Annotated in this window: 106 protein-coding genes, 8 pseudogenes and 1 riboswitch (2 of these 115 running past the window's edge); of the genes and pseudogenes, 52 read left to right on the top strand and 62 right to left on the bottom strand. The window is 72.1% G+C overall.

The genetic code is table 11. The features are described from left to right. On the top strand, nt 1-433 hold the 3' portion of the coding sequence (gene ppk2, locus ACFYZ8_RS19160; RefSeq protein ID WP_359032158.1) for a polyphosphate kinase 2. 371 nt of this gene lie to the left of the window's left edge; only the last 433 of its 804 coding nucleotides appear in the window; the start codon falls outside the window, past its left edge; the stop codon is at nt 431-433. Nucleotides 434-580: 147 nt separating this feature from the next. On the opposite strand, the pseudogene ACFYZ8_RS19155 reads toward ppk2, so the two are convergent. Both ACFYZ8_RS19155 and ACFYZ8_RS19150 read right to left on the bottom strand, forming a co-directional pair. Beyond that, nucleotides 581-988: pseudogene (locus ACFYZ8_RS19155) on the bottom strand (universal stress protein); the annotation flags it as partial. 74 nt (nt 989-1,062) lie between these two features. Beyond that, nucleotides 1,063-1,248: a hypothetical protein gene (locus ACFYZ8_RS19150; RefSeq protein WP_388529701.1), complete on the bottom strand. Its 186-nt coding sequence runs from the start codon at nt 1,246-1,248 to the stop codon at nt 1,063-1,065. Between the two features lie 312 nt (nt 1,249-1,560). On the opposite strand from ACFYZ8_RS19150, the gene ACFYZ8_RS19145 reads away from it, so the two are divergent. The 11 genes and pseudogenes from ACFYZ8_RS19145 to ACFYZ8_RS19095 all read left to right on the top strand — a co-directional run bounded on the left by ACFYZ8_RS19145 (nt 1,561) and on the right by ACFYZ8_RS19095 (nt 12,241). Further along, nucleotides 1,561-2,025, top strand: coding sequence for a cyclic nucleotide-binding domain-containing protein (locus ACFYZ8_RS19145; protein WP_359032157.1), 465 nt, complete (start codon nt 1,561-1,563; stop codon nt 2,023-2,025). 15 nt (nt 2,026-2,040) lie between these two features. Next, nucleotides 2,041-2,516 (top strand): annotated as a pseudogene (locus ACFYZ8_RS19140) (CBS domain-containing protein); the annotation flags it as partial. Nucleotides 2,517-2,760: 244 nt separating this feature from the next. After that, nucleotides 2,761-3,462 carry a response regulator gene (locus ACFYZ8_RS19135; RefSeq protein ID WP_388529703.1) on the top strand — a complete coding sequence of 234 codons (702 nt, stop codon included), beginning with the start codon at nt 2,761-2,763 and terminating at the stop codon, nt 3,460-3,462. Between the two features lie 71 nt (nt 3,463-3,533). Next, complete coding sequence (locus tag ACFYZ8_RS19130; protein ID WP_388529706.1) at nt 3,534-3,863, top strand: DUF190 domain-containing protein; 330 nt, start codon at nt 3,534-3,536, stop codon at nt 3,861-3,863. A 191-nt stretch (nt 3,864-4,054) separates the two neighbouring features. Next, nucleotides 4,055-4,771 carry a hypothetical protein gene (locus tag ACFYZ8_RS19125; protein WP_388529709.1) on the top strand — a complete coding sequence of 239 codons (717 nt, stop codon included), beginning with the start codon at nt 4,055-4,057 and terminating at the stop codon, nt 4,769-4,771. Beyond that, nucleotides 4,768-5,307, top strand: a complete 540-nt coding sequence (locus ACFYZ8_RS19120; protein WP_359032153.1) for a histidine phosphatase family protein — start codon at nt 4,768-4,770, stop codon at nt 5,305-5,307. Before ACFYZ8_RS19125 ends, ACFYZ8_RS19120 begins: the two co-directional genes overlap by 4 nt. Nucleotides 5,308-5,366: 59 nt before the next feature. Beyond that, the gene (locus ACFYZ8_RS19115) at nt 5,367-5,993 is read left to right on the top strand and encodes a YigZ family protein (protein ID WP_388529712.1); all 627 of its coding nucleotides are present in this window, start codon (nt 5,367-5,369) and stop codon (nt 5,991-5,993) included. A 103-nt stretch (nt 5,994-6,096) separates the two neighbouring features. After that, entirely contained in the window at nt 6,097-7,260 is a 1,164-nt protein-coding gene (locus ACFYZ8_RS19110) for an exonuclease SbcCD subunit D (RefSeq protein WP_388529715.1), read from the top strand. Then, nucleotides 7,257-10,250, top strand: a complete 2,994-nt coding sequence (locus ACFYZ8_RS19105; protein WP_388529718.1) for an AAA family ATPase — start codon at nt 7,257-7,259, stop codon at nt 10,248-10,250. Before ACFYZ8_RS19110 ends, ACFYZ8_RS19105 begins: the two co-directional genes overlap by 4 nt. A 278-nt stretch (nt 10,251-10,528) precedes the next feature. Next, nucleotides 10,529-11,491 (top strand): annotated as a pseudogene (locus ACFYZ8_RS19100) (sugar-binding protein); the annotation flags it as partial. Nucleotides 11,492-11,956: 465 nt separating this feature from the next. Continuing rightward, on the top strand, nt 11,957-12,241 hold the full coding sequence (locus ACFYZ8_RS19095; RefSeq protein WP_388529721.1) for a hypothetical protein: 285 nt from the start codon (nt 11,957-11,959) through the stop codon (nt 12,239-12,241). A 35-nt stretch (nt 12,242-12,276) separates the two neighbouring features. On the opposite strand, the gene ACFYZ8_RS19090 is transcribed toward ACFYZ8_RS19095, so the two are convergent. Then, nucleotides 12,277-12,723 (bottom strand): Lrp/AsnC family transcriptional regulator, encoded by a 447-nt coding sequence (locus ACFYZ8_RS19090; RefSeq protein ID WP_123987747.1) that lies wholly within the window; start codon nt 12,721-12,723, stop codon nt 12,277-12,279. 94 nt (nt 12,724-12,817) lie between these two features. Between ACFYZ8_RS19090 and ACFYZ8_RS19085 the strand changes: the two genes are divergently transcribed. Next, nucleotides 12,818-13,303, top strand: a complete 486-nt coding sequence (locus ACFYZ8_RS19085) for a rhodanese-like domain-containing protein (RefSeq protein WP_388529725.1) — start codon at nt 12,818-12,820, stop codon at nt 13,301-13,303. 71 nt (nt 13,304-13,374) lie between these two features. After that, a complete protein-coding gene (locus ACFYZ8_RS19080; protein WP_388529728.1) occupies nt 13,375-13,890 on the top strand; it encodes an immunity 21 family protein in 516 nt (171 codons plus the stop codon). A 71-nt stretch (nt 13,891-13,961) separates the two neighbouring features. Here ACFYZ8_RS19080 and ACFYZ8_RS19075 read toward each other — a convergent pair whose 3' ends face one another. Together ACFYZ8_RS19075 and ACFYZ8_RS19070 are read right to left on the bottom strand one after the other, a co-directional pair. After that, entirely contained in the window at nt 13,962-15,653 is a 1,692-nt protein-coding gene (locus tag ACFYZ8_RS19075) for a DUF885 domain-containing protein (protein WP_388529730.1), read from the bottom strand. Nucleotides 15,654-15,686: 33 nt separating this feature from the next. Further along, entirely contained in the window at nt 15,687-16,181 is a 495-nt protein-coding gene (locus ACFYZ8_RS19070) for an Lrp/AsnC family transcriptional regulator (protein ID WP_020122341.1), read from the bottom strand. A gap of 60 nt (nt 16,182-16,241) precedes the next feature. Between ACFYZ8_RS19070 and ACFYZ8_RS19065 the strand changes: the two genes are divergently transcribed. Continuing rightward, nucleotides 16,242-17,453: a trans-sulfuration enzyme family protein gene (locus ACFYZ8_RS19065; protein ID WP_388529733.1), complete on the top strand. Its 1,212-nt coding sequence runs from the start codon at nt 16,242-16,244 to the stop codon at nt 17,451-17,453. Here ACFYZ8_RS19065 and ACFYZ8_RS19060 read toward each other — a convergent pair. The 3 genes from ACFYZ8_RS19060 to ACFYZ8_RS19050 all read right to left on the bottom strand — a co-directional run bounded on the left by ACFYZ8_RS19060 (nt 17,431) and on the right by ACFYZ8_RS19050 (nt 22,196). Then, nucleotides 17,431-18,813: a GNAT family N-acetyltransferase gene (locus ACFYZ8_RS19060; protein ID WP_388529736.1), complete on the bottom strand. Its 1,383-nt coding sequence runs from the start codon at nt 18,811-18,813 to the stop codon at nt 17,431-17,433. The two genes, ACFYZ8_RS19065 and ACFYZ8_RS19060, sit on opposite strands and share 23 nt — an antisense overlap. 203 nt (nt 18,814-19,016) lie before the next feature. Further along, nucleotides 19,017-20,603: an alkaline phosphatase D family protein gene (locus ACFYZ8_RS19055; RefSeq protein ID WP_388529739.1), complete on the bottom strand. Its 1,587-nt coding sequence runs from the start codon at nt 20,601-20,603 to the stop codon at nt 19,017-19,019. 132 nt (nt 20,604-20,735) lie between these two features. Next, on the bottom strand, nt 20,736-22,196 hold the full coding sequence (locus ACFYZ8_RS19050; RefSeq protein ID WP_388529742.1) for a PLP-dependent aminotransferase family protein: 1,461 nt from the start codon (nt 22,194-22,196) through the stop codon (nt 20,736-20,738). On the opposite strand from ACFYZ8_RS19050, the pseudogene ACFYZ8_RS19045 reads away from it, so the two are divergent. Next, a pseudogene (locus tag ACFYZ8_RS19045) lies at nt 22,187-23,032 on the top strand (EamA family transporter); the annotation flags it as partial. The gene ACFYZ8_RS19050 and the pseudogene ACFYZ8_RS19045 overlap by 10 nt on opposite strands. A gap of 93 nt (nt 23,033-23,125) precedes the next feature. On the opposite strand, the gene ACFYZ8_RS19040 reads toward ACFYZ8_RS19045, so the two are convergent. Next, on the bottom strand, nt 23,126-23,956 hold the full coding sequence (locus ACFYZ8_RS19040; RefSeq protein ID WP_359032141.1) for an alpha/beta fold hydrolase: 831 nt from the start codon (nt 23,954-23,956) through the stop codon (nt 23,126-23,128). A 154-nt stretch (nt 23,957-24,110) separates the two neighbouring features. Here ACFYZ8_RS19040 and ACFYZ8_RS19035 point away from each other — a divergent pair, with 154 nt between their 5' ends. Together ACFYZ8_RS19035 and ACFYZ8_RS19030 are read left to right on the top strand one after the other, a co-directional pair. Beyond that, nucleotides 24,111-24,995: an RNA polymerase sigma-70 factor gene (locus ACFYZ8_RS19035; RefSeq protein ID WP_388529745.1), complete on the top strand. Its 885-nt coding sequence runs from the start codon at nt 24,111-24,113 to the stop codon at nt 24,993-24,995. 167 nt (nt 24,996-25,162) lie between these two features. Then, complete coding sequence (locus ACFYZ8_RS19030) at nt 25,163-25,924, top strand: GntR family transcriptional regulator (protein ID WP_359032139.1); 762 nt, start codon at nt 25,163-25,165, stop codon at nt 25,922-25,924. Nucleotides 25,925-25,982: 58 nt separating this feature from the next. On the opposite strand, the gene ACFYZ8_RS19025 is transcribed toward ACFYZ8_RS19030, so the two are convergent. The 3 genes from ACFYZ8_RS19025 to ACFYZ8_RS19015 form a co-directional block, all read right to left on the bottom strand. Further along, a complete protein-coding gene (locus ACFYZ8_RS19025; protein ID WP_388529748.1) occupies nt 25,983-27,140 on the bottom strand; it encodes an ROK family transcriptional regulator in 1,158 nt (385 codons plus the stop codon). A gap of 107 nt (nt 27,141-27,247) precedes the next feature. Next, nucleotides 27,248-27,910: a response regulator gene (locus ACFYZ8_RS19020; RefSeq protein ID WP_388529751.1), complete on the bottom strand. Its 663-nt coding sequence runs from the start codon at nt 27,908-27,910 to the stop codon at nt 27,248-27,250. Nucleotides 27,911-27,924: 14 nt separating this feature from the next. Then, entirely contained in the window at nt 27,925-29,094 is a 1,170-nt protein-coding gene (locus ACFYZ8_RS19015; RefSeq protein ID WP_359032136.1) for a histidine kinase, read from the bottom strand. 108 nt (nt 29,095-29,202) lie between these two features. Here ACFYZ8_RS19015 and ACFYZ8_RS19010 point away from each other — a divergent pair, with 108 nt between their 5' ends. From ACFYZ8_RS19010 to ACFYZ8_RS19000, 3 genes are read left to right on the top strand one after another with little or no spacing between them, the layout of a single operon-like run. Further along, nucleotides 29,203-30,123 carry an ABC transporter ATP-binding protein gene (locus ACFYZ8_RS19010; RefSeq protein WP_359032135.1) on the top strand — a complete coding sequence of 307 codons (921 nt, stop codon included), beginning with the start codon at nt 29,203-29,205 and terminating at the stop codon, nt 30,121-30,123. Between the two features lies 1 nt (nt 30,124). Continuing rightward, nucleotides 30,125-30,850: an ABC transporter permease gene (locus ACFYZ8_RS19005; protein WP_388529755.1), complete on the top strand. Its 726-nt coding sequence runs from the start codon at nt 30,125-30,127 to the stop codon at nt 30,848-30,850. A 56-nt stretch (nt 30,851-30,906) separates the two neighbouring features. Continuing rightward, nucleotides 30,907-31,353: a hypothetical protein gene (locus ACFYZ8_RS19000; RefSeq protein WP_388529758.1), complete on the top strand. Its 447-nt coding sequence runs from the start codon at nt 30,907-30,909 to the stop codon at nt 31,351-31,353. Between the two features lie 4 nt (nt 31,354-31,357). Here the strand turns inward: ACFYZ8_RS19000 and mug are convergent, their stop codons facing one another. The 10 genes from mug to ACFYZ8_RS18950 are packed head-to-tail and all read right to left on the bottom strand — an operon-like array spanning nt 31,358 to nt 41,843. After that, complete coding sequence (mug, locus tag ACFYZ8_RS18995; protein WP_359032222.1) at nt 31,358-31,906, bottom strand: G/U mismatch-specific DNA glycosylase; 549 nt, start codon at nt 31,904-31,906, stop codon at nt 31,358-31,360. After that, on the bottom strand, nt 31,903-33,345 hold the full coding sequence (gene purB / locus ACFYZ8_RS18990) for an adenylosuccinate lyase (protein WP_388529761.1): 1,443 nt from the start codon (nt 33,343-33,345) through the stop codon (nt 31,903-31,905). Before purB ends, mug begins: the two co-directional genes overlap by 4 nt. Before the next feature lie 59 nt (nt 33,346-33,404). Next, entirely contained in the window at nt 33,405-33,734 is a 330-nt protein-coding gene (locus ACFYZ8_RS18985) for a DUF4326 domain-containing protein (RefSeq protein WP_388529764.1), read from the bottom strand. A gap of 19 nt (nt 33,735-33,753) precedes the next feature. Continuing rightward, nucleotides 33,754-34,527: an SGNH/GDSL hydrolase family protein gene (locus ACFYZ8_RS18980; RefSeq protein ID WP_359032130.1), complete on the bottom strand. Its 774-nt coding sequence runs from the start codon at nt 34,525-34,527 to the stop codon at nt 33,754-33,756. Between the two features lie 56 nt (nt 34,528-34,583). Beyond that, nucleotides 34,584-35,597, bottom strand: coding sequence for a hemolysin family protein (locus ACFYZ8_RS18975; protein ID WP_359032129.1), 1,014 nt, complete (start codon nt 35,595-35,597; stop codon nt 34,584-34,586). Between the two features lie 34 nt (nt 35,598-35,631). After that, nucleotides 35,632-36,966: a hemolysin family protein gene (locus ACFYZ8_RS18970; RefSeq protein ID WP_388529767.1), complete on the bottom strand. Its 1,335-nt coding sequence runs from the start codon at nt 36,964-36,966 to the stop codon at nt 35,632-35,634. A 49-nt stretch (nt 36,967-37,015) separates the two neighbouring features. Further along, nucleotides 37,016-37,441: a GNAT family N-acetyltransferase gene (locus ACFYZ8_RS18965; protein ID WP_359032127.1), complete on the bottom strand. Its 426-nt coding sequence runs from the start codon at nt 37,439-37,441 to the stop codon at nt 37,016-37,018. Between the two features lie 56 nt (nt 37,442-37,497). Further along, nucleotides 37,498-38,418, bottom strand: a complete 921-nt coding sequence (locus ACFYZ8_RS18960) for an LLM class F420-dependent oxidoreductase (RefSeq protein ID WP_388529770.1) — start codon at nt 38,416-38,418, stop codon at nt 37,498-37,500. 49 nt (nt 38,419-38,467) lie between these two features. Continuing rightward, nucleotides 38,468-41,035 carry an FtsX-like permease family protein gene (locus ACFYZ8_RS18955; RefSeq protein ID WP_388529773.1) on the bottom strand — a complete coding sequence of 856 codons (2,568 nt, stop codon included), beginning with the start codon at nt 41,033-41,035 and terminating at the stop codon, nt 38,468-38,470. 4 nt (nt 41,036-41,039) lie between these two features. Continuing rightward, complete coding sequence (locus ACFYZ8_RS18950; protein WP_388529776.1) at nt 41,040-41,843, bottom strand: ABC transporter ATP-binding protein; 804 nt, start codon at nt 41,841-41,843, stop codon at nt 41,040-41,042. A 159-nt stretch (nt 41,844-42,002) separates the two neighbouring features. Between ACFYZ8_RS18950 and ACFYZ8_RS18945 the strand changes: the two genes are divergently transcribed. Beyond that, a complete protein-coding gene (locus ACFYZ8_RS18945; RefSeq protein WP_359032123.1) occupies nt 42,003-42,236 on the top strand; it encodes an antitoxin in 234 nt (77 codons plus the stop codon). Next, complete coding sequence (locus ACFYZ8_RS18940; protein ID WP_359032122.1) at nt 42,233-42,607, top strand: fic family toxin-antitoxin system, toxin component; 375 nt, start codon at nt 42,233-42,235, stop codon at nt 42,605-42,607. Before ACFYZ8_RS18945 ends, ACFYZ8_RS18940 begins: the two co-directional genes overlap by 4 nt. 136 nt (nt 42,608-42,743) lie before the next feature. Here the strand turns inward: ACFYZ8_RS18940 and ACFYZ8_RS18935 are convergent, their stop codons facing one another. The 4 genes from ACFYZ8_RS18935 to bioB form a co-directional block, all read right to left on the bottom strand. After that, nucleotides 42,744-43,433 carry a class I SAM-dependent methyltransferase gene (locus ACFYZ8_RS18935; RefSeq protein ID WP_388529780.1) on the bottom strand — a complete coding sequence of 230 codons (690 nt, stop codon included), beginning with the start codon at nt 43,431-43,433 and terminating at the stop codon, nt 42,744-42,746. Nucleotides 43,434-43,546: 113 nt separating this feature from the next. Then, entirely contained in the window at nt 43,547-44,284 is a 738-nt protein-coding gene (bioD, locus tag ACFYZ8_RS18930; RefSeq protein WP_388529783.1) for a dethiobiotin synthase, read from the bottom strand. 1 nt (nt 44,285) lies between these two features. Further along, the gene (locus ACFYZ8_RS18925; RefSeq protein ID WP_388529786.1) at nt 44,286-45,569 is read right to left on the bottom strand and encodes an adenosylmethionine--8-amino-7-oxononanoate transaminase; all 1,284 of its coding nucleotides are present in this window, start codon (nt 45,567-45,569) and stop codon (nt 44,286-44,288) included. Continuing rightward, on the bottom strand, nt 45,562-46,734 hold the full coding sequence (bioB, locus tag ACFYZ8_RS18920; protein WP_359032118.1) for a biotin synthase BioB: 1,173 nt from the start codon (nt 46,732-46,734) through the stop codon (nt 45,562-45,564). The genes ACFYZ8_RS18925 and bioB overlap by 8 nt, the downstream gene beginning before the upstream one ends. 148 nt (nt 46,735-46,882) lie before the next feature. Between bioB and ACFYZ8_RS18915 the strand changes: the two genes are divergently transcribed. Next, complete coding sequence (locus tag ACFYZ8_RS18915) at nt 46,883-48,010, top strand: 8-amino-7-oxononanoate synthase (protein WP_388529790.1); 1,128 nt, start codon at nt 46,883-46,885, stop codon at nt 48,008-48,010. 39 nt (nt 48,011-48,049) lie between these two features. Here the strand turns inward: ACFYZ8_RS18915 and ACFYZ8_RS18910 are convergent, their stop codons facing one another. Together ACFYZ8_RS18910 and ACFYZ8_RS18905 are read right to left on the bottom strand one after the other, a co-directional pair. Continuing rightward, on the bottom strand, nt 48,050-48,271 hold the full coding sequence (locus ACFYZ8_RS18910) for a DUF397 domain-containing protein (RefSeq protein ID WP_359032116.1): 222 nt from the start codon (nt 48,269-48,271) through the stop codon (nt 48,050-48,052). Nucleotides 48,272-48,280: 9 nt separating this feature from the next. Continuing rightward, on the bottom strand, nt 48,281-49,141 hold the full coding sequence (locus tag ACFYZ8_RS18905) for a helix-turn-helix transcriptional regulator (protein ID WP_359032115.1): 861 nt from the start codon (nt 49,139-49,141) through the stop codon (nt 48,281-48,283). A 214-nt stretch (nt 49,142-49,355) separates the two neighbouring features. Here ACFYZ8_RS18905 and ACFYZ8_RS18900 point away from each other — a divergent pair, with 214 nt between their 5' ends. Then, nucleotides 49,356-49,814: an ATP-binding protein gene (locus ACFYZ8_RS18900; protein WP_388529793.1), complete on the top strand. Its 459-nt coding sequence runs from the start codon at nt 49,356-49,358 to the stop codon at nt 49,812-49,814. A gap of 6 nt (nt 49,815-49,820) precedes the next feature. On the opposite strand, the gene ACFYZ8_RS18895 is transcribed toward ACFYZ8_RS18900, so the two are convergent. Further along, complete coding sequence (locus tag ACFYZ8_RS18895; protein ID WP_359032113.1) at nt 49,821-50,735, bottom strand: LysR family transcriptional regulator; 915 nt, start codon at nt 50,733-50,735, stop codon at nt 49,821-49,823. A 90-nt stretch (nt 50,736-50,825) separates the two neighbouring features. Here ACFYZ8_RS18895 and ACFYZ8_RS18890 point away from each other — a divergent pair, with 90 nt between their 5' ends. Further along, on the top strand, nt 50,826-51,446 hold the full coding sequence (locus ACFYZ8_RS18890) for a LysE family translocator (protein WP_388529796.1): 621 nt from the start codon (nt 50,826-50,828) through the stop codon (nt 51,444-51,446). On the opposite strand, the gene ACFYZ8_RS18885 is transcribed toward ACFYZ8_RS18890, so the two are convergent. The 4 genes from ACFYZ8_RS18885 to ACFYZ8_RS18870 all read right to left on the bottom strand — a co-directional run bounded on the left by ACFYZ8_RS18885 (nt 51,382) and on the right by ACFYZ8_RS18870 (nt 54,001). Next, complete coding sequence (locus ACFYZ8_RS18885) at nt 51,382-51,969, bottom strand: DUF6328 family protein (protein ID WP_388529799.1); 588 nt, start codon at nt 51,967-51,969, stop codon at nt 51,382-51,384. The two genes, ACFYZ8_RS18890 and ACFYZ8_RS18885, sit on opposite strands and share 65 nt — an antisense overlap. Nucleotides 51,970-52,063: 94 nt before the next feature. Continuing rightward, nucleotides 52,064-52,537, bottom strand: coding sequence for a C40 family peptidase (locus tag ACFYZ8_RS18880; protein WP_359032110.1), 474 nt, complete (start codon nt 52,535-52,537; stop codon nt 52,064-52,066). A gap of 3 nt (nt 52,538-52,540) precedes the next feature. After that, nucleotides 52,541-52,752: riboswitch (cyclic di-AMP (ydaO/yuaA leader) on the bottom strand. 300 nt (nt 52,753-53,052) lie between these two features. Then, the gene (locus ACFYZ8_RS18875; protein ID WP_359032109.1) at nt 53,053-53,358 is read right to left on the bottom strand and encodes a hypothetical protein; all 306 of its coding nucleotides are present in this window, start codon (nt 53,356-53,358) and stop codon (nt 53,053-53,055) included. Nucleotides 53,359-53,365: 7 nt separating this feature from the next. Continuing rightward, nucleotides 53,366-54,001 carry an ATP-dependent Clp protease proteolytic subunit gene (locus tag ACFYZ8_RS18870; protein ID WP_388529802.1) on the bottom strand — a complete coding sequence of 212 codons (636 nt, stop codon included), beginning with the start codon at nt 53,999-54,001 and terminating at the stop codon, nt 53,366-53,368. A 70-nt stretch (nt 54,002-54,071) separates the two neighbouring features. Between ACFYZ8_RS18870 and ACFYZ8_RS18865 the strand changes: the two genes are divergently transcribed. Continuing rightward, nucleotides 54,072-54,350, top strand: a complete 279-nt coding sequence (locus ACFYZ8_RS18865; protein WP_359032107.1) for a type II toxin-antitoxin system Phd/YefM family antitoxin — start codon at nt 54,072-54,074, stop codon at nt 54,348-54,350. A gap of 52 nt (nt 54,351-54,402) precedes the next feature. Here the strand turns inward: ACFYZ8_RS18865 and ACFYZ8_RS18860 are convergent, their stop codons facing one another. Next, nucleotides 54,403-55,389 (bottom strand): ABC transporter permease, encoded by a 987-nt coding sequence (locus ACFYZ8_RS18860; protein ID WP_388529804.1) that lies wholly within the window; start codon nt 55,387-55,389, stop codon nt 54,403-54,405. A gap of 122 nt (nt 55,390-55,511) precedes the next feature. Between ACFYZ8_RS18860 and ACFYZ8_RS18855 the strand changes: the two genes are divergently transcribed. The 8 genes from ACFYZ8_RS18855 to ACFYZ8_RS18820 all read left to right on the top strand — a co-directional run bounded on the left by ACFYZ8_RS18855 (nt 55,512) and on the right by ACFYZ8_RS18820 (nt 62,578). Further along, on the top strand, nt 55,512-56,141 hold the full coding sequence (locus ACFYZ8_RS18855) for a TetR/AcrR family transcriptional regulator (protein ID WP_359032105.1): 630 nt from the start codon (nt 55,512-55,514) through the stop codon (nt 56,139-56,141). A gap of 132 nt (nt 56,142-56,273) precedes the next feature. After that, on the top strand, nt 56,274-56,576 hold the full coding sequence (locus tag ACFYZ8_RS18850) for an urease subunit gamma (RefSeq protein ID WP_359032104.1): 303 nt from the start codon (nt 56,274-56,276) through the stop codon (nt 56,574-56,576). An 11-nt stretch (nt 56,577-56,587) separates the two neighbouring features. After that, nucleotides 56,588-56,899 (top strand): urease subunit beta, encoded by a 312-nt coding sequence (locus tag ACFYZ8_RS18845; protein WP_359032103.1) that lies wholly within the window; start codon nt 56,588-56,590, stop codon nt 56,897-56,899. Continuing rightward, entirely contained in the window at nt 56,892-58,613 is a 1,722-nt protein-coding gene (locus tag ACFYZ8_RS18840; protein WP_388529807.1) for an urease subunit alpha, read from the top strand. The genes ACFYZ8_RS18845 and ACFYZ8_RS18840 overlap by 8 nt, the downstream gene beginning before the upstream one ends. Next, nucleotides 58,613-59,287, top strand: coding sequence for an urease accessory protein UreF (locus ACFYZ8_RS18835; protein ID WP_388529810.1), 675 nt, complete (start codon nt 58,613-58,615; stop codon nt 59,285-59,287). The genes ACFYZ8_RS18840 and ACFYZ8_RS18835 overlap by 1 nt, the downstream gene beginning before the upstream one ends. Before the next feature lie 92 nt (nt 59,288-59,379). Further along, the gene (gene ureG, locus ACFYZ8_RS18830; RefSeq protein ID WP_388529813.1) at nt 59,380-60,057 is read left to right on the top strand and encodes an urease accessory protein UreG; all 678 of its coding nucleotides are present in this window, start codon (nt 59,380-59,382) and stop codon (nt 60,055-60,057) included. After that, a complete protein-coding gene (locus ACFYZ8_RS18825) occupies nt 60,045-60,839 on the top strand; it encodes an urease accessory protein UreD (RefSeq protein ID WP_388529816.1) in 795 nt (264 codons plus the stop codon). Before ureG ends, ACFYZ8_RS18825 begins: the two co-directional genes overlap by 13 nt. Nucleotides 60,840-60,967: 128 nt before the next feature. Continuing rightward, nucleotides 60,968-62,578, top strand: a complete 1,611-nt coding sequence (locus ACFYZ8_RS18820; protein WP_359032099.1) for an alpha/beta hydrolase — start codon at nt 60,968-60,970, stop codon at nt 62,576-62,578. A gap of 50 nt (nt 62,579-62,628) precedes the next feature. On the opposite strand, the gene ACFYZ8_RS18815 is transcribed toward ACFYZ8_RS18820, so the two are convergent. The 7 genes from ACFYZ8_RS18815 to ACFYZ8_RS18785 all read right to left on the bottom strand — a co-directional run bounded on the left by ACFYZ8_RS18815 (nt 62,629) and on the right by ACFYZ8_RS18785 (nt 71,268). Then, the gene (locus ACFYZ8_RS18815) at nt 62,629-63,642 is read right to left on the bottom strand and encodes an NAD-dependent epimerase/dehydratase family protein (protein WP_389049855.1); all 1,014 of its coding nucleotides are present in this window, start codon (nt 63,640-63,642) and stop codon (nt 62,629-62,631) included. Nucleotides 63,643-63,716: 74 nt separating this feature from the next. Next, complete coding sequence (locus tag ACFYZ8_RS18810) at nt 63,717-64,442, bottom strand: lysophospholipid acyltransferase family protein (RefSeq protein ID WP_359032098.1); 726 nt, start codon at nt 64,440-64,442, stop codon at nt 63,717-63,719. A 254-nt stretch (nt 64,443-64,696) separates the two neighbouring features. Continuing rightward, nucleotides 64,697-65,941 (bottom strand): SpoIIE family protein phosphatase, encoded by a 1,245-nt coding sequence (locus tag ACFYZ8_RS18805; RefSeq protein WP_359032097.1) that lies wholly within the window; start codon nt 65,939-65,941, stop codon nt 64,697-64,699. 59 nt (nt 65,942-66,000) lie between these two features. Next, the gene (locus ACFYZ8_RS18800; RefSeq protein ID WP_359032096.1) at nt 66,001-68,442 is read right to left on the bottom strand and encodes a SpoIIE family protein phosphatase; all 2,442 of its coding nucleotides are present in this window, start codon (nt 68,440-68,442) and stop codon (nt 66,001-66,003) included. A 156-nt stretch (nt 68,443-68,598) separates the two neighbouring features. Then, nucleotides 68,599-69,819 carry an ornithine--oxo-acid transaminase gene (gene rocD / locus ACFYZ8_RS18795; RefSeq protein ID WP_359032095.1) on the bottom strand — a complete coding sequence of 407 codons (1,221 nt, stop codon included), beginning with the start codon at nt 69,817-69,819 and terminating at the stop codon, nt 68,599-68,601. Beyond that, nucleotides 69,816-70,628: a dimethylargininase gene (gene ddaH, locus ACFYZ8_RS18790; protein ID WP_388529822.1), complete on the bottom strand. Its 813-nt coding sequence runs from the start codon at nt 70,626-70,628 to the stop codon at nt 69,816-69,818. The genes rocD and ddaH overlap by 4 nt, the downstream gene beginning before the upstream one ends. A 154-nt stretch (nt 70,629-70,782) precedes the next feature. Further along, nucleotides 70,783-71,268: an Lrp/AsnC family transcriptional regulator gene (locus ACFYZ8_RS18785; protein ID WP_355752385.1), complete on the bottom strand. Its 486-nt coding sequence runs from the start codon at nt 71,266-71,268 to the stop codon at nt 70,783-70,785. 78 nt (nt 71,269-71,346) lie between these two features. Between ACFYZ8_RS18785 and ACFYZ8_RS18780 the strand changes: the two genes are divergently transcribed. The 4 genes from ACFYZ8_RS18780 to ACFYZ8_RS18765 are packed head-to-tail and all read left to right on the top strand — an operon-like array spanning nt 71,347 to nt 75,369. After that, nucleotides 71,347-72,096, top strand: coding sequence for a LytR/AlgR family response regulator transcription factor (locus ACFYZ8_RS18780; RefSeq protein ID WP_388529825.1), 750 nt, complete (start codon nt 71,347-71,349; stop codon nt 72,094-72,096). 2 nt (nt 72,097-72,098) lie between these two features. Continuing rightward, entirely contained in the window at nt 72,099-72,458 is a 360-nt protein-coding gene (locus tag ACFYZ8_RS18775) for a hypothetical protein (RefSeq protein WP_031051946.1), read from the top strand. Continuing rightward, nucleotides 72,455-74,167, top strand: coding sequence for a cation acetate symporter (locus ACFYZ8_RS18770; RefSeq protein ID WP_359032091.1), 1,713 nt, complete (start codon nt 72,455-72,457; stop codon nt 74,165-74,167). Before ACFYZ8_RS18775 ends, ACFYZ8_RS18770 begins: the two co-directional genes overlap by 4 nt. After that, nucleotides 74,164-75,369, top strand: a complete 1,206-nt coding sequence (locus ACFYZ8_RS18765) for a histidine kinase (RefSeq protein WP_359032090.1) — start codon at nt 74,164-74,166, stop codon at nt 75,367-75,369. The genes ACFYZ8_RS18770 and ACFYZ8_RS18765 overlap by 4 nt, the downstream gene beginning before the upstream one ends. 1 nt (nt 75,370) lies before the next feature. Here the strand turns inward: ACFYZ8_RS18765 and ACFYZ8_RS18760 are convergent, their stop codons facing one another. The 7 genes from ACFYZ8_RS18760 to ACFYZ8_RS18730 all read right to left on the bottom strand — a co-directional run bounded on the left by ACFYZ8_RS18760 (nt 75,371) and on the right by ACFYZ8_RS18730 (nt 83,162). Next, nucleotides 75,371-75,544 (bottom strand): hypothetical protein, encoded by a 174-nt coding sequence (locus ACFYZ8_RS18760; RefSeq protein ID WP_037710178.1) that lies wholly within the window; start codon nt 75,542-75,544, stop codon nt 75,371-75,373. 13 nt (nt 75,545-75,557) lie between these two features. Continuing rightward, nucleotides 75,558-77,357, bottom strand: a complete 1,800-nt coding sequence (locus ACFYZ8_RS18755) for a protein kinase (RefSeq protein ID WP_388529830.1) — start codon at nt 77,355-77,357, stop codon at nt 75,558-75,560. Continuing rightward, nucleotides 77,294-78,814, bottom strand: coding sequence for a DUF6777 domain-containing protein (locus ACFYZ8_RS18750; protein ID WP_389049853.1), 1,521 nt, complete (start codon nt 78,812-78,814; stop codon nt 77,294-77,296). Before ACFYZ8_RS18750 ends, ACFYZ8_RS18755 begins: the two co-directional genes overlap by 64 nt. Before the next feature lie 86 nt (nt 78,815-78,900). Further along, nucleotides 78,901-79,851, bottom strand: a complete 951-nt coding sequence (locus tag ACFYZ8_RS18745; protein WP_359032088.1) for a cytochrome c oxidase assembly protein — start codon at nt 79,849-79,851, stop codon at nt 78,901-78,903. A 114-nt stretch (nt 79,852-79,965) separates the two neighbouring features. Beyond that, on the bottom strand, nt 79,966-80,991 hold the full coding sequence (locus ACFYZ8_RS18740) for a 6-phosphofructokinase (RefSeq protein WP_359032087.1): 1,026 nt from the start codon (nt 80,989-80,991) through the stop codon (nt 79,966-79,968). Between the two features lie 187 nt (nt 80,992-81,178). Further along, nucleotides 81,179-81,907, bottom strand: coding sequence for a glutamine amidotransferase (locus tag ACFYZ8_RS18735; RefSeq protein WP_359032086.1), 729 nt, complete (start codon nt 81,905-81,907; stop codon nt 81,179-81,181). A 16-nt stretch (nt 81,908-81,923) separates the two neighbouring features. After that, a complete protein-coding gene (locus ACFYZ8_RS18730) occupies nt 81,924-83,162 on the bottom strand; it encodes a MurT ligase domain-containing protein (RefSeq protein WP_330268412.1) in 1,239 nt (412 codons plus the stop codon). A gap of 112 nt (nt 83,163-83,274) precedes the next feature. On the opposite strand from ACFYZ8_RS18730, the gene def reads away from it, so the two are divergent. Then, nucleotides 83,275-83,829, top strand: a complete 555-nt coding sequence (gene def / locus ACFYZ8_RS18725; protein ID WP_359032085.1) for a peptide deformylase — start codon at nt 83,275-83,277, stop codon at nt 83,827-83,829. Between the two features lie 56 nt (nt 83,830-83,885). Here def and ACFYZ8_RS18720 read toward each other — a convergent pair whose 3' ends face one another. After that, nucleotides 83,886-84,530 carry a TetR family transcriptional regulator gene (locus tag ACFYZ8_RS18720; protein WP_359032084.1) on the bottom strand — a complete coding sequence of 215 codons (645 nt, stop codon included), beginning with the start codon at nt 84,528-84,530 and terminating at the stop codon, nt 83,886-83,888. Nucleotides 84,531-84,702: 172 nt separating this feature from the next. Between ACFYZ8_RS18720 and ACFYZ8_RS18715 the strand changes: the two genes are divergently transcribed. Next, entirely contained in the window at nt 84,703-85,929 is a 1,227-nt protein-coding gene (locus ACFYZ8_RS18715; protein ID WP_388529836.1) for an acyl-CoA dehydrogenase family protein, read from the top strand. A gap of 96 nt (nt 85,930-86,025) precedes the next feature. Here the strand turns inward: ACFYZ8_RS18715 and ACFYZ8_RS18710 are convergent, their stop codons facing one another. The 6 genes from ACFYZ8_RS18710 to ACFYZ8_RS18685 form a co-directional block, all read right to left on the bottom strand. Beyond that, nucleotides 86,026-87,177, bottom strand: coding sequence for a cytochrome P450 (locus tag ACFYZ8_RS18710; RefSeq protein WP_388529839.1), 1,152 nt, complete (start codon nt 87,175-87,177; stop codon nt 86,026-86,028). 159 nt (nt 87,178-87,336) lie between these two features. After that, complete coding sequence (locus ACFYZ8_RS18705; protein WP_356104631.1) at nt 87,337-87,573, bottom strand: DUF6213 family protein; 237 nt, start codon at nt 87,571-87,573, stop codon at nt 87,337-87,339. 25 nt (nt 87,574-87,598) lie between these two features. After that, a complete protein-coding gene (locus ACFYZ8_RS18700) occupies nt 87,599-88,984 on the bottom strand; it encodes an NADP-dependent succinic semialdehyde dehydrogenase (RefSeq protein ID WP_388529843.1) in 1,386 nt (461 codons plus the stop codon). A gap of 71 nt (nt 88,985-89,055) precedes the next feature. Then, nucleotides 89,056-89,514: an NUDIX domain-containing protein gene (locus ACFYZ8_RS18695; RefSeq protein WP_388529846.1), complete on the bottom strand. Its 459-nt coding sequence runs from the start codon at nt 89,512-89,514 to the stop codon at nt 89,056-89,058. After that, nucleotides 89,511-91,049: an ATP-dependent DNA ligase gene (locus tag ACFYZ8_RS18690; RefSeq protein ID WP_388529849.1), complete on the bottom strand. Its 1,539-nt coding sequence runs from the start codon at nt 91,047-91,049 to the stop codon at nt 89,511-89,513. The genes ACFYZ8_RS18695 and ACFYZ8_RS18690 overlap by 4 nt, the downstream gene beginning before the upstream one ends. Before the next feature lie 29 nt (nt 91,050-91,078). Continuing rightward, complete coding sequence (locus ACFYZ8_RS18685; RefSeq protein WP_388529852.1) at nt 91,079-92,026, bottom strand: NAD(P)/FAD-dependent oxidoreductase; 948 nt, start codon at nt 92,024-92,026, stop codon at nt 91,079-91,081. Between the two features lie 64 nt (nt 92,027-92,090). Here ACFYZ8_RS18685 and ACFYZ8_RS18680 point away from each other — a divergent pair, with 64 nt between their 5' ends. From ACFYZ8_RS18680 to ACFYZ8_RS18645, 8 genes are all read left to right on the top strand, one after another. Beyond that, nucleotides 92,091-92,663 carry an XRE family transcriptional regulator gene (locus tag ACFYZ8_RS18680; RefSeq protein WP_359032077.1) on the top strand — a complete coding sequence of 191 codons (573 nt, stop codon included), beginning with the start codon at nt 92,091-92,093 and terminating at the stop codon, nt 92,661-92,663. Nucleotides 92,664-92,755: 92 nt separating this feature from the next. Beyond that, on the top strand, nt 92,756-94,420 hold the full coding sequence (locus ACFYZ8_RS18675; RefSeq protein ID WP_388529855.1) for a dolichyl-phosphate-mannose--protein mannosyltransferase: 1,665 nt from the start codon (nt 92,756-92,758) through the stop codon (nt 94,418-94,420). Nucleotides 94,421-94,481: 61 nt separating this feature from the next. Beyond that, nucleotides 94,482-95,318: a prephenate dehydratase gene (locus ACFYZ8_RS18670; RefSeq protein WP_359032075.1), complete on the top strand. Its 837-nt coding sequence runs from the start codon at nt 94,482-94,484 to the stop codon at nt 95,316-95,318. Nucleotides 95,319-95,536: 218 nt separating this feature from the next. Beyond that, nucleotides 95,537-96,505 (top strand): NADPH:quinone oxidoreductase family protein, encoded by a 969-nt coding sequence (locus tag ACFYZ8_RS18665; protein ID WP_388529858.1) that lies wholly within the window; start codon nt 95,537-95,539, stop codon nt 96,503-96,505. Then, on the top strand, nt 96,502-97,683 hold the full coding sequence (locus ACFYZ8_RS18660; protein WP_359032073.1) for an acyl-CoA dehydrogenase family protein: 1,182 nt from the start codon (nt 96,502-96,504) through the stop codon (nt 97,681-97,683). Before ACFYZ8_RS18665 ends, ACFYZ8_RS18660 begins: the two co-directional genes overlap by 4 nt. Next, nucleotides 97,680-98,762, top strand: coding sequence for an acyl-CoA dehydrogenase family protein (locus ACFYZ8_RS18655; protein ID WP_388529861.1), 1,083 nt, complete (start codon nt 97,680-97,682; stop codon nt 98,760-98,762). Before ACFYZ8_RS18660 ends, ACFYZ8_RS18655 begins: the two co-directional genes overlap by 4 nt. A 181-nt stretch (nt 98,763-98,943) precedes the next feature. After that, nucleotides 98,944-99,801 carry a phosphatidylinositol-specific phospholipase C/glycerophosphodiester phosphodiesterase family protein gene (locus ACFYZ8_RS18650; protein ID WP_388529864.1) on the top strand — a complete coding sequence of 286 codons (858 nt, stop codon included), beginning with the start codon at nt 98,944-98,946 and terminating at the stop codon, nt 99,799-99,801. A 132-nt stretch (nt 99,802-99,933) separates the two neighbouring features. Continuing rightward, a complete protein-coding gene (locus ACFYZ8_RS18645) occupies nt 99,934-100,128 on the top strand; it encodes a hypothetical protein (RefSeq protein WP_359032070.1) in 195 nt (64 codons plus the stop codon). Nucleotides 100,129-100,168: 40 nt separating this feature from the next. Here ACFYZ8_RS18645 and ACFYZ8_RS18640 read toward each other — a convergent pair whose 3' ends face one another. From ACFYZ8_RS18640 to ACFYZ8_RS18620, 5 genes and pseudogenes are all read right to left on the bottom strand, one after another. Then, entirely contained in the window at nt 100,169-101,407 is a 1,239-nt protein-coding gene (locus tag ACFYZ8_RS18640; RefSeq protein ID WP_388529867.1) for a phosphodiester glycosidase family protein, read from the bottom strand. A 73-nt stretch (nt 101,408-101,480) separates the two neighbouring features. Beyond that, entirely contained in the window at nt 101,481-101,867 is a 387-nt protein-coding gene (locus ACFYZ8_RS18635) for a DUF779 domain-containing protein (RefSeq protein ID WP_359032068.1), read from the bottom strand. A 49-nt stretch (nt 101,868-101,916) separates the two neighbouring features. Then, nucleotides 101,917-102,135: pseudogene (locus tag ACFYZ8_RS18630) on the bottom strand (IS1380 family transposase); the annotation flags it as partial. A gap of 24 nt (nt 102,136-102,159) precedes the next feature. Beyond that, a pseudogene (locus ACFYZ8_RS18625) lies at nt 102,160-102,918 on the bottom strand (nuclear transport factor 2 family protein); the annotation flags it as partial. A 33-nt stretch (nt 102,919-102,951) separates the two neighbouring features. After that, nucleotides 102,952-103,887 (bottom strand): annotated as a pseudogene (locus ACFYZ8_RS18620) (NADP-dependent oxidoreductase); the annotation flags it as partial. Between the two features lie 87 nt (nt 103,888-103,974). Between ACFYZ8_RS18620 and ACFYZ8_RS18615 the strand changes: the two are divergent. Continuing rightward, nucleotides 103,975-104,985, top strand: a complete 1,011-nt coding sequence (locus ACFYZ8_RS18615) for a GlxA family transcriptional regulator (RefSeq protein WP_388529870.1) — start codon at nt 103,975-103,977, stop codon at nt 104,983-104,985. A gap of 176 nt (nt 104,986-105,161) precedes the next feature. Here ACFYZ8_RS18615 and ACFYZ8_RS18610 read toward each other — a convergent pair. Both ACFYZ8_RS18610 and ACFYZ8_RS18605 read right to left on the bottom strand, forming a co-directional pair. After that, nucleotides 105,162-105,314 (bottom strand): annotated as a pseudogene (locus ACFYZ8_RS18610) (IS1380 family transposase); the annotation flags it as partial. A 51-nt stretch (nt 105,315-105,365) separates the two neighbouring features. Further along, nucleotides 105,366-106,535: an NUDIX domain-containing protein gene (locus tag ACFYZ8_RS18605; protein ID WP_388529873.1), complete on the bottom strand. Its 1,170-nt coding sequence runs from the start codon at nt 106,533-106,535 to the stop codon at nt 105,366-105,368. Between the two features lie 177 nt (nt 106,536-106,712). On the opposite strand from ACFYZ8_RS18605, the gene ACFYZ8_RS18600 reads away from it, so the two are divergent. Together ACFYZ8_RS18600 and ACFYZ8_RS18595 are read left to right on the top strand one after the other, a co-directional pair. After that, entirely contained in the window at nt 106,713-108,377 is a 1,665-nt protein-coding gene (locus ACFYZ8_RS18600; RefSeq protein WP_388529876.1) for a cellulase family glycosylhydrolase, read from the top strand. Between the two features lie 156 nt (nt 108,378-108,533). After that, a protein-coding gene (locus ACFYZ8_RS18595) for a discoidin domain-containing protein (RefSeq protein WP_359032065.1) crosses the window boundary here: on the top strand, nt 108,534-109,963 show its 5' portion. Its footprint extends 622 nt past the window's final position; 1,430 of the gene's 2,052 nt are visible here — the first part of the coding sequence; it begins with the start codon at nt 108,534-108,536; its stop codon lies off the right edge, out of view.

Below are 109,963 nucleotides of genomic sequence, written 5' to 3'. Positions count from 1 at the left end.
GCTGTTCCTGCGCCAGTGCCCGATCTTCGAGCGGATGCTCGTGGAGGCCGGGATCGTGCTGCGCAAGTACTGGTTCTCGGTGAGCGACACCGAGCAGCAGGAGCGGTTCCGCAAGCGCCTGGAGGATCCGCTGCGGCGCTGGAAGCTCTCACCGATGGACCTGGAGTCCATCACCCACTGGGAGGCGTACTCCAGGGCCAAGGACGAGATGATGGTGCACACCGACATCTCGGAGGCACCGTGGTTCGTCGTGGAGAGCGACGACAAGCGCCGGGCCAGGCTGAACATGATCGCCCATCTGCTCGGTTCCGTGCCCTATCGCGAGGTGCCGCCACCGGTCCTCGAACTGCCCGAGCGGCCGAGGTCCACCGGATACGAGCGCCCGCCGCGTGATCTGCAGACCTACGTCCCCGACCACGCGGCGGGCCTCTGAGCGGACCCGGTCACCCCTCCTCTGGCACGATCGCCACCGAGCAGGCGGAGTGGTACGGCACCCGGTGGGCCACCCGGCCCGGCCGGAGCCCGAAGTGCCGGCCCGCCGCCGGGCACCCACAGCCAGGAGGCCGGCATGGTGCGAGGCGTCGACCAGCACCGTCCCGGCGGGGCCCTCGACGGTACGGCGGTGCAGTCCGGCATCGCCGGGCGCGTCCCGGAGCGCCGCGTCCAGCGCGTCGACCGCCTGCCGCTCGTGCGGCCGGGCGGGCTCCCCGGCCGGCAGCGGATGATCGGTGCTCTCGTGCGCCGGGCACCGCCAGGCCCGTACCGCCTCCACCGGTACCTGGCGTCGCGCGGCCTCCGCGAAGGCGAAGTCCAGCGCCGCCGGGCCGCCGACCCCGACGACGATCCGGCCCTGCCGCCCGGACCGGGCCTGGTTGTCGTGGCTGCCGCGGACGACGATCACCGGGCAGTGCGCGTGCCCGGCCACCGTCAGGCGCACCGAACCCAGCAGCGCCTCGGCCATGCCGCCGCGGCCACGGGCGCCGGTCACCGGCGCGGAGACACCGCGGCTCTCCCGCACCAGCGCGTACTCGGGTTCCTCGAAGACCACCTACGAGGTCACCCTCAGGTGCGGGTGGCGGGCGCCGGCCCGCCGGACGGCCTAGTGGACGACGTCCTGCGGCGGCCCCGCTCGGACGGCCGGCCGAGGTCATGGGCGAGAGCGGCACTCCCGTAGCGTTCCCGCAGGCAGACGTTGACGATCCGCAGCGGCACGCCCCGCAGGACGGCCTCGTCGGACGCCCGGTCCACGCAGACGCCGGAGCCGAGGGGAGCCCGGGCAGCGCCGAGGCCGGAGCAGAGGGGAGTCCGGGTAGCGCCAGATGCCGCAGCCCAGGGGAGCCCGGGCAGCGCCAGACGCCGCAGCCCAGGGGAGCCCGGGTCGCGCCAGGCCCCGGGGGCACGCCCGCCCGAGAAGCGCCCCGGGTCAACAGGCCGGCGCACCCCGAGCAAGGCCCCGCACCGGAGCCGAGTGGCCCGCTCGATGGACCGAGTGGCCCCTGGGCCGTCGCCGGTCAGGCGGAGCACGCTGGCAGCAGTTCCCCACCCGTCGGGAGGCAGGCCATGATCACCACCCCCACGCCCAGCATGCTGCGCGCCCTGCCCGCCGAACACCGGCGCCGGCTGATGCGCGTCGCCCGCGAGGTGTCGTTCCCGCAAGGGGCGCGCCTGTTCGAGGAGGGCAGCCGGGCCGACCGGTTCTGGATCATCCGGACCGGCACCGTCCAGCTCGACATGCATGTGCCGGGCCGTCGGCCGGCCGTCATCGAGACCCTCCGGCACAACGAACTCGTCGGCTGGTCCTGGCTGTTCACCCCGCACAGCTGGCACCTGGGCGCCGAGGCCACGAGCCCGGTACGGGCGTACGAGTTCGACGCCACGGCCGTCCGCCTGATGTGCCAGGAGGACCCGGCCATGGGCAGCTCCGTGGCCCAGTGGGTCGGGGACGTGCTCGCCCACCGACTGCACTCCGCCCGGATCCGGCTCCTGGACCTGTACGCCCCGTACGGCTCCGGCAGCATCGTCTGAAGGCGAGGAGTCGTCATGACGCCCACCGTGGCCTCCGTCGGCCGCAGGGCCACCTTCATGGAGATCGTGCGGCTGATGCGGGACCTGCCCAAGGAGGAGTTCCGCGACAGCGACCCGGACCGGTACACACAGCTGCGCCGCCTGCCCGACCTGGCGAAGGCCGGGGCGGTCACCGCGGAGGAGCTGATGACCTCACCGGCGCTCACCACCCGCGCGGACACGACGCTCGCCCAGGCGGCCCGCACCATGGCCCACGCCAGGGTCAAGCGGCTGCCCGTGGTGGACGAACTCGGTCTCCACGAGGGCGTCGTCAGCCGGTCCGACCTGCTCAGCCCCCGGGCTCGGCGATCCGCGTCCAGGTCGACGACGGTGCGGTCCGGCTCGTCGACCGGGTCCGGGACACCTCCCTGATCCCCGTCGCCGCGCGGTTGGTGCGGGCCGTCGAGGGCGTGGTGGACGTGGACTTCGAGCTGGGGGAACACGGACCGTCGGTCACCAGCGCCACCAGCGCCACCAGCGCCAGCAGCGCCAGCAGCGCCACCAGCGCCACCAGCGCCACCAGCGCCAGCAGCGCCAGCAGCGCCACCAGCGCCACCAGCGCCGCTCGCTCCAAGGACGTCCGGCCTTCTGGGGCACCCTGGGCCGGTCGGCCCTAGTACCTCCGGCCCCCGCGAGCGATGATCGGCCTCAGGGACAGCCCGCAGTCCGTCCGCCACCGGGGAACGAGGGGTCGTCATGACCGAGCCAGGCACCTTCACGGAAGACCGTCCGATCCGTGTCTTCCTGCTGGACGACCACGAGGTCGTACGGCGGGGCCTGACCGACCTGCTCGACGCCGAACCGGACATCTCGGTGGTCGGCGACGCCGGCACCGTCGAGCAGGCCCTGGTCCGCGGCCCGGCGCTGCGCCCCCACGTGGCCGTGCTCGACGTACGCCTCCCGGACGGCGACGGCATCACCGTCTGCCGCGAACTGCGCAGCCGGATGCCGGAATTGGCCTGTCTGATGCTGACGTCGTTCGACGACGAGGACGCCCTCCTCGACGCCATCATGGCCGGCGCCTCGGGCTATGTCCTCAAGCAGATCAGGGGCTCCGACCTGGTCTCGGCGGTCCGCACGGTCGCCTCCGGCCAGTCCATGCTGGACCCCGCGACCACGGCCCGTCTGATGCGCTCGCTGCGCGCCGACCCGGCCGGGACGCCGACGATCGCGCCCGAACTGGCCGGCCTGTCCCCGCGGGAGCGGGACATCCTCGCCCTGATCGGCGACGGTCTGACCAACCGCGAGATCGGCAAGAAGCTGTACCTGTCGGAGAAGACCGTCAAGAACCACATCTCCCGGCTGCTGGCCAAACTCGGCGTCCAGCGCCGCGTCCAGGCCGCGGTCCTCGCCTCGCAGCTGGAACAGTCGGAGCCGGGCGACCGGCCCACCAGGTGAGGGCCCTCCACCCTGGCCCGAACGCCCGCCGGGGCGTAGTTCGCGCAGCAGTCCTACGGCAGGGGTGGCCGATGCCCGGGTACGGCACGCCCGCCGCCCGTCTCACCATCCACCTCGACGCCTCGCAACTGTGGCACCACCGGCCGGCCTACGCCGAACTCGTCCACCGCGCCCACCGCGCCCACCGCGCGGACCTGTCCGGCGCGAGCGTCTTCCAGGGCGTCCTCGGCTTCGGAGCGGGGGACCCCATGTCCGCCAAGGGGCCCTGCGCGGTGGTCGTGGTCGACGACGAGCCGCGGTTGCGGTCCTTCCTGCCGCTGGTGGCCGACGTCCTGGGCGAGACGTCCGCGGTCGCCGTCCTGGACCGCGTCCACATCCCCTCCCCGCAGGTCGACGAGTGAGCCGGGGGAGCGGGGACGGTATCCCCTCCCCGCAGGTCGACGAGCGAGCCGGGACAGCGTGCGCGGTATCCACTCCCCGCAGGTCGATGCGTGAGCCGGGGCGGCGCAGGCGGTTGGTTGAATCCCGCGCCCGTGTCCGGAATACCGGCCAGTCACCTGCGCCGAGCCCTTCACCCGCCTACGCTCGCCCCGTGCTGCGCATCACCGACGCCCGAACCGGCGAGCCCGTCGACGCCGTCCCCGCCCGGAGGGGCCTGACCCGGGTCGAGGCCCACGTGCCGGGCTACGACCCCTCCGCCCTGAGAGTCCTGCTCGTCGCCGACCTCCTCGCCCGGGCCCTGGAGATCGGCGGCACCCCCGTGTGGGCGCTGCTCACCGGCCGCCGCGAACAGGCGGAGCTGCAGGCGCGCGCCGCCGCCCTCGGCATCCGGCCCTTCGAGGACCGCCGGGACGTCGGCCCCGGCTGGGGCGAGAGCCAGGCCGTCCATGTCGTCGGCGAGGGCGGCGCGATCCCCGACGGCGTCCGGGTCGCCGTCGCGCCCGTCGAGACGTCCGAGGTCCCGGCGGACGCCGACCCCGCCGAGGTCCGCCTCGCCCTGCTCACCCCGCCCCGGAGCACGCCCGCACGGCTGGACGAGGCAGCCCTGGCCGAGGCCCGCGGCACCCTCGTACGCTGGCGCCGGGCCGTCGCCGCCTGGGCCCGGCATCCGTCGCGGCCCGTGCCCGACAAGGTGCGCGGACGTCTCCGCACCGCCTGGGAGGACGACTTGGACGTACCCGAGGTGCTGCGTGTGCTGGAGTGGGTCGAGGAGTCGGAGCTGCCCGAGGGCGCCCGCTTCGAGACGTACGCGTACGCGGACCGGCTGCTCGGCCTCGACCTCACCCGCGACCTGGGGTCCCCGGCATGAACGCGCGCACCGGAGCGGGCCCGCTGCGCCGGCTGGTCGTGCTGAGACACGCCAAGTCCGCCTGGCCCGAGGGCGTCGCCGACCACGAACGCCCCCTCGGACCCCGCGGCCGCCGCGACGCGCCCGAGGCGGGCCGTGTCCTCGCCGCCTCCGACCTGCTGCCCGACCTCGCCCTGTGCTCCACCGCCGTACGCGCCCGCCACACCTGGGAGCTGGCCTCCGCCCAGTGGGGCACCCCGCCACCGGTACGCCTCGACCCGGAGCTGTACGGGGCCGACGTACCGGAGCTGCTGGCGGCCGTGCACGAGACGCCTCCCGAGGTCGAGACACTGCTCCTCGTCGGCCACAACCCCGGCCTGGAGGAGCTGGTCCTCACGCTGGCCGGCGACAGCCTCGACGACGCCCTGGACGAGGTGCGGGTGAAGTTCCCGACCTCGGCGATCGCGGTCCTGGCCTGGCACGGCACGTCCTGGCGGGCCCTGGAGCCGGGCACCGCGCTGCTCACCTCCGTGCTGGTGCCGCGGGGCAGGAAGTGACCGGGGCGGGCCCCGGACGGACACGCGGCCGGTGTTCGATCACCGATTAGGCTGGCCGGATGCCGGACGAGTACCGCACAGTGGCCCGCGCGGGTGTGCACGAGACCGAGGTCAACCGCTCCCGCTTCCTGTGCGCCCTCGCCCCGGCGGCCACCGAGCAGGAGGCCCAGGACTTCGTCGCGTCCGTCCGCAAGGAGCACACCGACGCCACCCACAACTGCTACGCGTACGTCATCGGCGCCGACGCCGCGATCCAGAAGGCGAGCGACGACGGCGAACCCGGCGGCACCGCGGGCGTCCCCATGCTCCAGATGCTGCTGCGCCGCGACATGCGGTACGTCGTCGCCGTCGTCACCCGCTACTACGGCGGCGTCAAGCTCGGCGCGGGCGGACTCATCAGGGCGTACGGCGGCGCGGTCGGCGAGGCCCTGGACGCCGTCGGCACCCTCACGCGCCGCCGGTTCCGCCTCGCCACGGTGACCGTCGACCACCAGCGCGCCGGCAAGGTACAGAACGACCTGCGGTCCACCGGGCGCGCGGTGCGCGATGTCCGCTACGGCGAGGCGGTCACGATCGAGATCGGGCTGCCGGAGGGGGACGTGGAGGCGTTCCGGGGGTGGCTGGCGGACGCGACCGCGGGGACGGCGGGGTTCGAGCTCGGGGGAGAGGCGTACGGAGACGCCTAGTTGGGCGTTTCGGTCATAACGGGCCTACTCGGCTGCGGTCATGACGGGTCGATACGGGAGTAACCACCCGTGATGTCAGACCCGGCCGTTAGGGTCGGGGATCATGAGGCTGCTGCACACTTCCGACTGGCATCTCGGCCGGGCGTTCCACCGGGTCACCATGCTCGGGGCCCAGGCCGGGTTCATCGGTCACCTCGTCGCGACCGTGCGGGAGCGCGGGGTGGACGCGGTGGTCGTGTCGGGGGACGTGTACGACCGCGCGGTGCCGCCGCTCGCCGCGGTCGAGCTGTTCGACGACGCCCTGCACCGGCTCGCCGAGCTCGGTGTGCCGACGGTGATGATCTCCGGGAACCACGACTCGGCCCGCCGCCTGGGTGTGGGCGCGGGGCTGATCGGACGCGCCGGAATCCATCTGCGGACCGAGCCGGCGGCCTGCGGGACCCCCGTGGTGCTCTCGGACGCTCACGGCGACGTGGCCTTCTACGGTCTGCCCTATCTCGAACCGGCCCTGGTGAAGGACGAGTTCGGCGTCAAGAAGGCGGGCCACGAGGCCGTGCTCGCCGCCGCCATGGACCGCGTCCGCGCCGACCTCGCGACCCGCGCGCGGGGGACGCGCTCCGTCGTCCTCGCCCATGCCTTCGTCACCGGCGGCGAGGCCAGCGACAGCGAGCGGGACATCACCGTGGGCGGAGTGGCCGCCGTGCCCGCGGGTGTCTTCGACGGGGTCGACTACGTGGCCCTCGGGCATCTGCACGGCAGCCAGACCATCACCGAGCGCGTGCGCTACTCCGGCTCCCCGCTGCCGTACTCCTTCTCGGAGACCGACCACCGCAAGAGCATGTGGCTCGTCGACCTGGACGCCGAGGGCGCGGTCAGCGCCGAGCGGGTCGACTGCCCGGTGCCGCGCGCGCTGGCCCGGATCCGCGGGACGCTGGAGGAACTCCTCGCCGATCCGCGGCTCTTGCCGCAGGAGGAGGCCTGGGTCGAGGCCACCCTCACCGACCCGGTCCGCCCGGCGGAACCCATGGCCCGGCTCTGTGAGCGCTTCCCGCACACCCTCAGCCTCGTCTTCGATCCCGAGCGGGACCCTGACGACCCCGAGGTGTCCTACGCCCGGCGGCTGGCCGGGCGCAGTGACCAGGAGATCGCCGAGGACTTCGTGGCCCATGTGCGCGGCGCCGGGCCCGACGAGCGGGAACAGGCCGTGCTGCGGGACGCGTTCGACGCCGTGCGCGCGGACGAGGCCGTGCGGGAGGTGGCGCGGTGAGGCTGCACCGGCTGGACATCACCGCCTTCGGGCCGTTCGGCGGCTCCCAGAAGGTCGACTTCGACGAGCTGTCGGCCGCCGGACTGTTCCTGCTGCACGGCCCTACGGGCGCCGGGAAGACCTCCGTGCTCGACGCCGTCTGCTACGCGCTGTACGGCTCGGTGCCCGGCGCCCGGCAGAGCGGCCAGGGGACGGCCCTGCGCAGTGATCACGCGGCCGCGGGCACCCGCACCGAGATCCGCCTCGAACTGACCGTCGCCGGACGCCGGTTGGAGGTCACCCGCCAGCCGCCGTGGGAGCGCCCCAAGAAGCGCGGCTCCGGGACGACCCTCGACAAGGCGCAGAGCTGGCTGCGGGAGTACGACGCCGTGGCCGGGGCCTGGAAGGACCTGAGCCGGTCCCACCAGGAGATCGGCGAGGAGATCACCCAGCTGCTCGGCATGAGCCGCGAGCAGTTCTGCCAGGTCGTGCTGTTGCCCCAGGGCGACTTCGCGCGCTTCCTGCGGGCCGACGCCGAGGCGCGCGGCAAGCTGCTGGGACGGCTCTTCGACACCCACCGCTTCGCCGAGGTCGAGAAGCGGCTGGCCGAGCGGCGCCGCGCCGCCGAAGCCCAGGTGCGCGAGGCCGATGCCGCGCTGCTGGCGGACGCGCACCGCATGCAGCAGGCGGCCGGTGACGCCATGGAGCTGCCCGAGCTGGCGCCCGGGGAGCCGGGGCTGGCCGAGGCCGTCCTGAGCGCGGGCGCCGTCGCCCGCAGCACCGCCCGGGAACAGCTGACGATCGCCCACTGCGCGCTCGGTGCCGCCGAGTCCGCCCAGGCCGCCGCCGAGCGCGCCCTGGCCGACGTACGCGAGGTCGACCGGCTGCAACGGCGGTTCGCGCAGGCACGCGAGCGGGCCGCGCTGCTGGAGGAGCGGGCCGACGGCTACCGGCAGGCGCAGGCCCGGATGGAGCGGGCCCGCAAGGCGGAGGCGGTGGCACCCGCGCTGGAGCTGCGGGAGGCGGCCGAGGCCGAGCACCGGCGGGCGGCCGCGGCCGAGACCCGCGCGCGCGGGCTGCTGCCGGAGACCTTCGCGGGGGCGGGCGCCGCCGGGCTCGCCACCGCCGCACGCCGGGCGGCCGAGGAGCTGGGCGGCCTGGACTCGGCCCGGCGCGCCGAACAGCGGCTCGGCGAACTCGTCCGCGAGCGTGCCGAGCTGGACGGCGAGGAGCGGTCCGACGAGAAGGTCCTCCAGGAGGCCGAGACCTGGCTCGCGGGGTGGGAGGAGGCCCGTGCGGGGCTCCAGCACGGCGTGGAGTCCGCCCAGGAGGCGGCCACCCGTGCCGAACAGCTGGCCGTGCAGCGGGAGCCCGCCCGCAAGCGGCTCGCCGCCGCACGCCAGCGCGACCAGTTCGCCCGGGACACCGACGACGCCCAGCAGCAGGTCGTCGAGGCGACGGATCGCGCCCAGGAGGCCCGCGCGAAGTGGCTGGAGGTCAAGGAGCAGCGGCTGAACGGCATCGCCGCCGAACTCGCCGCCCAGCTCACCGACGGCGAGCCCTGCGCGGTCTGCGGCGCCACCGAGCACCCCGCGCCCGCCCGCAAGGACGCGGGACACGTCGACCGGGAGACCGAGGAGCGCGCGCTCACCGCTTCGCAGCACGCCGACGAACAGCGGGCCGAGGCCGAGCGCCGCCTCGCCTTCGTCCAGCGCGCTCTGGCCGCCGCCCAGGGCGAGGCCGGAGACACCTCCACCGAGGAACTCGCCGTACAGGCCGACGACTTGGAGGGCGAGTACGCCCAGGTCCGCACCCTCGCCTCGGCGCTGCACACCGCGACGGAACAGCTCCGCCAGGCCGAGCGGGAGCGCGAGCAACGACTGGCCGCCCAGCGGGAGGCCGCCGTGCGCACCGCCTCCCGCGCCGCCCGACGGGACGCCCTGGACCGGGAACGCACCACCCTGGAAGCGGAGTTGGCCGAAGCGCGCGGTGCCGCCGACACCGTGGCCGCCCGCGCCGACCAGCTGGAGCGGCAGGCGGCGCTGCTCACCGACGCCGCCGACGCCGCGCGCGTCGCCGAGGACACCGCCCAGCGGCTCAAGGACGCCGACGCCCGGCTCGCCGACGCCGCCTTCCGGGCCGGTTTCGACACCCCGCAGGCCGCGGCCGCCGCCCTCCTCGACGCGGCGGCCCACCGCGACCTCCAGCACCGCCTGGACGCCTGGCAGACCGAGGAGGCCGCCGTACGGGCCGTGCTCGCCGAGGCCGACACCGCCGAGGCGGCCCAACAGCCGCCCGCCGACGTCCTCGCGGCCGAGCGGGCCGCCGCCGACGCGGGCCGCAGGGTCCGCGAGGCCGCCTCCGCACGCGACGCGGCCGCCCGGCGCTGCGCCGAACTCGACCGCCTCTCCGCCCGCTCCGTCGCCGGCCTCGGACGGCTGGCGCCGCTGCGCGAGGAGTACGACCGGGTGGCCCGGCTGTCCTCGCTCGCCGCCGGCACCTCCGCGGACAACGAACGCAAGATGCGCCTGGAGTCCTATGTGCTCGCGGCCCGCCTGGAGCAGGTCGCGGCCGCCGCCACCGCGCGTCTGCAACGGATGTCGTCAGGGCGCTACACCCTCGTCCACTCCGACGACCGCACCGGCCGCGGCCGCAGCGGACTCGGACTCCATGTCGTCGACGCCTGGACCGGACGGGAGCGGGACACGGCCACCCTGTCGGGCGGCGAGACCTTCTTCGCCTCCCTCGCCCTGGCCCTCGGCCTCGCGGACGTCGTCACCGACGAGGCCGGCGGGGTCAGGCTCGACACCCTCTTCATCGACGAGGGCTTCGGCAGCCTCGACGACCAGACCCTCGACGAGGTCCTCGACGTCCTGGACTCCCTGCGGGAACGCGACCGCAGCGTCGGCATCGTGAGCCATGTGGCCGATCTGCGCCGCCGCATCCACGCACAACTGGAGGTCGTGAAGGGGCGGTCGGGGTCGGTGCTGAAGCAGCGGGGCGGAGGCTAGTGCTGTGACCGAAAGGTCAGGAGAACTCGCCGACGCCGGCAGACAGGGAAAGGAAGAACGCGACCTGAGTGCCGGTCACGTACGCCGCAAGGGTGAGCCGGCGTTCACCGGCGACGTGAAGAGACGAAGATCACTGCCCGCGGCAGGGGCGCCACCGCACCCGGCGGTCACCTCGGCGATCTTCACGGGGTTACGCAGCCGGACGAGACCGTCACCAGTTACTGACGAAGAGTCAAGTTCTCGCCAAGTTGGCGGTCCTTCGAAAAGTGGCCGTGCCCATGGCCGGTTCACTCGCCCTGGCTGTATCCGTCTCGCTGCTCCAGGGAAGCGAGCCGGCCTTCGCCGCACCTCATGCCGCGCCGGCCAAGGCTGATCGGCACTGGGCGACGCAGGCGGCCGACCTGCCGTCGGCGCGGGTGGCCGCGCGGTTGTCGGGCAAGCGGGTCGAGGCGCTGTCGGAGCGTTCGGAGACGTCCACGACGTGGGTGAACCCGAACGGGTCGCTGACCACGGAGCTCGCAGCCGGCCCGGTGCGGTTCAAGCGCGGCGGACAGTGGACCGACGTGGACCTCGACCTGGCGGCTCGCGCCGACGGCACGGTCGCTCCCGCCGCTCACCCCGAGGGCCTGGTCCTGGGCGGCAAGGGCGGCAGCAGGCCGGCCTCGCTGAAGGCGGCGGGCAAGGCCGCGGCGCGCACCCTGGTCACTCTCGGGCAGGGCCAGGAGCAGGTCGAACTGCAGTGGAAGGGCGGCCTGCCCACCCCCGTCCTGGACGGCCCCAAGGCGACCTACCGTGATGCGGTGCCCGGCGCGGACGTGGTCGTGGAAGCCACCCGGTCCGGGTTCGAGCAGTACGTGACCATCAAGCAGCGCCCGTCCGCGGGCGGTTGCCTACACGATGCCGCTCAGGGCCAAGGGCCTCAAAGCCGCGCAGCAGGCCGACGGCAGTGTGGTCTTCACCGACGCCAAGTCGGGTAGGAAGCGTGCGGTGATACCCGCCCCAATGATGTGGGACGCCACCGTGGACCCGGTCTCCGGTGAGCACACCCACCGGGCGAAGGTCGCCTTGAAGGTCGTCCAGCACGGCTCCAGCATCGACCTGCTCTTCACCCCGGACGCCGCCTTCCTCGCCGACAAGGCGACGAAGTTCCCGGTCACGGTGGACCCCTCCACCACGGCGCTGAGCAACGTCTTGACACCTACGTGCAGCAGGGCGAGACGGTCGACTGGTCCGCAGACACCTCCCACACCGACGCTGACGGCGCGACCACCACCACCAAGCACGACGCACTCGACAGGCCCACCGTCGTCACCGACAGCGTGCCGTCGACCACCAACTACACCTACGACACCGGCATCGCCCCCCGAGGCCTGGCCACCTCGGTCACCGACTCCGTCGCCGGCGCCTTCTCAGCCCGCTACGACGCCGGCGGCACCGTAGCGAGCCAGGGCCTGCCCGGCGGTTACACCGTGGAGCAGGACCCGGACCCGGCCGGAACACCCGTCACCCGTACCTACACCCGGGACGACGACGGCACCGACGCGGTCTGCACGACCCGCTCCCCGGCTCCATCTATAACAAGGTGAGGAAGTACCTGTCCCGCAACCAGTCGCACCTACTGCGATCAGTTGCCCCGGGCGGCCGGTCCACCGACCGGCCGCCCGGGCCCACTTCTCGAAGAAGAAAAAGGAAAGGATGCGAAGATCGTGAGCGGACTCGCCAAGGTCTACCTGCTCTGGCATGTGCACCACCAGGCCGAAGAGGACGGCGAGGTATGGCACTTCACCCACCCCGACGACTTCTGGTCCGACGAAGAAGCCGGAGACGATGTCAAACATCTCGGCACCTATTCAAGCCGCGAACGGGCACAGGAACGTATTGAACGCGCTCGGACTCTCCCTGGATTCGCCGACGAGCCCAACTGCTTCTACATCGAGGAAGCAGTGATCGATGAGGACCACTGGACAGAGGGATACATTTCGGAATCCTGAGAGGTCGTTCTATCCCGGTGTTCTGTCCAGGAAGGTCAGCGCCCCAGGGGGCGGCGGGGGAGCGGGGAGGAGTAGACGACGCTCGTCGTCACCGAGCCCAGCGTGCCGATCTTGCCCGACACCTCCTCCAGGTGCCGCATCGAGCGGGCCGCGACCTTGATGACGAAGCAGTCGTCACCGGTCACATGGTGCGCCTCCAGGATCTCGGGCGTCACGGCGACCAGGTCGTGGAAGGGCTTGTAGTTGCCGTTGGGGTACCGGAGGCGGACGAACGCCAGGATCGGCAGGCCCAGCCGGTCGGGGTCCACGACGGCGGCGTACCCCTGGATGACCCCCGCCTCCTCGAGGCGCCGCACCCGCTCCGTGACCGCGCTCGCGGACATCGAGACGGCACGGGCGAGCTCGGCGAAACTGGCCCGGCCCTCCCGCTGGAGGACATCGAGGATGCGCCAGTCGGTGGCGTCCGGGGAATACGCGGTCATGTCTGAGAGATAGCAGGGGAATCCCCGGCCCGGCAAGGCTCACGCCGTGGAATCCCTCTTCAGCTTGTTGATCATCAACCGTAGATTTCTGGGCATGACGACAACCGACGCGCCCACTGTGAACCCCGTCCTGCGCACCGCCCCGGCCACCCCGGCCGAGGCCGCCGCCTACTTCCGCGCCAGCCTGGTCTTCCACGCGGACGTCTCCGATGTCGCCACCACGCTCGCCGCGGACGGCGACCCCGGCTTCGTGGTTCTCGACTCCCGCTCCACCGCCGCCTGGGACCAGGGCCACGTCCCGGGCGCGGTCCACCTGCCCACCGCGCTCATCCCCGAGCAGGCGGAACAGCTCCTCGACAGGTCCGTGCCGGTGGTGACGTACTGCTGGGGTCCCGGCTGCAACGGCGCCACCCGCGCCGCGCTCGCCCTCGCCGAACTCGGATACCAGGTCAAGGAGATGCTCGGCGGCTTCGAGTACTGGGTGCGCGAGGGCTTCGAGTTCGAGACCTGGGAGGGCCGCGAGCGGCGCACCGCCGACTCCCTGACCGCGCCGGTGGACGCGGAGGACTGCGGCTGCTGAGTCCCCGCAATCCCCGTAGGGTTCCTGTGCAGTTGCAACCTCGGGGTCCCGGTGCGTGTAGGTTCTGGCCCATGGTGAGATACGCGGAGCCGGGCGCGGTGGAGTGGGTGGAGTCGGGCGGCGGCCCGCTCATAGCGGTCCCGGAGACGGTGCTGCCGTTCTGGGCGGGCGCCGACGGCGACGAGACGGCGTCCGACTACGACCGGGCCTGTGAAGTCGAGGGCTGCGTCGGTCTGTTGCCGGTCGGCGACGCCGCCGCCCTGGTCCTCGGCGACGAACCCGCCTCGACCTCCTACCTCCCCGACCACGGCACCTTCGTACGGTGGTGCGCCGCCGAGTCCGAGGACGATCTCCTCGCTCAGGTCCCCGCCGCGCTCGCCACGGCCGTGTGGGAGGACGAGGTGAGCTGGGCCGTGCCCGGCCCGGTCGTCCTGTTCGACGCGGCCTGGCCCGGCAACGACTCGGTGAACACCGACCACTTGAAGATCTCGCTCGCCCCCGGCCGCTATGCGGTGCGCGCGGCCAACGTGCGGCCCGGACCGGAGACCTGGCTGGGTCTGGTCCAGCTGCGCAGACTCGCGGACTGAGCGTCGTTCACGTGTGCCACCGAGGCGGGCCGGACGAACCGGCCCGCCTCGTCACCGTCCCGTCGTACGGATCACAGCAGGGCCAGCTCGTCCACCAGGTCGTCCAGCCCGAGCGAGCCCTGTGACAGCGCCGCCATGTGCCAGGCCTTCAGGTCGAACGCCTCGCCGTGCCGCGCCCGGGCCTTCTCCCGGCCCAGCAGCCAGGCCCGCTCGCCGAGCTTGTAGCCGATCGCCTGGCCCGGGATCGTGAGGTAGCGGGTCAGCTCGCTCTCCACGAAGTCCGCCGGACGGCTGCTGTGCGCGCCGAAGAACTCCTGCGCCAGCTCGGGCGTCCAGCGCTCGCCCGGGTGGAAGGGGGAGTCCGCCGGGATCTCCAGCTCCAGGTGCATGCCGATGTCGACGATGACCCGGGTGGCCCGCATCATCTGCGCGTCGAGATAGCCGAGCCGCTGCTCCGGGTCCGTGAGGAAGCCGAGCTCGTCCATCAGCCGCTCCGCGTACAGCGCCCAGCCCTCGGCGTTGGCGCTCACCCCGCCCACGGTGGCCTGGTAGCGGGAGAGGTCCGCCGCGACGTGCGCCCACTGCGCGAGCTGGAGGTGATGGCCGGGGACGCCCTCGTGGTACCAGGTCGAGACGAGGTCGTAGACCGGGAAACGGGTCTGGCCCATGGTCGGCAGCCAGGTGCGGCCCGGGCGCGAGAAGTCCTCCGAGGGGGCCGTGTAGTACGGGGCCGCCGCACCGCCGGGCGGGGCGATGCACGACTCCACCCTCCGCACCCGCTCGGCGAGTTCGAAGTGGGTGCCGTCCAGCGAGTCGATCGCCTGGTCCATCAGGCCCTGGAGCCAGTCGCGGACCTCGTCGACGCCCTCGATGTGCTTGCCGTGCTCGTCGAGGTGGGCGAGCGCCACCCACGGTGTCCCGGCGCGCGGCAGGATCTTCTCGGCCTCCAGCCGCATCTCGCCGAGCAGCCGGTGGTACTCGGACCAGCCGTAGGCGTACGCCTCGTCCAGGTCGAGGTCCGTGCCGTTGAAGTAGCGGGCCCAGCGGGCGTACCGCTCCCGGCCCACCGTGTCCGGGGCGCCCGCGATCGTCGGCACGTACACGTCCCGCATCCAGTCGCGCAGCTCCACCACGGCGGCCGTCGCGGTGCGGGCGGCCTCGTCCAGCTCCGCGCGCAGCGCCTCGGGGCCCGCGGCGACGAAGTCCTCGAACCAGCCGCGGCCGTTGCCGTCGGTGTCCGCCCACTCGGTGAGCTGCTCGACGAAGGTGGCGGTCGGGCGCGGTGCCGCGTACAGCTTGCGCTCCAGACCGAGCGCGAGGGACTCGCGGTAACCGGCGTACGCGGCCGGTACCGCCCGCAGCCGCTGGGCGATCGCTGCCCAGTCCTCCTCCGTCTCCATCGGGGTCACGGTGAAGATCTCACGGATCGAGTGCGCGGCCGTGGCCATGTTGCCGACCGAGCGCAGCCCCTCGTCGGCCTCGTGCACGGCGAGTTCGGCCGTCAGCCGCTCCCGCAGCAGCCTGCCGCAGCGGCGCTCGATGTCGCTGTCCGCGCCGGGCTGCCGCTCGGCCTCGTCCAGCTTCGCGAGCGTGGCCCGCTGAAGCTCCGCGAGCGCCTCCTGGCCCGCCGGCGAGGTGTCGGGCAGCCTGCTCGAACTCTCCTTCGCACCCAGGTAGGTGCCGGTGATCGGATCGAGGGCGATGAGCTCGTCGACGTAGGCGTCGGCGACCTGACGGGGCAGCTTGATCTGGGTCTCAGACATGCGGTCCATCCTCGTACGGGGACCTGGCGGGCGTCACCCCGATTCCGCTGTCGGCGTGGCAGGCGGGAGCAACGGCCCGCACTCCCACTGCTGGAAGATCAGCCGGGTCTCCACCCGGGCCACCTCGCGCCGGGATGTGAACCCGTCCAGGACCAGCCGTTGCAGGTCCGCCATGTCGGCCACGGCCACATGCACGAGGTAGTCGTCGGGCCCGGTCAGATGGAAGACGGTCCGCGACTCCGGCAGCGCCCGGATCCGCTCCACGAACGGCCCCACCAGCTCCCGCCGATGCGGCCTGACCTGCACCGACAGCAGCGCCTCCAGGCCCCGGCCCAGCTTCGCCGGATCCAGCCGCAGCTGATGCCCGAGGATCACCCCCGAGCGGCGCAGCCGGGTCACCCGGTCCAGACAGGTCGACGGCGCCACACCGACCTGCGCGGCGAGGTCGCGGTAGGTGGTCCGGGCGTCGTTCTGCAACAGCCGCAGCAGATGCAGGTCCACCGGGTCCAGTACGACAGATTCGGCCATCGGCCGAACGTAGCACGGACTTCGGCGGCAGAACGCCGGGCAGTGTTCACCCTTGCGTCCATGGACTCAGCGCGCCCCTCCACCGCCTCGCGTACGCCGCTCAGAGCACTGGCCACCGAGGCCGTCCACGCCGGCCGCGACGACCTCGCCCGGCAGGGACTGCACGCCCCGCCCATCGATCTGTCGACGACCTACCCGTCCCACGACAGCCGCGGCGAGGCCGCCCGCATCGACGCCTTCGCCGCGACCGGCGCCGAACCGGACGGCCCGCCCGTCTACGGCCGTCTCGGCAACCCGACCGTCGCCCGCTTCGAGACCGCCCTGGCGCGTCTGGAGAACACCGAGGCCGCGGTCGCCTTCGCCAGCGGCATGGCCGCGCTCACCGCCGTCCTTCTCGTACGGGCCTCCCTGGGCCTGCGCCACGTCGTCGCCGTCCGCCCCCTGTACGGCTGCAGCGACCACCTGCTGACCGCGGGACTCCTCGGCACCGAGGTCACCTGGACCGATCCGGCGGGAGTCGCCGACGCCCTGCGCCCGGACACGGGCCTGGTCCTGGTCGAGTCCCCGGCCAACCCCACCCTCGCCGAGATCGACCTGCGGGCCCTGGCCCACTCCTGCGGCTCGGTCCCCCTGCTCGCGGACAACACCTTCGCCACGCCGGTGCTCCAGCGCCCCGCCGAACAGGGCGCACGGCTCGTGCTGCACAGCGCCACCAAGTACCTCGGCGGGCACGGGGACGTGATGGCCGGGGTGGTGGCCTGCGACGAGGAGTTCGCGGGCCGGCTGCGGCAGGTCCGCTTCGCCACGGGCGGCGTCCTGCACCCGCTCGCCGGCTACCTCCTGCTCCGCGGCCTGTCGACACTGCCGGTCCGGGTCCGCGCCGCCTCGACGACCGCCGCGGAACTCGCCCGACGTCTCGCCGCGGATCCCCGGGTCAGCCGGGTCCACTACCCGCGGATCGGCGGCGCGATGGTCGCCTTCGAGGTCGACGGCGACCCGCACGAGGTGATCGACCGGGTGCGTCTGATCACCCCGGCGGTGAGCCTGGGCAGCGTGGACACCCTCATCCAGCACCCGGCGTCGATCAGCCACCGCATCGTGGACGCGGACGACCGGAGGGGCGCCGGGGTGAGCGACCGCCTGCTGCGGATGTCGGTGGGCCTGGAGGACGTGGAGGACCTCTGGGCGGATCTGGACACGGCACTGGGGTGCGGGCGTGAACCCGCACCCGCCGACCAGGCCGGAATCGCTACGGCGCTTCGGCCCTGCTGACCCCGATCGCGCTCTCCGCCTCCTCCACCGACGCATCCAGCCGCGCCGTGATCACCAAGGTCCCCTCCTCGATCTGGTAGTCGAGGGGGAGCCCCAGCCCACGCATCGCGGCGACCATCCCGGTGTTGGACGACTGCGTCACGGCGTACACGCTCGCGCACCCGGCCTCGGCGGCCATCGCGACCAGCCGCTCCAGCAGCTCGCCCCCGATTCCCCGCCGCTGCCACGTGTCCTCGACGAGCAGCGCCACCTCGGTCTCGTCCCCGTCCCACAGCAGGTGCCCGAGGCCGACGATCCGTCCCGACGCGGTCTGCACGGCGAGGGTCCGCCCGAACCGCGGGCTGAGCAGATGGTTCAGATACCGGTCGGCGTCCCCGACGGGCCCGTGGTACCGCATGCTCAACGTCCGCGGAGAGCACCGCTCGTGCATGGCCACCGCGGCCTCCAGGTCTCCGGTGTCCGCCCGGCGCACGGTGATGTCGTGGCCTTCTGCCAGGGTCAGCACGTCCTGGCTGCGCGGCACCCGCGGACCGAGCCGGGCGTCCAGCTCGACCAGGGCCCGGGCCCGGGCGAACTCCGTCGGCGTGAACGGCAGATACGGCCGCTCCACGGTGATCACTCCACCTTCCGGCGCCCGCAACCGCATCACGGTGTCCTCCAGAACCCCTTCCACCGGCACCCCCTCCGGTCCGCGACCGCCGCCGAGCGGAACGGCGGGCAGCGACCGGATCGTGCACCGGCCGAGCAACTGCCGCAGGGCGAGCGGCAGTTCGGCCGCGTCCAGGGCGGTGCGGGTGGCGAGGCCCAGCACCCGGGTCGGGGCGTCCACCAGGTCGTGGGTGTCGGCCCGCTCGATCCAGGTGTCGGCGCCGCCGGACCGCGCGACGGCCCGGGTGATCTCGGAGCCCTCCAGCGTGCCGGGGGCGCGCAGCAGGAACTCGTCGACGGTGCCCTCGGCCAGCGGGTGGGTCTGGAGGCTGAGGATGTCGACCCGCTGTCCGGCGAGGGCCGTGCACAGGGCGGCCAGCGAGCCCGGTTCGTCCTTCACCGTGGTGCGCATCCGCCACAGCGTGCTCTCCGCGGCCACGGGATCCGGGGTCCGTGCCCGCTGGTCGGCCGGCCCGGCCTGCTCCCCGTGGGGCAGCGGCCGGGTGCCGGTATCACCCGTCGGGGGCGCGTGGCCGTGGCGGCGTGCCCACCATGTGTGGAATCCGGCCGTGGCGGCCAGGGCCACCGCCGAGATCACCAGCAGGGCGGTGCCGTCGGGACCGTGCCCGATCAGGTCGGCCACGGTGTCGGCCACGGCGACGGCCGTGAACAGGGCCGCGAGTTCGATCAGATCGCGCCGCCAGTGGTGCACGGGGCGACCGTGTTTCGCACGGGTCACATCAGACATGTCTCGAGTCATGCAGCCACTGTGGAGGAACGGTGTTGCGTGATCACGAACGCATTGTGACTGATCGGTAAAGTGTGGTCCGTACGGTTTGTACCCTTTTCAACTGTTCACGGGCCGCGCACCGGGGGATGACGCCGATGCGCGACCCGCCCAGCAGGGTACGGGAGTTACTGTCCGACGCGACCCGGCTGGAGCACCTTCGTGAACAGCACCGTGCCGTCCTGCTCGCGCAGACGCACCGTCAGCTCACCGCTGTGGCCGTCGATGTCGACCTCCCCGAAGAACTGGTAGCCGCCCGCGGGGGAGACGTTCGAGGCGGTCGGCGCCTTCACGAACACCCGCTCCGGGCCGAAGGTGCCGTCGAGCGCGCTGGCCGGGAAGGCACCCGCGTTCAGGGGTCCCGACACGAACTCCCAGAACGGCTCGAAGTCGGTGAACGCGGCCCGCGAGGGCTGGTAGTGCTGGGCCGAGGTGTGGTGGACGTCGGCGGTCAGCCACACCGTGCCGGTGATCTTCCGGTGCTTGATGTACCGCAGCAGCTCGGCGATCTGCAGCTCACGTCCGAGCGGGGCGCCCGGGTCGCCCTGCGCGACCGCCTCGATGTTCGCCCTGCCCTCCGTGGCGTCGGGCACGACCAGCCCGAGCGGCATGTCGGAGGCGATCACCTTCCACACCGCCCGCGAGCGCGAGAGCTCCCGCTTGAGCCACTCCAGCTGCTCCCGGCCGAGGATGCCCTGCGGGTCCACGGCCTGGTCGTCGGGCGAGTTGGCGTTGCGGTACGTGCGCATGTCCAGCACGAACACGTCGAGCAGCGGACCCTGCCGCAACACCCGGTACACCCGGCCGTCCCGGGCCCCCGGCCGCAGCGTGGAGACCGGGAAGTACTCGCTGAACGCGCGCCGCGCCCGGCCCGCGAGCACGTCGACGCTCTTCTCGGTGTAACGGGTGTCGGAGTCCAGGATCGTCTGGCCCGGGTACCAGTTGTTGCGCACCTCGTGGTCGTCCCACTGGATGATCGACGGCACCTGGGCGTTGAAGTCCCTCAGGTTGTGGTCGAGCAGGTTGTAGCGGAAGTTGCCGCGGAACTCCGCCAGGGTCTCGGCGACCTTGGACTTCTCCTCGGTGGTGATGTTCCGCCAGGTGCTGCCGTCGGGCAGGGCGGCCGTGGCCGGGATCGGCCCGTCGGCGTAGATGTTGTCGCCGCTGCACAGGAAGAAGTCCGGGTCGAGCTTCGCCATCGCCCGGTAGATCGTGTAGCCGCCGAAGTCCGGGTTGATGCCCCAGCCCTGCCCTGCGAGGTCCCCCGACCACAGGAACCGCACGCCGTCCCGACGCTTGGGGGACACCGTGCGGAAGGTTCCGGTGACCGGCTCACCGGTGCGGCGCGGGTCGTCCGGGTCGGCCAGCAGCACGCGGTAGTGGATCTGCTCGCCCGACGGCAGGCCGCGCAGCCGGGTCGTCCCCGTGAAGTCGGTGTCCGCGCCGAGCAGCGGCCCGTGCCACCGGCGCGGATTGCGGAACGACTCGGTCGCGGAGGTCTCCACGATCATCCGGGCCGGACGGTCGGAGCGCACCCACACCAGGCCGGAGTCGCAGGTCACGTCTCCCGTCTGCACCCCCCAGCCCGCCCCGGGGCGCCCGGACAGGGCGAAGGCGGGCGCGGCTGAAGAGACCGCGGGCAGGGTGAGGGCCGCCGACGCGGCCAGGGAGCCGCGCAGAACGCTGCGGCGGCCGGGGAACGGACGATGGGACATGGATGCGCCTCCAGGGACGGGATCCGGCCAGTGTGCGATGCCACAACTACTGGGGCGCCGCAGCGCACACGGAAACCGCAAGTGAACAACTGACCGCGGGAACAAGGGAACCCGTGTGCGAAAGCGCGGGGGTCAGTCGCGGGCGGCCTCGGCCATCAGACGTACGCCGTCCCGGATCCGCGTCGGAGACAGGTGCGCGTAACCGAGGACCAGCCGCACCCCGCCCTCCGTGCCGTCCGGCTCGGCACGCGCGTGTGCGTAGTCCGTCAGCGGGCGCACGAGCACACCGGCCGCGGCCAGGCGCGCGAGCAACGCCTTCTGGGGGCCGTACCGGTGCGGCAGTTCGGCGATGACGTGCAGCCCGGCGGCGATCCCGGACACCTTTGTGCCCGGGAGGTGCTCCTCCAGCGCGGAGACGAGCGCGTCGCGCCGCTCCCGGTAGGCGCGCTGGCAGCGGCGCAGCTGGCGGTCGTAGTCGCCGCGCTCCACGAACCGGGCGAACAGCGCCTGGTCGATCGTGGGATGGCCGAGGTCCATGGTCCGCTTGCGCTCGACGACCTCGTCGGCCAGTGCCTGAGGCACCAGCAGCCAGCCGAGCCGCAGTCCCGGAGCGAGGGACTTGCTGACCGATCCCGCGTAGGCGACCCGGTCCGGGTCGAGCCCCTGGAGCGCGCCGACGGGAGCGCGGTCGTAGCGGAAGTCGCCGTCGTAGTCGTCCTCCAGGAGGAAGCCGTCGACGGAGCGCGCCCAGTCGAGGAGTTCCGCGCGGCGGTGCGCGGAGTAGGCGATACCGGTGGGGAACTGGTGGGAGGGCGTGGTGACCACGGCACGCACCCCGGAGGCGCGCAGGTCTGCCAGGGAGATCCCGTCCTCGTCCAGCGGTACGGGAACGGTGGTGACGCCCGCCGCCGCGTACAGGGCGTCGTGCTGCGGGCTCCCGGGATCCTCCGCGCCGACCGTCGGCAACCCGCGCGCGTGGAGGGCGAATCCGAGCAGTGTCGTCGCCTGCGCCACGCCGGAGACGACCACGATCCGCTCCGGATCGGCGACCACGCCCCTGCGGCGCGTCAGCAGTTCGGCCAGGGCGGCACGCAGCCGGGGCAGCCCGCGCGGGTCGGGATAGCCGAGATCCTGGTGCGGCAGCTCCGCCAGCACGCCGCGGTGGGCCGTGGCCCAGGCGGTGCGGGGGAACAACGACAGGTCGGGCGTCCCCGCGACGAAGTCGGCGAGAGTGGCCGGGTTGCGCGGGGCCAGGTCACGCGCGCGCGGGTGGGCGGCTCGCACGGCTCCGCCGACCCAGGTGCCGGCACCCCGGCCGCTGCGCAGGTACCCCTCCGCCGTCAGCTGCTCGTACGCCTCGGTGACCAGCCCGCGCGACACCCCGAGGTCGGCGGCCAGATCCCGGCTCGACGGCAGCCGCGTCCCCGGTACCAGCCGCCCGGACCGCACCGCCTCCCGCAGGGCCGCCTGGAGGGAACGGCCACGCGTGCGTGCCGGCGCGGAGACGGCGGGCAGGAGCAGTTCCCAGGCGGCCGATCCGGCGCCTTCCGGTACGTCGGGCCGCCCCTGTGGATTGGTCCCCGATGACGTCATGGCACTGGACCTTAAACCGGACCGCCGTGCTTCCTAGCGTCACTGCCATGAACGCCACCACCACGCGCGGCTCCCTCCTCGCCACGTTCGCCTGTGTCCTCGTCGGAGCGTCCTTCACCGCCAACAGCCTCCTCGGCGACTACCCGTACGCGGGCGGCCAGTTCCTGCGCTACGCCCTCGCCGCGCTGCTGCTGGCCCCCCTGGCCGCGAGGGGCGCCGCGCCCCGGCTGCGGGCGCTCGGACCCCGCCGGTGGACCCGTCTCGCGCTCCTCGCCGCCGTCGGCATGGTCGGCTTCAACCTCGCCGTCATCGCCGCCGAACGCACCGCGGAACCGGCCGTCCCCGGCGTCTTCGTGGGCTGCGCCCCCGTATGGGTGGCCGTCCTCGTCCCGCTGCTGGAGGGCCGCAGGCCCCGCCGGCGCGTCCTGCGGGGCGCCCTGCTGGTGGCCCTCGGCGCCTTCGCCGTCCAGGGCTGGGGCCGTACGGACGGCGCGGGCCTCGCCTTCTCGGTGGGCGCGCTGGCCGGTGAGGTCGGCTTCGCGGTGCTCGCCGTACCGGTGCTGCGGCCCCTGGGGCCACGGCTGCTGTCCGCCGTGGTCTGCGCGGTCGCCGCCGTCGAGGCCGCGGCGGCCGGACTGCTCCTGGACGGCACCGCGTGGCTGCGCCGCCCCGGCACGGCCGAGACCGCCGCGCTGCTGTGGCAGGCGGCGGTCGTCACCGTCGTCGGCTTCGTGTGCTGGTACATGGGCATGCAGCGGATCGGCGCCGAGCGCGCCACGCTGTTCTCGGGCCTCATCCCGGTCGCGGCGGCCTGCACCGCGCCGCTCGTCGGCACGGGCTCGTACGGCGCCGCCCAGGCCGTGGGCAGCGCCCTGGTCGGTGCCGGAGTCGCCCTGGGATCGGGGGCGTCGAGCCGGAAACGGAAGGGCTCAGCGGCTGCCGTCGAGGATGACCCGCGCGACCAGGGCCGGGTCGTCGTTCATCGGGCAGTGGCCGCAGCCGGGCAGCCGCACGAGCCGGGCCCGGGGGATGATCTGCTTGGCCCGCACGCCCTGCCGGCGCACCAGCAGCATGTCCCTGGTGCCCCAGGCGACCGTGACCGGCAGCCCCGGGACGTCGTCGCCGAACTGGACGGCGGTGCCGGCCCGGAGCGTCTCGTCGAACCCCGTGGCCCGCGCGAGGGCGAGCGTCTCGGCGACCACGGCCTCGGGTGAACGGCGGCCCGGGCGGGCGTAGATGGTGCTCGTGAGCATGGTGCGGCCGGCCGCGCTGCGCGAGAGCCGCTCCACCAGCGGCATGGGCAGCCGTCGCGCTATGTGCCGCATCGCGAGCAGCACCCCGAACGCGTAGCGTCGCTCGGCCTGCGACCAGAATCCGGCGGGGGACAGCGCGGTGACGGACCGTACGAGCCGCTCGCGGCCCAGTTCCAGGGCCAGCAGGCCGCCGAGGGAGTTGCCGGCCACATGCGGGCGGTCCAGCTCCAGGGCCTCGCAGAAGGCCCCGAACACCGACGTCGTGGTGGCCAGGTCGTACGACAGCCCCCCGGGCAGCCCCGGCGACGCCCCGAACCCGGGCAGGTCCACGGCGATCACGTCGCGCTCGGTGGCCAGGATGTCCACCACCGGGTCCCAGGCCTGCCGGTGGTGCCCGATGCCGTGCAGCAGGAGCAGCGGCTCACCGCGCCCCACGCGCGTGTAGGACACGGTCACGGGCTGCGGTCCCTCGGGGGAGGGGACTTTGAAGGAGACGGTGGCGGACATGAAGGCTCCTGGCGGCAACTCACGGGCTGATAAGGGATCTCACGAACGGACGCTGTAGACAGCTTGTCAGCAATTACTACTGGCGGGTAGACCCGTGGGTAGGGGTCCGCGTAATCGCCTGGACACGGACCGGCGTCTGGGTTGGGATGAAAGCGTGGCCACCGAAACCGAGACCGACGTCTTCGAAGAACACCGTCCCGTCCTCATGGGTGTCGCCTACCGCATGCTCGGGCGCGTCGCCGACGCCGAGGACGTGGTGCAGGACGCCTGGCTGCGCTGGTCGGCCGCCGACCGGAGCGAGGTGCGCGAACCGCGCGCCTACCTGGTCCGCGTCACCACACGCCTGGCGATCGACCGGCTGCGCCAGGTCAAGGCGCGCGGCGAGACCTACGTCGGCCCCTGGCTGCCCGAGCCGTACGTCACCGACTTCGGGGACACCGTGCCCGACACCGCCGAACAGGCCGTCCTCGCCGACTCGGTCTCCCTCGCGGTCCTGGTCGTCATGGAGTCCCTGTCCCCGCTGGAGCGGGCGGTGTTCGTCCTCAGGGAGGCCTTCGGCTACCCCTACGCCGACATCGCCGCCATGCTCGACCGCGCCGAACCCGCCGTACGGCAGCTCGCCGGGCGGGCCCGCAGACATGTCGACGAACGACGTCCGCGCTACGAGGTCGACCCGGTCCGGCGCCGCGATCTGACGGAGCGTTTCCTCGCCGCGGCGGGCGGAGGGGACCTGGAGGCGCTGATGTCCCTGCTCGCGCCCGACGTCCGCCTCGTCGGGGACAGCGGCGGCAAGGCCAAGGCGCCGCTGCGGGTCCTGGAGTCGGCCGACCACGTGGGCCGCTTCCTGGTCGGCGTCGCCGGAAAGGGCGCCCCGGACGTCACCTGGCGCTTCCTGGAGCTCAACGGCGGGCCCGCGGTGCTCGTCCTGTCGGGCGGAAAGCCCGACTCCGTCTTCCAGTTGGACATCCTGGACGGCCGCATCCAGTCCGTCTACATCATCCGCAACCCCGACAAGCTGCACGCCCTGCCTGCCGTCTGAATGCCTCATCAACGCTGTGTGACATCACGCCCGCGCGCCCCACAGGGGATCGAGGATTGGTCTTGACCAAGGGTGAGGGCCGCCCTATGGTCGCAGAGAAGTGAAACAACCTTTAATAAACAAGGGCGCTAAAACGCCGCCGGACCACGGCGATCGCGGAGGACACGGTGGGGACCACGCAGCTGGAATCGGTGCCGGAACCGAAGTACTGGCATCTCAAGACCGTGCTCAGTGAGGCACTGGACTCCGAATTCTCCGTGGGCGAGATCCTGCCCAACGAGCGCGACCTCGCCGCCCGTTACGGCGTCGCCCGCGCCACGCTGCGCCAGGCTCTGGAGCAGCTGGAGCTGGAAGGCAGGCTGCAGCGCCGCCGCGGTGTCGGGACGACCGTCGCCCCGCCGCGCGTGGGTGTGGCCGTCGGCACCGAGCAGCAGGCCTGGCCCGGCGCGGCCGGTGACGACTGGCAGTCCGTCGACTGCGCCTGCGCGGTGCCGCCCGCCTCCGTCGCGGACGCCCTCGGCACCGGCCGCGAGCAGTCGGTGCACGTCGTGCGCCGCTCCCGCGTCACCCACGGCCAGCCCGTCGCCGCCGAACTGCTGTACATCCCCGAGGCGTCGGTGCCGGAGCTCTCCGCCATAGACGCCCCGTCAGGGGTGGCACGCGCGCGTGCCGTGCTGCGCGAACTGCAGCGCCTGGAGCTGGAGAGCCGGGAGAACGCCGTCGAACTCGGCTCGGCCCGCGCGGACGACGCGAAGGAACTGGACCGCCTGCCCGGCGCGCCGGTGCTCGTCGTCACCACCCGCTACCTGGCCGGGGGCCGCACCGCCGCCGTCTCGGTGGCCACCTACCGCGCCGACACCTGCCGGCTGACCTTCGGTGACTCCGGCGCGGTGGAGATCCACGAGGGGCCGGAACGCCGGGCTTCCTGAGCGGTACGGCGGTGCCCCGGGTCCCGGTCCGGGGCACCGCCGTGTGCCAGGGGATCACTCACCGCCGTGCGGTCACGGTCCCCTCCACCGCGAACAGCTGCTCCTCCACATGGTCGAGGGCGAGCCGCAGCGCGCCCGTCGCCACGGCCGCCTCACCGAGGAGCGACAGGGCGACCCTCGGCGGGCGCAGACAGTAACGGGCCAACTCGCGCCGCAGCGGCTCCAGTACGCCGTCCAGGCCGACCGCCCAGCCGCCCACCACGACGAGTTCCGGGTCCAGGGCCAGGACCAGAGCCGCCACGTCGTGCACGAGCCGCTGGATGAAGCGGTCCACGGCCGCCCGGGCCCGCTGGTCGCCCTCCCGCGCCTGTGCGAAGACCTCGGCGACCGCCTGCTCGTCGAGCGGGTGCAGGGGCTCGTCCGTGGTGGACAGCAGCGTCTCCGGGGTGACCTCGCGGCCCAGCAGATGCAGCGCCCCGATCTCCCCGGCGGCGCCGCCGTACCCCCGGTGCAGCCGCCCGCCGATCAGCGAACCGGCCCCCGGGCTCAGCCCGGCCAGCACGAACACCACGTCGTCGGACTCGGTGGCGGAGCCCTTCCAGTGCTCGGCGACCGCGGCCGCGTTGGCGTCGTTCTCGACCAGTACCGGGCACTTGAAGGAACGGCTCAGCCGCTCGCCGAGCCGCAGCCCCGTCCACTCGGGCAGCGCCGCGCACAGCCGTATGGTGCCGTCCGCCTCCACGATGCCCGGCGAGGCGACGCCCACGGCCCACAGGGAGTCGCGCGCGACCCCGGCCCGGCGCAGCAGTTCGGCCACCGCGGTGCGCAGCCGCTCCAGGCGCTCGTCGGCGAGGGCCGTCTCGTCGACGTCCTTGGCCACCGCGCCGAGCACCCGGCCGTCGAGGTCGGACAGGAGCGCGGCGACCCGGTGCGGCCCGATGTCCAGGCCCAGCAGATGCCCGGCCTCGGCCCGGAACCGGAACCGCCGCGCGGGCCGCCCCTGTCGCCGGGCGACACTCTCGTCGGCGGCCTTCTCGACCACCAGGCCGCCCTCGATCAGCCCCTCGACGACGCCCTCGACCGTCGGCCGGGACAGGCCCGTCACCCGGGTGATCTCGGTCAGTGTGGCGCAGTCCGTGGCACGCAGCGCGTGCAGCACCACCGCGGAATTGATCCTGCGCAGGAGTGAGGGATCCCCGCCGGTCAGTCGCCCCAACGTCCGTCCTCCCAGCTCGTGCGGCGTGTGGGGCGGATCGTACAGGCCGCTTGGCCGGGATTGCGCCCCGAGCCGGACCCTTTTCCGTCGGCCGCCCCGTCCGCCTCTCACCCCGGCGCCACGAATCCCGACTCGTAGGCCGCGATCACCGCCTGGGTCCGGTCCCGCGCCCCCAGCTTCGCCAGCACGGCGCTGACATGCGACTTGACGGTCTCCGTGCCGACGACCAGCCGCCCGGCGATCTCCGCGTTCGACAGACCACGCGCCATCAGCCGCAGCACCTCGGCCTCCCGCTCGGTCAGCTGGGCCCGCTCCATCGCGGCCCGGGCCGCCCGGTTGCCGCCCTCCTCGCCGTACTGGGCGGCCAGCTGCCGTACCGAGGCGGGGAACAGCAGCGACTCACCCTCGGCGACCAGCCGCACCGCGTGCACGATCTCGGCCGGGCGGGCCCGCTTCAGCAGAAACCCGTCGGCACCGGCCCGCAGGGCCTCGTACACGTACTCGTCGTTCTCGAACGTCGTCACGACGAGGATCTTCGGCGGCGCCTCGACCGTCCGCAGCACCGCGCGCGTGGCCTCGATGCCGTCCAGCAGCGGCATCCGTACGTCCATGGCGACCACGTCGGGCCGCAGCCGCCGGACGAGGGGGATCACCGCCGCCCCGTCGGCCGCCTCGCCGACGACCTCGATGTCGGGCTGCGCCTCCAGGACCGCCCGCAGACCGGCGCGTACGAGGGGTTCGTCGTCGACGAGGAGAACGGTGACGGGCATCCCGTCAGCGTAGATCAGCGGAGCGGTAGCTCGGCATGCACCTGCCAGTCGCCTCGGTCGGGTCCGGTGTGCGCGTGGCCGCCCAGCAGGGCCGCCCGCTCGCGTATGCCGCGCAGTCCGCTGCCCCGGCCGGGGCCGGGTATGTCGGCCGTCAGCGGATTGCGGACCTCCAGGGCGAGGGCCCCGTCCGTGACCTCGATACGGACCCGGACCGGGACGGCCCCCGCGTGCCGCAGCACATTGGTCAGCGCCTCCTGGAGGATCCGGTAGCCCTCCCGGGAGACCGGCCCGGGCACGGTGTCCACCGGCCCGGTCAGTTCGGCGTCCACCTTGGCGCCGGACGCGCGCGCGGACTCCAGCAGCCGGTCCGCGTCCGTCAGCGTCGGACGGCCGCTCACCGGCCGCTCGGACTCGCGCAGCACGCCGAGCACGCGCTCCAGGTCCTCCAGCGCGGCCCGGCCGGTCTCCTCGATGGCGTCCAGGGCACGGTCGGTGAAGGCCGGGTCCCCGGCCGCCCGCGCGGCGCCCGCCTGGACGACGGCGACGGTCAGCGCGTGCCCGATGGAGTCGTGCAGCTCACGCGCGATTCGGGTGCGCTCCAGGAGCTGCTCGGTGCGCTCCTCCATCGCGGCCAGACGCTCGGCGGGGGAGGGGCCGAGCAGCCGGAGCGCGAGCGCGGTGACCAGACGGCCCGAGCCGACCACGGTCGCCGCCAGCGCGGCCAGCGGCAGGGGCACCAGCAGGACGTGCCACCACTGGTGGCCGTCGAGGAGGACCAGCACGCCCTCGTCGACGTCCCGGCCGAAGGCCGACGCCACCAGATCCGCCGAGCCGACAAGCAGCTGCACGGAGAGCATCGCCGTCACGTTGCCGAGCAGCAGCCGCGTCTCCAGCCACAGGACGAGCCGCCCCCGGTCGCTCCAGGACGCCGACGGCGCGACCACGATGTCGATGCTGTCGCTGTTGTGCCGGTGCCCGGTCAGCAGCAGCCTCGCCTGCAACCCCTCCACGGTGCGCATCGCGGGCACCAGCCCGGCGGGCGCGAGCGTCACGGCCGCCGCCGGCCACGTCCACCACGCTTCCTCGACGAACAACCACATGGCCGGCCACACGACGGCGATGAACAGATGCAGCCATCGTGTGTACGTCACCGCCCGGCCGAACGGGCGCAGCAAGCGGACCATTCGGCCATCGTGCCAGCCACCACCGACAACGAGCCTCCCCCGCACGGGGGAGACGATCTCCACGCGCGGGGGAGGCCCCGCCCCCGCGACACCGGCCAGGCTGCTGCCATGACCAGCATCGAAGTCCAAGCACTCACCAAGGAGTTCGGCACCCGACGCGCCGTGGACGACGTCACCTTCCGTGTCCTGCCCGGCCGCGTCACCGGCTTCCTCGGCCCCAACGGCGCCGGAAAGTCCACCACCATGCGGCTCGTCCTCGGCCTCGACCGCCCGACCTCCGGCACGGCCACGATCGGCGGCCGCGCCTACGTCACGCTCGACGCACCCCTGCGCCACGTGGGCGCCCTGCTCGACGCCCAGGCCGCGCACGGCTCCCGCACCGGCCGCGACCACCTGCGCACGCTGGCGGCGAGCAACCGCATCCCCGACCGCCGGGTCGACGAGGTGCTGGAGCGGACGGGACTGGGCTCGGTCGCCGGTCGCCGGGTGCGGACGTACTCCCTGGGCATGCGGCAGCGGCTCGGCATCGCGGCCGCGCTGCTCGGCGACCCCGGAGTGGTGATGCTCGACGAGCCCTCCAACGGCCTGGACCCCGAAGGCATCATCTGGATCCGCGAGCTGCTGCGCCGGCTGGCCGCCGAGGGCCGTACGGTGCTGGTCTCCAGCCACCTCATGAACGAGACCGCGTCCTTCGCCGACCACCTCGTCGTCCTGGGCCGGGGCCGCCTGCTCGCCGACACCCCGATGCGGGAGTTCATCCACGCACGCGTGCGGCCCGGCGTCCGCGTCCGCACGAGCGACCCGACCGCGCTCGAGAACGCCCTCGCCCGGCACGGCCATGACGCCGTGCGGCACGAGGACGGGCACTGGACCGTGCAGGACGCACGCGTGGACGAGATCGGCGTCCTGGCCTCCTCGGCGGGTGTCCCGCTCCTCGAACTGAGCGCGGAGGAAGCCACCTTGGAGCAGGCCTATCTCGACCTCACGGCCGCCGAAACCGAGTTCACCGCACAGCCCCAGGAGGCCTGACATGCCCTTTGCCGCCGTCCTCCACTCCGAGTGGCTGAAGATCCGCACCCTGCGCTCGCTTCTCGGCGCGCTGTCGGCCCTGTTCGCGGCCACCACCGCGTTCTCCGCGATCGCGGGGGTGTCGGAGACCTCCGACCCCGAGTTCGACCCGCTGTTCATGGCTCTTTCCGGAGTCGCCCCCGGCCAGATCGCGGCCATCTCCTTCGGTGCCATGGCGGTGTCGTCGGAGTTCCACGCGGGTGGGCTCCGGCTGTCGCTGGCCGCGGTGCCGCGCCGCGGGCGGTGGTTCCTGGCGAAGGCGACGGCCGTCGCCGTACCCACGCTCGTGGTCGGCGTGGTGACCGCCCTCACCGCCCTCGTCGTGGCCCGCGCCGGGCTCGGCGAGGCGGCGAGCGGCCTGAGCACCGGTGAACAGGTACGCGGTGTCGCCGGCTGCGGGATCTACCTCACCCTGATGGCGCTGCTGGCGGCCGGTCTCGCGGCGGTGCTGCGCAGCGGGGTGGCAGCGCTGTCGCTCCTGATCCCGTTCATCCTGGTCGTCTCGTTCGTGATCGGCGATGTGGCGGGCGGGGCCACCGACTTCCTGCCGGACCGGGCGGGACAGATCGTCCTGTACGAGTCGCACGACGGGCCCCTGGGACCGTGGACGGGACTCGCCGTGACCGCGGCCTGGGCGGCCGCCGCCCTGGTCGCGGGGGCGTGGAGCATCCGGCACCGGGACGCCTGAACGCAAGTCGCCTGACACCCCGCCACATGTCAGTGGCGGCCGCTTTACTGGATCACATGGACAGCGCGAAGTACCTCGCCGCGATCGACTCGCTGTGCGCCCGCGACCTGACCGCGGTCGACGGCGAGTCGGACGCGTACCGGTCGGGGCCCGGGTACCGCATCGAGTCGTTAGCGGTGAGCCACGGGACGCGCGACGGCGACGCGGCGCCACGCATGGCGATCGTGACGGACTTCTACGCCCTCAAGAGCCGCATAGGCCAGGAGTTGGACGACCGCTGGGGCAGGCAGCAGCGGCCCTGGGGCATGGACACGCTCAAGCTGCGCCTCGACCGGGGCGAGGAGATACCCGAGCCCTGGTTCACGACGAGCATCGTGACGGACGACCTGGACCTCTGGCAGCCTCCTGGCTCGGACCGCTGGATCGCCCTCGGCGTCGCCTACCGGGACGAGGCCGACGAGGTCCATGTCCTCGCCGTGGCCTCGGACATCGACCCGGTGTGAGCCACTAGCCCTGCTCAGCCGCCACCCGCAGCCGGCCGAACTCCTCCGCCATCGTCGCCGCGGTCCAGTGCGCGTTGAGGCCGCTGGGGTTCGGCAGCACCCACACGCGCGAGTCCCCGATCGTCCGCTCCTGCGGCCCGACCTTCGCCTTCTTGTCGTCGAAGGCCGCGCGATAGGCGGTGACCCCCACCACGGCCAGCCAGCGGGGCCTGAGCCGCGCCACCTTCTCCGCCAGCAGCCGACCGCCCTCGCGGTACTCCTCCGCGCTCAGCTCGTCCGCCCGCGCGGTCGCCCGGGCCACGACATTGGTGATGCCGAGCCCGTACGACAGCAACTCCTGCTGTTCCGAGGGCTTCAGGAGCCGCGGTGTGAACCCGGACAGGTGCAGCACCGGCCAGAACCGGTTTCCGGGACGGGCGAAGTGATGGCCCGTGGCCGCCGTCATCAGCCCGGGATTGATGCCGCAGAACAGAACGCGGAGGCCGTCCGCGACGACATCCGGCACGAGCCGGTCGCGGGCGGCCTCCAGGTCCGCGGGGGTGAACCGGGTCAGAGGATCGCCCCCGGCGTGTAACCCGCGGCAGCCGGGTGCTGCTTGACGAGCTCCTCGATCCGGCCGACGACGACGGCGACCTGGTCGGCCGCGGCGCCCGTGAAGGACAGCTTGTCGGCCATCAGCACGTCCAGCTGGGCACGGTCGAGCGGGATGCGCTCGTCGGCGGCCAGCTTGTCGAGGAGTTCGTTGCGCTCGGCGCCCTGCTCGCGCATCGCGAGGGCGGAGGCGACGGCGTTCTCCTTGATCGCCTCGTGCGCGACCTCACGGCCGACACCCGCGCGCACCGCGCCCATCAGCACCTTGGTGGTGGCGAGGAAGGGCAGGTAGCGGTCCAGTTCGCGGGCGACGACGGCGGGGAAGGCGCCGAACTCGTCGAGGACGGTCAGGAAGGTCTCCAGGAGACCGTCGAGCGCGAAGAACGCGTCCGGCAGCGCGACCCGGCGCACCACCGAGCAGGACACGTCGCCCTCGTTCCACTGGTCGCCCGCCAGCTCGCCCGTCATCGAGGCGTAGCCGCGCAGGATCACCATCAGGCCGTTGACCCGCTCGCAGGACCGCGTGTTCATCTTGTGCGGCATCGCGGAGGAGCCGACCTGGCCCGGCTTGAAGCCCTCGGTCACCAGCTCGTGCCCGGCCATCAGGCGGATCGTCTTGGCCAGCGACGACGGCGCCGCCGCCAGCTGCACCAGCGCGGTCACGACCTCGTAGTCCAGGGAACGCGGGTACACCTGGCCGACCGAGGTGAACGCCTGCGAGAAGCCCAGGTGAGAGGCGATCCGCTGCTCCAGCTCCGCCAGCTTCGAGGCGTCCCCGCCCAGCAGGTCCAGCATGTCCTGCGCGGTGCCGACCGGGCCCTTGATGCCGCGCAGCGGGTAGCGGGCGAGGAGCTCCTCGACCCGGCCGTGGGCCACGAGCAGCTCGTCCGCCGCGGTCGCGAAACGCTTGCCGAGGGTGGTGGCCTGCGCGGCCACGTTGTGGGAGCGGCCGGCCATGACCAGCTCGCCGTACTCGCCGGCGAGCTTGCCGAGGCGGGCCAGGACGGCCACGCCGCGGTCGCGGATCAGCTCCAGGGAGAGCCGGATCTGCAGCTGCTCGACGTTCTCCGTGAGGTCCCGGGAGGTCATTCCCTTGTGGACCTGCTCGTGCCCGGCGAGGTCGTTGAACTCCTCGATCCGCGCCTTCACGTCGTGCCGCGTGACCTTCTCGCGCTCGGCGATGGAGGCCAGGTCGACGGTGTCGAGGACCCGCTCGTAGTCGGCGAGGGCCTGCTCCGGCACCTCGATCCCGAGGTCCTTCTGGGCCCGCAGCACGGCGAGCCAGAGCTGACGCTCGAGCCTCACCTTCTGCTCGGGAGACCAGAGCGTGGCGAGCTCGGCGGAGGCGTAGCGTCCGGCGAGGACGTTCGGGATGCGGGGCTTGGCGGGAGCGGAAGTCACGTGTACGGATTCTACTGGCGATTCGTGCAGGCCAGCGTCGGGGTCCCGTTCGTCGGAACCTACGAGAGCCCGTCGGCGAGCTCCGCCAGGACCTCGGCGTGGCACGGTTCGGGCGCGCACCAGCAGGCCAGGGCCTTGCCGCGCAGGCCGGGCAGCAGAGCGAGCAGATCCGGCCGCCCCAGCAGATACGCCCGGTACTTCGCCATGACCTCGGCCCGCGTGCCGTCCCGGCGGCGCGCGGGGGTGTCGTAGGCGAAGGGGTTGTACAGCGGGTGCTTCGGCAGGTCCCAGCCGCCCAGGGTCCAGCGGCGACCGACGTACACGAGGTCGGCGGGCGCGTGTTCGAGGCGGGGGCCGTACTCGTGGATACGGCCCCTGACGTTGACCACGCGCGTGTGTACGACGTCCTCAGTGCTCGTACGGCAGGAGGTCGGGCCGCTTCGGAGGCAGGCCGTCGCCCGAGGAGCGGCCCGTCAGACGCCGGACGATCCAGGGCAGCAGGTACTGCCGGGTGAACCGGACGTCGGCGATGCGGCGGGCCAGCCACGGCGGCGGCACGGTGGCCGGCAGGGGCGTCCGCCACTCCGTGTCCTCGGGGTCGTAGCCGAGGCTCTGCCACACCGCCTCGCAGACCCGGCGGTGACCTTCGGCCGTCAGGTGCAGGCGGTCCACGTCCCACATCCGCTGGTCGGACAGCGAGGCCGCGCCGTAGAGGTCGACGACCACCGCACCGTGCCGTCCGGCGAGTTCGTCGACGACCGTGAACAGCTCCTCCATGCGCGGCCGGAAGCGGGCCTGGACCGGGCCCTGCCGGCCGGGGCTGCGCATCAGCACCAGCTGCTTGCAGGACGGGGCCAGCCGCTCCACGGCCTCCGTCAGCAGGTCGCGCACCCGGACCATGTCGCACTTGGGCCGCAGGGTGTCGTTGAGGCCGCCCACCAGCGTGATCACGTCCGGCTGCATCGCCGCCGCCACGTCGACCTGCTCGTCGACGATCTGCTGGATCAGCTTGCCGCGGACCGCGAGGTTGGCGTACCGGAAGCCGGGCGTCACGGCGGCCATCCGGCCGGCGAGGAGGTCGGCCCAGCCGCGGTAGGAGCCGTCGGGCAGCAGGTCCGACATGCCCTCGGTGAAGGAGTCGCCGACCGCGACCAGGCTGGAGTAAGTGGGATTCGTCTGCATGGCGGAAGAAATGGTAACGCGCTCACATACTTACCGGTCGGTGGGTTCGGGCACCCTCACACCTGCCGTCCGAACAGCTCCCGCAGCACGTCCTCCATCGTCACCAGTCCCGCCAGCCGTCCGTCGGCGCCGAGCACCGCCGCGAGGTGGGTGCGGCTGCGCCGCATCGCCGTCAGCACGTCGTCCAGCGGTGTGCTCTCCCGGATCCGCGCGATGGGCCGCATGTCCCGCACCGGGAACGGCAGGTCCCGCGGTGAGGCGTCCAGGGCGTCCTTGACGTGGAGGTAGCCGACGATCCGCCGGCCCTCGTCCACCACGGGGAACCGTGAGAAGCCGGACTCGTTCGACAGCGCCTCCAGCTGCTCCGGGGTGACGCCCACGCGCGCGTAGACCACACCTTCCAGCGGCAGCACCACGTCCCGTACGGGCCGCCGGCCCAGCTCCAGCGCGTCGTGCAGCCGCTCCCGCGCCCGCTCGTCGATCAGCCCCGCCTCGCCGGAGTCCCGGACGATCCGCGCCAGCTCGGCGTCCGAGAAGGAGGCGGTGACCTCGTCCTTGGTCTCCACGCGCAGCAGCTTCAGCAGGGCGTTCGCGAAGGCGTTGACCGCGAAGATCACCGGGCGCAGCGCACGCGCCAGCGTCACCAGCGGCGGCCCGAGCAGCAGCGCGCTGCGCACCGGCTCCGCGAGCGCGACGTTCTTCGGGACCATCTCGCCGAGCAGCATGTGCAGATAGGTCGCCAGGGTCAGCGCGATGACGAAGGACACCGCGTGCCCCGCGCCCTTCGGCACGCCCACCGCGTGGAACACCGGCTCCAGCAGATGCGCGATGGCGGGCTCCGCGACCACACCCAGGACCAGCGTGCACAGCGTGATCCCGAGCTGCGCGGCCGCCATCAGCGCGGAGACGTGCTCCAGCCCCCACAGCACGCTCTTCCCGCGCCGGTCGCCCTGCTCGGCGTAGGGCTCGATCTGGCTGCGCCGCACCGAGATCAGCGCGAACTCGGCGCCCACGAAGAAGGCGTTGACGACGAGGGTCGCCAGCCCGATCAGCAACTGGACGGCGGTCATCGCCCGGTCCTCCCCTCCGACGGCTGGACAGCGGTCATGATCCGGCCTCCTGCCCCGCACCGTCGTCGAGGGGCGCGTGCAGCAGCACCCGCGCCGCCCTGCGCCCCTGTGCGTCCACCACGTCCAGCCGCCAGCCGGCGACCTCCACCGTGTCGCCGACGGCCGGGATCCGGCCCAGTTCCGTCGCCAGCAGTCCGGCCAGCGTCTCGTACGGTCCCTCGGGTGCCCGCAGCCCCACGCGCGCGAGCTGGTCCATGCGGGCCGAGCCGTCGGCGCGGAACAGCTCCCTGCCCGCGTCGTCGGTGCCGGCGGGGTCCAGATCGGGCGTCTCGTGCGGGTCGTGCTCGTCCCGGACCTCGCCGACGACCTCCTCGACGATGTCCTCCAGCGTGGCCACGCCCGCCGTACCGCCGTACTCGTCGATGACGACCGCCATCGTGCGTTTTCCGGAGAGCCGGTCCAGGAGCCGGTCCACGGTGAGCGACTCGGGCACCAGCAGCGGCTCGCGCAGCAGCTCGGCGACCGAGGCACGGGGCCGGCGTTCGGCCGGAACCGCCAGGATGTCCTTGATGTGGGCGATGCCGACGACCGAGTCGAGACTGCCGCGGTAGACGGGGAACCGGGACAGGCCCGTCGCCCGCGTCGCGTTCGCCACGTCCTCGCAGGTCGCCTGGACGTCCAGGGCGATCACCTGCACCCGCGGGGTCATCACGTTCTCCGCGGTCAGGTCGGCGAGGTTGAGCGTCCGCACGAACAGCTCGGCGGTGTCCGCCTCCAGCGCCCCCGCACGCGCGGAGTGCCGGGCCAGCGCGGCCAGCTCCTGCGGCCCGCGCGCGGACGCCAGCTCCTCGGCGGGTTCCAGGCCGAAGCGGCGCACCACCCGGTTGGCCGTGTTGTTCAGGTGCGCGATGAAGGGCCGGAAGGCCGCGCTGAACCAGCTCTGCGCGGTACCCACCCGCTTGGCCATGGCCAGCGGCGAGGAGATCGCCCAGTTCTTGGGCACCAGCTCGCCGACCACCATCAGGAAGACGGTCGACAGCGCGGTTCCCAGCACCAGGGCCAGCGACCTGGACGTGGACTCCGAGACGCCCAGCGCCTCCAGCGGCCCCGCGATCAGCGCCGCGATCGACGGTTCGGCGAGCATGCCGACCACCAGGTTGGTGACGGTGATCCCGAGCTGCGCCCCGGACAGCTGGAACGTCAGATTCCGTACGGCCTTCAGGGCGCCGGACGCACCCCGCTCGCCACGCTCCGCCGCCCGCTCCAGCTGGCCGCGCTCGACCGTGGTCAGCGAGAACTCCGCCGCCACGAAGGCACCGCAGGCCAGCGAGAGCAGGATCGCCACCAGCAGGAGGAGCACTTCGGTCATCGGGTCACCTCCGTCCCATGATCGGACAGGGTCCCCAGGATCGCCCGTCCTAGCCGGCGAAGGGCTTCACCCAGCGCCGCCACTTTTCCTCGGGCGCGTACCCCGCCGCGCGCCATGCGTGCTGTGCCGTCTCGTTGCGCACCAGCACCATCGCGTCCCCGCGCCGCCCGCCGAGCCGTACGAACCGCTCCTCGGCCGCCGTGAGCAGCGCCGAGCCGATGCCCCGCCGCCGGCGCTCGGGGTGCACGGCGAGCCGGTACAGATGGCACCGCCAGCCGTCGAAGCCCGCGATCACCGTGCCGACGAGTTCGCCGTCGAGCTCGGCGAGGATCAGCGCCTCGGGGTCCCGGGCGACCAGCCGCTCCACGCCGTCCCGGTCGTCGCTGATGCTCGTGCCCTCGGCCGCCTGCTTCCAGAAGGCCAGCACGGTGTCGAGGTCGTCGGGCGTCGCGGCCCGTATCCGCAGGTCGGTCATACGGCGATCCCATCACACGGGCCCCTGAGGCACCCCGAATTCCAGCATCCGGACGGTTACCGCCCCCGCAGCTCCGCCATCACCGGCGCGAACGCCTCCATGGACGCCTCCAGCACCGTCAGATACGTGAACCCGTACCGCTCGCGCTGCGCCAGCACCTGCGCGACGAGCTCCTCGACCGTGCCGATCAGCATGATGGGCAGGTCCAGCGCCTGCTGGAGGGTCAGGTCCGGCAGCCGGTGCAGGAACGGGGTGGCGACGGCCTCGCGGTCGTCGGTGACGACGACCGTCTGGATGAGCAGGTTCAGTTCGGCCGGCTCCTCGCGCCCCTCGGCCAGTCGCCGGTAGCGCGCGACCCGCTCGTCCAGCTGCTCGGCGGTGGTCGGGGTCAGCTTGCCGGTCGGGTCGCCCGGCACCAGGGTCGCCCCGGTGAAGGCCATGATGTCGGCGTGTTCGGCGGACAGCTTCAGCATCCGGTTGCCTATGCCGCCGATCAGCAGGGGCACCCGGGGTCGCTGCACCGGCTGCGGCACATGGTCCGGCGAGGACAGCAGCCGCTCCAACTCCTCGACCAGGTGCCGCAGATGGTCCACCCGCTCGCCCGCCGTGCCGAAGGGCAGCCCCGCCTGGTCGTGCTCGGACCGCACATAGCCGGTGCCCAGGCCGAGTTCGAGGCGGCCGCCGGTCAGCGCGTCCACCGTGGCGACCTCCCGGGCCAGCAGCGCCGGGTTCCAGAACCCCGCGTTGAGGACGAACGTGCCGAGCCGTGGCCGCTCGGTGACCTCCGCCGCGGCGACCAGCGCCGGGAACGGCGCGACCTTGCCGAGATGGTCGGGGACCAGGATGACGTCGTAACCGAGTTCCTCGGCCCGCCGGCACTTGGCGCGCCAGTCCTCGTCGGTGGCGGCGGCGGTCAGGTTGACGGCGAAGCGAAAGGGGCGGGACTGAACCGGGCGGGACTGAGCGGGGCGGGGCATGAACTCTCCTCAGCGGTAAGCGACTTGAGTTGTCTGCCCCGCGATTCCATCATTCGTGCGCGATCGCCGCCAGTACGTTCATGCGCGATGCACGCAACGCCGGCAGCAGCGCGGCCACGATGCCCACCACCGCCGAGCCGATGACGACCGCGACGAGCGTGCCCCAGGGGATCGCCAGCGCCTTCATGCCCTGCAGGGCCAGCACCTGCTGGGTGCACACCCCCCACACCAGCCCGAGCGCGAGCCCCAGGACCGCGCCGAACACGGCGATCACCACCGACTCGAGACGGATCATCCGGCGCAGCTGACGCCGGGCGAGCCCGATGGCCCGCAGCAGCCCGATCTCCCGGGTGCGCTCCACGACCGACAGGGCGAGGGTGTTGACCACGCCGAGCACCGCGATGACGATCGCGAGCCCGAGCAGCGCGTACACGAGATAGAGCAGGACCGCGATCTGGTCGTGGACCAGGTCCTTGTAGTCGGCGAGGTCGCGCACCTGGACCTGCGGATACGGGTCGAGGGTCTTCTCCAGCGCCGCACGCAGCCGGTCGGCGCCGGTCCCGGAGGCGGCGTTGACGTACAGCGCGGAGTCCTGGCCGCCCGGCGCGAACCGCTCCAGCGTGCCCAGACCGAAGTAGATCCCGCCCTGCGTCCCGAACCCGTCCGCCGCGTCCTGGTCGGTGAGGGCGCCCACGGTCAGTTCGGTCCGGCGCCCGCCCTGGAACTCGACGGACACCCTGCTGCCGGTCCTCACGCCGTGGTCGCGCGCGAAGTCCACGTCCATGCCCAGCCGACCGGATGCCAGTGCCGCCGCCGTGTCGCCCTGCGCGTAGGTGATGTGGGCGACCTCGTCGAGCCGCGGGTCGTACCCCGCGGCGGTCGTCTCGACGCGCTTGCCGTCCGGCAGCCGTACGGCAATGGGCGCGAACCTCGACCGTACGACGAGCCCGGCGCCCTCGGTCCTGCGTACCGCGTCGGTGACCTCCTGCGGGAAGGGCAGGAAGTTGCCGTTCTGCACGACGAAGTCGGCGCCCAGGGTCTTGTCGATCTGGTCGTCGAAGGACTTGGACATCGAGGCGCTGGCCACGGACATCCCGCCGACCAGGGCGAGGCCGACCATGAGGGCGGCGGCGGTGGCGCCGGTGCGGCGGGGGTTGCGCAGGGCGTTGCGCTGGCTCATCCGCCCGATCGAGCCGAACAGGGCCGGGAAGGCGCCGCCCAGCACCCGGATCACCGGCCGCACCAACAGCGGTCCCGCGATCACGGTGGCCAGGAGCGTCAGGACGACACCGAGGCCGAGCAGAGAGGCCGCCGACGCCGTCTTCGAGGAGGTCACGCAGCCGAGGAGGGCCGCCGCGCCCGCCGCCCCGACCACACCGCCCACGATCGCGCGGACCTTGAGGGGCCGTCCGATCCCGGCGATCTCGGCGTCCGCGAGGGCCGCCATGGGGGAGACAGCGGCCGCCCGCCGGGCCGGGAGATAGGCCGCCACGAAGGTGACGCCCACGCCGACGACGTACGCCGCCACAGGTGTGCCCCAGCCGATGACCATCTCGCCGGTCTCGATGTTCATGCCGAAGGCGTTCATCAGCGCGATGAGTCCCACGGCCAGGGCGATGCCCGTGCCGAGGCCGACCGTGGAGCCGACCAGGCCGAGCAGGGTGGCCTCGGTGAGCACCGAGCGGCGGACCTGGCGCCGGTCGGCGCCCAGCGCGCGCAGCAGGCCCAGCTCACGGGTGCGCTGGGCGATCAGCATCGAGAAGGTGTTGACGATCAGGAAGACGCCGACCAGGACGGCGATGCCCGCGAAGCCGAGCATCACGTACTTGATGACGTCGAGGAATCCGCCGAGCTGGTCGATGTCCGACTTGGCCTGCTCGTCGGCGGTCCGGTACTCGTAGGCGCCCGTGCCGAGCGCGGCCGCCACGCGCCGCTTGAGCTGGTCGTTGCTGACGCCCTCGGCGGCGTCGACCGAGATGCTGGTGGCGGCCTTCGAGGAGCCGAGCAGCTTGGTCTGCGCGGTCGGCGGGTCGAGGAACAGCAGTGTGGCACCGGGGTTGGTGGTGGTGAAGGTGGCGATGCCGACGATGCGCACCTTGAACGAGCCGGGCCCCGCGATCACGGTGAGCGGGTCGCCGATGCGCAGGTCCTTGCGGTCGGCGGTCTCCGAGTCCAGCAGCGCCTCGGCCGGGCCGTGCGGGGCGTGGCCGGAGGTGAGCTTCACGGGGCTGCGCGAGGTCGGGTTCCAGTCGGTGCCGATGGTGGGGGCGCCGGTGGTCGAGCCCACCGACTCGTTCTCGGAGTCGGCGACGGTGATCCCGTCGTCCTCGGCGTCGAAGCGCGCGGCGGCGACCCCGTCGACCCGGGCCACCCGGTCCGCGAGCGCGGCCGGCAGGGTGGCCGTGGTTCCGGACGGGATGGCCTCGTTCAGATCTTCCTTGGGACTGATCGTGACGTCGGGCGCGGTCGAGGCGAAGAGCCGGTCGAAGGTGCGGCTCAGGGTGTCGGAGAAGATCAGGCTGCCCGAGACGAACGCCACGGACAGGACCACGGCCAGCGCGGAGAGCAGCAGCCGGCCCTTGTGGGCGAGGAAGCTCCGGAGCGTCGCCTTCAGCACGAGGTCATCCCTCGTCGGGGTCGGTGTCGAACTGGCCGCGGATCACGTCGAACCGCTTCATGCGTTCCAGCACGGCCTCCGCGGTGGGCCGCTCCATGCTGTCCACGATCCGCCCGTCGCCGAGGAAGAGCACCAGGTCGGAGTGGGCGGCGGCGCCCGGGTCGTGGGTGACCATCACCACGGTCTGCCCGAGCTGGTCGACGGCGTCCCGCAGGAACCCGAGGACCTCCAGGCCCGCACGCGAGTCGAGGTTGCCGGTCGGTTCGTCCGCGAAGATCAGCTCCGGTCGGGAGGCCAGCGCCCGGGCACAGGCCACCCGCTGCTGCTGGCCACCGGAGAGCTGCGAGGGCCGGTGCCCGAGCCGGTCCCGCAGCCCCAGCGTGTCGATGACCTGGTCCAGCCACTTCTCGTCGGGCTTCTTGCCCGCGATGTCCATGGGCAGGGTGATGTTCTCGGCCGCGTTCAGTGTCGGGATCAGGTTGAACGACTGGAACATGAACCCGATCCGGTCACGCCGCAGCCGGGTCAGCTCGCGCTCCTTGAGCCCGGTGATCTCGGTGTCGCCGAGCCAGACCTGGCCGGCCGAGACGTTGTCCAGCCCCGCCAGGCAGTGCATCAGCGTGGACTTTCCGGAGCCCGAGGGCCCCATGACCGCGGTGAAGCGGCCTCGCGCGATGTCCACGTCCACCGAGTCCAGGGCGAGCACGGCCGTCTCGCCCGAGCCGTACGCCTTGGTCAGACCGCGGGCGCGGGCCGCGATCGCGTCGGCCGGGGCGGTGCCTGGGGCGTCCTCCGCAGCAGTTGCCATGACGCCGAGGGTAATGTGATCCGGCCCACACCCGATATCCCCCTTGGGGGCGAGGCCGTCTCCACCCCAGGTCGGGTCCCTGATACCCGTGTAAGGGGCACCTGCCGGCCGGGAAGGCCCCCCTTGCCAGTGCTAGCGTTTCGGCGCTAGCTTCGAGGTATGGCGAAGACTCAGTTGAACGTGCGGGTGGAGGAGGGCACCGCCCGAGCCGCCCGTGAACGTGCCCTCGCCCGCGGCGTGAGCGTCAACCGCTACATCGAGGAGCTGGTCATGAAGGACACCGGCGAGGCCGGCCAGGCCTTCGTGGAGGCCGCGGCCGACTTCATGAAGCAGTACGAATCCGTGTTCGCGGAGGAGTTCGGCAAGGAGAGCAAGGACCACGAGACTCGTTGAGCGATCTGCACATCGACCTCGCCTGGCTCCTCATGCTCGCCGAGCAGAAGACCCCGGGCGATCCCCAGGTCACCGACTGGGGCGCCCTGGTCGCCGCCGTGGCACGCCACCAGGCCGAGATCTTCGACATCCCGGTCTACGACAGCCCGCACCTGCGTGCCGCCGCACTGCTGCAACTCCTCATCCATGTCCCGGCGTTGGAGCGCACCAACGCCCTCTTCGCCTGCGCGGTCGGGTACGCCTACCTCGTCGCGAGCGGACTGAGGGTGGTCACCTCGCCCGAACTGGTCCGGGACCTCGCCAAGGTGGCCAAGAAGGGCGACGCCTCGGTGCACGACATCGCGCGCGAGCTGCAGCGCTGGACCCTCTGATCAGAGTTCAAGGACATGGGCTTCGTGGGTGGCAGCCGCCGTTCGACGGGTGCCGCGGTGTGGGGTCCAGGGCGCGTCGGGTGAGCCGCATCGCGGGGCAGCCGTCCCTGCCGTGGTGCAGCGCTGGCCCCTCTGATCAGTGCTCCTGGAGCGGCGGCCGCCAGGCGGTGCCCAGCACACAGAAGGACGTGGGCATCGTGGGCCCCTTCTCCGGCATCAACGCCCGCCGGTAGGGGCCGAGTTCGAACCCGGCGTCCCGCAGGGACGCCACCGGGTCGCGGGCCAGATGGCAGCCGCCGTTCAGCGGGGGCCACACGGTGCGGTCCAGGGCGCGCTGGGTGAGGCGCATCGCCGGACCGCCGCCCCTGCCGTGCTCGAAGAACCGCACGATCCCGCCGGGCCGCAGCACCCGGCGCACCTCGCCGAGCGCGCGCGGCACATCGCGCACACTGCACAGCACCAGCGAGATCACCACGGCGTCGAAGGCCTCGCTCTTGACGGGCAACGCCTCCGCGGCCCCGGGCGCCACGTCGACCGGCACCTCGCAGCGCAGGGCGGCCTCCACCGCCAACTGCCTGAGCCGGCGCTCCGGTTCGATCGCCACGACCTCGGAGACCGTGCCGGGATAGTGCGAGAAGTTCAGGCCATTGCCCGCGCCGATCTCGATCACCCGCCCGGACAGCCCGGCGAGCAGCCGCTCCCGTACCCGGTCCATGCCCCATCTGGTCTCGGCGGTGGTGCTGACCCGGGCGTAGTACCGGGCGAACAGCGGATGGTGGACGGCGTCCCGGGACACCTTGCCGGAACGGGCGGACCGCAGCGCCATGGCAGCCTCCCTCGCAGGAAAACCGACCTCACCGCAATTGTCCCCCGTGGGACCCCGTCGCACCCCTGCTGCCGCATGGAACCGGTACGGCTCGGCGCGGAGAACGAGTCGTCCTAGAACTGAGCGGGGGCGCTTCCGGGAGCCTCACGCATCACGAAGGCCTCCGCGTCCCACGTCCCGTCCAGTCGCGGCGCCAGCCAGTCCGGAGCCGCAGCACGGAAGTCGGCCGGCGCGAGCCCACCCGCACCGGCCGGCAGGGCGCCGAGCAGCGCGGCCCCGGACACCTCCGGCAGATCCGCGAGGTTGCAACGCGAGGCGAGATCCGGGGAGTCGGGCCAGCAGCCGATGACCACGCCCGCCAACTCCAGCTCGCGACGGCGGAGTTCGCGGGCCGTGAGCTCCGTGGTGTTCAGCGTGCCCAGGCCCGCCGACGTCACGACCAGGACCGGGGCCCGCAGCAGCCCCGCCGCGTCCGCGAGCGTGCCGCCCTCGTCGTCGAAGCGGACGAGCAGCCCGCCCGCCCCCTCCACCAGCACCAGATCGTGCTCGGCGGCCAGCTCGGCGGCGGCCTCGGCGACCTCCTGCGGGCGCACCGGCTTGAGACCGGCCCGCCGCGCGGCCGTGGCCGGGGCCAACGGCTCGGGATACCGGGCGAGTTCGCCCGCCGTCACGGCCCCCGCGAGCCGCGCCACCTCGTCGGCGTCCCCGGCCTCGTCCGGCCGTACACCGGTCTGCGCGGCCTTCAGGACGGCGACCGTCCGTCCGGCGGCGAGCGCGGCCGTGGCCACGGCGGCCGTGGTGACGGTCTTGCCGACCTCCGTGCCCGTCCCCGTGATCACCAGTACCGGCATGTCATCCCTCCCGGGCGGCGGCGCACACCGCACGCGCGATCCGTGCCACGTCGTCGTCACCCGTGACGTACGGCGGCATCGTGTAGACCAGGTCGCGGAACGGCCGCAGCCACACGCCCTCGCGCACGGCGGCCTCGGTCGCGGCCCGCATGTCGACCTCGTGGTCCAGCTGCACGACCCCGATGGCGCCGAGGACCCGTACGTCCTGCACCCCCGGCAGCTCACGAGCCGGCTCCAGCCCCTCCCGCAGCCCCGCCTCGATCCGCTTGACCTCCCCGAGCCAGTCCTGCCCGAGCAGCAGCCCGATCGAGGCGCAGGCCACCGACGCGGCCAGCGGGTTGCCCATGAAGGTGGGCCCGTGGGCCAGCACCGGCACCTCGCCCCGCGAGATCCCGTCGGCCACCCGAGGCGTGCACAAGGTCGCCGCCATCGTCAGGTAACCGCCGGTCAGCGCCTTGCCCACGCACATGACGTCCGGCGTCACCGCCGCGTGCTCCGCCGCGAACAGGGCGCCCGTGCGGCCGAACCCGGTCGCGATCTCGTCGAACACCAGCAGCACGTCGTGCGCGTCGCAGGCCTCGCGCAGCACCCGCAGATACGCGGGGGAGTGGAACCGCATCCCACCCGCACCCTGCACCACCGGCTCCACGATCACCGCGGCCAGCTCGTCCGCGTGCCGCTCGATCGCCGCGCGAAGCCGATCGGCGTACGACTCCTCGTACCCGGCCGGGGGCGCGTCCACGAACACCTGGCGGGGCAGGACCCCGGACCACAGCTCGTGCATCCCGCCCTCGGGGTCGCACACCGACATGGGCTGCCAGGTGTCCCCGTGGTAGCCGCCACGCCAGGTCAGCAGCCGCTGCTTGCCGGGACGGCCCAGCGAGCGCCAGTACTGCAGGCACATCTTCACCGCGACCTCGACAGACACCGACCCCGAGTCCGCGAGGAACACATGCTCCAGGCCCTCGGGAGACATGTCGACAAGGAGCTTCGCGAGCCGGACGGCGGGCTCGTGGGTGAGCCCGCCGAACATCACATGGCTCATCCGTCCGAGCTGCTCGCGCGCGGCCTCGTTCAGCACCGGGTGGTTGTAGCCGTGGATCGCCGACCACCAGGACGACATCCCGTCCACGAGGTCACCGGAGGAGGTGCGCAGCCGCACCCCGCTCGCCGACTCCACGACGAGCGGGTCCACCCGGCCGGGCATCGGACCGTACGGATGCCACACGTGCCGCCGGTCCAGCGCCAGCAGCTCGGACACGGGCAGGCCGGGCAGATCAGGCATTGGGCGCGAGATCCGTTCCGGCACCCCGGCGGCGCACGGCGACGAGATCGGTCCGCGCCTCGTTGGCAGGGGTGGCCGGAGCCGTCGTACCGCAGACACCGCCCCCCTCGTGGGAGCCGCAGCCGGCGCTCTCGTGGGACCCGCAGCCGCCCCCGCCGGCCACCCGGTGCTCCGGCAGTGTCACCTCGCCCGCGCCCTCCACCTCGAAGCCGGCGTCCGCGATCATCTCCAGGTCGGCCTTGCCGGCCTGGCCCTCGGTGGTGAGGTAGTCGCCGAGGAAGATCGAGTTGGCCAGGTTCAGGGCGAGGGGCTGCATGGTGCGCAGGTGCACCTCGCGGCCGCCCGCGATGCGGACCTCGACGTCCGGGCAGACGAAGCGGACCATCGCCAGGATGCGCAGACAGCGCTGCGGGGTGAGGTTCCACTCCTTGGCCAGGGGGGTGCCCTCGACCGGGATCAGGAAGTTGACCGGAACCGAGTCGGGGTCCAGCTCGCGCAGCGAGTAGACGACGTCGACCAGGTCCTCGTCGCTCTCGCCCATGCCCGCGATCAGGCCCGAGCAGGCGGACAGGCCGGCCGCGTGCGCCTTGTTCACGGTGTCGACCCGGTCGGCGTAGGTGTGCGTGGTCGTGATGTCGCCGTAGGTCGACTCGGAGGTGTTGAGGTTGTGGTTGTAGGCGTCCGCGCCCGCCTCGCGCAGCCGCTCGGCCTGGCCGTCGGAGAGCAGACCGAGGCAGGCGCACACCTCTACGCCCTCGTTCTGCTCCTTGATCGCCTTGATGGTGCCCGCGACCCGGTCCACGTCACGGTCGGTCGGACCGCGCCCGGACGCCACCAGGCAGACCCGCTTGGCGCCGCCCGCGAGACCGGCCGCGGCGGCCTGGGACGCCTGGTCGGGCTTGAGCCAGGTGTACTTCAGGATGCCGGTGTCGGCGCCCAGCCGCTGGGAGCAGTAGGAGCAGTCCTCGGGGCACAGCCCGGACTTCAGGTTGACGAGATAGTTGAGTTTCACCCGCCGCCCGAACCAGTGCCGGCGCACCTTTCCGGCCGCGGCCACCACGTCGAGCAGGTCGTCGTCGGAGGTGGCCAGCACGGCCAGCGCCTCCTCGCGGGTCGGCAGCTCGCGCCGAAGCCCCTTGTCCACCAGCGTGTTCAGCAGGTCCATGAGAGCCGATCCTGTCCTACGGACCCGCTTCCGGCCAAGGTAGGGATCGAACAACTCACCCGCTTTGACGTGTGGGTATTGCCACACCGTGGGTAGCGTTTGCTGCCGCTAGGGTCTGTCCGTTGTCTACAAAAGCCCCGGAGGACCCATGGCGTTCGGCTGGATCGACGAGCAGGCGGCGGCGCGCCGGGAGGCCGGGCTCGTACGGACCCTGCGGCCGCGCCCGGCCGACTCGCCGCTGCTGGATCTCGCGAGCAACGACTACCTGGGCCTGGCCCGCCATCCCGAGGTCGTGGCGGGCGCCGCGACGGCCGCGCGGACCTGGGGCGGCGGTGCGACCGGGTCCCGGCTCGTCACCGGCACCACCGAGCTGCACACCGAACTCGAGCGCGAACTGGCCGAGTTCTGCGGCTTCGAGGCGGCGCTCGTCTTCTCCTCCGGCTACGCGGCCAACCTCGCCGCCGTGACCGCGCTCGCGCCGCACGGCTCGCTGATCGTCTCCGACGCGGGCAACCACGCCTCCCTCATCGACGGCTGCCGGCTGGCCCGCGGTACCACCCAGGTGGTCGCGCACGCCGACCCGGACGCGGTGCGCAAGGCGCTCGGCACGCACGACGGGCCCGCCCTCGCCGTGTCCGACACGGTCTTCTCGGTCGACGGCGACGCGGCGCCCCTGGCCGGCCTCGCCGAGGCGTGCCGGGAGCACGGCGCGGGCCTGGTCGTCGACGACGCCCACGGCCTGGGGGTGCTCGGCGCCGGCGGCCGCGGCGCCCCGCACGCGGCGGGACTCGCGGGCGCCGACGACGTGGTCGTCACGGTCACGCTGTCCAAGTCGCTCGGCAGCCAGGGCGGTGCCGTCCTCGGCCCCGCACGGGTCATCGAACACCTGGTCAACGCGGCACGGACGTTCATCTTCGACACCGGTCTTGCCCCCGCCGCGGCGGGAGCCGCCCTCGCGGCACTGCGGCTGCTCGGCCGTGAGCCCGAGCGGGCCGCACGCGCGCGCGAGGTGGCGACCGGACTGCACGCACGCCTGACCGCCGCGGGTCTGGAAGCGGTACGTCCGGACGCCGCGGTGGTCTCGGTGCGCGCGCCCTCCCCGGAGGAGGCCGTGCAATGGGCGGCCGACTGCCGTGCCGCCGGGCTCTTGGTGGGCTGTTTCCGGCCCCCGTCCGTGCCCGACGGGATCTCACGGCTCAGGCTGACCGCCCGCGCGGACCTCTCCGAGGAGCAGATCGAACGCGCTGTACATGTGATCGGCGAGACACGACCATGAGTCGGCGTGACACGGCCGTGCGCCTTGGCGGACCGACGGTCAGAACGCGGCCGTGAAGCCCGCCCAGCTCTCGGGGGAGAAGAGCAGCGCGGGTCCGTCCGGATTCTTGGAGTCGCGTACGGCGAGCAGCCCGGCGCATGGCCCGGCCGACGGCCTCGCCGTCTCGACGCAGTTGTTCGCCCCGGTGCTGTAGCTGCTGCGCAGCCAGCGCACTTCGGGCAGTTCCCTGCTGGAGGTTACGTTCCGAGGCAGTGCGGACATGGTGCCTCCTTACGTGCCGTCACCCATCCCGGCGAGGTAGTCCAACGAGTCCTCGGGCGAAAGGGCGTGGATCCGAAGGGTGTTGAAGGCCTCGGTGTAGGCCTGGAGGTCTTCTTTCCGTTCGAGATAGAGGCTACTCGTCAAGTGGTCGAGAACAACCACGTCCAGATCAGAAGTGCGCGAAAATGAGAAGATTACGAAAGGCCCGGTGATGCCCACATGCGCCCCGGCCGTGAACGGCAGTACCTGCAGCCGCACTTGAGGCAGTCGCGCCGCCTCCTGGAGTCTCTTGAGCTGGCGGGCCATCACCTCGGGGCCGCCGACCTCCCGCCGCAGCACCGCCTCGTCCAGGACGGCGCTCAACTCCAGGGGCCGCTGTGCCCGAAGGACGTCCTGCCGGGCCAGCCGGACCTTGACCAGCGCGTCGAGGCGTTCGTCGTCGAGGCCGTCCACCGAGGCCCGGGTCACCGCGCGGGCGTACTCGGGTGTCTGGAGCAGCCCGGGCACCACGGAGGTCTCCAGGGTGCACATCGCGCTCGCCTGGGCCTCCAGACTGATGAAGTCCCGGTACGTCGGCGGCAGGACACCCCGGTAGGCGTGCCACCAGTGGTGCCGGCCGCCGGTCTCCTCGGAGCCCGCCAACGCCAGCAGCAGCTCCCGCAGTTCCGCGTCCCCCACACTGTAGGCGTCGAGGAGTAACCGCACATCGGCCGGTTTCACCCCGCTGGCACCGGTCTCGATACGGCTCACCTTCGACTGGTGCCAGCCCACGAGCCGGGCCGCGTCACCACTGGTGAGGCCCGCACTTGCGCGCAGCGCACGCAGTTCGGCGCCCAGCTTCCGGCGGCGCACCGCGGGACCGTGCTGCATGGCGCTACTCCTTACTCCTTACGAGCCACCCAAATACGGTCTCGCGTCGCAGAGTTCACCGCTTCGAGCGACAGATATATGCATATCTTGGTGGATCGGCACCCGTCGGCGCCCCGGTAATGGCACTCTGGCGATGAACCACCAGTCCGGGACCGTACTCGAACCATCCGCACCGTGTCGGACTCCGGTCCCGTGGGAAAGGGACGACGTCGCCATGGCAGACCACCTGGAAGCATCCGTCACTCTGCCGAGCGAACCCGCCTCGGTCTCCGCGGCCCGCACCTACGTCCTGAGCACACTCGCGGAGTGGGGTCTGCCACCCACCACCGAGGCCGCCGAGACCGTCCGGCTCATCGTCTCCGAACTCGCCACCAACGCCGTACAGCACACCTTCGGGCAGTCACCCACCTTCACGGTGGACATCGAGCTGGACCGTGACGAACACCTGCGCATCGGGGTCACCGACAGCCACCCCCGCTTCCCCAAACGCCTGCCGGCCGCGGTCCAGCAGGACAACGGCCGGGGCATGGTGATCATCCGCTGGCTGGTCGCCGAGTCCGGCGGCAAACTGAGAGTCAGGCCGACGCGGGAGGGCGGCAAGACGGTCTCCATCGAACTCCCGTGGACCGTACCGGCGCAGCCGGTCACGGCGGCGGGACAGCAGGAGCCGTAAGAGACGTCAAAGCGGCCGCACGCGGCCGAACGCCCCCCGCAGCAGCGCCCGGAAGGCATCCGCGGCGGGCGCGAGCTCACCGGCCCGGTGCACGACCGAGATCGTACGGCGCAACAGACCACCCTCCAGCAGCCGCACCCCCACCGGAGTGACCGCCGTCCGCACCACCATCTCCGGCACGACCCCGACCCCGAGTCCGGCGCTGGCCAGCGCGCACACCAGCGCGTATCCCGGAGTCGCCACCAGCACCGACGGCGTGGCCCCCGCCCGGGCCAGTACCGCCTCCACCTCCCGACGGGCCGGATGGTCCGGTGACATGCTGATCAACGGCTCACCGGCGAGCTCCGCCAGCGGCAGCCGCGTGGAGCCGTCGGCGAGGGCGTGTCCGGGGGCGGTCACCAGGACCAACTCCTCGGTCAGCAAGGGTTCCGCGCTGAGCGTGGTCGGCAGCGGAGACGGCTCGGCCGGTTCATAGGTGTGCGTCAGTGCCAGGTCGATCTCCCCGGCCGCCACTGCGGCTGCTCCGGCGGGGGGCTCGTAGAAGGCGACCTCCAACTCCACGTCAGGATGGGCCCGTCGGAAGGCGCTCAGCACCGGTGGCAGCAGCTGGATGCCGGCCGTCTGGAAGGTGCCCAGCCGCAGGGTGCCGCCCGACAGGCCGGCCAGTAGGGCGAGTTCAAGCCGGGCCCGGTCCAGTTCGTCCAGCACCCGGCGGGCCCGGGTCGCCAGCAGCTCGCCGGCGCCGGTGAGACGGGCACCGCGGTGATGCCGTACGAGAAGAGCCGTGCCCACCTCCCGCTCCAGCTTGGCCAGCTGCTGGGAGAGTGCGGGCGGGGTGTAGCCGAGGCGCTCGGCGGCCCGGGTGATCGAACCCGCCTCCGCCACTGCGACCAGGGCGGCGAGCCGGGTCGGGTCGTACATGGCGGGGCAGCCTGCCTAAAGGAATGGTTAAGGGGAGCCCAGGTTATTCGAAATACCTGCTGAAGGCACTACTGCGGCACGCTGGGTCGTATGGATGGACAGATCGTCGCCTTCACCGGGGTCGCCGCCGGCATGGTCGCCGTGCCGGGCGCGGACTTCACCGTCGTCGTACGCAACGCCCTGGTCGCCCGTAGGGCCGGGATCGTCTGCGCGATCGGCGTCGCGTGCGGACTGCTGCTGCACACGGCGCTCGCGGTGGCGGGCGTCGCCGCCGTACTCACGGCCGTGCCCGCACTGTTCCACGCGCTTCGAATGCTGGGCGGGGGCTATGTGTTGTACCTCGGGGTGCGGGACTTGCTGGAGCTGCGGAAGGCCCCTCAGGTCACGGCTCACGTGCCCGAGTCCGACGGGCGCCCACTGCGGCAGGGCTTCGTCACCAACGCGCTCAATCCCAAGGCGCCGATCACGTTCCTGAGCCTGTTGCCTCAGTTCGTGCCGGACGGTGCCTCCGCGCTGCCCCGGACGTCGTTGCTCGCGCTGATCGTGGTAGGGCTCGCGCTGGTCTGGTTTCCGGCGGTGGCCGTGCTCGTGGACCGGCTGGGGCGGTGGCTGCGTAGGCCGAGGGCCGCGCGGGCCGTCACCAGGGTCACCGGAGGCGCGCTGACGGTACTCGGGGTGCTGCTCCTGGCCGAGCCGTTGCTCGCCGCCTGACCGGCTCACGGGCCGGGTGGGTCCTTGCCGTGCCGCCTTCCTCGGTGCGGCCCGCCCGCCGCACCAGCCGGGGCAGCAGCCACCACAGGCCCAGACACACCAGCAGGGTCGCCGTGCCCGCGGCCACTCCGCCGGCCCGGCCCGTGGTCACGTCCACGACTAGCAGGACGGAGCCGGTGAATGCGAGGACCAGGACTCCCATGCCGACCGTGGCGAGGCGGGAGGAGACCTGCACTATGCGGGCCTTGGCGCCGCGCTGGAAGAGCGAGCGGTGCAGTGCCGCCGGTGCGGTGAACAGGGCCGCCGCCACGACCGCCAGCAGCAGTGTGGTCACGTAGGTGGCGCGCTGGAAGGTGTCCAGCGAGGGAAAGCGCTGTGTGAAGGCCAGGGTCAGCAGAAAGGCGAAGAGGATCTGCACCCCGGTCTGGGTCACGCGCAGTTCCTGGAGCAGCTCGCCGAAGTTGCGGTCGGCGCGCTCCAGCGGAGTCTCGTTGCGGGCGGTGCACGGGCGGTGGTCGGCCATGCGGGGACGGGTAACCAGCTGAGCCCGTGTCACGCGTCCGCGGGAGCCCGAGGGGGCGGCGGGAGGTCAGGTCGCCGCCGCCCCCTCGGGGGCGTCACTTGACCCGGCCGTACCAGACGCTCTTCGTCCAGATCTTCTGCAGCCTCACCACGTCCCCGGTCTTCGGGGCGTGCCAGATCTTTCCCTTCCCGGCGTAGATGCCGACGTGGTAGACGTTCGAACCCGAGTGGAAGAACACCAGGTCCCCGGCCTTGCGGCTGCCCGCGCCGATGTGGCGGGTCTTGTTGTACTGCTGGGCCGCGGTGCGCGGGAGCTTCTTGCCCGCCTTCTTGAACGAGTACAGCGTGAGCCCTGAGCAGTCGAAGCGGCGGGGCCCCGTGGCGCCGTACTTGTACGGCGAGCCCTTCTTGGACGCCGCGACCTTCAGCGCCGTCGTCGCCGGCGTCGCGGCTGCGGCGTCGGCTGCGACACCAGGAACCACGACGGAGCCGCCCACAGCGGCGATGGCGAATGCCGAGGCCGTACCGGCCCGGACCATCAGCGACGGGACACGATTGAGCGCAGTCATGCGCAACCCTTCGTCAGCCGCCTGTGAAGGATGACCTGTCGGATTCGGGCTGGCGAAGTTGCCCGGCCGCTGACGCGGCTTCACCCCAAGGGATGCTCGGCCCGGTCATGGCGTGACCGTTCCGGCGACCCGTCGTGCTTGGGTCCTCCACTCCTGCCGATCCACTCCTGTCGACCGGTCATCCGGGCGGCGGCAGGACTCGGCGTCCGCCCGGATCGCCCCGCCGCTGCGGCGGGGGCTTGTCGTCAGACAGGGATCTTGGCGTACGGAAGTGCGAAAAACCCAACGGAACCGTGGATTTGTGTTGTTACTCACCACTCACCCGTTTGGGTGAACACCCCTTCGAACGCAGGGGTGTCGAGGGCCCGAGGAGCCCCCGACCAGCGCAGAAACACCACATTCCGCTCCTGTAGCAGGCGCGTTGCGCAACCCCAGCGGTCGTGAAAAAGGAGCCGCGCCTCCTCCAATAGGGGGTACGTCGTTCGGCCCGTTTCGACTCAGCCGCGGACGCCTCGTCAACTGTCGCCGGGGGGTGGCACGGTGACCCGGGCCGTGCGCCGTTCACCGTCCAGGACCCGCAGCGCCCGCGCCAGCGTCGCGGCATGCAGTTCGCGCTCGCCCCGGCCGTGCATCAGTACGAGCGCGTCACGCAGCTCGGCCGCCCTGGTCACCAGCGCCTGAGCCGCGCGCAGTCCGCCGTAGGTGTCCTCGCGCCGGGCCGGATTGATCCGGCCCAGCAGGTCGACCACGTCGAGATAACGGTCGATCAGCTCGCCCTCGGCGCGTGTCAGCGCGGGCAGCGGTGGAAGGTCCGGCACCATCGACGGCTCACCTCGCGCCCGGCGTGGTGGGCGAGGACTTCCGGCTCGGGACGATCGCGTCCACCAGGCCGTAGTCCAGGGCGCCCTGCGCGTCCAGGATCTTGTCCCGCTCGATGTCCGCGCTCACCTGCTCGGGGCTGCGCCCGGTGTGACGGACCAGCATCTCCTCCAGGCGGGCCCGCACCCGGGTCAACTCGTCGGCCTGGATGGCCAGATCGCTGGCCTGTCCCTGCACCGGCTCGCTCAGCGCGGGCTGGTGGATCACCACCCGGGCGCCCGGCAGCACCGACCGCTTGCCCGGGGTGCCCGCCGCCAGCAGCACCGCCGCGGAGGAGCCGGCCTGCCCGAGGCACGTCGTCTCCACGTCGCAGCTGACGTACTGCATCGTGTCGTAGATCGCCGACATCGCGCTGAACGAGCCGCCGGGGGAGTTGATGTAGAGCGAGATGTCCCGGTCCGGGTCCTGGTACTCGAGGTGCATGAACTGCGCCATCAGGTCGTTCGCCGAGATGTCGTCGATCGGCGTCCCGAGGAAGACGATCCGCTCCTCCAGCAGCTTCGAGTACGGATCCAACGTCTTGTGCCCGGAGCCGGTGCGCTCATGGAACTCGGGCAGGACGTGACGGGCGGTCGGTCGGGTCATCGGGTACCCCTCCTCGCGTCAGACTGTCTGTAAAAAATGTACAGGACGTACGTGACGTTATGATGGGGGTATGGCCTACGAGATTCCGGTGACGCAAGCCAGGGCTGAGCTCGCCGACCTGATCAACCGGGTGGTGTACGGCGGCGAGCGCGTCGTCGTCACGCGACACGGAAAGCCGCTGGTCGCCCTGGTCTCGGCCGCCGACCTCGAACAGCTGGAGGAGGCTCAGGGGCTCGCCGAGGAGCAGGTGATCAGCGCGGTCTCGGCCGTGCGGGAGGTCGCGTCCGCTCCTCGCGAACAGCAGCGGTTCGGCATCGCGGCGCATCACCGGGGGCCCGGCGCCTCGTAGAGACGCGTGTGCCCCCGGGCCGTCGTGGCCGGGGGCACGGAGAGCGGTTCGGTCAGCCGGCGGGGGCGAGTTCGGGTTCGGCGGCGGCGGGCGTGGTGCTCTTCGCCCGTGCCTTCAGCGCGTTTCCCAGCAGCACCGCACCCAGACCCAGCGCGGCCCACCAGGTGAGCGTCAGGGCGGGCTCGGTGGCCGCCGCGCCGTCGAAGAACGACACCGACCGCAGCAGGGTCGCGCTCGCGCCCGGCGGCAGCCACTGGCCGATCGTGCCCACCGGCTCGGGCAGCAGCCGCGGGGCCGAGGCGGCACCCGAGAACGGGTTGCCGAGGAACATCACCAGGAACGCGACGGCCCCGATCCCCGCGAAGCCGACCAGGGCGGCCAGGCCCGCGACCGCCGCGCTCACCGCCAGCGTCGCCAGGGCGAACGTCCCCGCCTCCGCCCACCAGTTCCCGGTGAGGACCCCGAGCCAGCTGTGGACCAGGGCGGCCGCGATGACGCCCACCAGTGCGGAGGCCAGGATCAGCGCGGTCACGGCACGCGGGCCGCGCAGTCCGAGCAGGGTCGCCAGCGCGCCCGCGATGATGCCGGCCAGCGCCAGCGGCAGCACGGACGTGCTCAGGGCCGCCCCCCTGGGATCGGCTGCCGGGGTCGGGACGACGTCCACGGTCCTCACCTCGGTGCCGGTCGCCGCCGCCTGCCGGGTCACCGCCTGCTGGAGGAGCTGCGCCACGACCGGACTCGCGGCCGACGCGGTGAGCAGTTCCGGGCCCTGCGCGGAGACGACGACCGCGCCGTATACGGTCCGGTCCTCGACCGCCGTCCGCGCGTCCCTCTCGTCGGCGTAACGGTGGATCTCGAAGGCGCCCTTGTGCTGCCTGAGTCCCTGCTCCACCGGCGCCGCCGCGGCGGCCGGTCCGGCCACGCCGAGGGGCAGGTCGTGCGGGGCGGTGCGGGCGGCCGGCCAGGCGAAGGCCCACAGGGCCAGGGCGGCGAGCAGTGGCATGAGGACGACGACCGCGATCATGCGACGGGTGGACATGAGGGTCCTCTCCGGGGCGGGTGCCCCGTAAAAAAGAAGGATCGTTCGTTTTGATTCGCTCCCACCGTCCCGCCATGGTCCGTGGCTTGTCAAGAAGGAATGTTCGTTTTAGTTTGGGCGCCATGGCTCGCGTATCCCAGGCACACCTCGACGCCAGGCGGCGGCAGATCCTCGACGGCGCGGCGGTCTGCTTCGCCCGCAACGGCTTCCACGCCACATCGATGCAGGACGTCCTGAAGGAGGTCGATCTGTCGGCGGGGGCCGTGTACCGCTACTTCAGCGGCAAGGAGGAGCTCATCGGCGCGATCGTCGCGGAGGTGCTCGGGCAGGTCCACGAGGGCTTCGAGGAGGCGGCCCGGAGCAGCCCGCCCCCGCCCCCGGACCTCCTGGTGGCGTCGGTGCTCGGCCGCGTGCTCGCCACCAAGGAGTCGCTGACCGTGGACGGGCAGCCGGCGTTCGCGCGCCTGGTCATCCAGGTGTGGACCGAGACGCTCCGCAACGACGAGCTGGCCGCCGTCCTGCGCGAGGGCTACGGCGCGGTCCGCGAGACCTGGGCGCGGATCGTCCGGGCGTACCAGGACGCCGGGACCATGCGGCCGGACGTGCCACCGGAGTACGTGGCCCGCACGATGATGGCGGCCGCGATGGGCTTCATCGCGCAGCAGGCCCTGTTCGGGCCGGCGCCCGCCGAGATCCTGAGCGAAGGCCTGCGGGCGCTGACGGGCATGCGGGCCGAGGCCGACACGCGCTGAGCGATCACAGCTCGGTTAACGTGCCTGAAACCGGATCCAACTAGCCTGCGGATCCACGCCACCAGGGACTTTGCCCCGGGGCAGAGGCAACCGGGCCCCGCACGGTCCGGAGCGAGGACTGTGAGGTGGGACGTGCAACTGACCCCGCACGAGCAAGAGCGGCTGCTGATCCATGTGGCGGCCGACGTGGCCGAGAAGCGCCGGGCCCGCGGGCTCAGGCTCAACCACCCCGAGACGGTCGCGCTCATCACGTCACACATCCTCGAAGGCGCGCGTGACGGCCGTACCGTAGCCGAACTCATGGCCTCCGGACGGCAGTTGCTGACCCGGGACGACGTCATGGAGGGCATCCCCGAGATGATCCACGACGTCCAGGTCGAGGCGACCTTCCCGGACGGCACCAAGCTCGTCACCGTCCACGACCCGATCGTCTGACGGGGGCTGCCGTGATTCCCGGAGAGATCCTGTTCGCCGAGGACCCGATCGTCTACAACGAGGGCCGTGAGGTCACCCGGCTGACCGTCCTCAACGCCGCCGACCGGCCCGTCCAGGTCGGCTCCCACTACCACTTCGCCGAGACCAACCCCGGCCTGGAGTTCGACCGGGCCGCGGCCCGCGGCAAGCGGCTGAACATCGCCGCCGGCACCGCGGTGCGCTTCGAGCCCGGTATCCCGGTCGAGGTGGAACTCGTCCCGCTCACCGGCGCCCGCGTGGTGCCCGGCCTGCGCGGGGAGACCGGAGGTTCCCTCGATGCCTGAGATCTCTCGTGCCGCCTACGCCGACCTGTTCGGCCCCACCACCGGCGACCGCATCCGGCTCGCCGACACCGATCTGCTGATCGAGGTCGAGGAGGACCGTTCCGGCGGACCCGGACTCGCCGGTGACGAGGCCGTGTTCGGCGGTGGCAAGGTCATCCGCGAGTCCATGGGCCAGTCGCGTGCTACGCGCGCAGACGGCACCCCCGACACCGTCATCACGGGTGCGGTCGTCGTCGACCACTGGGGTGTCGTCAAGGCCGACGTCGGCATCCGCGACGGCCGGATCACCGGCATCGGCAAGGCGGGCAACCCCGACACCATGGACGGGGTGCACCCGGACCTGGTGATCGGCCCCGAGACCGAGATCATCGCGGGCAACGGCCGGATCCTGACCGCCGGCGCCGTCGACGCGCACGTCCACTTCATCTGCCCGCAGATCGCCGACGAGGCGCTGTCGTCCGGCGTGACCACACTCGTGGGCGGCGGCACCGGCCCCGCCGAGGGCTCCAAGGCGACGACGGTCACCCCCGGCCCCTGGCACCTCGCCCGGATGCTGGAGGCGATGGAGCAGTACCCGCTCAACATCGGCTTCCTCGGCAAGGGCAACACCGTCTCCCACGAGGCGATGCTGTCCCAGATCCGCGGCGGCGCCCTCGGGCTGAAGCTGCACGAGGACTGGGGCTCGACCCCGGCCGTCATCGACGCCTCGCTGACCGTCGCCGACCGCACCGGCATCCAGGTCGCCATCCACACGGACACCCTCAACGAGGCCGGATTCGTCGGCGACACCCTCGCCGCGATCGCCGGCCGGGGCATCCACGCCTACCACACCGAGGGTGCGGGCGGCGGGCACGCGCCGGACATCATGACCGTGGTCTCCCAGCCGCACGTGCTGCCGAGCTCGACCAACCCGACCCGGCCCTTCACCGTCAACACCGCCGAGGAACACCTCGACATGCTGATGGTGTGCCACCACCTCAACGCGGCCGTACCGGAGGACCTCGCCTTCGCCGAGTCCCGCATCCGTCCCACGACCATCGGCGCCGAGGACATCCTGCACGACCTGGGCGCCATCTCGATCATCTCCTCCGACGCCCAGGCCATGGGACGCGTCGGCGAGGTCATCATGCGGACCTGGCAGACCGCGCACGTCATGAAGCGGCGCCGGGGCGCCCTGCCCGGTGACGGCCGGGCGGACAACCACCGCGTACGGCGCTATGTCGCCAAGTACACGATCAACCCCGCCGTCGCCCAGGGGCTCGCGCACGAGGTGGGGTCGGTGGAGACGGGCAAGCTGGCCGACCTGGTGCTGTGGGAGCCGGCGTTCTTCGGCGTCAAGCCGCACCTCGTGATCAAGGGCGGGCAGATCGCCTACGCGCAGATGGGCGACGCCAACGCGTCCATCCCGACCCCGCAGCCGATCCTTCCCCGGCCGATGTACGGGGCGATCGGACGGGCCCCCGCCTCGAACTCCTTCAACTTCGTGGCGCCCCTCGCCATAGAGGACGGGCTCCCGGAGCGGCTCCAGCTCGGCAAGCGGTTCGTGGCGATCGAGTCGACGCGCCAGGTCACCAAGGCCGACATGCGGGAGAACGACGCGCGGCCCGACGTACGGGTCGACCCCGACAGCTTCGCCGTGCACATCGACGGCGAGCTGGTGGAGGCCAGCCCGGCGGCCGAACTGCCCATGGCCCAGCGTTACTTCCTCTTCTGATGTCCAGGGCTGCGCTACTCGTCCTGGCCGACGGCCGCTTTCCCGCCGGGGGGCACGCGCACTCCGGCGGGGCGGAGGCGGCCGTGAAGGCGGGGCGGATCACCGGAGCGGAGGACCTGGAGTCCTTCTGCCGGGGGCGGCTGCACACCGCGGGCCTGGTGTCGGCGGCGCTGGCCGCGGCGGCCGTACTGGGGGTCCCTCCCGCGGAGCTGGACGCGGCGGCGGATGCCCGTACGCCGTCGCCCGCCTTGCGGGTCGCCGCGCGGAAGCTGGGCCGCCAGCTGATGCGGGCAGCCCGGGCGACCTGGCCGTCGCCCGAACTCGACGCGGTGGCACGGGAGTTCCCCAAGGGTGCCCACCAGCCCGTCGTGTTGGGTCTGGCGGCTCGATCGGCGGGCCTTGAGCCCCTGGACGCGGCCTACTGCGCGGCGTACGAGAGCGTGAGCGGGCCCGCGTCGGCGACGGTGCGGTTGCTGAGCCTCGACCCCTTCGACGCGACGGGTGTACTGGCGCGACTGACCCCGGAGTTGGACCGCGTGGCGGACAGAGCGGTCGAGGCGGCGAGCCGGGCGCTGGGTGAGGGCACCGACGCACTGCCTGCCACGTCCGCCCCGCTGCTGGAAATCGGCGCGGAACTGCACGCGGCATGGCCAGTACGCCTGTTCGCCTCCTAGAGGGGGCCCAGGTGACCCACTCGGGGTCGCGGGGAACCGCGCGACCAGCCCCCACGCACCCGCACCCGACAACGAACCCTCAGGAGCCGTACATGCATCTCGACCACCACCACGACACCCCCGCCGCCCTCAGCGCGGACGCGCACCGCCCCGACGGCACCCGCAGAGCCCTCCGCATCGGCCTCGGCGGCCCCGTGGGCTCCGGCAAGACAGCGACCGTGGCCGCCCTCTGCCGGGCCCTGCGCGACGAACTCTCCCTCGCCGTCGTCACCAACGACATCTACACCCGCGAGGACGCCGAGTTCCTCCTCAGGGAGGCCGTCCTGCCCCCCGAGCGCATCACCGCCGTGGAGACGGGTGCCTGCCCCCACACCGCGATCAGGGACGACATCTCCGCCAACCTGGAGGCCGTAGAGGACCTGGAGGACGAGGTCGGCCCCCTGGACCTGATCCTCGTGGAGAGCGGCGGCGACAACCTGACCGCGACCTTCTCCAAGGGGCTCGTGGACGCCCAGATCTTCGTGATCGACGTGGCCGGAGGGGACGACATCCCGCGCAAGGGCGGTCCCGGCGTCACCACCGCCGACCTGCTCATCGTCAACAAGACCGACCTGGCCCCGTACGTCGGCTCCGACCTGGCACGGATGGCCGCCGACGCCAAGGCCCAGCGCGCCGAACTCCCCGTCGTCCTCCAGTCGCTGCGGAGCGAGACCGGCGTCGAGGACACCGCCGCCTGGGTCCGGACACAGCTCGCCGCGTGGACGGCGTGACCGTGACCGAGGCCGTGACCGCGGCCGTGGCCGGGGTGCGGGCCACCGCGCGGATGGTCGCGCGGGACGACGGGCGCGGCGGTACGGCGCTGCCGGTGCTGGAGAGCGACGGGCCGCTGGCGCTGCGGAGGACCCGGGGGAGCGGCGCCCAGACGCGGGTCATGCTCGTCGGCGCGATGAGCGGACCCCTCGGCGGCGACCACTTCACCGTGGAGGCCGATGTCCACCAGGGCGCGCGTCTGCGCGTCGGATCCGCCGCCGCCACCATCGCCCTGCCGGGCCAGGTCAAGGGCGAGGCCCGCTACGACGTGCGGCTCACCGTCGCCGACGGCGGCGAACTGCACTGGCTGCCCGAGCAGTTGATCTCCGCGGGCGGCAGCGACCTGCACGTCACCACACACATCGATGTCGCGGCGACAGCCCGGCTCGTGCTGCGTGAGGAGCAGGTGCTCGGGCGGGCGGGGGAGGAGCCCGGGCGGCTCGGCAGCCGACTCGTGCTGCGGGTCGCGGGGCGGACCGTGCTCGATCAGGAGCTGGCCTGCGGACCCGGGGCGCCCGGCGGCTGGGACGGCCCCGCGGTGCTCGGGGGCCACCGGGCGGTCGGCCAACTTCTCGTCGTACGGCCCGAGTTCGCGGACCGGCCGGTGACGGCACAGGTGCTCGACGAGGGCGCCGCCCTCATGCCGCTCGCCGGACCCGCCGCCCTGGTGAGCGCCGTCGCCCCGGACGCCCTGCGACTGCGCCGGTCTCTGGAGCAGGCGCTGACGGTCCTGGACGCCTAGTCCGCCCAGCGAACGAGCTCTTCCGTTTATCGGATTGGCAAAGAAGGGCCCATCCCCCTGTTCACAGCGTCTCCATAGCCAGGAGGATCCCCGTACGAATCGAAACGACGTACGGGGAGGGATCCCTCTTGAGGGAGACGAGACCGAAGTGGCGGACGGCCGCGCTCGGTTCGGCCGGGGTACTCATCACGGCCACACTCATATCCGGTGCCGTCGCGGCACCCGCGTCCGGCGCCAACACGCGTGACAGCGGCCGGCACGGCCAGGACCGGGAGGCCGTCGGCGTCACCGTCGCCGCCGCCCGCGCCGCGAAGGCCGGTATCGACTGGGCGGACTGCCCCGCCGACTGGGGGATCGCGAAGCCGGTCCAGTGCGGCTGGGTCAGCGTGCCGCTGGACTACGCCAAGCCGAACGGCAAGCAGATCAAGCTCGCCGTCGACCACATCGGCAACACCGGCACCACGGCGGAGCGTCAGGGCGCCCTCGTCTACAACCCGGGCGGCCCCGGCGGCTCGGGCATGCGCTTCCCGCTGCGTGTCACGACCAAGAACCCGATCTGGGCGAACGTGGCCAAGGCGTACGACTTCGTGGGCTTCGACCCGCGCGGCGTGGGCCACTCCGCGCCCATCTCCTGCATGGACCCGCAGGAGTTCGTGAAGGCGCCCAAGGCCGACCCGGTCCCGGACTCCGAGGCCGACAAGCTGGCCCAGCGCAAGCTGGCGCGTGAGTACGCCGAGGGCTGCGCGGAGCGCACCGGCAAGGCGATGCTCCAGCAGATGACCACGCCCAACACCGTGCGCGACCTGGACGTCATCCGTGCCGCGCTCGGCGAGAAGAAGCTCAACTACCTGGGCGTCTCCTACGGCACCTACATCGGCGCCGTCTACGGCACCATGTTCCCCGGCCACGTGCGCCGCATGATTGTCGACAGCGTCGTCAACCCGTCGAAGGAGAAGATCTGGTACGAGGCCAACCTCGACCAGGACATCGCCTTCGAGGGCCGCTGGAAGGACTGGGAGGACTGGGTCGCCGCCAACGACGCCGCCTTCCACCTCGGCACCACCCGGGCCGCGGTCCAGGCGAAGTGGCTCGAACTGCGGGCCACCGCCAAGAAGAACCCCATCGGCGGGGTCGTCGGCCCGGCCGAGCTGATCGGCTTCTTCCAGAGCGCCCCGTACTACGACTCCTCGTGGGTGCCGGTCGCGACGGTGTTCAGCAAGTACGTCGCCGGTGACACCCAGGCGCTGGTCGACGCGGCCGCCCCGGACCTCACGGACACCGCGGGCAACATCTCCTCGGAGAACGGCAACGCCGTCTACACGGCCGTCGAGTGCACCGACGCCAAGTGGCCCACCAGCTGGAAGAAGTGGGACCGCGACAACACCGCGCTCAACAAGAAGTACCCGTTCATGACCTGGGCCAACGCCTGGCTGAACCTGCCCTGCGCCACCTGGCCGGTCAAGCAGCAGACCCCGGTGAACGTCAAAACCGGCAAGGGCCTGCCCGGCGTGCTCATCGTGCAGTCCGAGCGTGACGCGGCCACCCCGTACGACGGCGGCGTCGAACTGCACAAGCGGTTCAAGGGCTCCCGCCTGATCACCGAGAAGGACGCGGGCTCCCACGGCGTGACCGGTCTGGTCAACCCGTGCATCAACCCGCGGGTGGACGCCTACCTGCTCACCGGCAAGCTGGACAAGGCCGACGTGACCTGCACCCCGCACGCCACGCCGAAGCCGTAAGCCGTCCGGCGGTACCGTGAGGAGGGGGGCCGGGGATTCGGCCCCCCTCCTCATACGTTGAGGAAGGCATCCTCCGCCGAGTAATCGAAGAGGTCGGGATACACACGGGCGAGGGCAGGGAATGCCTCGCGCCAATCTCGCTGGTCCAGTTTCCGTGTGAGCCAGTCGACGGTCTCCGGCAGGCTCTCGGCATACGACAGTGCAGGGCGGTAGTCCAACTCCCGCTCCGCGGCCGACATGTCGACCACGACCGGATGCCGGGTCGACCAGGGTGTGCGGCCCACCGACTGCTTCCGCGGTGGACCTTCCAGCAAGACCGTTTCCGTGGTGACGCCCATGACCGCGTCGATCGCCGCGCCCGTCTCGGCCGCGGTGAGGGCCTCGGGGTCGCAGGCGTTCAGGGCCCGGGAACCCGGCCGCAGCGCCGCGAGCCGGATCAGCTCGGCGATGTTGTGTGTGTTCGCCGTGTGGAACCGGCTCTCGCCGCCGTACGACAGTACGCGTCGGTTCCGGCAGTCGAGATTGCGCTTGACGAAGTACAGCTCGCGCGGAAGAGGGCTGTGCGGTCCGTGGACCGCGCCCGCCCGCAGCAGCGTGGTGGGCAACCGGTCGCCCGCGGCGAGGAGTTCACGCTCCAGGGCCACCTTGCGGGTGCTGTACGAGGATTCGCCCGGCGCAACCGTCCGCTGGCCCTCGTCCATCGGCACCGGATACTCGGGGAAGCCCCCCGGCTCGCCCTGCGTGTCGAAGCCACGGCCCTCGTCGTCCTCGTACACGGAGACACTGGAGACCACCACGGCCGAGCCAACACGGTCGGCGAGTGCCACCAACTGCCGTGCGTGCTCCGGCCCGTAGGCCACCATGTCCACCAGGACCTCGCAGCCCTCGCCCACGGCGGCGGCCAGGGCGGCGTCGTCCGCCCGGTCGGCCCGCGCGGTACGCACCTCGGCCGGCCAGCCCTCGTCCCGTCCGCCGCCCCGGGAGACGGCCGTCACCTCCCAGCCGTCCCGGGCCAGCGCGGCCACCGCCGGCCGCCCGATCTGTCCCGTCGCTCCGACCACCACAGCACGTCGTGTCATGCGGTGACCGTACGGCGGTCGACTCCCCTGCCTCCAGGGGGTTCTGCCGACAGCAGACCTCAGCTCAGCGGGATCCGGGGGAACTTGCGCTCCTTCGCCTGGCGCGCGGCGGTCTCCTCCGCCTTCACCACGGCCGCGTACTGGTCGACGTACTCCTGGTCGGACAGCTTCAGGATGGCGTACATGATCTCGTCGGTGATGGCCCGCAGGATCGCCTTCTCGTTCTCCATCCCGGCGTAGCGGGAGAAGTCCAGCGGCTTGCCGAAGCGGATCACCACGGGGTGGATGTTGGGGATGACCTTGCCGGGCGGCTGCGCCTCGAAGGTGCCGATCATGGCGCAGGGGATGACCGGGGCCTGCGCCTTGAGCGCCATCACCGCGACGCCGACCTTGCCCTTGTAGAGGCGGCCGTCGTGGGAGCGGGTGCCCTCCGGGTAGATGCCGAGCAGTTCGTCCTTGCGCAGCACGCCGAGTCCCTCGCGGATGGCGGCCTGGCCCGCTTCCTTGCCGGAGCGGTCTACCGGGATCTGTCCGGCGCTGCGGAAGAAGAAGGCGGTCAGCCGGCCCTTGATGCCGGGACCGGTGAAGTACTCGGCCTTCGCCAGGAAGGTGATGCGCCGCTTGAGCACGGCCGGCATCAGGAAGTGGTCCGAGAAGGACAGGTGGTTGCCTGCGACGATGGCCGCACCCGACTCCGGGATGTTCTCCAGGCCCTCTATTCGGGGCCGGAAGACCAGTCTCAGCAACGGCCCCAACAGTACGTATTTGAGCAGGTAGTAGAACAAGAGGGGGCGCTCCTCGGTCGGGCGGACGGCTCAACTCCGCGTTCTGGCTGGTCAACCGGCATGAGGCGGGGCTGTCAGTGTAGGGGCAGGGCGCGATGGCCGGAACAGGGCCGCTCCTCGGACCAGGGGCGATCGCCGCACCAGCTTGGTGCCGGCGGGTGGCGCGCGGCAACCCGAGGGGACGCTGTGGCGTGAACCGCGGGGATGGTCGGCCAAAGGGCCGCTCTTGCTTCCCGGGCGCAATCCTGTCGTGTTCACAGCCGCACGATGACCAGTGCCGTGTCGTCCGTGGCGCCGCCCGGCGGGAGGAGTTCCCGCAGGACCGCGTCGGCGAGGGCTTCGGGGTCGTCCTCGCGGTGCCGGCCGAGGGAGTCGGCGAGCCGGGCGAGCCCGGTGTCGATGTCCTCGTGGCGCCGCTCCACCAGGCCGTCGGTGTACAGGGCGAGGGTGGCGCCGGCCGTGAAGGTGGTCGAGGCCTGCGGCCGGCGGACCGGGACGGGGCGGGCGTCGAGCGGCGGGTCGGTCGCCTTGTCCAGGCACTCCACCCGGCCGTCGGCGTGCACCAGCATCGGCGGCGGGTGCCCGGCGCTGCTGTAGGTGAGGGTGCCGTGGTCGAAGTCGATGAAGGTGGTCACCGCGGTCGCGGACTCGGCGCCGTCCACGACGTGGGCGTAGCGGCCCAGCACGTCCAGGGCCTGGGCCGGGCCCTCGGCCACCCGCGAGGCGGCGCTCAGGGCGCTGCGCAGCTGGCCCATCACGCCGGCGGCCGCGAGACCGTGGCCCACCACGTCGCCGACCGAGACGCCGATGCGGTGGCCACCCACCAGGTCGACCAGGTCGTACCAGTCCCCGCACACGTGCAGCGCGCCGACCGCGGGCCGGTAGCGGACGGCGACCCGGTGCTGCGGGTTCTGTCGGCGGGTGGGCAGCATGGCGTCCTGGAGGGCCAGCGCGACCTCGCGGTCCCGGGCGTGGGCCCGCCGCAACCGCTCGTTGACCGCCTGCAGTTCGCGGGCGCGGGTGTACAGCTCGGCCTCCAGGACCTGGTCCCGGCCGCCGCCCGGGCCGCCTCGGGCCCGGATCAGCTCGGTGACCTCCTCGACCCGGTGCACCAGCAGTTCGACCTTGCCGTCCGCGCCGAACACCGGGGCGTTGCAGGGGCTCCAGTAGCGCTCCTCCCACACCCCCGGCCGGCCCGGCACCTCGACGTCGTACCGCTGGAGGGCCATGGAGTCGCGCTCCCCGGTCTCCAGCACCCGGCGCAGGGAGGCGGCCAGATTGCGCACGCCGGTCGCCGAGGGTTCGTTCGGGTTGTCCGGGAAGACGTCGAAGAGATAGCGGCCCACCAGCTCCTCGCGCCGGCGCCCTGACATGCGCAGGAACTCCTCGTTGACGTCCGCGTACACCAGGTCCGGGGTGAGGAGCGCGACCATGCCGGGCAGTGCCTGGAACACGGCCGCGTAGTCGATGGAGTCGGTGTCGCTGGATGTGTCGCTCATGGCTGCCGCCTCCCGCGCCGGGATCGCACCATTTTCCCACGGTATGCGGGGCCTGGAGGTCAGTCCGGTGGATCCTCCAGGGACTGCTCGGCCCAGATGATCTTTCCCTCGGGCACGAACCGGGTGCCCCAGCGCTGTGCGAACTGGGAGACCAGCAGCAGCCCCCGGCCGCCCTCGTCCGTGGTGCGCGGGTGGCGCAGGTGGGGCGCGGTGTCCCCGCTGTCGAACACCTCGCAGACCAGTGACCGCTCCCGGATCAGCCGCAGCCGGATCGGGCCGACGGCGTGCCGGATGGCGTTGGTGACCAGTTCGCTGACGACCAGCTCCGTGGTGAAGGCGAACTCCTCCAGACCCCACTCGGTGAGCTGCCGGGAGGCGGTCTTGCGGGCCTCGGCGACCAGGGCCGGGTCGACGGGTACGTCCCAGTCCGCGACCTGGTCGGGGCCCAGCAGCCGGGTGCGGGCCATGAGCAGGGCCACGTCGTCGTGCGGCCGGTCCGGGGCCAGCGCGTCGACCACGGCCCGGCAGTGCAGGTCGAGCGTGGACGCGGACCTCTCCAGAACCTGGCGCAGCCGGTCCCGGCCCGCGTCCACGGCCCACTCCTCTCCATGGGCGAGCAGCCCGTCCGTGTGCAGCGCCAGTGTGCTGCCCGCCGCGAGGGCCAGCTCGACCGACTCGAAGGGCGGACCGCCGACGCCCAGCGAGGGCCCCTGCGGAAGGTCCACGAAGGCGACCGTGCCGTCCGGCATGATCACGGCGGGCGCGGGGTGCCCGGCTGCGGCCATCGTGCACTGCCCGTCGACGGGGTCGTAGACGACGTACACGCATCCCGAGCCCTGGGCGCTGTCGGTGTCCTCGGTGTCCGGCCCGACGCCCTCCTCGCGGGCCGCCCGGGCGACCAGGTCGTCCAGGTGACCCAGCACCTCCTCGGGCGGCAGTTCCAGGGCCGCCAGCGTCCGTACGGCCGTCCGCAGCCGGCCCATCGCCGCGGCGGCGCCGATGCCGTGCCCGGGCACCTCGCCGACCACGAGGGCGACCCGTGCGCCGGAGAGCGGGATCAGGTCGTACCAGTCCCCGCCGAGGCCGGTCAGCTCGTCGGCGGGCCGGTAGCAGGCGGTCACCTCCACGGCGTCCAGCTCGGGCAGCCGGTGGGGGAGCAGACTGCGCTGGAGGACGAGCGCGGCCTCGCGTTCGCGGGTGTAGCGCCGGGCGTTGTCCACGCAGACGGCGGCCCGGGACACCAGGTCCTCGGCGAGGTTCAGGTCGTCCTCGTCGAAGGGTTCCTGGCGGCGCCGGCGGAAGAAGGTGGTGACGCCCAGGGTGACGCCCCGGGCCCGGATCGGCACGACCAGCACGCTGTGCAGGCCCAGTTCCAGGAAGGTGGCCTGCCGCCCTCCGGGTATGCCGGTCGCCCACTCCGCGGCCAGCGGGTCGAGCCGCTCCTCCCGCCAGGGCGTGCCCTCGGCGAGGCAGCGCAGCGGGGGCGAGCCGGGCCGGTAGGCGGCCACCTCGCCGACCTCGACGACGGCCTCGGGGACGCCCGGGTTCACCGACTGCTGCCCGGCCCGCACCAGCGGCACCCGCGCGGTGGGCTCCGCACCGCGCAGCACCGACTCCAGCAGGTCGACGGTGATGTAGTCGGCGAGGGCCGGCACGGCCACGTCGGCCAGCTCCTGCGCGGTGCTGCGGATGTCCAGGCTGCGGCCGATGTACTCGCCGGCCCGGTCGAGCAGGGCGAGGCGCTGGCGGGCCCGGTGCCGCTCGGTGATGTCGACGACCGTGTAGTAGACGCCCATCGGGTGGCCCCGGTCGTCGTCGATCCGGGTGAACGACATCGTGTGCGCGGTCTCGCGGTGCGGGGCGGAGCGGACCCGGCCGACGTGCTCGTACTCCACGATCGGCTCACCGGTCTCCAGGACGCGCCGCATCTGCGCCTCTATCGCCTCGGCGTCCAGGCCCGGCTGGATCTCCGCGAACCGGAGTCCCAGCCGCTGCTGGGCCGGGGCACTGCCGAACTGTTCCAGGGCCGGGTTGGACCACACGCAGCGCAGGTCCGTGTCCACGATCGCGATGCCGATGGGGGAGCGGCTGACCATCTGCTCCAGCACGCGGCGGCTCATGTCCCAGCCGGGGGCCTCCGCCATCTCGGACAGCAGGACCAGCCAGCGCGTGGAGCCGTCGGAGGCGCCCGGATCGTCGGCCACCGCGATCCGGGCCATGACCCGGACCGGCCGGCCCTGTCTGTCCCGGGCGGTCAGCAGCCCCGCCCAGCTCCCGTCGGTCCGGCAGCGTGCCGTGATCTCCGGCAGCCGGCGGGCGTCCTCGGGGGTGAGCAGGGCCGCGACGCTCCGTCCCACGGCTTCGGAGGGGGCGTAGTCCAACAGGCGCTCGGCGTCCCTGGTCCAGCCGGTCACCGTGCCGTGGGCGTCGAGCAGCAGAGGCGCGGCATCGGCCACGTCGAACCGGTGCCCGGTGGTGTCATGCTCCTCCTGAGCGCCCACGGACGGCCTCTCTGTCGATGAGAGTGGTCTATCACCTCTTCGCATCATCTTCACCCGGTACGTCGGGAGTGCGCGCAGGGGGACGGGCGGACCGGCCGGACGGCGGGTGGGTGCGGGTGGGTGTCGATCGCGCAGTTCCCCGCGCCCCTGGGTGGGTCAGCGCCTGAGTACCTTTTCCAGTACTCCGAGGGCCTCGCGCAGTTCCTCCGCTGTGATCGTCAGCGGGGGTGCCAGCCTGATCGTCGAGCCGTGGGTGTCCTTGACCAGGATGCCCTCGCGCATCAGCAGCTCGCTGACCTCCCGGCCCGTGCCGATCGCCGGGTCGATGTCCACGCCCGCCCACAGGCCACGGGCGCGGAAGCCGACGACCCCCTTGCCGACCAGGTCGGCGAGTCCGTCCCGCAGGACCGGCCCGAGCTCGGCCGCCCGGCCCTGGAACTCGCCCGTCTCCAGCAGTTCGACCACCGCCGTGCCCACCGCCGCCGCCAGCGGGTTGCCGCCGAAGGTCGAGCCGTGTTCGCCCGGGCGCAGGACGCCGAGGACGTCCCGGCGGGCGACCACCGCGGAGACCGGGACGATGCCGCCGCCCAGGGCCTTGCCCAGGAGCAGGACGTCGGGGACGACGCCCTCGTGTTCGACGGCCAGTGTGCGCCCGGTGCGGCCGAGGCCCGACTGGATCTCGTCCGCGAGGAACAGGCAGCCCTTCCGGCGGGTGAGCTCGCGGACGCCGGTCAGGTAGCCGTCGTCCGGGATGACCACGCCCGCCTCGCCCTGGATCGGCTCCAGGAGCACCGCGGCCGTCGTCTCGTCGACCGCGGCCTCCAGCGCCGCCAGGTCGTTGTACGGCACGATCCGGAAGCCCGGGGTGAAGGGGCCGAAGCCCGCCCTGGCCGTCTCGTCCGTGGAGAACGACACGATCGTCGTCGTACGGCCGTGGAAGTTCTCCGCCGCCACCACGATCGTGGCCCGGTCGGCCGGGACGCCCTTCACCTCGTACGCCCACTTGCGGGCCACCTTGATGCCGCTCTCCACCGCCTCCGCGCCGGTGTTCATCGGGAGCACCATGTCCAGGCCGGTCAGTGCGGCCAGGCGCTCCGCGAACTCGGCGAGCCGGTCGTTGTGGAAGGCGCGGGAGGTGAGCGTCAGCCGGTCCAGCTGCCGGTGGGCCGCCTCGATCAGCGCCGGGTGGCGGTGCCCGAAGTTCAGGGCCGAGTACCCGGCCAGCATGTCCAGATAGCGGCGGCCCTCCACGTCCTCGACCCAGGTGCCCTCCGCGCGGGCGACGACCACGGGCAGCGGGTGGTAGTTGTGCGCGAGGACCGGCTCCTCGGCGCCGATGAGATCGGCGGAGGAACGCGTGCTTGCGGGTGCGGTCATGAGCGGATCTCCTGGGTGCAGCACTTGATGCCGCCGCCGGCCTTGTGGAACTCGGAGAGGTCGACGGGGACGGGGACGTAGCCGTGCTGGTCGAGGCGCACGGCGAGGGCCTCGGCCTGCGGGGCGATGAAGACGTGCCGGCCGTCGGACACGGAGTTCAGGCCGAACGCCATCGCGTCGTCCCGGGTGGCGAGCACCGCGTCCGGGTACAGCCGTGCGAGTACCTCGCGGCTGCCCGGCGAAAAGGCCTCCGGGTAGTACACGATGTTGGCGTCGTCCAGCACGAAGAGCGCCGTGTCCAGGTGGTAGAAGTACGGGTCCACCAGCGTCAGGCTGATCACCGGGTGACCGAAGAACTCCTGCACCTCGCGGTGCGCCTCCCGGGTCGTGCGGAAGCCGGTGCCGGCCAGCACGTACCGGCCCGTCCAGACGAGATCGCCCTCGCCCTCGCAGACCGTCAGGGGGCGCCGGACCTCGTAGCCCGCCTTCTTGAACCACAGGTCGTAGTGCGTGGACTCGGGGCGCCGCTCGGGCGCGTGGAAGAGGGAGCCGAAGACGCGGCCGCCGACGACGACCGCCGAGTTCGCGGCGAAGACCATGTCCGGGAGACCGGGGACCGGCTCCACGGCGTCGACGCTGTGACCGTGGGACTCGTAGGCGCGGATCAGGGTCCGCCACTGCTCCTGCGCCAGGTCCACGTCGACATGGGTGTCGGGATGCATCCAGGGATTGATCGCGTACTGCACGGCGAAGTGTCTGGGTTCGCAGACGAGGAATCGCCGTCGGCTCGGCACACGGGAGTCGGACACAGAGGGGTTCCTCCGCTTCCTGCGGTGTCGACTGAGGGTTGACACCAAGGTAGGAAGTGACGGTCACGCCCGACAAGGAACGAGAATTGCGTGTCCGCGCAGGAACGCTGCGTATTTTCCCGAAAAGGCGCAGGACCGCTGCGTGCTCGGATGTTTATTCGGGAGCCGGCTGCGTGGCGCCCGCCTCGGGGCTTTCCGGGATGAGGTGGGACAGCACCATCACACTGATCGTCTTCCGGATGAACGGCTCCACGCGGATGCGCTCGAGGACCTCCTCGAAGTGCTCCACGTCCCGCGCCCGCACATGCAGCAGGGCGTCCGCGCCGCCGGTCACCGTCATCGCCGCGGTGATCTCCGGATGGTTGCGGACCACCTCCGCGAGCCGCCGCGGCGGGGCCGCGCCCTCGCAGTACACCTCGACGTACGCCTCCGTGCGCCAGCCCAGCGCCGACGGCTCCACCGTGGCCGTGAACCCGGTGATCACCCCGGTCTCCCGCAGCCGGTCCACGCGCCGCTTCACCGCCGTGGAGGACAGCCCGATCGCCGACCCGATCTCCGCGAAGGACGTCCGCGCGTTCGCCATCAGCGCGGTGATGATCTTCCGGTCCAGCTCGTCGAACGCCACGGTCCTGCTGTTCATGTCGGCACTGTATCCAGCGGGGGCGCCCACGCCTGCCCACGTGTCCAGTCGTACGAATTGCTCCTACACTCCGGGTTCATGCTGCGCGCCCTGGCTGTCGACGACGAACGCCCCTCGCTGGAGGAACTGCTCTACCTCCTGAGCGCCGACCCCCGGATCGGCAGCGTGGAGGGCGCCGGTGACGCCACCGAGGCGCTGCGCCGCATCAACCGCGCGCTGGAGTCCGGGCCGAACGGACCCGAGGCGATCGACGTCGTCTTCCTCGACATCAACATGCCCGGACTCGACGGCCTCGACCTCGCCCGGCTGCTCACCGGCTTCGCCAAGCCGCCGCTCGTCGTGTTCGTCACCGCCCACGAGGACTTCGCCGTCCAGGCATTCGACCTCAAGGCCGTCGACTACGTCCTCAAACCGGTCCGCAAGGAACGCCTCGCGGAGGCCGTCCGCCGCGCCGCCGAACGCCTCGACAGCGCCCCCCGGATACCCGTGCACGAACCCGACCCCGACCACATATCCGTCGAACTCGGCGGAGTGACCCGGTTCGTGGCCGTCGACGACATCACCCACGTCGAGGCACAGGGCGACTACGCCCGCCTGCACACCGACCGGGGCAGCCACCTCGTCCGGATCCCGCTGTCCACCCTGGAGGAGCGCTGGCGCTCGCGCGGCTTCGTCCGCATCCACCGCCGCCATCTCGTCGCCCTGCGCCACGTCGGCGAACTCCGCCTGGACGCGGGCACGGTGAGCGTCCTGGTCGGCGGCGAGGAGCTCCAGGTCAGCCGCCGCCACGCGCGCGAACTGCGGGACCTGCTGATGAGGAGGCCGTAGCCATGCCCCAGGATCCCGTCGAGCGGCGCGTCGTCGTCACCGGCCCGCCCCGCCGCGGCCGCCCCGCCTCCGGCTACTACCGGCCGCGCACCGAGATCGACGAGCAGACCACCCTCGGCCACACCTACGTCCGCTCCCTGATGCGCACCCAACTGCGCGCCGCCCTCGCGGTGTTCGCCTTCCTCGGACTGCTCATCGGCCCGCTCCCGCTGCTCTTCGCGGCGATGCCGGACGCCCACCGCCTCGAATGGGGCGTCCTCGGCTTCGGCCTGTACGTCCCGATGGTCCTGCTGGCCCGCTGGTACGTGCGCCGCGCCGAGCGCAACGAACGGGACTTCGTGCGGCTGGTCGAGGACCGGTGAACTCCAGCTACTCGGTCCCGGCCGTCGCCCTGGTGGTCGTGGCGACCGTCCTCGTCGGCGCCTTCGGCCTGCGCATCTCCCGCACCACCTCCGACTTCTACGTCGCCTCCCGCACCGTCGGCCCCCGCCTCAACGCGGCCGCCATCAGCGGCGAGTACCTCTCCGCCGCGTCCTTCCTCGGCATCGCGGGACTGGTCCTCGTCCAGGGCCCCGACATGCTCTGGTACCCGGTCGGCTACACCGCCGGCTACCTTGTCCTGCTCCTCTTCGTCGCCGCCCCCCTGCGCCGCTCCGGCGCCTACACCCTGCCCGACTTCGCCGAGGCCCGGCTCGCCTCGCAGGCCGTGCGCCGGCTCGCGGGCGCCTTCGTCGTCGGCGTCGGCTGGCTCTACCTGCTGCCCCAACTCCAGGGCGCCGGGCTGACGTTGACCGTGCTGACCGGGGCGCCCCAGTGGCTCGGCGGAGTGATCGTCGCCGTCGTCGTGGTCGCCACCGTCGCCGCGGGCGGCATGCGCAGCATCACCTTCGTGCAGGCCTTCCAGTACTGGCTCAAACTCACCGCCCTGCTCGTCCCCGCCCTCTTCCTCATCCTCGCCTGGCAGGGCGACGGCGCCCCCAGCCACGCCTTCGAGGAACCGGCCACCTTCCGCGAACAGCGGGTGGTCCGCGTCGACTCCACCCTCGACCTCGAACTGCACAGCCCCCTGACCGTCACCGTGAGCGGCACGGTGGACGGCCGGCCGCACGAGGACGACAGGCTCCGGCTCCCCGCCGGCACCCACCACATCGACAAGGGCACCCGCCTCACCTTCACCAAGGGCACCACGGTCCCCGCCGCCGACCGCGGCACCAGTGACGGCATGTCGACCTCCCTCGCCGCGGGCCGCGAGGACCGGCCCCTGTACGCCACGTACGGACTGATCCTCGCCACCTTCCTCGGCACCATGGGCCTGCCGCACGTCGTCGTGCGCTTCTACACCAGCCCGCACGGCGTCGCCGCCCGCCGCACCACGGTCGCCGTCCTCGGTCTGATCGGCTGCTTCTACCTCCTGCCCCCGGTCTACGGCGCCCTCGGCCGCCTGTACGCCCCCGAACTCACCCTCACCGGCGACGCCGACGCCGCCGTCCTGCTGCTCCCCGAACGGATGATCGGCGGCCTCGGCGGCGACCTGCTGGGCGCGCTGGTGGCGGGCGGGGCCTTCGCCGCGTTCCTGTCCACGGCCTCCGGACTCACCATGGCCGTGGCGGGCGTGCTCACCCAGGACGTCCTGCCCACGCGCGGTGTACGGCACTTCCGGCTCGGCACGGCCCTCGCGATGTTCGTCCCGCTCGCCGCGAGCGTCCTGGTCGGCGGACTGCCCGTCGCCGACGCGGTCGGCCTCGCCTTCGCCGTCTCCGCCTCCTCCTTCTGCCCGCTGCTCGTGCTCGGCATCTGGTGGCGGCGGCTCACCCCGCCCGGCGCCGCCGCGGGCATGCTGGTCGGCGGCGGCTCCGCGTTCGTCGCCGTGGCCGCGACCATGGCGGGCCTCCCGGCGGCCGGAACCCTGCACTCCCTGCTCGCCTGGCCCGCCCTCTGGTCGGTACCGCTCGGCTTCCTCACCATGGTGCTGGTGTCGCTGGCCACCGCGGGCCGGGTCCCGGCGGGCACGGCGGCGATCCTGGCCCGCTTCCACCTGCCGGAGGAGCTCAGGGCGGAGGTGAAGGCGTGAGCGGATTCCTGGCCGGCCTGTGCGTGGCGATCCTCCCGCTGCTCGCGGCCGGTTTCTGGCTCGGCCGGCGCACGGCCCACCCGCAGAACCTCGGCGGCCTCGGCACCCCCGTCGAGCACGCCACCTTCGAGACCCTGCACACCGCCTCCCTGGCCGCGCCCCCGCTGCGGGCCGGGCTGACGGAGGAGACCGCCCGCAAGTCGGCGCGCAGACTGCGCTCCCTGCTCGGCACGGACGCGCTCTGCCTCACCGACCAGAAGCAGGTCCTGGTCTGGGACGGCGTCGGCGGACACCACCGCACCGAGATCATGGAACGCCTCGCCGGACCGCTGGAGACCGGCCGCGGCGAGGCCTTCCCGCTCACCTGCGGCGCCCCCGACTGCCCGGTCCGCTGGGCCGTCGTGGCCCCGCTCACCGTCGACGACCGCGTCCACGGCGCCCTCGTCGCCTGTGCGCCCCGCGAGTCCGCCGTCCTGGTGCGCGCCGCCGGAGAGGTCGCCCGCTGGGTGAGCGTCCAACTGGAGCTGGCGGACCTGGACCAGTCCCGGACCCGGCTGATCGAGGCCGAGATCAAGGCACTTCGGGCCCAGATCTCCCCGCACTTCATCTTCAACTCGCTCGCGGTGATCGCCAGCTTCGTCCGCACCGACCCCGAGCGCGCCCGCGAACTCCTCCTGGAATTCGCCGACTTCACCCGCTACTCGTTCCGCAGACACGGCGACTTCACCACCCTCGCCGACGAACTCCACGCCATCGACCACTACTTGGCGCTCGTCAGGGCCCGCTTCGGCGACCGCCTCTCCGTCACCCTCCAGATCGCCCCGGAGGTACTGCCCGTCGCCCTGCCCTTCCTGTGCCTCCAGCCGCTGGTCGAGAACGCCATCAAGCACGGCCTGGAGGGCAAGGCCGAGAAGTGCCACCTCCAGATCACCGCCCAGGACGCCGGCGCCGAGGCCCTGGTCGTCATCGAGGACGACGGCGCCGGAATGGACCCGGTCCTGCTCCGCCGTATCCTCGCGGGCGAGGTCAGCCCCTCGGGCGGCATCGGTCTTTCCAACGTCGACGACCGGCTCCGCCAGGTGTACGGCGACTCCTACGGCCTGGTCATCGAGACCGCCGTCGGCGCGGGCATGAAGATCACCGCCCGGCTGCCCAAGTACCAGCCGGGCGTGCACTCGGCGGGCCGCCTCACGGACGGCTGAGTCAGCCGCGGGTGGCCACCATCCCGAGGGTGATCAGGCCCAGCACGACCCAGCCGAACCACAACCAGCCGTTGCTGCCGAGCGCCACCGTGTAGGCCGTCACCGCGACGAGGCCGCCGACGGTGAGCACCCCCATCGTCCTGGTCGAGCCATCCGTGGATCCGGTACCGGGCATCGCGACACCCTCCTCAGGATTCGTCCCCCTCCATGGTGCCCCCGTTCTGCCTGCGCACGGTGCACACGACGAAATGTGTGCCGTTCTTCCAGGGCCCCGCACTGGTCCAGGAGCCCGCCGTGTAGACGGACGGATCGAAGCCGTAGTCGCCCGGCGGCACGTCATGCGCGCACGCCGTGTCCGACTCGGTCCGCGCCTCGGACAGCGTGACATCGGGGTCCAGTCGGGTGAATCCGAGCACCTGCTCGTCGTAGGAACCCGCGCAGGAGACCAGCCGGGCGTCCCGGTTGGTGCGCACGTCCAGGCAGTCCCGCCGCTGCATGGTCGCCGTGTCCGCGAACCCCGAGCCCATCCTCCGACGGGTGCCGATCGGCCCGTAGACCGGCCCGTTCCCGCCCAGCACCAGACACGCCGTACGCCGTCCCGCGGCCTCGAAGCCCCCCTCGGACGGCACGACGGCCTGGCTGCGGACGTCCGCGAGGCGGTCCCGGACCTCCCGCGTCCGCTCCTCGCACCCCGCCGCCCCCGTCCGCCGCGCCTCACCGGCCGAGGCGGCCGGGACGAACGCCGTCACCTGCCCGTCCGGGGCCGTGCCGCAGGTGGGGTCAAGGCGCAGCCGGGGGGTTCCCCGGAAACGCTCGGAGCCCGGCCAGTCGGCGATGACGCAGTCGCCGTCCCGCAGCGGTTTCCTGAGCCCGACCGCCGCGCCGTACGGCAGCCCGGAACCCTGGTGCCCGCCCCCGCCGTCCGACGACCGGTCGGCCAGGGCGTACCACACACCTCCCAGCGCCAGCAGCAGTCCGAGGCCGCAGGCGAGGACGGCCCGCAAGGCGTGCGAACGCTCCCGCCGGTGGCCGTTCAGAAACGGCCCGGGAGGCGTCTGCGCTGCCGCCCAGGGCGGCTGGGAGCCGAGGTCGGTCTGCGTGCGGACGTACGCCTCGGGCTGCGGTGTCACGATCCGCGACAGCGCGGCCTCCGCCTGCGCCGCCGACAGGCGCCGGCCGGGGTCCTTCGCGAGCAGCGCCTGGAGCACGGGGCCCAGCGCACCGGCCCGCACCGCGGGCCGCGGCTCCTCCATGACCACCGCGGTCACCTCGGCCAGGTGCGACTCCCGCTCGAAGGGACCCACGCCCTCCACCGCGTGGTACAGCGTGCAGCCCAGCGAGAACAGGTCGGCGGCCGGGGTCGGCGTGCCGCCCGTGGCCCGCTCGGGCGCCAGATAGCCCGCCGTGCCCACCAGCACCGACGCCAGCGTGTACCGGGTCTCCCCGGCGTCCGGCTGCACGGAGATGCCGTAGTCGGTGAGCAGGACGCGCCCGTACGGCGATCCCGAGCGGTCCGGCGCCAGCAGGATGTTCGCCGGCTTCACGTCCCGGTGCATCACGCCCCGCTGGTGCCCGGCGGTCAGCGCGTCGAGCACGGCCAGGCCGATGCGGGCGCACTCCGCCGGGGCGAGCGGTCCGCGGGTCTCGACCAGGTCGCGCAGGTCCACGGCGTCCGCCACGTACTCCATGACGATCCACGGCAGGCCCTCGTGCTCCAGCACGTCGTGCACGGTCACCACGTGCGGGTGACCGCGCAGCCCCGCCGCGTGCCGGGCCTCCGCGCGGGCCCGCGCCACCCGGGCCTCCCGCTCGTGGTCCGCCTCCACCGCGTCACGGAACACGATCTCCTTCAGCGCGACCTCGCAGGCCAGTCTCTGGTCGTGGGCGAGCCACACATGGCCCATGCCGCCGCTTCCGAGCGGGTTCAGCAGCAGGTACCGGCCGGCGATGACCCGGCCCACTCCCGACGTCGGTGATCCTGAAGGCATCCGGTGACTCCCCGGTTCTGCGGGTTCCTCGGGCTCTGCGGGGGTTGGGCGGCCACCGTGGTGCCTGTGCCGCCGGTGACGGGCGTAGTGGTCGCGGGGCCGCTGCTGGGCGGTTCGCTGCTCGCGGGCACGCTGGTGGTCGTCGGTGGTGGCGGTGGCGCGCTGCTGGTGGCCGGATGGCTGCTCGGCTGCGGCGAGGCGGTGCTGGGCGGCGGGCTGGGCGGACTGCTCGACCTGTCGGGCGACGGCGGGACGGGCGCCGTACTCGTCGGCGGCGGGGACGACGGGCCCTTCGGCCGGCCGCTCGACGAGGACGGAGGCACCGAAGAGGGCGGAGGCACCGACGAGGGCGGAGGCACCGACGAGGACGGAGGCACCGAAGAGGGTGGAGGCGCCGACGACGACTCCCCGGTCCGGCCACCGGACGAATCCGGCTGCCCCGCCGACGGTGGCGTACTCGTGGGCGGTGTCTTCGCCCCTGAGGACGACGGCGCCGGGGGAGCGGTCGTGGGCCGGGCCGCCCCGCCGGAGGTGTTCGCGCCGGCCACGCTCAGCATCACGTACTGCCCGAACGGCAGCTCGGTCCCCGCGGGCGGATGGGTCGCCGTGACCTTCGCGCCGTCGGGCGGCACCCCCGGCCCGGCGTACCCGACCGCCAGCCCCGCGGCGATCAGCTCCCGGCCGGCCCGGGCGAAGGTCGTCCCGGCGAGGTCCGGCACCGTACGCCGCTTCTTCGTGTTGAAGGTGCTGTCCTTCTCCCCGGTGGTGCCGACCGGACGGCTGATGCCACGGGCCGGTTCCCGGACGTCGACCAGAGCGATCCGCTCCAGTTTCCGCGGCGCGGGCTTGACGGCCACCACCGCATCACGCTCGTATCCCGCCCACTTCTTGTTCCCGTGCTCGAACTGGACGGAAATCCGTCCGGTGTCACCCTCGAAGGGACGCAGTGGATTTCCACACGAGCACTTCACAGCCGGAAGCCCTTGTTCATCGACGAGAATCGCGATTCCCGCCTGGAGCAAGGAGTTGTACGGGACGGCCTTTTCCTTTTTGTAGTCGTGGTTCTTGACGAGAGTGTCGTGACGCAGCAGAACCGGTGTGAGCCGATCGAGATATTCCGGTATCCCTGCCGTGCCGATGTGCAGCACGTCGGCCCATGCCTGTGCCTTTTTGTGATTCCTGGGATCGGTGAGGAATCGTTCGAGTCTGGCGACGTCACAGATGGTCGGCTGCTTGCTGCCGCCGTACAGGCCGGGTGTGTCCCCCTGTTGGAGACTGCCCTGGACGGGCTGCGACCGCACGGTGACGGCGTCCTGGCCCAGCCCGCTGTTCTCCTCGAAGAACGGCGCGAGTGACGGCACGCCGACGGCGACCGCCTTCACCACCGTCAGTGGATTCCCCTTGTCACAGCCGCTCAGCAGCAGTGAGAAAATCGCCAGCACGGCGATCCTGTGCATAAATGCGCGAAGTGTCATGACCGCTCCCCCCGGCGGTTCCCCCAACGCGTTTCATGCTACTGAATGCTGCGGAAAGACGAAGCCTTTCAACGCTCGCGGGCGCTCAATGAGGCCAGATACGCGTTGTACGCCTCGAGTTCCTTGTCGCCGTCCCGGTCGGCGGCCCGGTCCGTGCGCTTGGCCTGCCGCTGTTCGGAGCCGTACCACTGGAACAGCAGGGCGATCAGCACCAGCACGGAGGGAATCTCGCTGAACGCCCAGGCGATACCGCCGGCGTAGTTCTGGTCGGAGAGCGCGTCGATGCCGAGCGAGGCGGGCGGGTTCTTGAACGTCTCCACCATGGGCCCGGACGCCATCATCAGCGCGATGCCGAAGAACGCGTGGAACGGCATCCCGGCGAACAGCTCCAGCATCCGCATCAGGTACCCGGGCCGGTGCGGCCCCGGGTCGACGCCGATGATCGGCCAGAAGAAGACGACACCGACGGCGAGGAAGTGGACCATCATCGCGACGTGCCCGGTTTTCGACCCCATGAGGAAGTCGAAGATGGGCGTGAAGTACAGCGCGTACAGGCTCGCGATGAACAGCGGGATGGTGAACGCCGGATGCGTGATGATCCGCATGTACCGGCTGTGCAGCAGCGCGAGCAGCAGCTCACGGGGCCCCGTGCGCCCCTTGCCCGCGACGGGCAGCGCGCGCAGCGCCAGGGTGACGGGGGCCCCGAGCAGGATGAGGATCGGCGACAGCATGCTGATCACCATGTGCTGCACCATGTGCACGCTGAACATGACCATCCCGTAGTCGTTCAGCCGGGTGCACATCATCAGCCCGATGGTCAGCACACCGGCCACGTACGAGATCGTCCGCCCCACGGACCACGAGTCCCCGCGCCGCCGCAGCCGCACGACTCCCCAGGCGTACAGACCGAGCGCGAGGAGGCAGGCGACGAGGAAGAAGGGATCGGCCGACCACTGCAGCCCCCGTCCCAGCGTGAACGGCGGCAGATCGTGTGTCATGCCGTGCCCGCTGTGGTCCATCGCGGCGGCTCCTGATTCGTGGGGGTTGTACAAGTCTGTCCGCCACACAGACTAGAACCGCCCCCGGCCGCGGCCGCGACCGGGGGCGGACTCCTCACCGCCGTACGACCTGATCTAGAGCACGCACTCCGCTTCCGCGTACCGGTCCTCGGGCACCGTCTTCAACGTCTCCACGGCCTCCGCCAGCGACACCATCACGATGTCGGTCCCGCGCAGGGCCGTCATGTGACCGAACTCGCCCCGGTGCACGGCCTCGACCGCGTGCCAGCCGAACCGGGTGGCGAGCACCCGGTCGTACGCGGTCGGCGTACCACCGCGCTGCACATGCCCGAGGATCACCGGCCGGGCTTCCTTCCCCAGCCGCTCCTCCAGCTCGATCGACAGCTGGCGGGCGATCCCGGCGAAGCGCTCGTGTCCGTAGATGTCCTTGGCGCCCTCGTCGAAGGCCATGGAGCCGGGCGCCGGCTTGGCGCCCTCCGCCGCCACGACGATCGCGAACCGCTTGCCCGCCTCGAACCGTGCCCCGACCCGCCGGGCCAGCTCCTCGATGTCGAACGGGCGCTCCGGCACGACGATGGCGTGCGCGCCGGCCGCCATCCCGGAGTGCAGCGCTATCCAGCCGGTGTGCCGTCCCATGACCTCGACGACGAGCACCCGCTGGTGGGACTCGGCGGTGGTCTTGAGCCGGTCGAGCGCCTCGGTCGCGACCCCGACGGCCGTGTCGAACCCGAAGGTGACGTCCGTGACCGCGATGTCGTTGTCGATCGTCTTCGGCACTCCCACGATCGGCAGTCCGGCGTCGGACATCAGCCGGGCCGCCTTGAGCGTGCCCTCGCCGCCGATCGGGATGATCGCGTCGAGCCCCAGCTCCTCGACATGCCCCTTGGCCCGCTCCACGCCGTCCCGCAGATGCGAGGGCTGGACCCGGGAGGAGCCGAGGATCGTGCCGCCGCGGGCCAGGATGCCGTTCACCGCGTCGAGGTCGAGCTTGAGGTAGTCGCACTCCAGGAGGCCCTTCCAGCCGTCCCGGAAGCCGATGACCTCGTCGCCGTGGTCGGCGACGGCACGGTGCACGACGGACCGGATGACGGCGTTCAGGCCGGGGCAGTCGCCGCCGGACGTGAGGACACCAATGCGCATAGCCGCAGGAACCTTCTCAGCGAGGGAACGTGGCACGGGTCCGGACCACGCTGTCCGGTTCGAACCCCGCCACCCTAGCGGCAGGAGGGGGCGGGGCCGAAGCATGCGTCCGCCTGCTGGACGACCCCGCTCACCTGTGCGGGCGCACCGTCAGACGGGCTGCTCGCGGGGAGCGTGTCCCCGCAGGTCAGGCAGGCTGCTGAGCGGCCGCGATGCGCTCGTTGCGCAGCGCCTCGTACCAGCGGTCGTCGGTCGGCGGCAGCGCGTTCACGTCGAGGGCCAGCTTCAGCAGCAGGTCCGCGATGAGCGGGTTGCGGGCCAGGACGGGGCCGTGCATGTAGGTGCCGAAGACGGTGTCGTTGTACGCCCCCTCGGTGCCGTCCCCGGTGCCGTTGCCGTTGCCCAGCTTGACGTGGGCGAACGGGCGGGCGGTGGGACCGAGATGGGTGACGCCCTGGTGGTTCTCGAAGCCGGTCAGCGGGGGCAGGCCGAGGCGCGGGTCGATGTCGGCGAGCACGTCACCGACGCAGCGCGCGCCCTCGCCGCGCACGGAGACCACGTCGAGCAGGCCCAGGCCGGGCTCGCGCTGGCCGAGGTCGTTGATGAACTCGTGGCCGAGGATCTGGTATCCGGCACACACCGAGAAGACGATCGCGCCGTTGCCGACGGCCCGGTGCAGACCGCCGTCCCGGCGCAGCCGCTCGGCCGCCAGCCGCTGGGGACGGTCCTCGCCGCCGCCGATCAGGTAGATGTCGCCGGAGGTCGGGATCGGCTGGTCGCTGCGCACGTCCAGGCGGGCCACGTCGAGGCCGCGCTGGCGGGCCCGGCGCTCGATGACGAGGGCGTTGCCCTGGTCGCCGTAGGTGCTGAGCAGGTCGGGGTAGATCCAGACGATCCGCAGTTGGTTGTCGCTCACAAGAGTCCCCTGTGTCTCAGTTGCCGACGCGGCGGCGCAGGTCCTGGAAGGCGGTGTAGTTGGCGATGACCTCGATGCGCCCGTGCGGGCTCATCGACACGGCCTGGTCGAGGTTGTCGCAGACCTGGAAGTTCTGGTTCGCGACCTCCAGACGCACCGCGAGGTCGAGCTTGCGGTCGCCGATCACGCAGATCGGGTGGCCGGTCAGGCGCGTGTAGTCGACGTCCCACAGCCAGGAGGTGTCGGTGCCGTCGGCGCCGCGGGCGTTGACGGAGAGGATCACCGGGGTCGGCGGCGGGTCGATCAGGCTGAACGTCTCGAGCCAGCCGGCCGGGTTCTTCGCGAGCAGGAGCCTCAGGTCGCGCTGCTGGAACTGGACGACGTCGTAGCGGCCGGCCACCGCCTGCACCTGGTACATGCGTTCCAGGGCGACCTGCGGGGGTACGCCGAAGACGGCGGCGACGGCGGCGGAGGAGGCGGCGTTGGCCTTGTTGGCGCGGCCCGGCAGCTGGAGGTGGATCGGCCAGGCGGAGCCGTGCGGGTCGAGGACGTGGTCGCCGGAGAGCGCCCAGCTCGGGGTGGGACGCCGGAAACCGCACTCGCCGCAGAACCAGTCGTCGCCCGGCCGCTGCATCACGCCACCGCAGGACGGGCAGGACCAGGCGTCGTCCTTCCACATCTGCCCGGCGGCGACCCAGATGACGTTGGGGGAGGAGGAGGCGGCCCACACGACGAGCGGGTCGTCGGCGTTGGCGACGACGACGGCCTTCGAACCGGCGAGTCCCTCACGCCAGTTCTCGGCGAGCATCCGGGTCTCGGCGGCCCGGTCGAGCTGGTCGCGGGAGAGGTTCAGCAGGGCGATGCACTTGGGGTCGGTGTCCCGGGCCACGCCCGCGAGGTACTTCTCGTCGACCTCGATGACGCCGAACCGGGCGTCCGAACCACCGGCGAGCGCCGAGGTGATGCCGGCCGGCATGTTGGCGCCGAGGGCGTTGGAGACGACGGGCCCGGCGGCACCGAGCGCCTCCGCGATCAGACGGGTGGTGGTGGTCTTTCCGTTGGTCGCCGAGACGAGGACGACGTCCAGGTGCTGGGCGAGCCGGGCGAGGAGGTCGGGGTCGAGTTTGAGCGCCACCTTGCCGCCGATGACCGAACCGCTGCCGCGACCCGCGGCTCGGGATGCCGCCGCGACGGCCTTGCCCGCCGTCACGGCCAGCTTGGCCCGCGGCGAGAGCGGGTCCGAGTTGCCTGTCATCAGATCTCGATCCTCCTTGCGTACGCGCCGCGCCTCAGCCTCCGGCCACGTGGTGTGGACCTCAGCCTATCGAGATCCGTAAGCACTCCCGAATCGCCGTACCCTTGCGGCCATGCGAAACGGCTCCATTCCGGGCACCCGCGGCCGGGTCCGGCCCCTCACCCTGCTCGACAGCCCCGTGCTGCACGCACCCTGCGGGGACGTATCGGACTTCGGCCCGGAACTGGCCACGCTCGTGGAGGACTTGTTCGCGACGATGTACGCGTACGAGGGAGTGGGCCTCGCGGCGAACCAGGTGGGTGTCCCGCTGCGCGTGTTCGTGTACGACTGCCCGGACGACGAGGAGGTCCGCCACCTTGGGCACGTGGTGAACCCACGGCTGGTGGCGGCGGACGGTCTGGTGTTCAGGGGGCCCGAGGGCTGCCTGTCGTTGCCGGGCCTGGAGGCGGGCACGGAACGCCACGACCACGCGGTGGTGGAGGGGTTCACGATGACGGGTGAGCCGATCACGGTGCATGGGTCAGGCTTTTTCGCCCGCTGTCTTCAGCACGAGTGCGATCACTTGGAGGGGAAGGTCTACGCGGACCACGTGAAGGGATGGCGTCACCGAAAGCTGATGCGACAGGTGCGGCGGGCCTCTTGGCGCCGGGCAGGTGAACCCGGGTAGGGGCGCGGGGAACTGCGTGACCAGCCCCCACTCACCCGCAGACGCGACGGAGCGCGTCAGAAGCCCGGACCGCCGACCTTGTCCCCGGCCGCCGCAAGGCGGCCCCACAACAGGTCGGCCATACTCCGCACCAACTCGGCCCGGGAGCACGGCCGTTCCCCCAGCCACCAGTCACCCGCGGCGTACATCATCCCGACGATCCCGTGCCCCCACACCCGCGCCAGCAGCTGGCTCCCGGGCCCGAGGTCCAGCCGCTCCTCGATGACCTGCCCCAATTCTTCACCCATCCTGCGCAGCAGGGGCGCGGAATGCTTACCGACGTCGAACCCCTGGTCCCCGACCTGGCCCCCCTCGGCGGGGTGCATCAGGAACCGGTACACCTGGGGTCGGGCCTCGATCGCCGCGAGGTAGGTGTCCAGCGTGGCCTCGACCCGCTCGCGCCGGTCCGCGGGAGCGTCCAGCGCCGCCCGCAGCGAGTCGAGCAGGGCGTCGGTGTGCCGTTTGGCGAGGGCGGCGTAGAGTCCACCCTTGTCACCGAAGTGCCGGTACAGAATCGGCTTGGTGATGCCCGCTTCCGCGGCGATGGCGTTCATCGAGGCCTGTGGGCCGTCGCGCAGCACCACCCGGTCCGCGGCCTCCAGCAGCTCGCGCCGGCGGCGGTCGGCGGACCGCTGCTGATCGGTCCGCTGTGTGGTGTCCATGAGCTCTCCCCACCCGTGCTGAATCGGTAACGCCTGCGCAAACTAACACCCGACAGGCGGTTGACATCGAACAGGCTGCTGACTGGTCATCGGGAGTTGACTTTTCCTACCCGTGGGTAACAGACTCGAGTTACCGCAAGTAACACGCACGTGCGTCGCCGCTGGAGGGGACATGGCCGAGTTCACCATGGAGCTCAACGACGAACAGAAGGAGGTGCGGGACTGGCTGCACGGCTTCGCCGCCGACGTCATCCGCCCCGCGGCCGCCGAATGGGACGAGCGTGAGGAGACTCCCTGGCCGGTCATCCAGGAGGCCGCGAAGGTAGGCATCTACTCCCTCGACTTCTACGCCCAGCAGTACTTCGACCCCACCGGGCTCGGCATCCCGATGGCGATGGAGGAGCTGTTCTGGGGCGACGCGGGCATCGCCCTGTCGATCGTAGGCACCGGCCTCGCCGCCGTGGGCGTTCTCGCCAACGGAACCGAGGAACAGATCGGCACCTGGATCCCCCAGATGTACGGCGACGCCAACGATGTCAAGGTCGCCGCGTTCTGCTCCTCCGAGCCGGACGCCGGCTCCGACGTGGCCTCCATGCGCACGCGTGCCGTGTACGACGAGGCCAAGGACGAGTGGGTGCTCAACGGCACCAAGACCTGGGCGACCAACGGCGGCATCGCCAACGTCCATGTCGTCGTCGCGGTCGTCGACCCGGAGCTCGGTTCCAAGGGCCACGCGTCCTTCATCGTGCCGCCGAACACGCCCGGGCTGTCCCAGGGCCAGAAGTTCAAGAAGCACGGCATCCGCGCCTCGCACACGGCCGAGGTCGTCCTGGAGAACGTCCGGGTGCCCGGCTCCTGCCTCCTCGGCGGCAAGGAGAAGCTCGACCAGCGCCTCGCGCGGGCCCGGGAGCGGGCGAAGGCCGGCGGGGAGCGCGTGAAGAACGCGGCGATGGCCACGTTCGAGGCGTCGCGGCCCGCCGTGGGCGCCATGGCCGTGGGCACCGCCCGCGCCGCCTACGAGGTCGCCCTCGACTACGCCAAGACGCGTGAGCAGTTCGGCCGGCCGATCATCGACAACCAGGGCGTGGCCTTCCAGCTGGCGGACATGCGCACGTCCATCGACGCGGCCCGGCTCCTTGTGTGGCGTGCCTCCTGGATGGCGATCAACGGCAAGCAGTTCACCGCGGCCGAGGGTTCCATGTCGAAGCTCTTCGCGAGTGAGACGGCGAAGAAGGTCACCGCGCAGGCGGTCCAGATCCTGGGCGGCAACGGCTACACCCGGGAGTACCCGGTGGAGCGGATGCACCGTGACGCGGCCATTTACACGATCTTCGAAGGGACGAGCGAGATCCAGCGGCTGGTGATCGCCCGCACCCTCTCCGGGATGCCGATCCGCTGACGGTGTCCGAGCGGCGTCAGCCGAACATCTTCGCCGGCCCGCCCGTCGGGTCGGCGAAGGCGTGCCCCGGAGGGACCAGGAGACCTCCGGGAGGCGTCACCACGTCACCGGGAGCGCTTCGGGGCCGCGGATCGACGCGCCCCTCCTGAACGGCACCTGCTTCGCCGGCACCGCCAGCCGCAGGCCCGGCAGGCGGTCGAGCAGCGTCCCGACCAGCAGCTCGGACTCCAGCCGGGCCAGCATCCCACCGGGGCAGCAGTGCGGTCCGAGCCCGAACGACACATGCGGGTTGGGACTGCGGGAGAAGTCGATCGTCTCCGGGTACGGGAAGACGTCGGGGTCGCGGTTGGCCGCCAGGTACGACACGTAGATCGCGTCACCCGCCCGGATCCGTACACCCGCGATCCCCACGTCCTCCAGGGCGATCCGCGACAGGCCGACCGCGTTGCGGTGCGGGATCCAGCGCAGCAGCTCGTCGATGGCCTGCGGGCGGATCTCCGGTTCACCGCGCAGACGTTCGGCCAGGCCGGGGCGGGTCAGCAGCAGGTAGAACATCTGGCCGCTGTTGTTCGTCACCGCCTCCCCGCCGGTCTGCAGCAGCACCGCGAACCCCACGGCCTCCTCCAGCGTCACCTCACCGCGGCCCACGGCGGCCCCGAGCAGGGAGGTCACGTCCTCGCCGGTGCCGCCCTCCCGAAGACCGATGAGGTCGGCGAAGTAGGCGCCCATCTCGTCCCTGGCCCGCTCGCTGACCTTCGCGCCGTGCGAGGAGGACAGGATCAGCCGGGTCCAGGTGTGCATGCCGTGGCGGTCGGCGGCGGGCACGCCCATCAGCTCGCAGATCACGGCGATGGGGAAGCGGGTCAGCACCGCCGCGCCGAGGTCGGCCGGCGGGCCGTCCTGCACCAGTTCGTCGACCAGCTCGTCGAGCATCAGGCGGGACTTCTCCCGGACCCGCTCCACGCCCTCGGCGGTGAACGCGGCGGCCACCGAGCGGCGCAGCCGGGTGACCGGCTGGTCCATGACGGCCTCACGGCTGAAGCGGGGATCGTTGACCACCGTCCGCACGTCCTCGTACCGGGTCACCAGCCAGGCCCAGCCCTCGTCGTTGGGCAGCTGGATCCGGGTGACGGGCCCCTCGCGCATCAGCTCGGTCAGCACCGGGTCGAAGTCGACGCCGTTCAGGGCGAGCGCCGGCCAGTGCCGGATCGGGGACAGGATCTCGGTGATCGTCTCTTCGGTGGTCATCTCACGCCGTCTCGTCGGGGCGGTGGTCCAGTCCACGATCACTTGAGCGTGCGGCGACTTCGCGTGGGATTACGCCGAACGCAGGACGCGCCCCGCAGGGGCGCGGGGAACTGCGCGAGCAACCACATCGAACCCGCACCCGGCCGCGAACAAGCCCCCCTAAGGCGCCCCACCGCTACTGTGCGCAATGCACGCCACATCGATCCGGTCCGCCAGCTTCGCCAGCTCGATCGTCAGCGCGGCGACCGTATCCTCGTCCAGCCCCTCCGCCCCGGCCTCGACCAAGTGCAGCCACCGCCCGCCAAGACTGCGGAGCAGCTTGCTCACATCGGCGGCAGCCACCTGCAAGGTCCCGCGGTCATCGACGATCAGAGGCAGAGTCACTTCGCGGTTCACACCCGGGATGTTAGTCGCGCAAGCGTCACGCTCCGTGCCAAACCGTCGTGATGTTGCAGAACTCCCTGATTCCGTGCCCGGACAGCTCACGCCCGTACCCGGACCGCTTCACCCCGCCGAACGGGAACGCCGGATGCGAGGCGGTCATCCCGTTGACGAACACCCCGCCGGCCTCCAGATCCCGTACGAACCGGTCGACCTCGGCCTCGTCCCGGGTCCAGACGTTGGAACTCAGCCCGAACGCAGAGTCGTTGGCGATCAGCACCGCCTCGTCGAGATCGGCGGCCCGGTACAGCGTGGCCACCGGCCCGAAGGTCTCCTCGCGGTGGATGCGCATCTCGCGGGTCACGTCGGCGATGACGGTCGGCGGGTAGTACCAGCCGGGGCCGTCGGGCCGTTCCCCACCGCACAGCACGCTCGCGCCGCTGCGCCTGGCGTCGTCGACCAGTTCCTCCAGGTCGGTCCGCCCCTGCTCGCTGGAGAGCGGTCCGACCTCGGTGTCCTCCTCCATCGGGTCGCCCACCTTGAGGGCCTCCATGCCCGCGACGAACCGCTCGGCGAAACGGTCGTAGACGTCCGTGTGCACGATGAACCGCTTGGCGGCGATGCAGGACTGGCCGTTGTTCTGCACCCGCGCGGTCACCGCGATCTCGGCGGCCCGGTCGACGTCGGCGGACGGCATCACGATGTACGGGTCGCTGCCGCCGAGCTCCAGCACCGTCTTCTTCACCATGTCCCCGGCGGTGGCGGCGACCGCCCGCCCGGCGGGCTCACTCCCCGTGAGCGTGGCCGCCTTGACGCGTTCGTCGCGCAGGATGTCGTCGATGGCGCCGGACCCGACGAGCAGGGTCTGGAAGCAGCCCTCGGTGAAGCCCGCCTGGTGGAAGAGGTCCTCCAGGAACAGGGCGGTCTGCGGCACGTTCGAGGCGTGCTTGAGCAGGCCGACGTTGCCCGCCATCAGCGCGGGCGCGGCGAAGCGGATCACCTGCCACAGCGGGAAGTTCCACGGCATCACCGCGAGCACCGGTCCTAGCGGCCGGTAGCGGACCAGGGCGCGGGAGGCACCGGAGTCCTTGACGTCGTGCGCCGCCGGCTCCTCGTCGGCCAGCAGGGACTCCGCGTGCTCGGCGTACCAGCGCATCGCCTTGGCGCACTTGGCGGCCTCCGCGCGGGCCTGCTTGACCGGCTTGCCCATCTCGGTGGTCATGACCCGGGCGATGTCCTGCTGTCCCTCGTCGAGGAGCTCGGCGGCCCGGTTCAGCAGACGGGCGCGCTCCGCGAAGGACGTCGTGCGCCAGGTGCGGAACGTCGCCTCGGCGAGCTGGAGCCTGCGCTCGATCTCCTCCTCGCCCATGGCCTCGTACGTCTTGAGCGTCTCGCCGTTCGCCGGGTTCACCGTCGCGATGGGCATGACCGACCTCCTGAAGAGCTGACTGTGCTTCGACCTTCCCGCGCGGCGCGGACGACCGCAACGCGTGGACGTCAGGCCGAGTGCTCAGCCAGCCGGTCGAGAAACGCGGCCTGCGCCTTGACGATCAAAGACCGGGCCCGGTCGAGGGCGAACCACTCCACCCGGTCCAGCTCGGGGAACTCCCGCGTCTGCCCGGACTTCGGCGGCCACTCCATGCTGAACACCCCCGGAACCACCGTGGCCGGATCGAGGTCCGCCTCGATCGCCCACGCCGTGACGACCTTGCCGTTGGTCTGCCGCACCTCACCCAGGGGTACGGCCTCCCCGTCGGGCGGCGGCAGCCCGAGCTCCTCCTGGAACTCCCGGCGGGCCGCGTCCCAGGCGGGCTCCTCGGGTTCGTACTCGCCCTTCGGGACCGTCCACGCCCCGGCGTCCCGTCGCGCGAAGAACGGACCGCCCATATGGCCCAGCAACACCTCCAGACCGTCGCCGCCGTGCCGGAACAACAGCAGTCCCGCGCTCGTCCTCATGGCCTCACCTCGGGATGCGCGGCCAGCAGCGTCTCCACCGTGTCGGCGTCCTCGGGGCGCTTGTCCTCGCGGTAGCGGACCACGCGGGCGAAGCGCAGGGTGACCCCGGCCGGGTAGCGGGTCGACCGCTGGAGACCGTCGTAGGCGATCTCGACGACGAGCTCGGGCCGTACGGTCACCACGTAACCGCTGCTGTCGACGGCCAGTTCCTGGAGCCGCTCGGTCTGCCAGGTGAGCATCGCGTCGGTCATGCCCTTGAAGGTCTTGCCCAGCATGGCGAAACCGCCGTCGGCCGTGCGGGCGCCGAGGTGCAGGTTGGAGAGCTTGCCGGTGCGGCGGCCATGACCCCACTCGGCGGCCAGTACCACCAGGTCGAGGGTGTGCACGGGCTTGACCTTCAGCCAGGAGGCGCCCCGTCGGCCCGCGCTGTAGGGGGCGTCGAGGGACTTCACGACGACGCCCTCGTGGCCGCGCTTCAGGGTCTCGGCGAGGAACTCCTCCGCCGCGCCCAGGTCCTCGGGGCCGGACACCAGCGCGCGCCGGACCCGCATCGGCTCGGGCACCAACCGGGCCAGCTCCGCGTGCCGTTGGGCGAAGGGCAGGTCGAGTAGGTCGCGGTCGTCGACGGACAGGGCGTCGAAGAAGACGGGCGAGACGGGGACCGCCTCGGCGGCCGTCGACACGTCCACCCGGGAGCCGACCCGGCCCGCGGTCTCCTGGAAGGAGCGGGGCCGCCCGTCCTCGTCGAAGGCGATCACCTCACCGTCCAGGATGAACCGCTCACCTCTCAACTCCAGCGCGGCGGCCGTCAGTTCGGGCAGCCGGTCGGTGATGTCGTCGAGTGTGCGGGTGTACAGCCGTACGACGTCGCCGTCCCGGTGGATCTGGACGCGGATGCCGTCCAGTTTCTCCTCGACCGCGCACACGCCGAGCTTCTCGACCGCTTCGGCCACCGAGGAGGCGCTGTGCGCCAGCATCGGCAGCACCGGGCGGCCGACGGTGAGGCGGAAGCGGTCGAGGGCGGACGGGCCGTCGGTGAGCAGGGCCTCGGCCACCGTCTGGAGGGAGCCCGCGAGCATCACGGCACGGCGTACGTCGGCCGGGGGCGCCCCGGTCGCCCGGGCGAGCCCCTCGACCGCCACCGCGTCCAGCGCGCCCTGCCGCACCTCGCCGCTGATCAGCCCGAACAGGAACCGCTGCTCGCCCTCGGTGGCCGCGCCCATCAACTCGCCGACCAGCCGGGCCCGTTCGGCCTGCGAGCCGGTGCCCGCCACCTTGCCGAGGTCGCTGAACAGGGCGTCCACCGCGCGGACGGTCAGGGTCGGCTCGGCGGCCGGGGCGACCGGGCGGCTCAGCACCTTCCAGCCGACGCCGAGCCGGCCCTGCGGGAGCCGTCCCGCCAGGTACGGGATGACGATCGGGACGTCGTCCGCCTCCGCGTCCCGGAACAGCTCGGCGAGGAGCGCGATCTTCTTGGAGCGCGCCGAGGTCGCGGCGACGTCCTGGGACACCTGTGCCAGCCGGGCAAGCAACATGCTTCCAGGGTGTACCGGAGGCGGCCGGTCTACACCCCGGCAGCCGTGTCGAGGTCGCTCATCAGCAGCTCCCCGTTGATCGTGGCCGCCGCCCGGTACCCGGCGCTCGCCGCGTTGATCACCTGTTCGCCGAAGCCGGCCGCGTTGCCCACGGCGTACACGCCGGGCACGGTCGTCCGCCAGGTCCCGTCGACCACCGGGTAGCTGCCGAAGGGCGTCTCCTGGAACTCGGCCCCCAGTCGCTCCAGCAGGCCGTTCTGCGGGACGGCCCTGGGCGCCGTGAAGACGACCTCACGCGCGTGCGTCGTGCCGTCGGCGAGGCGTACGGCGGTGAGCCGGCCGTCGGTCACCACCAGCCCGGCGACCTCGCCGGGCACCACCCTCACCCCGGCCGCGGCCAGCCTGCGCAGGTCCTCGTCCGAGAGCTCCGACTCGGCGACCGTGTGCAGGAACAGGGTCACGTCCTTCGACCACTGGGAGACCATCAGCGCCTGGTGCACGCTGAGCGGGGTCGTGGCGAGCACACCGAAGGCCTGGTCGCGCACCTCCCACCCGTGGCAGTACGGGCAGTGCAGGACATCCCTGCCGAACCGCTCGGCGACCCCCGGCACCTCGGGGAGCTCGTCCTTGAGGCCGGTCGCGACGACCAGGCGGCGGGCCCGGACCACCCGTCCGCCGGCCAGGGTCACGGCGAAGCCCGGGGCGACCTCGACCACCCGGTCCCGGACCAGTTCGACGCCGTACCCCTTGATCTCCTCGCGGCCGATCGCCAGGAACTCGGCGGGCGGCATGCCGTCCCGGGTCAGGAAGCCCTGCATGTGCGCGGCGGGCGCGTTGCGCGGTTCGCCCGCGTCGACGACCAGGGTGCGACGCCGGGCCCGGCCCAGGACCAGGGCGGCGGACAGGCCCGCCGCGCCGCCACCGATCACGATCACTTCGTAGGTCTCGCCGTAGGTCTCTCCGTATGTCTGGGTCATGGCCACACGGTCGCTCCGTGGACGCGGGATTGACAAACGGCTTTGCCGATTCTGCAATACGGGTATGAGTACCGACGACGTTCTCGCCGAAGTGGGACCCAGGCTCAGGCGGCTGCGCAAGGACCGGGAGGTGACCCTCGCGGCGCTCTCGGAGACCACCGGCATCTCCGTGAGCACGCTCTCCCGGCTGGAGTCCGGGCTGCGCAAGCCCAGCCTGGAGCTGCTGCTGCCGATCGCCCAGGCCCACCAGGTGCCGCTGGACGAACTGGTCGGCGCCCCGCCGGTCGGCGACCCCCGGGTGCGGTCCGCGCCGCTGGAGCGGCACGGGCGCACCTTCTGGCCGCTCACCCGGCAGCCCGGCGGCCTCCAGGCCTTCAAGGTGCTGGTGCCGCGCCGCGAGGAGGAGCCGGAGCTGCGCACCCACGAGGGCTACGAGTGGCTGTACGTGCTGGCCGGGCGGCTGCGGGTGGTGCTGGGGGACCACGACGTGGTGATGACGGCGGGGGAGGCGGCGGAGTTCGACACCCGGGTGCCGCACTGGTTCGGGTCGACGGGGGAGGGGCCGGCCGAGTTCCTCAGCCTCTTCGGGCCGCAGGGGGAGCGGATGCACGTACGGGCGCGGCCCCGGAAGGCATGAGGCACCGGGACAACCGGCCGACGCCCCGGGTAAGTTCACCGGATGCACGCAATACCGCCCCGGGCCCACCGCGCGGCACGGCAGGTCGCCCGGTGACGAGCAGCGACCTGACCTGTTCCCCCGCGGTCGGGACCCGTTCCACGGCCGCGCCCGCCGACTGGCAGGACCGACTGCGCCGATTCGGATACGCGGCCCCCGCGACGACCGACCTCCGCGAGCGTCTCGTTCCGCCTTTCCCGAAGCGGTCGGTGTGGGACTGGCTGGGGCCGGTGCTCGTCGCGGTCCTGGCCGGTGTGATCCGCTTCCGGCATCTCGGCACGCCGCGGGCCGTCGTCTTCGACGAGACCTACTACGCCAAGGACGCCTGGTCCCTGCTGCGCCTCGGCTACGAGGGCAACTGGCCCGACCGCAAGATCGCCGACCCGCAGATCCTCGCCCACCCGCAGGTCGTCTCGCTCTCCGACACCGGGGCGTTCGTCGCCCACCCGCCGGCGGGCAAGTGGGTGATCGCCCTCGGCGAGTGGATGTTCGGCCTCACCCCGTTCGGCTGGCGCTTCATGACGGCCGCCCTGGGCACCCTGTCGGTGCTGATGCTGTGCCGCGTCGGACGCCGGCTGTTCCGTTCGACCCTGCTGGGATGCCTCGCCGGGGCGCTGCTCGCGGTGGACGGACTGCACGTGGTGATGAGCCGCACCGCCCTGCTGGACCTCGTCGTCATGTTCTTCGTGCTGGCGGCCTTCGGCTGCCTGCTGGTCGACCGGGACCGCGCCCGGGCCAGGCTCGCGGCCGCCCTGCCCGTCGGCGAGGACGGCCGCGTACGTCCGGACGCGTCCACCGCCGACGACGCCGGGACCGGGCTCCGTCCCTGGCGGCTCGCGGCGGGCGTCCTCCTTGGGCTGGCGGCCTCCACCAAGTGGAACGGCCTGTACGTCCTGGTCTTCTTCGTCGTCCTGACCGTGCTGTGGGACGTCGCCTCCCGCCGCGTGGCCGGTTCCCCCCGCCCCTACCTGGCCGTGCTGAACAGGGACCTCGGCTGGTCCCTCCTGTCCCTGGTGCCGGTCGCCGTGCTGACCTACCTGGCGACCTGGACCGGCTGGTTCCTGTCCGACGACGGCTACGGCCGTCACTGGGCCGACGGCCGCGGCGGCACCTGGTCGTGGATCCCCGCCCCGCTGCGCAGCCTGTGGCACTACGAGCAGGCGGTCTACGACTTCAACGTCGGGCTGCACAGCCCGCACAAGTACCAGTCCAACCCCTGGAGCTGGCTGGTCCAGGGCCGACCCGTGCTGTTCGACTACCAGTCGCCGAAGCCGGGGCAGGACGGCTGCCGCACGGCCGTCGACTGCTCCCGGACGGTCCTCGCCCTCGGCACCCCGCTCCTGTGGTGGTCGGCGTGCGCCGCCCTGCTCTACCTGCTCTTCCGCTGGGCGCTGCGCCGCGACTGGCGGGCCGGTGCCGTCCTGTGCGCGGTGGGCGCCGGTTACCTGCCCTGGTTCCTGTACCAGGACCGCACGATCTTCTCGTTCTACGCCGTCGTCTTCGTGCCGTACCTCTGCCTGGCCGTGGCGATGATGCTCGGAGCGATGCTCGGCCCACCGGGAGCGGACCGGCGGCGGCGCACCCGGGGCGCGGTGGCCGCGGGCGCTCTCGTCCTTCTCATCGCCTGGAACTTCGTCTACTTCCTCCCGCTCTACACGGGCGAGACGATCCCGTACGCCGACTGGCACTCCAGGATGTGGCTGGACACCTGGATCTGAGGCCGGGGGTTCCCTGATACGTTACGGAGCTTCTGCCGCCCCACGACAGGGAACCACCCCAGTGCCGACCGTCGCTTACCAAGGTGAACCCGGATCCAACTCGGCGACCGCCGCACACACCCTGTACCCCGGGTGCGCCGAGCAGCCCTGCACGAGTTTCGAGCAGGCCCTGGACGCCGTGACCCTCGGCACGGCCGACGTCGCCGTGATCCCGGTGGACAACTCCGCCGCCGGACGGGTGGCGGACGTCCACCATCTGCTGCCCGAGTCGGGTCTGTTCATCATCGCCGAGCACTTCCTCGCCATCCGCTTCGACCTGATGGGCGTGCCCGGGGCGACGGCGGACCAGGTGGAGTGCGTACGCAGCCATGTGCACGCCCTCGGGCAGTGCCGCAAGGTGCTGCGGGAGGGCGGCTGGCGGACCCTCGTCAGCGACGACACGGCCGGAGCGGCGCGTGAGGTGGCCGAACTGGCGGACCCGCGGCACGCGGCGCTCGCCCCGCCCGCCGCGGCCGGGCTGTACGGCCTCGACGTGCTGCGCGCCGGGGTCGAGGACGACCCCGACAACACCACCCGGTTCGTCGTCCTGTCCCGGGAGGCCACCGTGGGCCCCGACACCGGGGAGCCGACGATGACGAGCCTGTTCTTCTCCGTGCGCAACATCCCCAGCGCGCTCTTCAAGGCGCTCGGCGGGTTCGCCACCAGCGGGGTGAACCTCACGAAGATCGAGAGCTACCAGGTCGGTGCGGGGCTCGACGCCAGCCGCTTCTACGTCGAGATCGAGGGCCACCCCGACGAGCAGCACGTCGCCCTCGCCCTGCACGAACTGCGGTTCTTCTCCACCGAGGTCCGGCTTCTGGGCGTGTACCCGGCGCATCCGCATCGCCTGGAGAACTGAGCGGGGCCCTCCCCGCGGGGACCGGCGCCCGATTCGTCTCAGTCACCCACTTGAGCCCCACCGGGTCGCGTAACCGCTGCGCGGCCCCCTCGGTGTGCGTGCCGACACTTTCCCCGCCGACTGTTCCCTGATCGGCAAGCGACCGCTTAGTATGCGGGGAGCCCGGTCAGACCCCGGTCGGACCCCGGTATGACGACGCAGTCCCGTGGAGGCCCCCCATGCAGGCTTGGCAAGTGCACGAGAACGGTGAGCCGAGCGAGGTGATGCGCCTCGCGGACGTGGCGCAGCCCGTGCCCGGCGACGGCCAGGTCCTGCTGAAGGTGCGCGCCGCGAACATCAACTTCCCCGACGTGCTGATGTGCCGCGGCCACTACCAGGTCCGCCCGCCGCTGCCCTTCACCCCGGGCGTGGAGATCTGCGGCGAGACCGAGGACGGCCGGCGCGTGATCGCCAACCCCGCGCTGCCGTACGGCGGTTTCGCCGAGTACGCCGTCGCGGACGCCGCCGCTCTGCTGTCCGCGCCGGACTCGCTGGACGACGCCGAGGCCGCCGCGCTGCACATCGGCTACCAGACGGGCTGGTTCGGTCTGCACCGGCGGGCCCGCCTGGAGGCCGGGGAGACGCTGCTCGTCCACGCTGCCGCAGGAGGGGTCGGCAGCGCGGCCGTGCAGCTCGGCAAGGCGGCCGGGGCCACCGTCATCGGGGTCGTCGGCGGTGCCGACAAGGCTGCCGTGGCCCGGGAGCTCGGGTGTGACGTGGTCGTGGACCGGCGGAGCGAGGACGTCGTCGCCGCCGTGAAGGAGGCCACCGGCGGCCGGGGCGCGGACGTGATCTACGACCCCGTGGGCGGCGAGGCCTACACGCAGTCGACCAAGGTCGTCGCCTTCGAGGGGCGGATCGTGGTCGTCGGCTTCGCCAGTGGCGCCATCCCGAGCCCCGGCCTCAACCACGCCCTGGTGAAGAACTACGCGATCCTCGGCCTGCACTGGGGCCTGTACAACACCAAGAACCCGAAGCTGGTCCAGCACTGCCACGAGCAGCTCACCGAACTGGCCGCCCGCGGCGCGATCAAGCCGCTGATCAGCGAGCGGGTGCCGCTGGCCGGGGCCGCGGACGCCGTGCAGCGCCTCGGCGACGGGGTGACCACGGGCCGGATCGCCGTCGTACCCACGGGAGCACAGGCATGACCGACGCAGCCGAACTCCAGCGCCGCACCGCCGAGTTGCTGGAAGCGCACCCGCCCGCGAGCACGGACCGGCTCGACTTCCTCAAGGCCCGCTTCGACGCGGGGCTCGCCTGGGTGCACTACCCGGAAGGCCTCGGCGGACTGAACGCGCCCCGTTCCCTCCAGGTCGTCGTGGACGCCGAGCTGGAGGCCGCGGGCGCCCCCGACAACGACCCGCGGCGCAACGGCATCGGCCTCGGCATGGCCGCGCCGACGATCCTCAAGTACGGCACCGAGGAGCAGAAGCAGCGCTATCTGCGGCCGCTGTGGGTGGGGGAGGAGGTCTGGTGCCAGCTGTTCAGCGAGCCCGGCGCCGGGTCCGACCTCGCCGCGCTCGGTACGCGGGCCGTGCGGGAGGGCGACTCCTGGGTGGTCAACGGGCAGAAGGTGTGGACGTCCGGCGCCCACAACTCCCGCTGGGCCATCCTCATCGCCCGCACCGACCCGGACGTGCCCAAGCACGCGGGCATCACCTACTTCATCTGCGACATGACCGACCCCGGCGTGGACGTCCGCCCGCTGCGGCAGATCACCGGTGAGGCAGAGTTCAACGAGGTCTTCCTCACCGACGTCCGCATCCCCGACTCCCGCAGGCTCGGCGAGATCGGCGACGGCTGGCGGGTCGCGCAGACCACGCTGAACAACGAGCGCGTCGCCATCGGCGGCATGCGCCTGCCCCGCGAGGGCGGCATGATCGGCCCGGTCTCGAAGACCTGGCGCGAGCGCCCCGAACTGCGCACCCAGGACCTGCACCAGCGCCTGCTGAAGCTCTGGGTCGACTCCGAGGTCGCCCGCCTCACCGCCGAACGCCTGCGCCAGCAGCTCGTCGCCGGACAGCCAGGACCCGAGGGCGCCGGGATGAAGCTCGCCTTCGCCCGCCTCAACCAGGAGATCAGCGGCCTGGAGGTCGAACTCCGGGGCGAAGAGGGCCTGTTGTACGACGACTGGACCATGCGCCGCCCGGAGCTCGTCGACTTCACCGGCCGGGACGCCGGTTACCGCTACCTGCGCTCCAAGGGCAACAGCATCGAGGGCGGGACCAGCGAGGTCCTGCTGAACATCGTCGCCGAGCGCGTCCTGGGCCTCCCGGCCGAGCCGCGCACCGACAAGGACGTCGCGTGGAAGGACCTGTCCCGATGAGCGCACAGCCCGACCTGCTGTACTCGGAGGAGGAAGAGGCGCTCCGGGCCGCCGTACGGGACCTGCTCGCCGACCACTGCGACGCGCCCGGCGTGATCGCCCGCACCGAGTCCGACACCCCGCACGACCTCGCGGCCTGGAAGGCCCTCGCGGACGGCATGGGCCTCGCGGGACTCCTGGTCCCCGAGGACAAGGGCGGCCAGGGCGCCTCGCACCGCGAAGCCGCCGTCGTCCTGGAGGAGTTGGGCCGCGCGGTCGCCCCTCTGCCCTACCTCACCAGCGCGGTCGTCGCCACCGAGGCCCTGCTCGCCTGCGCCGCCGACGACCTCCTCGCCGAGCTCGCGTCCGGGCGGAGGATCGGCGCCCTCGCCGTCGCCCTGAACATCGCTCCGGGCGGCGCCTACAAGGTCGTACGCCACGAAGGCGGTGCCCTGCACGGGGAGTTGACGGCGATCGCGGACGCCGCGGCAGCCGATGTGCTGCTGATCCCGGCGGACGACGGCGGGCTGTACGCGGTGGACGCCTCCGCCGTGACCGTCACCCCGCAGACCGCCTTCGACCTGACCCGGCCGCTCGCGACCGTCACCCTCGACGGGACCCCGGGCCGCCTGCTGGGCGACGCCGAAGTCGCCGTGCACCGCGCCCTGCGGGCCGGGGCCGGACTGCTGGCCTCCGAGCAACTCGGCCTCGCCGACTGGACGTTGACCGAAACCGTGCGCTACCTCAAGGAGCGCAAGCAGTTCAACCGGCCCGTCGGCGGCTTCCAGGCGCTCAAGCACCGGCTCGCCCAGCTGTGGCTGGAGGTCGTCAACCTCCGCGCCGCCGCACGGAACGCGGCCGACGCGCTCGCCACCGGCGAGGACACCGACGTGGCGGTCGCCGTCGCGCAGGCCTACGCGGCGTCCGTCGCCGTGCACGCCGCCGAGGAGGCGCTCCAGCTGCACGCCGGGATCGGCATGACGTGGGAGCACCCCATCCACCTGTACCTCAAGCGGGCCAAGTCCGACTCGATCGCCTACGGCTCGGCGGGCGCGCACCGCGCCAGGTTGGCCGAACTCGTCGACCTCCAGGCCCCCTGAGCGTCACCCGGTGAACGCCGGTGAAGCCCGCCCCACCTGGGGCGGGCTTTTCCGTGCCCCTGCGCGGACGGAGTGAACGGGTGGCGGCGGTCCGGCCAACTCCTGGCACGTACAGGTTCATTGGGGGCCCAAGGGCCCCATACTCCCTGTGGTTCCGACCCGCCCCACAGGGAGGCAGAACATGGCCCTCATCACCCGTCGCAGAGCCCTCACCACCCTCGGCGCCGCGGTCGCGGCGACGCTCGCCCCGCCCGCCGGCAGCGCGTGGGCCGACAGCCACCAGCACCGCCCCCGCCCGTTGTGGCGCGCCCACGCCCACAACGACTACGAGCACCCGCGCCCCCTCCTCGACGCCCTCGACCACCGTTTCGGCAGCGTCGAGGCCGACATCTTCCTCGTCGGCGGCCAACTCCTCATCGGCCACACCGTGGACGACCTCGACCCGGCGCGCACCCTGGAGTCCCTCTACCTCGACCCGCTGGCCAGGATCGTCAAGGCCAACCATGGTTCCGTGTACCGCGGTCACCGTCGCCCCCTCCAACTCCTCGTCGACATCAAGACCGAGGGCTCCTCGACCTACCTGGAACTCGACCGCCATCTGCGGCGCTACAAGCACCTGTTCACCACGTACGTGCACGGCAGGGTCGTTCCCGGGCCGGTCACCGCTGTGATCTCGGGCGACCGCGCCGCCCGCGTCCCGATGGAGGCCCAGCGGGTCCGCCGGGCCTTCTACGACGGCCGCCTCGCCGACCTCGGCACCTCGGCACCGGCCTCCCTCATCCCGCTGATCAGTGACAACTGGACGCTCAACTTCACCTGGCTCGGCGAGGGCGTCTTCCCCGACGCCGAGCGGCAGAAGCTCCGGAGCATCGTCCAGCAGGCCCATGGGCGCGGGCAGAAGGTGCGGTTCTGGGCCACCCCGGACCTTGCCGGGCCCGCACGGGACGCGCTGTGGACCGAACTCCTCGCCGCCGGCGTCGACTACTTCAACACCGACGACCTGGCGGGCCTGGAGGCCTTCCTGGACGCCCACCGGTAGTCCGCCGGTCGGCGGACGTCAACACCACTCGTTCAGAGGACACTTCAGCCGCACGGACGAACCCTCCGCTACGCCACACTTGCGGCCGTACGCCGCGAAACGGACCTGGCGGTGTGGCGGAGGAGGCTGTCCATGGTGATTTCCCTTTCGGTACTGGTGCTGCTGCTGATCCTGGCGGTGGTCTTCCTGCGCAGCGGCGGGCTCAAGGTCTCGCACGCGCTGGTGTGCGCGCTGCTCGGCTTCTACCTCGCGAGCACGAGCATCGCGCCCACCATCCACAGCGGCATGACGGCGACGGCCGACATCGTCAGCAGTCTGCGGCCCTGAGATCAGCCCTGAGATCAGCTCCTGGGCTCAGCTTCTGGGCTCAGCCCGTGGAGAAGACCCCGATGCCGTTCGGTACGGGCCGCTCGGCGCCGCCCGAGGGGTGGTTGAGAGCGGCCACGGAACCGGTTCCCGGCAGGCGGGCGGCCATGGTCGTGGAACCGCCGCCGTCCAGACTGAAGGCGTCGGCCGACCCCAACCTCCGCATGGTGTCCGCGACTTCGGCGATCGTCAGCCCGGTGCGATAGGCGGGAGCGCCGTCCAGCGCGAGGAGATACAGCCGCCTACCGCCGTCCGCGATGCCCACGGCCGTGCGCACGGCCGACACCGTGCCGTCGAGGCCGGGCAGCGCACGGCCGTCGTCGAGCACCGGATAGCCGCCGAGCGCGAAGCGGTACGGGATCCGCGCCGAGGCCGCGACCAGCCGGTGCCGCACCGTCACGGCCGCTCCGAGCGAGAGCTTCCGCAACTGCTGGGCGCCCGCCTCCCGGCCCACGAGGACGGTCGTGCCGTCGGCGATCGGCCCGCTGCCCGGGGTGTCGGCCGCGGCGACGACCTGCCCGTCGCGGACCGTCACCTCGTAGGTGTCCGTGCTGCACGGGGCCGCCCGGTCGGTGTCCGTCCCGCAGGTCGCCCGCACCCGGGACACGCTGCCCCAGTCCGAGGTGAACGCCCCGACCGAACCGACAGGCAGCGCGTACTGGTTCAGCCCGCCCAGCGGCAGTCGCCCCACGGGCGTGCGCACCGACCCGTCCAGCGCCAGGTCGTCGACGCGGGCCCGCCGGTCGGTGCCCACCCCGAACACGTTCGTCGTGCTCGTGCCGGGCGGCAGCGCGGGCCCGAAGCGCTGGCCGTCCGGCACCGCCGCCTTGAGGGCGCGGCCCCGGGCGATCGCCGGGCCCACACTCGCGCCGGTGGCCTCGACGCCGGGGTGCTGGGTCTCCGTGATGTTGAAGAAGTCGCCGTTCACCCCCGCGAGGGCGCCCTGCGCGCCGGCCAGCCGGGACACCGTGGCCCGCGCGGCCACCGCCCCCGGGTACAGCAGGCCCACCCGCACCCGTGGATCGCGCAGGTCCACGCGGATCACATGGGCGTGCGCCGGCCCCGCGGTCGCGTGGATGTCGAACTGCTCGTACCGCACGCCTGCGGCGAGCCGCGTCCACTGCGGCGCGGCGCCCGCCGGTGCCGCCCCCACCAGGGCGGTGCCGGCCAGCGTGCCGAGTGCCGCGAGTAACGTCAGTACCGATCTGCCTGCGCCGAAACGTCTTTGACGGTGCGTCACAGCTCTCCCCTGAGGTCTCGTCAACTGTCCCAGAACTCAGGGGAAGTGCACCAGACGACGACGACCCGCGGGGCTACTCGGCACCGACCACACGCGAACGGATGAGGAAACGCACTCCCTCGGGTGCCTCCAGGGAGAATCCGCTGCCCCGCCCCTCGACCACGTCGACGATCAGCCGGGTGTGGGCCCACACCTCGTACTGGCTCCTCGACATCCAGAAGGTCACCGGTTCCCCGACCCCCGGCACGTCCAGTTCGGCGAGCAGCACGTCCGAGCCGCCGGTCCTGAACTCGCCCTCCGGGTAGCACATCGGGGCGCTGCCGTCACAGCAGCCACCGGACTGATGGAACATCAGCGGCCCGTGCGCCTCACGCAACCGGCGCAGCAGCCCGGCGGCCGCGGGGGTGAGCTCGACGCGCGGCTCCTCGTCGTACACGGCACGTGCGGAATCCTCGTCCATGGCCGTCGAGTGCAGCACGGGGAAGGTTGCGAGGGGGTTGCAGGGCTGGGGCCGGGGCTGTGTGCAGCATGGCGAGCTCGGCGAGGCAGTCCCCGCCCAGAGCTGTCGCGAGCGCGATATCCAGCAGGACCTTGCCCGGGTCGGTCGTGCACCGTCCGCGGCTTGCGCCACGGCGCCATGGCCGCCGATACACGGTGTCCGGACCCACCTTGCGGACCGTCGCGACGAGCAGCACGGCCGGGGAGAGTGCTTTGTGGGGGCTGGACACGACTCGCCCCGCCCCCGGCGGCTGTCAGAACATCGTGTTGTCGTTGGCGGCGGTCTCGGGCACGGCCTGTTCGGAGCTCCAGTGCTCGACGATCCTGGCATCGCGGACCCGGAAGAGGTCGATGACCGACCGGCCACGCTCGCCCGGCGTGTCGACGTAGTGGCTGTGCACGGCGACCAGGTCGCCTTCGGCGATGACGCGTTTCGGTGTGACACTCGACTGCGGGAACTTGTCGAAGTAGCTGCCCAGGTCCGCCTTGAGGCCGGCCGCGCCGTCGGAGATGTTCGGGCTGTGTTCGTGGTAGTCGGCGCCGACGTAGGCGTCGATGGCGGTCAGGTCCTTGCGGACCAGCAGCTGGTCGACGAACGCGGTGACCAGTTCCTTGTGGTAGGCGGTGAACCAGCGCTGCCCGACCGCGTCGGTCCGCGGCTCGCTGAGCGTGGCGAACATGTCGTTGCCGCCGGCCGTGGTGGCGGGCACTTCCTGAATGACGTCCCAGTGCTCGGCGATCTTGCCGTCCTGGAAGCGGAACAGGTCGAACACGGCCAGACCCTCGGTGCCCGGCACCATGACGTAGCGGGAGTGCAGCAGCACCAGATCGCCGTCGGTGATGACCCGTCGGGGCTCGAAGGCGGCCTGCGGGAACTGCTGTCGCATGGCGCCGCTGAAGTACTTGAGGGCGTCGGCTCCGTCGGGCGCCAGGGGGTTGTGCTGGATGTAGGAATCGGGCCGCACGACCCGATCGACGATGGCCGTGTCGCCGAGGACGAACACGTCATGCAGCAGTTGGCTGGCAAGTTGTGCCTTGCTGTCTCGGACGGTCAGCACGATCTTGCCGGTGGTGCGGCCGGTCTCGCCGAGCGTGTGCGCCTTCGCGGCCTCGGCGAGCGGGAAGGTGGCGTCGACGTGGGCGCGCAGTGCGCCGGTCTCGACGAGGGCGGCGATGGCCTGCATGCCGGCGTGGTCGGCCTCGACCAGCAGCGACTCGTAGCGGATCCCCCGCTCGGCGATCGCCGCCAGTTCGCCGGCGTCGACGGGTACCGGAAGGATCGAGACGAGGGTGCCGCCCGGGCGCAGCACGGCCACGGATCGGGCGCGGGCGGCGGAGTCACGGGAGATCGGGTCGAGGACCACGTCGATGTCGCTGAGCACCTCGGTGAAGTCGACGCTGTGATAGTCGATGACCTCGTCGGCACCGAGGGATCGCAGGAAGTCGTGTTTGGCGGCGCTGGCGGTGCCGATCACGTACGCGCCGCGGTCCTTGGCGATCTGCACGGCGAGGTGACCGACGCCGCCGGCCGCCGCGTGGATCAGGACTCGCTGCCCGGCCCGGACGCCGGCGGTGTCGACCAGTGCCTGGTAGGCGGTCAGCGCGGCCAGCGGCAGCGCACCCGCCTGGACGTGGTCGATGCCGGCGGGCTTGTGCGTGAAGACGCGGGCCGGCCCGGTCACGTACTCGGCGTGCGAGCCGACTCCGCCCGGGTAGGGCAGCATGCCGAAGACCTCGTCGCCGGGCTTGAACAGGGTGACGCCCACGCCGACGGCCTCGACGACGCCGGAGACGTCCCAGCCGAGCACCAGCGGCAGCCGGGCGATGGTCGCGGACTGGGCACGGTTCCCCCAGTCGGTCGGGTTGACCCCGGCCGCGTGGACGGCGACCAGGATCTCGCTCACCCCTGGCGCCGGTTTGGGCAGCAGGGTCTCCTGCAGCACGTCGGGGGCGCCGTAGGTGTCCTGGCTGATGGCTCGCATGGTCTCGGTGTCCGTCATGGGCCCAGCCTGGCCGCCGTCACAGGCCCCTACAATGGCGTGATCGCCAATTTTCGACGGGATCCTGCCGTGATCAAGGTGCACCGCGTCGTTGTCCTCGCCTCGCACGGGGTGTACCCGTTCGACCTGGGAATTCCCCACCGCGTCTTCGGCGCCGCGGACGGCCGCTACGAGGTCGTGACCTGCACCATCGACGGTCACCCGGTGCGCACCAACGCGGACTTCTCCATCACCGTCGATCATGGCCCGGAGGCGTTGCGCACCGCCGACACCGTCATCATCGCGCCGTTCCACACCGGCAACCCCCGCCGCCAGACGTCGGTCGACCTGGCGCAAGTCCTCGCGTACGTGGCCCCCGGCACCCGGATCGTGTCGACCTGCACCGGCGCCTTCGTGCTGGCCGCGGCGGGGCTGCTCGACGGGCACCGGGCCACCACGCACTGGCACGCCACGGGCCTCTTCCGGGAGTGGTACCCGCAGGTGGAACTCGACCCGAACGTCCTGTACGTCGACGAAGGCGACGTGCTGACCTCGGCCGGTGCCGCTGCCGGCATCGATGTCTGCCTGCACCTTGTCCGCAAGGACCACGGCAGCGAGATCGCCAACCGTGTGGCCCGCACCTGCGTCGTCCCCCCGTGGCGCGAGGGAGGCCAGGCGCAGTACATCGAACAGCCGGTCCCCGACGCAACGGCGAACGACACGTCCGCCGCCCGGCAGTGGGCGCTGCAGAACCTGCACAAGCCGCTGACCCTGAGCGACCTTGCCGAGCAGTCGAACATGAGCCAGCGCACCTTCGGCCGCCGCTTCAAAGAAGAAGTCGGCTTGAGCCCCGGACGCTGGCTCATCCAGCAACGCGTCGACCGGGCCCGGCAGTTGCTGGAAACCACCGACCTGCCGGTCGACGAGATCGCCGGCCAGGTCGGCTTCGCCGGCGGCACCTCGCTGCGCGAACACCTGCACGCCGCGATCGGCGTCACACCACTGGCCTACCGGCGGACCTTCCGAGGCGCACCGGCAACGAGCCGTGCCGCCGCGGCGGATGCTCGGCGGGACGGTCACGCACGTGGCCCTCACTGTTGAATTGGCGTGCCCGCCCCGATCCAGATCGGCAAGAGGTGGGTGGTGGAGCGGACCAACTCGTGGATGAACGGCCTCGCCGGCCCCGACCTGGTCGAGCGCATAGGCGCGGGCGCACCCCTGAACACCCCTGACCCCGCGACCTTCTGCGGCGGCGGCGCGGCCGGCTACACCGACTACCCCACCCACACCGCCGGCCGTGTGCCGGTGATGACTTTGCCCGGGTCGTGCACCGTCCGCGGCTTGCGCCACGGCGCCATGGCCGCCGATATCGCGGTGTCCCGACCCACCTTGCGGACCGTCGCGACGAGCAGCACGGCCCCGGCCTGTGTGCTTCTTCCCGTACAGCCAACAGGACCCTGGGCAAGTCCCGTCGTTGCAGGCTAGTGGCCCACGTACGGCGTGAAATGCGCCGGCGTGTGGTCGATCGGCAGCTCCGGGCGCCAGGCGGTCAGGCCCTGGGCGCTGCACACGAACAGGTTCTCCGGGAGCCGGTCCAGGGCGAACCAGCGCCAGTCGCCGACGCGTTCGCCGGGCTGGTCGCGGGGCTCACCCCGCCAGGCGGTGACGCGGGAGGCGACCGTCACCCGGACCACGCCGTCGACATGGTCGAGAAGCGTGCCCAGCAGCCGCACGTCCGCCGGGCGGGCCTGGATCCCGGTCTCCTCGCGCAGTTCGCGCACGACGGTCTCCTCCAGAGACTCACCGGGCTCCACCGTGCCGCCGGGCAGCTCCCAGGTGCCGCGCCGGTGCCGGCCGAGAAGCAGGCCCTGGGGACCGTAGAGGATGGCGCCGACGCCGATCGCCGCGTGCGGGACCGGAGCGCGGCTGCCGCGCGGGCGGGAGGAGACCCGGACCGGCCGGGTCACCCGGAAGAGGCGGTACGAGGCGAGGTTTCCCTCCTCCGGCGTGTCGAGGACGTCGACGCCCTCGACCCGCAGCCCCTGCTCACCGAGCAGGTCCGTCCAGAGCTCCGGGGTCAGCACCCACATCCGCACGGTCACCTCGCCTCCCCCGGCGAGCCGCAGGATCTCCGGCCGGGACTCGACGGCCGACGAGGGGCCGTCGCCGCGCGAGTTGGTGTGCAGCACGGTGAAGCACAGCGTCCCGCCGGGGCGGAGCGCCGTGGCGAGGGCGGGCAGCAGCAGACGGGGGTCGATGTAGGGCACCGCGTTGACGGAGTAGATGACGTCGTACGGTTGCGCCGTGCCGAGGTGTTCGACGGCGTCGGCCCCGATCAGGCGCAGGCCGGGCAGGGAGTCGTAGCGGGCGCGCGCCCGTTCGAGCTGGGTGGGGGAGGAGTCGACCGCGTCCACCGAGGCGCCGTGGGCGCGGGCTAGGTGCGCCGCGTGCCGGGCGGTGCCGCAGCCGAGGTCCAGCACCCGCCGCCCGGCGAGTCCGCCGAGGATCTCGGCGCCGGGGCCGGTGTCCCGCAGGCCCCAGTCGAACCGCTCCAGCTCGGGCAGTACTGTGCCGCGCCGCAGATGGTGGTCGCCGTAGGTGTGCCAGGCCTCGGCGTTGACGTGGTCGGGGTCGAGGGGTCGCGTGGTCAACGTGCCTCCCAGGTGCGGTGGTCCAGGCTCGGAACCCTATGTGAGCGCGGGCAGCTGCGAGTTGCCGAGGGCACCGGCCCATTTCCGTCACCCGTCTTGACGTGTACTTGACGGAGTGGCTCTATGGGAGCGCTCCCATGCTCCTTCCGACTGCCCCACCCACCCCCTGGAGCCGCAGTGAGAAGAACGAGAAAGAGCCCCTTGACCACCCTCCTGGCCCGGCTGGCCGCCCTCGTGGGGCTGGTGCTGCTCGGCGTCCTCTGTCCCGGCACGGCCCAGGCCGCCCAGGAGCCCGCCACCCAGCAGTCCGCCACCCAGGCCGCCGGCCTGCACATCAGCAACGGGCGCCTGGTCGAGGGCAACGGCAACGACTTCGTGATGCGCGGCGTCAACCACGCCCACACCTGGTACCCGAACCAACTCGGCTCGCTGGCCGACATCAAGGCGCAGGGCGCCAACACCGTCCGGGTGGTCCTCGCCGACGGCCACCGCTGGACCGCCAACACCGCCTCGGATGTCGCCAACGTGATCGCGCAGTGCAAGGCCAACCGGCTCATCTGCGTCCTGGAGGTGCACGACACCACCGGATACGGCGAGGACAGCGCGGCCGGCACCCTCGACCAGGCCGCCGACTACTGGATCGGCCTGAAGAGCGTCCTCGCCGGCCAGGAGGACTACATCATCATCAACATCGGCAACGAGCCCTGGGGCAACACCGACCCGGCCGGCTGGACCGCTCCGACCATCGCGGCGATCCAGAAGCTGCGGAACGCCGGCTTCCAGCACACGATCATGGTTGACGCACCCAACTGGGGCCAGGACTGGCAGCAGGTCATGCGGACCAACGCCCAGTCCGTGTACGCCGCCGACACCACCGGCAACCTGATCTTCTCGATCCACATGTACAGCGTCTTCGACACCGCGGCCGAGGTCACCGACTATCTGAACGCGTTCGTGAACGCCAAACTGCCCATCCTGATAGGGGAGTTCGGCGGCCCCGCCGACCAGTGGGGCGATCCGGACGAGGACACCATGATGGCCACCGCCGAGCAGCTCGGCATCGGCTATCTGGCCTGGTCCTGGAGCGGCAACACCGACCCGATCCTCGACCTGGTCCTCAACTTCGACCCGGCGCAGATGACGTCGTGGGGCAAGCGGATCTTCAACGGCGCCAACGGCATCGCCCAGACTGCCAAGGAGGCCACGGTCTTCGGCGGCGGCTCCACCGACACCCAGGCCCCGACCGCTCCCGGTACCCCCACCGCGTCCGCGGTGACGGCGACCTCCGCCCGCCTGTCCTGGACGGCGTCCACTGACAACGTTGGCGTCGCCGGATACGACGTCGTCCGCGTCAGCGGCGGCACCGAGACCAAGGCCGCGTCCGCCACCGCCAATTCGGTGACGGTGACCGGCCTGACCGCGAGCACGGCGTACTCCTTCGCCGTCTACGCCCGGGACGCCGCCGGCAATCGCTCGGCCCGCTCGGCGACGGTGAACGTCACCACCCCCGCCGCCCCCGCCGGGACCTGCTCGGTGGGCTACCGCGTGGTCGGCGAGTGGCAGGGCGGCTTCCAGGGCGAGATCGCCATCCGCAACACCGGCACCGCCGCGGTCAGCGGCTGGAAGCTGGGCTTCTCCTTCGCCGACGGCCAGACCGTGTCCACCATGTGGGGCGGCACCGCCGCACAGAGCGGTGGGTCCGTGACCGTCACTCCGGCCTCGTACACCAACACCATTCCCGCCGGAGGCTCGGTCACCGTCGGCTTCATCGGCAGCAAGGGCGCGACGAACACCGCGCCCGGCGCTTTCACTCTCAACGGAGCGGCCTGCGTGAACGGTTGATGACTTCGCGGTATCAGGTCAACTGTCCCGGACCCTTGACTCGGAACGTGCTCAGTCGCGATCCTCGACGCATCTATTGCGCCGGTCATGACAATTCCAAGGGCAGTCAAAACGCCCTCGGTCGACGGCGCCCCCGCCGACCGAGGGACGTGGGCCATGGCCGGACGCACCTGCCGCAGACGCAAGAACATCACCGTCACCTCCCTGCTCCTCCTGGTGCTGGCAGTGATCCTCGGCCCCACCCAGAGTTCGGCGGCCACCGACTGGTGGACACCGACGGCCAGGCCCGCCCCCGACGCCCAGGTCAACGTGACGGGCGCCCCCTTCACCGGCACCAACTCCGCGGGCGAGGTGCGGGGGTTCATCGACGCCCACAACCACCTCTTCTCCAACGAGGCCTTCGGCGGTCGGCTGATCTGCGGCAAGGTGTACTCCGAGTCCGGAGTCGCCGACGCGCTCAAGGACTGCCCCGAGCACTACCCCGACGGCAGCCTCGCGCTCTTCGACTACATCACCCACGGCGGCGACGGCAAGCACGACCCGGTCGGCTGGCCGACCTTCAAGGACTGGCCGGCGTACGACTCGATGACCCACCAGGCCAACTACTACGCCTGGGTGGAGCGGGCCTGGCGCGGCGGCCAGCGGGTGCTCGTCAACGACCTCGTCACCAACGGGATGATCTGCTCCGTCTACCCGTTCAAGGACCGCAGTTGTGACGAGATGACCTCGATCCGCCTCCAGGCGAAGATGACGTACGACCTCCAGGCGTTCATCGACAAGATGTACGGCGGCACCGGCAAGGGCTGGTTCCGGATCGTCACCGACAGCGCGCAGGCCCGACAGGTCATCCAGCAGGGCAAGTTGGCCGTCGTCCTCGGCGTCGAGACCTCCGAGCCGTTCGGCTGCAAGCAGATCCTCGACATCGGGCAGTGCAGCAAGGCGGACATCGACAAGGGGCTCGACGAACTGTACGGCCTCGGCGTGCGCTCGATGTTCCTGTGCCACAAGTTCGACAACGCCCTGTGCGGTGTCCGCTTCGACGAGGGCGGCCTCGGAACCGCCATCAACGTCGGGCAGTTCCTGTCCACCGGCACCTTCTGGAAGACCGAGACCTGCAAGGGCCCGCAGCACGACAACCCCATCGGCACGGCGGCCTCCGCGGCCGAGGCGGACCTGCCGGACGGCGTCGAGGTCCCGTCGTACGACAAGGCCGCGCAGTGCAACGTCCGCGGGCTCACCGATCTCGGCGAGTACGCCGTGCGCGGCATGATGAAACGCAAGATGATGCTCGAGATCGACCACATGAGCGTCAAGGCCACCGGCCAGGCCCTCGACATCTTCGAGGCCGCGAACTACCCGGGCGTGCTGTCCTCGCACAGCTGGATGGACCTCAACTGGACCGAGCGCGTCTACTCGTTGGGCGGTTTCGTCGCCCAGTACATGCACGGCTCCGAAGGGTTCGCCGCGGAGGCGAAGCGCACCGACGCGCTGCGCGACAAGTACCACGTCGGCTACGGCTACGGCACCGACTTCAACGGCATCGGCGACCATCCCGCCCCGCGCGGGGCGGACGCCGCGAACAAGGT

The sequence above is a fragment of the Streptomyces sp. NPDC001668 genome, from assembly GCF_042893155.1.
GTDB lineage: Bacteria > Actinomycetota > Actinomycetes > Streptomycetales > Streptomycetaceae > Streptomyces.
The sequence above is the reverse complement of the archived record's forward strand: the minus strand, read 5'-3'. Positions and strand labels throughout refer to the sequence as shown.

What these genes read in the sequence shown, in the direction of transcription:
- ACFYZ8_RS19145 (WP_359032157.1), top strand. Translation starts at nt 1,561, where the DNA reads ATGATCACCACCCCCACGCCCAGCATGCTGCGCGCCCTGCCCGCCGAA.
- ACFYZ8_RS19135 (WP_388529703.1), top strand. Translation starts at nt 2,761, where the DNA reads ATGACCGAGCCAGGCACCTTCACGGAAGACCGTCCGATCCGTGTCTTC.
- ACFYZ8_RS19130 (WP_388529706.1), top strand. Translation starts at nt 3,534, where the DNA reads ATGCCCGGGTACGGCACGCCCGCCGCCCGTCTCACCATCCACCTCGAC.
- ACFYZ8_RS19120 (WP_359032153.1), top strand. Translation starts at nt 4,768, where the DNA reads ATGAACGCGCGCACCGGAGCGGGCCCGCTGCGCCGGCTGGTCGTGCTG.
- ACFYZ8_RS19115 (WP_388529712.1), top strand. Translation starts at nt 5,367, where the DNA reads ATGCCGGACGAGTACCGCACAGTGGCCCGCGCGGGTGTGCACGAGACC.
- ACFYZ8_RS19110 (WP_388529715.1), top strand. Translation starts at nt 6,097, where the DNA reads ATGAGGCTGCTGCACACTTCCGACTGGCATCTCGGCCGGGCGTTCCAC.
- ACFYZ8_RS19090 (WP_123987747.1), bottom strand. Translation starts at nt 12,723, where the DNA reads ATGACCGCGTATTCCCCGGACGCCACCGACTGGCGCATCCTCGATGTC.
- ACFYZ8_RS19085 (WP_388529725.1), top strand. Translation starts at nt 12,818, where the DNA reads ATGACGACAACCGACGCGCCCACTGTGAACCCCGTCCTGCGCACCGCC.
- ACFYZ8_RS19080 (WP_388529728.1), top strand. Translation starts at nt 13,375, where the DNA reads ATGGTGAGATACGCGGAGCCGGGCGCGGTGGAGTGGGTGGAGTCGGGC.
- ACFYZ8_RS19075 (WP_388529730.1), bottom strand. Translation starts at nt 15,653, where the DNA reads ATGTCTGAGACCCAGATCAAGCTGCCCCGTCAGGTCGCCGACGCCTAC.
- ACFYZ8_RS19070 (WP_020122341.1), bottom strand. Translation starts at nt 16,181, where the DNA reads ATGGCCGAATCTGTCGTACTGGACCCGGTGGACCTGCATCTGCTGCGG.
- ACFYZ8_RS19065 (WP_388529733.1), top strand. Translation starts at nt 16,242, where the DNA reads ATGGACTCAGCGCGCCCCTCCACCGCCTCGCGTACGCCGCTCAGAGCA.
- ACFYZ8_RS19055 (WP_388529739.1), bottom strand. Translation starts at nt 20,603, where the DNA reads ATGTCCCATCGTCCGTTCCCCGGCCGCCGCAGCGTTCTGCGCGGCTCC.
- ACFYZ8_RS19050 (WP_388529742.1), bottom strand. Translation starts at nt 22,196, where the DNA reads ATGACGTCATCGGGGACCAATCCACAGGGGCGGCCCGACGTACCGGAA.
- ACFYZ8_RS19040 (WP_359032141.1), bottom strand. Translation starts at nt 23,956, where the DNA reads ATGTCCGCCACCGTCTCCTTCAAAGTCCCCTCCCCCGAGGGACCGCAG.
- ACFYZ8_RS19020 (WP_388529751.1), bottom strand. Translation starts at nt 27,910, where the DNA reads ATGCCCGTCACCGTTCTCCTCGTCGACGACGAACCCCTCGTACGCGCC.
- ACFYZ8_RS19015 (WP_359032136.1), bottom strand. Translation starts at nt 29,094, where the DNA reads ATGGTCCGCTTGCTGCGCCCGTTCGGCCGGGCGGTGACGTACACACGA.
- ACFYZ8_RS19010 (WP_359032135.1), top strand. Translation starts at nt 29,203, where the DNA reads ATGACCAGCATCGAAGTCCAAGCACTCACCAAGGAGTTCGGCACCCGA.
- ACFYZ8_RS19005 (WP_388529755.1), top strand. Translation starts at nt 30,125, where the DNA reads ATGCCCTTTGCCGCCGTCCTCCACTCCGAGTGGCTGAAGATCCGCACC.
- ACFYZ8_RS19000 (WP_388529758.1), top strand. Translation starts at nt 30,907, where the DNA reads ATGGACAGCGCGAAGTACCTCGCCGCGATCGACTCGCTGTGCGCCCGC.
- ACFYZ8_RS18980 (WP_359032130.1), bottom strand. Translation starts at nt 34,527, where the DNA reads ATGCAGACGAATCCCACTTACTCCAGCCTGGTCGCGGTCGGCGACTCC.
- ACFYZ8_RS18975 (WP_359032129.1), bottom strand. Translation starts at nt 35,597, where the DNA reads ATGACCGCCGTCCAGTTGCTGATCGGGCTGGCGACCCTCGTCGTCAAC.
- ACFYZ8_RS18970 (WP_388529767.1), bottom strand. Translation starts at nt 36,966, where the DNA reads ATGACCGAAGTGCTCCTCCTGCTGGTGGCGATCCTGCTCTCGCTGGCC.
- ACFYZ8_RS18965 (WP_359032127.1), bottom strand. Translation starts at nt 37,441, where the DNA reads ATGACCGACCTGCGGATACGGGCCGCGACGCCCGACGACCTCGACACC.
- ACFYZ8_RS18960 (WP_388529770.1), bottom strand. Translation starts at nt 38,418, where the DNA reads ATGCCCCGCCCCGCTCAGTCCCGCCCGGTTCAGTCCCGCCCCTTTCGC.
- ACFYZ8_RS18950 (WP_388529776.1), bottom strand. Translation starts at nt 41,843, where the DNA reads ATGGCAACTGCTGCGGAGGACGCCCCAGGCACCGCCCCGGCCGACGCG.
- ACFYZ8_RS18945 (WP_359032123.1), top strand. Translation starts at nt 42,003, where the DNA reads ATGGCGAAGACTCAGTTGAACGTGCGGGTGGAGGAGGGCACCGCCCGA.
- ACFYZ8_RS18935 (WP_388529780.1), bottom strand. Translation starts at nt 43,433, where the DNA reads ATGGCGCTGCGGTCCGCCCGTTCCGGCAAGGTGTCCCGGGACGCCGTC.
- bioD (WP_388529783.1), bottom strand. Translation starts at nt 44,284, where the DNA reads ATGCCGGTACTGGTGATCACGGGGACGGGCACGGAGGTCGGCAAGACC.
- ACFYZ8_RS18925 (WP_388529786.1), bottom strand. Translation starts at nt 45,569, where the DNA reads ATGCCTGATCTGCCCGGCCTGCCCGTGTCCGAGCTGCTGGCGCTGGAC.
- bioB (WP_359032118.1), bottom strand. Translation starts at nt 46,734, where the DNA reads ATGGACCTGCTGAACACGCTGGTGGACAAGGGGCTTCGGCGCGAGCTG.
- ACFYZ8_RS18915 (WP_388529790.1), top strand. Translation starts at nt 46,883, where the DNA reads ATGGCGTTCGGCTGGATCGACGAGCAGGCGGCGGCGCGCCGGGAGGCC.
- ACFYZ8_RS18910 (WP_359032116.1), bottom strand. Translation starts at nt 48,271, where the DNA reads ATGTCCGCACTGCCTCGGAACGTAACCTCCAGCAGGGAACTGCCCGAA.
- ACFYZ8_RS18905 (WP_359032115.1), bottom strand. Translation starts at nt 49,141, where the DNA reads ATGCAGCACGGTCCCGCGGTGCGCCGCCGGAAGCTGGGCGCCGAACTG.
- ACFYZ8_RS18900 (WP_388529793.1), top strand. Translation starts at nt 49,356, where the DNA reads ATGGCAGACCACCTGGAAGCATCCGTCACTCTGCCGAGCGAACCCGCC.
- ACFYZ8_RS18895 (WP_359032113.1), bottom strand. Translation starts at nt 50,735, where the DNA reads ATGTACGACCCGACCCGGCTCGCCGCCCTGGTCGCAGTGGCGGAGGCG.
- ACFYZ8_RS18890 (WP_388529796.1), top strand. Translation starts at nt 50,826, where the DNA reads ATGGATGGACAGATCGTCGCCTTCACCGGGGTCGCCGCCGGCATGGTC.
- ACFYZ8_RS18885 (WP_388529799.1), bottom strand. Translation starts at nt 51,969, where the DNA reads ATGGCCGACCACCGCCCGTGCACCGCCCGCAACGAGACTCCGCTGGAG.
- ACFYZ8_RS18880 (WP_359032110.1), bottom strand. Translation starts at nt 52,537, where the DNA reads ATGACTGCGCTCAATCGTGTCCCGTCGCTGATGGTCCGGGCCGGTACG.
- ACFYZ8_RS18875 (WP_359032109.1), bottom strand. Translation starts at nt 53,358, where the DNA reads ATGGTGCCGGACCTTCCACCGCTGCCCGCGCTGACACGCGCCGAGGGC.
- ACFYZ8_RS18870 (WP_388529802.1), bottom strand. Translation starts at nt 54,001, where the DNA reads ATGACCCGACCGACCGCCCGTCACGTCCTGCCCGAGTTCCATGAGCGC.
- ACFYZ8_RS18865 (WP_359032107.1), top strand. Translation starts at nt 54,072, where the DNA reads ATGGCCTACGAGATTCCGGTGACGCAAGCCAGGGCTGAGCTCGCCGAC.
- ACFYZ8_RS18860 (WP_388529804.1), bottom strand. Translation starts at nt 55,389, where the DNA reads ATGTCCACCCGTCGCATGATCGCGGTCGTCGTCCTCATGCCACTGCTC.
- ACFYZ8_RS18855 (WP_359032105.1), top strand. Translation starts at nt 55,512, where the DNA reads ATGGCTCGCGTATCCCAGGCACACCTCGACGCCAGGCGGCGGCAGATC.
- ACFYZ8_RS18840 (WP_388529807.1), top strand. Translation starts at nt 56,892, where the DNA reads ATGCCTGAGATCTCTCGTGCCGCCTACGCCGACCTGTTCGGCCCCACC.
- ACFYZ8_RS18835 (WP_388529810.1), top strand. Translation starts at nt 58,613, where the DNA reads ATGTCCAGGGCTGCGCTACTCGTCCTGGCCGACGGCCGCTTTCCCGCC.
- ureG (WP_388529813.1), top strand. Translation starts at nt 59,380, where the DNA reads ATGCATCTCGACCACCACCACGACACCCCCGCCGCCCTCAGCGCGGAC.
- ACFYZ8_RS18805 (WP_359032097.1), bottom strand. Translation starts at nt 65,941, where the DNA reads ATGAGCGACACATCCAGCGACACCGACTCCATCGACTACGCGGCCGTG.
- rocD (WP_359032095.1), bottom strand. Translation starts at nt 69,819, where the DNA reads ATGACCGCACCCGCAAGCACGCGTTCCTCCGCCGATCTCATCGGCGCC.
- ACFYZ8_RS18785 (WP_355752385.1), bottom strand. Translation starts at nt 71,268, where the DNA reads ATGAACAGCAGGACCGTGGCGTTCGACGAGCTGGACCGGAAGATCATC.
- ACFYZ8_RS18780 (WP_388529825.1), top strand. Translation starts at nt 71,347, where the DNA reads ATGCTGCGCGCCCTGGCTGTCGACGACGAACGCCCCTCGCTGGAGGAA.
- ACFYZ8_RS18775 (WP_031051946.1), top strand. Translation starts at nt 72,099, where the DNA reads ATGCCCCAGGATCCCGTCGAGCGGCGCGTCGTCGTCACCGGCCCGCCC.
- ACFYZ8_RS18760 (WP_037710178.1), bottom strand. Translation starts at nt 75,544, where the DNA reads ATGCCCGGTACCGGATCCACGGATGGCTCGACCAGGACGATGGGGGTG.
- ACFYZ8_RS18755 (WP_388529830.1), bottom strand. Translation starts at nt 77,357, where the DNA reads ATGCCTTCAGGATCACCGACGTCGGGAGTGGGCCGGGTCATCGCCGGC.
- ACFYZ8_RS18750 (WP_389049853.1), bottom strand. Translation starts at nt 78,814, where the DNA reads ATGCACAGGATCGCCGTGCTGGCGATTTTCTCACTGCTGCTGAGCGGC.
- ACFYZ8_RS18745 (WP_359032088.1), bottom strand. Translation starts at nt 79,851, where the DNA reads ATGGACCACAGCGGGCACGGCATGACACACGATCTGCCGCCGTTCACG.
- ACFYZ8_RS18740 (WP_359032087.1), bottom strand. Translation starts at nt 80,991, where the DNA reads ATGCGCATTGGTGTCCTCACGTCCGGCGGCGACTGCCCCGGCCTGAAC.
- ACFYZ8_RS18730 (WP_330268412.1), bottom strand. Translation starts at nt 83,162, where the DNA reads ATGACAGGCAACTCGGACCCGCTCTCGCCGCGGGCCAAGCTGGCCGTG.
- def (WP_359032085.1), top strand. Translation starts at nt 83,275, where the DNA reads ATGCGAAACGGCTCCATTCCGGGCACCCGCGGCCGGGTCCGGCCCCTC.
- ACFYZ8_RS18720 (WP_359032084.1), bottom strand. Translation starts at nt 84,530, where the DNA reads ATGGACACCACACAGCGGACCGATCAGCAGCGGTCCGCCGACCGCCGC.
- ACFYZ8_RS18715 (WP_388529836.1), top strand. Translation starts at nt 84,703, where the DNA reads ATGGCCGAGTTCACCATGGAGCTCAACGACGAACAGAAGGAGGTGCGG.
- ACFYZ8_RS18710 (WP_388529839.1), bottom strand. Translation starts at nt 87,177, where the DNA reads ATGACCACCGAAGAGACGATCACCGAGATCCTGTCCCCGATCCGGCAC.
- ACFYZ8_RS18700 (WP_388529843.1), bottom strand. Translation starts at nt 88,984, where the DNA reads ATGCCCATCGCGACGGTGAACCCGGCGAACGGCGAGACGCTCAAGACG.
- ACFYZ8_RS18695 (WP_388529846.1), bottom strand. Translation starts at nt 89,514, where the DNA reads ATGAGGACGAGCGCGGGACTGCTGTTGTTCCGGCACGGCGGCGACGGT.
- ACFYZ8_RS18690 (WP_388529849.1), bottom strand. Translation starts at nt 91,049, where the DNA reads ATGTTGCTTGCCCGGCTGGCACAGGTGTCCCAGGACGTCGCCGCGACC.
- ACFYZ8_RS18685 (WP_388529852.1), bottom strand. Translation starts at nt 92,026, where the DNA reads ATGACCCAGACATACGGAGAGACCTACGGCGAGACCTACGAAGTGATC.
- ACFYZ8_RS18680 (WP_359032077.1), top strand. Translation starts at nt 92,091, where the DNA reads ATGAGTACCGACGACGTTCTCGCCGAAGTGGGACCCAGGCTCAGGCGG.
- ACFYZ8_RS18665 (WP_388529858.1), top strand. Translation starts at nt 95,537, where the DNA reads ATGCAGGCTTGGCAAGTGCACGAGAACGGTGAGCCGAGCGAGGTGATG.
- ACFYZ8_RS18660 (WP_359032073.1), top strand. Translation starts at nt 96,502, where the DNA reads ATGACCGACGCAGCCGAACTCCAGCGCCGCACCGCCGAGTTGCTGGAA.
- ACFYZ8_RS18655 (WP_388529861.1), top strand. Translation starts at nt 97,680, where the DNA reads ATGAGCGCACAGCCCGACCTGCTGTACTCGGAGGAGGAAGAGGCGCTC.
- ACFYZ8_RS18650 (WP_388529864.1), top strand. Translation starts at nt 98,944, where the DNA reads ATGGCCCTCATCACCCGTCGCAGAGCCCTCACCACCCTCGGCGCCGCG.
- ACFYZ8_RS18645 (WP_359032070.1), top strand. Translation starts at nt 99,934, where the DNA reads ATGGTGATTTCCCTTTCGGTACTGGTGCTGCTGCTGATCCTGGCGGTG.
- ACFYZ8_RS18635 (WP_359032068.1), bottom strand. Translation starts at nt 101,867, where the DNA reads ATGGACGAGGATTCCGCACGTGCCGTGTACGACGAGGAGCCGCGCGTC.